This is a genomic window from Gemmatimonas aurantiaca, from assembly GCF_037190085.1.
Taxonomy (GTDB): Bacteria; Gemmatimonadota; Gemmatimonadetes; order Gemmatimonadales; family Gemmatimonadaceae; genus Gemmatimonas; species Gemmatimonas aurantiaca_A.
The window spans coordinates 1-84,650 of record NZ_JBBCJO010000015.1; the positions used below are offsets into that span (position 1 = coordinate 1).

Consider the following 84,650-nt stretch of genomic DNA (forward strand, 5'->3'; position numbering starts at 1 on the left):
CGCGGATGGGGCGGAAACTACACGGATCAACAACGAGATGTTTTCGTAGTTATCCGTGCTGTTTCCGCCCCATCCGCATAATCCGTGGCAAGGCTGTTTGTTGTCTATCTGATCTCTCTCATCACGGCCACGGCAGCGTCAACACCGGATACCGCGGCCGCAATTCCGGCTTGTCGTTGCCATCGAGGAAGCGCTGGATATCGTGCCGCGCCGCCGTGACATGCGCGCCCGCCGCCGCATCCCCCGCCGTGGCCATCGTGGTCAATCGGGACTGCAGTTGACGCACCTGCGTGATCGCCGTCGCCCGCACATCCGGCATCGCACGCACATCACCGGCGATATCGAGCAGGGCGTCGAGCGCCGCACGCTGTGACGCGCGCAGCACCGCTCGTTCGGCCGGATTGGCGGGCACGGTCGCGCCCCACGTACGGGCCACGATGGTACGCATCACTTCGTCCAGCGTGAGCGCCTGGGGATCCCGCGCCGCAAAGAGCACCAGACGCGCGGTACGATCCCGGTCGAGCAGATAGCCGATCACTTCCGTGGCCAGCCCCCCGGCCAGCGTGATGGCATCGAATGCCGTGCCGCCGCTGCCGCCGATCCAGGTCTGATCGGTATTGAATCCCGGCGGCGGCGGCGGAATCAGCTTCTGTACACGCTCCGGCACCGTGAGCTCCGACGGCTTGAGCGCGTCGAGGGCCATCGCGAGCGCACGTCGCTGCTCGGCCGCCGGAATCACCCGCGTGGGCACCTGCCCGTCGCCGCGCATGGCGAACGTGAAGTCCATGCCACCGACATACTTGCTGAGGCCTTCCAGCGAGTACCGGTGATGCAGATAGACATGTGCGAACCGCATGTTGAGCAGCGCCATCGGTTCGCCCGGCTGGATGGCGCGTTCATCGAACTTGTCCATGAGCACACGCCGGACCTTGCTGCTGCGCGTCACCGCGTCGAACATCGTGGCGCCTTCGTCCCAGCGCGTGACCTCGGGGATCGAACCGTTCGCGTTGGCGTACGTGTCGTTGATGAACCGGACGTTGCGCGCAAACCCGTCCTTCATGATCGCCGCCAGTCCGGCCTTCTCGGCACCCGCATCGGGATACCACGTATATCCGAAGCGGATGGCCAGTGAATCCCAGGCCCCGGGACCACTGCGATACGCATCGCGCAGATCGATACCGCCGCTGGCATCGAGCGTGATGAGCGGGAACGGATAGTCCATCACACTGGTGCGTCCCTGCGAGGACGCGATGTAATTGTGCTGCAGGCCGATGGTATGACCGATCTCGTGGGCGGCGTGCTGGCGACGACGGGCCATCACGAACGCCTCGGCGCTCACCGAGGGACCCGCCGCACCGAACGCCGGCACCGTACCGGCCCAGATGTTGTAGTCGACGAGCGAACGCCAGGCATCCATCCGCACCACGGCGCGGATGATCTCACCCGTGCGCGGATCGCTGTAGCTGGGACCCACACTCGGGCCCGGCCCCGTGCGATGCACCCACATCAGCATGTTGTAGCGCGCGTCCATGGGATCGGCACCGGCCGGAAGATCGAGCACACGGAACGCGTTGCGGAAGCCCGCCGCCTCGAAGACCTTCGCCCACCAGTTGCCACCCTCGCGCAGCGCTTCGCGATACGGCGCGGGAATGCCGGGATCGAGATAGTAGGTGATGGGTGTGACCGGCTCGACGAGTTCACCCCGCGCATACGCAGCGGGATCGCGGGGAATCAGTCGCCACCGATTGATGTAGCCGGCCCGATAGTCGCCGTCGAACCCTTCGGAGAGATCGGCGAACTGCGTACCGAAGAATCCATAACGCGGGTCATAGTCGCGCGGACGGAAACCGCCGCGATCGGGCAGGACGACCAGCGAGTGATGCTCTTCGAATGTGAGCGCCCGGGGATCCGGCGCCACACGCGACAGCGCGCGGTTCGGCTGATCTCCAACGAAGGTCAGCACCGCATGCACTTCCGCATTGCGCGGAAAGGACCGCGTGCGATCGCCGTCGAGGTAGCTGCGCGCGGCATCCACCCGATAGGCACCCCCACCGCCCTGCCCGCGAAGACCGTCGGCCACACCATAGGCATCGGCCAGAAAGAGCGACGTGGCGTCGACCGTCAACACTCCGGCGTTGTCGCTCTCCACCGGAAACGAGCCGACCACCGAGCGTGGAAACGCCTCGGCGGCGGCGCGCTGATTGGCCGCATCGCCATTGGGGGCCCGCACCGACCAGTTGTCACGAATCATCAACACCCGATTGCCGCGACGTTCCAGCCGCACGATCGCGCTGGGGCCAGTCGTGGCCCGATCGAGACTCCCCGTTCCCAGGCCGGTGGTGAGCGTCACCTGATGCAGGAATTCACGATTGAGCTGCGCCGCCGGAATCTCCAGCAACGCCCGGTTGCGCGCGTCGTCGACCCGGACACGCAGGAACGGTTCATCCGATTGCGCACCAGCGGGCCGGGCGGTGGCGACAAGGGCGAGGAAAGCGCCGAAGCGCATCGGGCGGAGGACGTGACGAAGCAAAGACATGGCCAATCGGGTGGGAGGGAAGCGGCTTCGTTCTTAGCCTAACGATTGTAACGGTCATCGGCGAGAGCGCGAGGGGTGAGGCAGGACCCGGAAGCCATCGATGGCCGGCCCCATCTCCCTGACAGGCTCGTTGCGCGCGCGTTACGGGGCCGTCGTCGGTCCCGGGAACGCTCCGGATAGTCTGGGCACGTGATGCAGCGACCGATCGCATGGACTGCATCGTGACCCTCACATCTTCGAGAACACCGTGATCTCCGCACTCTCCGTGCCGCGCTTCCCGCGCGCGTGGCACTCCGGTCTTTGTCGTCTCCGCGCAGTGGTCGCCGCGCTGCTGCTGACCGGAGCGTCACTTCCGAACTCCGCGTACGCACAGACCTCCACTTCACTCACCGGCATCGTGCGCGATGAAACCGGTGCCCCCATCGCCAATGCGCAGCTGCGCCTGGTGGGGCTCGAGCGGGGCGCCCAGTCCAATGACCGTGGACGTTTCACGATGGCGAATGTGACACCCGGCGAGCACACGCTCGAAGCCCGGCGTATCGGCTTTGCGCTCCGGCGGATTTCCGTGACCATCCGCACGGGCGTGAATGAAGTGAATGTGACGCTGGAACACTCGGCGCTCGCGCTCGATGGCATCGTCGTCACCGGCCAGGGTGGTGAAATGGAACGCCGTCGTCTCTCCACCAATGTCGATGTCATCTCGCGTGACGAGATCGAGGCCTCACCCACCACGCGCCTCGATCAATTGTTGCAGACCAAGCTGCCGGGCGCGCAGATCCGCATGACATCCGGCCAGCCGGGTACGACCTCGCTGATCCGGACCCGCGGCATCAATTCCGTCAGCACCAACTCCACGCCGGTCATCTATGTGGATGGTGTGCGGGTGGACAATCTCAACACACCTGCCGCGCTCGGGATGAATCTCTCGGGCTCCGCGCATCAGGGCGCGGCCACGAGCGCCCTGGCCGATATCCCGCTCGACAATATCGAACGCATCGAACACATCCCCGGTGGCGCGGCCACGACGCTGTATGGATCGGATGCCGCCAATGGCGTCATTCAGATCTTCACGCGCCGTGGTGTGGCGGGACCGACACGGGCCAGCCTGGAAGTCGAGTCGGGCGTGGAAACGCCGCAGACCCAGTTCCAGCACTTTCATCGCACGCGGGACCTGCTCTACCGCAACGGGGTGACGCAGAAATACAGCGGCAGCGTGGAAGGCGGCGTGGGTGGCTTCACCTACAGCATCTCCGGCAGTGCGCGCGCCGCGCAGAGCCATCGCGTGGAAGGGGACAACAATGCGCTCGCGTTCCGTTCCGGCCTCGGGGCCGATATGGGACGCCGCGGACGCTACACCGGCTCCCTGTCGTACAATCAGGACGCCTATCCGCGGTTCCGGAACGGCAATTCCGGTGGCTACAACACCCTCTGGTTCATCGAAGGCGGTCGCTCCAACGCGTTCGGTTTCAATCCCGATATCGACATGCTGGGTGATTCGGCCTGGCAGGCGCTCAAGCGCTTCGTCTCCCGCGCCGAAGCCCTGCAGGACAACTCGGTGCGCGTGCGGCGCTTCACCACGTCGCATGGGTTCACCATCGAGCCGCTGACGGGTCTCTCGGTGAAAGCCAACGTGGGTATCGATCAGCGTCTGACGCACGAGCGTGCGATCACGACCAACGAATTCCTCATTCACACCAAGCAGTATCCGGCCGGCACGTCCGATCGTGGCAGCATTCAGAACTACGACCGCACCTATCAGGGCCTGACGGGCGAACTGACGGCGCAGCATCGCTACACACACGGCGCGGTGTCTATCGTGTCCGCCCTCGGCGGTCAGCTCTTCCGCAATGACGACGAGCAGGTGGCTTATACCGCGACGAACGTGCGCGACGGTGCACAGACCATCACCGGCGCCGGCACCACCACCGGAGCCGATGCCACGTTCCGGGTGGCCAACTACGGCCTGTACGGACAGACCAATATCGGCCTGCGCGATCGGTACTTCCTCGAGCTGGGACTGCGTGCCGACCAGAACACCGCCTTCGGCTCCACCGTCGGTGCGCAGTACTACCCCAAGGTGGGACTCGTGTACGAAGTCACGCAGGAATCGTGGATGCGCGATCTCGTCGGCGAACGCTGGCTTCCCAAGTTCCGTCTGCGCGGCAACTACGGCGTGGCCGGCAACTTCCCGCGTCCGTTCGCCAACGACCAGACGATCAACTTCTCCTCGTTGGGTGGTGCACTGGCGGCCACGTTCGGCCAGCCGGGCGATCCCAATCTGCGGCCCGAACGCACCAGCACCTTCGAAGGCGGTTTCGATGCCAGCCTGCTGGCCGATCGCGCAACGGTGAGCCTCACCGTCTACAAGGCCCGCACCAGGGACGCGCTCCTCAACGCGCCGTCGGCCCCATCCACCGGCCAGACCACGCAGCTGCGCAATGTCGGGGAAATCGAGAACCGCGGCATCGAACTCCGTTCGTCCATCGTGCCCTGGTCGAGCCCCGCGGGACGCCTCACGCTCACCGGCTCGGTGAACACGCTCAAGAACAAGATGGTCAGCACCGGCAACACGCCGGTGTTCAACCTCGGTGGCCTGAGCGAACGCACCATCCAGGCAGTGGTCGAAGCCGGTCAGCCGGTGGGATATCTGCGCGGATCGAAAGCCACGTTCAATCCCGACGGAACGCTGCAGAAAGTCGAGCTGCTGCAGTATCTCGGCAAACCGCACCCCGACACCTTCGGCTCGATGTCGGCGCAGCTCCGGCTCGGCAGCCGCTTCACCGTCAATGTTGATGGTGACTACCAGTTCGGCGCCTCGTCGCATTCGTTCGATCGTCACTTCCGGTTCCAGTATGGCCTGCCGGAAACCATCGTGCCCGCCGCGGCCGTCAAGGCTGCCGGTGGACCGACCGGCATCTGGCTCGACGTCTTCAATCTCTTCGTCGAGAAGACCGACTACGTGAAGCTGCGCAATCTGTCGGTCGAGTACCGACTGCCGGAACGTCTCGTGCCCCGTGGTGCGAGCTCCGCGCGCATCAGCTTCGCGGCCAACAACCTGCTGACCTGGGCCACCTCCAGCTTCGACCCCGAAGTGGACCTCTCCGGTGCCATTGGCCAGGGCGCGGCCGCCGTGGGCGGCTTCAACTACTCCACCGATTCCGCCGCACGCAGCTTCCTGCTGTCGATCGGCCTGGGCTTCTGACATGACCCGACGTACCGCCATGACCCCCGGATCCCGTTACCTGACACCGCGACCGACGCCACACGTGATGCGCTGCCTGATGCGCCACCTGATGCACGGAGCGATCGTCGCCACGGCGCTCTTCTCCACCGCGTGTGACCAGTTCAGTCCCACCGAAGTGCGGAACCCCAACGTCACCAACAGCGCGTTCCTGCGCACGCCGGATGCTTCCAGGCTCTGGGTGAAGGGTGTGGAACGCACCTTCCTGCAGACGCTCAACACGTTGCTGGTGAACACCGAGATCGTATCGGACAACTACTTCAACAACTACACCACGCAGAGCAAGGTTTTCGATCAGCCGCGTATCGACAACCAGGACCTCGACGTGCGTTCGATGTTCACCGACATCGCCCGTCTGCGTGAGAGTGCCACCTACGGCATCGAGGTGGTCCTTCCCGCGGACACCGTCGCCCGCGTACGCAACGAAGCCGATCTGCTCTTCTATCGCGCCATGGGGTCGATCTTCGTCGGTGAATACTTCACGGGTATGCCGGCCACGGCGCTCGGGCCGATCGTCGATGCGGCGGGTCACCTGCGCCTGGCCATCGACGATCTCAAGCGGGCACGGACCCTGTACACCGATGCGGCGCTCCGGAACGCCTGCACGGCGGCATTGGCCCGCGCGTACTATCGTCTTGGCGATCGCGCCAACGCCACGACCGAAGCGACCGCCCTGCTGGCGGCCTCGCCCCAGTTCCTGCGCAACGCCACCTTCGACGGCGTCACGGGGCCGTCCAACAGCTTCCAGGGGCTGATCACGAGCGCCACCAACAACTATCAGCCACTGCCCCGTCTCGACTTCCTCGATCCGAAGTATCCCAATCGTGGGGCACAGGTACAGAGCCCGCTCGCGCTGCTCAAGGCCGAGGAGGCCCACGCCATTCTCGCGGAAGCGGCACTGGCCACCAGCGATCTGACCACGGCGCGCACCCGTCTCAAGGGACTGCTCACGCTGGTGCAGCAGCGCCCCACGGAGCTGGTCGACTCCCGCAATCAGAACCGCGGACGTTCCGGCGGCATCGTGATCTATCCCGACAGCACGGACTATCGTGTGGCGTTTGCGCCCGGGGCGCCATTCCAGACAGGATTCGTCCTGTATCGCAAAGGAGCGACCGTGCGTGTCCCGACGGTCTCCGGCACCTCCGTCACCGCGGAGCGCATCGACCAGATCGACAGCGTCGCCGATGGGTACTACGTACTCTATCTGATGCGCCAGGAGATCTTCCTCGCCGAGGGGCGTCGGTCCACGGACATCGGCCTGCGCTTCCCGGTGCCGTTCGCCGAGGCTCAGGTGAACACGAATCTCGACATGAGCGCACCGTACATGACGGCGGTCGTGCCGGCCTTCTTGCCGACCAACCTCGGCATGGACAGCTTCATCATGAACACCACGGCCCGGACCGTCGAAATCCGGAACGACGTCAACGCCATTCTGGTGGCCAACCGGACGTCGCCGCTCATCATGCCGTTCAAGAACTGATCCTCGTTTCCTTCCATCAGGCTCTGCGCATGACCGACCCTTCAATTTCCCGCCGGCTTTTCCTGGGTACCACGATCGCTTCGGGCGCCGCACTCTGGCGACCACCCGGGGGCATTGCCTCGCCCACGGGCGAGAGTGCGCTGAGCCGATGGCTGGGGGGAGCGCCGGGCATCATCACCTCGGAACGCCTGCGGCCGGTGACGGTGGGTGGCGTGCAGACGGGCGACGTCCTGCCCGACCGCGCCATCATCTGGAGTCGCACCGATCGGCCGGCGCAGTGCCTGGTGGAGTGGTCCACATCCGACAAGTTCACCAATGTCCGGCGCGTGCGGGGTGGTATGACCAGCCCCGACTCGGCGTTCACCTCGCACGTGGATCTGTCGGGGCTTCCGGCCGACCAGCACATCTTCTATCGCGTGCGCTACGAAAGCGACGATGCGCCGGGTGCATTCAGTGAGCCGCTGGTGGGTCAGTTCCGCACACCGCCCCGCATCGGTGCCCGCGCACAGCGTCCCATACGGGTCATCTGGTCGGGCGACATGGTGGGCCAGGGATGGGGCATCGACGAATCGCGCGGTGGACTGCGCATCTACGATGCACTCCGGCGGGCCGAACCCGATGTGTTCATTCATTCGGGTGACAACATCTACGCCGATCAACCGCTGCTGCCGGAAGTGAAGCTCGACGACGGTACCGTCTGGCGCAATCTGGTGACCGAGGAGAAGTCGAAGGTGGCGGAAACGCTCGACGAATTCCGCGGCGCCTTCGCCTACAATCTGCTCGATCCGCATGCACGGCAGTTCGGTGCCAGTGTGCCCATCGTCGCGCAGTGGGACGATCACGAGGTGTGTGACAACTGGTTCCATGATCTCGTGCTGCAGAACGATCCCCGGTTCACGGAGAAACGGGTGCGGGTGCTCGCGGAGCGGGCCAAACAGGCGCTCTTCGAGTTTCTGCCCATTCGTCGGAACCCCGACGAGCGCGACCGGATCTACCGTTCGTTCTCCTACGGACCGCTCGTCGAGATCTTCGTCATCGACCTGCGCAGTTATCGCGGCGCCAACTCCCCCAACAAGCAGACTGAGCTGACGCCCGAGTCGTCCATTCTGGGCGCCGACCAACTGGCCTGGCTGGAGAAGAGTCTCAAGGCCAGTCGCGCGACCTGGAAGATCATCGCCTGCGACATGCCCATCGGCCTCATCGTGCCAGACCGCATACGGAACGGTGAACGCAACTACGAAGCGGTGGCCAACGGCGACCATGGCGCACCGCTGGGCCGCGAACTCGAGATCGCGAAACTTCTGCGGTCGCTCAAACAGGCGAATGTACGCAACACCGTCTGGGTGACGGCCGACGTGCATTACGCCGCCGCGCATCACTACTCACCGGAGCGCGCGCAGTTCACCGAGTTCAACCCGTTCTGGGAATTGGTGGCGGGTCCGATGCACGCGGGCACGTTCGGTCCGAATCTGCTCGACAACACCTTCGGTCCCGAAGTGCGTTTCGCGAGCCCGGCCCCCAAGCCCAATCGTCCGCCCAGCGACAACATGCAGTTCTACGGCACGCTCGATGTCGATCCCCGTACACGCGCGCTCACGGCCGGACTGTGGGATGTGACCGGCAAGCGCCTGTGGAGCGTGGAGATGCCGGCGGAATAGCGAAGACAGCAACAACAAGAACTGCTCTGCCACGGATTGCGCGGATGGGGCGGAAATTGCACGGATCAACAACGAGATGTTTTTTCGTAGTTATCCGTGCTGTTTCCGCCCCATCCGCGCAATCCGTGGCGAAGCTGTTTTTTTTTGTCGTTGTTCCCGCTACCTCCGCAAGCGCTGCACCAGCCCCGACGCCCGCGCCACCGATCGTTCGATCGCGGCAACCAGAACGCGCCGGTCCCCGAACAACGTGACGGAACGGCGGGCGCGGGTCACCCCGGTATAGACGAGTTCACGGGTCAGCACCCGGCTGTCGACATCCGGAAGCACGAGCAGCACATGATCGAACTCCGATCCCTGCGACTTGTGCACCGTCATCGCCCAGGCCGTTTCGTGCATCGGCAGCTGCGACGGCGAGAGCGAACGCACCCCACCCTCCGGCGTGGGGAAATGCACCATCGGTACCCCGCCCACCGCCAGCACCACTCCGACATCGCCGTTGTAGAGCTGCGTGGACGGATCATTGGCGGTGATCAGGATGGGGCGATGATCGTACCATCCCGCCACGAAACGTCCCTGTCGCTGCAGCCAGCTTTCGATCAGGGTGTTGAGCCCGGCCACGCCGCTCGGACCTTCCCGTAACGCGGCAAGAATGCGGAACTGGGCAAGCGCCCCGAGAGCGTCGTCGGGCGTGATGGCCGAAAGAAAACGTTCGATCTGCGATTGCACGGGTGCCAGCAGCACCGCTGCCGTGCCAGGCAGATCGCGCAGCGCCACGTCATCACACGCGGGGTCATCGAGCACTCCGAGCACCTCGTCGCTGCGCCCGAGCCGCGTGCATTCCGCCAGACGTCCGATGCCCACCTGTCGTCCGAAACGCCAGGACACCTGCAATCGGATCACCACATCCTGCAGCGGCAGGGGATGGTCTTCATGTACCAGCGCCGGAGCATGCACACCGGACAGTGTCGCGTACGCCTGTATGAGATCGGCCGAATAGCGAACGGCGCCCGCCCGTCCATCGCCTTGCGCGGCCCTGGTGACATCCCCCAGCACGAATCCCGTATCGACACTGGCCAACTGATCGGGATCGCCCAGCACGAGCACACGCGCGGATGGTTTGAGAGCCGCAAACAGCGCGTCCATCATGAGCACGTCCACCATGCTCGCTTCATCGACGACCACCACGTCCTCGGCGAGCGGACGATCGGCGTGAAAGCGGAATCGTTGCGTGGCCGGATGATAGCCAAGCAGACGATGCAACGTGCGTCCTCCGGTCGCCGCCGCAATCTGCGTGAGCTCATGAAGACCATCGCGCACAGCCGCCGCACCAATCGCTTCCGACAGCCGCGCCGCGGCACGTCCGGTGGGTGCGGCCAGTGCGATCGTCAGCCCCGGATCCCGGTCGAGCAGCAGCGCCAGCAGCCGAGCGGCCACGGTGGTTTTCCCGGTACCGGGCCCTCCGGTGATGAACACCAGCGGTGACCGAAGCGCAGCCACGGCCGCCAGTGCCTGCCAATCCACCGTCGCTGCGTCACAGGCCGATGGAAAGAGTGCGCGGAACCGCGCCGTCGATACGGTTGGATCGATCGTGACCACCGCCGCGGCGCGCCGACGGATTGCGACGGCCAGTCGTGATTCCGCCCGGTGATATCTCGACAGATACAACCGTTCGTTTTCGAGAACGAAGAGGGAAGAGCCGTCTGTGGACGCCTCATCCGCGGCGTCGGAGGAGGCAGGGGTGCACACGCCACTGTCCAGGAGAAGCCGTTGCCATTCGGCCAGAGAGGGAAACCGCATCACACGGCCACCGAGATCGACTTCCTGCCCGGCGTACTCTCCCAGTTCCACACAACTGTTGCCATCGGCTCGCTCGGCGCTCACCAGCAGGGCCGTGCACCGCAACAGCTCCTGCTTGGTCCCATCGGTCATGCCGTGTTCGCCGGCGAGACGCACCACCAGACGCGCAAACGACCGGTCCAGAGTCGACACCACGATCTCCACCGGCACGTTTCCCGAAGCCACATCCGTACTTACACCCGTATTCATACTCGCGCCCGTGTTCATGCTCCGGCCTCTGAACGACGCCCGTCGAGCACGGCATCCAGCGCGTCGATGAGGGTGACATCGGGACGGTCGACATACCATCCGCTGCCCGCAGCCACCGCCGGAGAGAACCCTCTCAGAAATGCGTAGGCGGCACCGCCCATATGCGTTTCGTATCGATATCCGGGTACACGCTGTTTCAGGAAGCGGTGCACCGCCACCAGGTAGAGGTGGTACTGCTGGACGTTGTGATGGCCGGCCATCACCCGCTCGAGTGACGCCTCTGCATAGGAGTCGATATCGAAACCGAGCTGGTTGGATTTCCAGTCCACCACATACCATCGTCCCTCGTGTTCGAACAACAGATCCACGAAGCCGGTGAGGAATCCATGCACACGATCGGCACCCAGGGCGCGGACCTGATCGGCGTATGCGGCGCCACGTGTACCTCCATACTGCGCGAACACGCGGGCAAGCCCCTGCCTAGTCAGTGCATGATCGGTCGATGCGAGCGGCAGCAGGAACTGCCACTCCCGCTTCGTGCGACTGGCTGGGACCTGATCGAGAGAAAACGACAGGGCGCCCACCCGGGATCGCAGCACACCGCGCATCATGCCCAGAACGGCTTCGATGCGTGCGTTCCGTTCTTCCGCGCTCATGTCCAGCGGTTCGAGTTCTCTCCAGATCAGCGCGCGGAGTTCTTCATCCGTGGCGTCGAAGCACGCACGCTCGAACAACGCATGCAGCACGATACCGGGCCCGGTGCCTGCCGGAAATGTGCGGAAATCGCCGGCCTCACGAACGATGGGCGCGGCTTGCGTGACGTCGGATTGATCGTCGCGGTCACGCGCGGCACCCTCGTGCGCTGCTCCCCGCATGGCTTCGTAGCTGCCAGCCGTCAGCGAAGTGAAGCTGGCAATCGAGAAGGTCGAGAAACGTTCCCGGGGCGTGGGGAACGCCGGCAATATCCGCGCGGCGGGTGTGACATCGGCGTTCCGGACTTGGGTCGGTACCCGGCCAACGGGGCGCCAGCTGTCGACGATGTCCACCGCCATGTATGAGGCATGTGCCTCGACGAGTGAACGGAGCATGGGTTCCCAGCAATGCAGATCGTCACGCAGTGATTCGGCCACCTCCGCCGGTGATGCGTTCACGGTCTCTCCATCATACAGCAGCCAGGACAGCGCCGAGTGTTCCGAACCGTTCGGCGCACGCCCGATGGGCCCCCATCCCACATACGTGCGATACCGCGCGCGTGTCAGCGCCACATACACCAACCGGCAATCTTCCGCCAACCGCTCGCGCTCGGCTTCGGCAATCCGCGTCTCCCGCTGCGCCGAGCCGTGATCGAAGACCACGCGTTCACCTTCATGCACCAGCACCGGTGCCGACGCATCGACGCGACGGACGCTCCAGAGCGTGGGACAGAGCACGATATCGTATTCGAGTCCCTTGCTGCGATGCACCGTCACCACCTGCACCGCCTCGTCGTCGCTCTCCAGACGCAGTTCTCGGACACCCCGGGCATCGGCCTGCTCCGCGCGCGTGGATTCGAGCCAGCGCAGCAGCCCCTCCATGCCGAGTGCCTCGCTCTCGGCCGCTTCGTGCAGCAGCTCCTGCGCATGCCGGAGATTGGTGAGCCGTCGCTCGCCATCGACCTGCGCGAGCAAACGGGCCACGACCTGCCGAAGCTCGAAAAGCCGGCCGAGCAACTGCAACACGCCCCGGGCGACCCACAGATCACGCAGAGTCACGAAATGATTGAGGATCTCCTCCCACTCGGCCTCCCCGGCCGGGGTATTCAGGCGGCGGAGATCATCGTGCCCGAACCCCCAGAGACCTGTCGTGAGCGCCGCCCGCACCCGCGCGAAGTTTCCGGGCGCGGCAATGGCTTCGAGCACGCGCTGCAGTTCCTCCATCTCACGGGAGTGCATGACGTCGCCGAGGCCCGTCAGCACTGCCGGCACACCGGCATTCGCGAGCAGGCGCACCATATCCGCCCCTTCGTGGCCGGCCCGCACCAGTACCGCAATGCGATTGGGATTCCAGCCTTCCGCCACGTACCGCACGACAATGTCGGCACACGCCTCCAGAAGCAGCGCCCTGGCATCGCCCGCACTCGTGGGCACGGGTTTGCCGTTGCGCTCCTCCGGAGGCAGATACAGCCACTGCAATGCGTGCCTGCCCATCAACCGCGCGGGTGGTGCCGGGTGTTCGCGCGCCACGGCCGGCTGGAAACGGATCTCGTCGTCGACGAAGGGTGCCGCCCGACGCGAGAACAGCGCATTCACCGCCTGCACCATCGCGGGTGTGCTGCGATGATTCTGTCCGAGCGTGTAGCGATGCGCGGCGGCTCTTCCCGCCGCCAGATAGGCCCGTACATCGGCACCACGAAAGCCGTAGATCGCCTGTTTCGGATCGCCGATCAGGAAAAGCGGTCGTTTCGCGAATGCGATCCGGAAGACATGAAACTGATGACTGTCCGTGTCCTGGAACTCGTCGATGAGTGCCGCCTGATACTGCCGACGGATAGCGCGCGCCAGCAGCCCGTCGCTGCCCTGCGCGGCCAGCACCGTGTGCAATTGCGCCAGCAGATCGTCGAACCCGATGACATGGCGTTCCTGCTTGACCGCACGAACCCGTGTATCAGTCGCCAGAAGACAGTCCGCTCTCAGCGACAGCTCGAGCGTGAGCAGCGCTTCGTGCAATGCACTCGCCTTTCGTGCGATGGGCCAGTCGGAGATGGCATCCGCCGCGGCCCGATTCTGCTTGCCGGCTTTGTTCGCCTTGGCGTACAGCGCGTCGGCACGCAGCATGTCGGCGATTTCCTGTGCCGCGGAGAGATCACCGGTCGTCGCGCGCACGGCCAGCCGCTCCAGGTCGTCTGGCGCTTCCGGGGCTTCAAAGACTGCGGCGAGTGGAGCCCCCTTGTTCCATTGCACCGACGCCGCGGCCGCACGCAGGGCGTCGAGGGACCATACCGCGGCAAACGCGTCGAGGGCGCGCCGCACCGCAGCCTGCGCATCGCCCGGTGCGACGACGGGGTCGATGTCGGCATCCGGCCACCGGCGCCATGTGGCGTAGTCCCGCGCAAAAACCTGTGGCGACCAGCTTTTGGCCACCACCCACGCGGCCAGTGACACATTCTCGTAGAATGTGCGACGCCACCAGTCCTCCATCGCTTCGGTGATGAGCGCTTCACCATCCTCCAGCAACTGCACACCGAACGAAGCGCCGCTCTCCAGGGCGAACTCGTCGAGCACCCGCCGGCAGAAGCCATGAATGGTGAACACCGAAAGAGAGTCCAGTGCGGCCAGCGCCTCCCGGATGCGCATCAGTGCCCAGAGTTCACGTCCATCGGCCAATCGTCTCAGCATCTCGATCGTCGGCGTGCTCTCGTGATCCCGGGCACCTGCCCAGACATCGCGCGCGAGGTGCAGCATGTTCCGGATGCGGGTGACCAGTTCTTCGGTCGCCGCGTTGGTGAAGGTGACCACCAGGATATTGGCGAGACCATCGACCACCGGGCGGTCGTCCTCCATCTCCAGCAGCAGGCGCACCACGCTCATGGCGATGTTGAATGTCTTGCCCGTGCCGGCACTGGCCTCGATGAGCGAGATCCCCCGATCGAACGGCGTGCAATCCACTTCGAAGGGCGGCATGATCGTGGTCACGATTCCGTGCTCCCCGCTTCCATCCGCATATCGGCCTGCCCGTCGACCAGCCCTTCCGTGGTCAACGCGGACTCGGCCGGCACCCAGAACGCCTCGGTAAGTGCGACGAATTCCTCCGCGTGCGTCTCGAAGGGATCACGGCCACGCCAGAGCAGCGCCACGTAGGGATCGTCGGCGTCGCCCGTGCTGAACTCCCCCCCGGGCACATAGGCAGCGCGCGCGGCATCCAACGGTAATCTGGCTCCTTTCTTCGTGGCATTCACCGCCTTCCGATAGGCTTCGGCCGCGCCGGGAAAGTAGGGCACCGGCATGGAGAGCATGCGTCGATAGTGCCCGATGAGCACGTCGAGCAACGCCATGGGTTCCTGCAGGGCCTCGAATGTACGCACGCCGTCCAGCGACATCACACGCGTGGGACCGACGCCTCCCGCGGCGGCACGCGCCACGTGAGCAATCCACGCCTGCGTGAGATCCTTCACCTTGAGCGTGGCCGCGCGCACGCGCCACTGTTCATCCGGCAGCTGAAAATCGAGACGCCCCACCAGCTGCCAGTCACGCCTCTCCACATCCACGGTCAGCGGCTCGAGAAACTGCGGGCGCCCGATCCGTCGCACCATCGGCGCCATCTGTCGCGACAGTCGATCGTACCACGCTTCGCCGAGCGGACCGGGAGGCAATTCTCCCGACGCCTCCACCAGCAGGCGTCGCGTACCGGCCGTGTGCGCACGATGCAGCACATCTTCGAGCATGCGCTGCTGGACACGGGTCCGGAGAAGACCGTCCATCTGCATGGGCTCGATATCCTGCACGGCTTCCCGCGCCGCACGCAGCGACAACTGCAACACCCGCTCCGCATGAAATCGCGAGGGATTGCACCACGCTGCCATGAGATCGTCCAGCGTGATCACCAGGCGTTCGGAAACCGTGTGCGCCCCGACTCCGACAAACGGCGGATCGACCAGCCGCTCCGATGCATCCGATATACTGCGTGCCAATGCGGCATCATAACTGAACAGGGCCGCCGTGGGGTCATCCGCCGTGGCAAAATAGGCCACACTGAACGGCTGCAATCGATGTTCCACGCGCAATGACGGATGGGGCGCACCATCCGTCGTCCGCACCGTCTCCTGCAGATACTGCAGCAACTCCGCCACCACGATGGAGGGCGCGATCTCGGCATTGTTCGTCTGCGAGCGACCCACATACGAAATGTGCAGGCGATCTTCCGCGCACAGCAGCGTGTCCAGTATCAATTGCCGGTCGTCCATGCGCGGATCGCGGTCACCCGGCTGCCGGGTGCTGCCGATGAGATCGAACGCCGGTCGTCGCTCACGGCGTGGATAGGCGCGATCGTCGAGACCGAGCATGGCGATGACCCGGTGGGGGATGGCCCGCATGGGCTTCATCGCACAGATCGTGAGACCACCGGTCAGAAACCCGGTGGCGTGCTCCCGACTCTGCATCGCCGACGACAGCCAGTCCCGCACCACCTCGAAAGCCACGACGGGGCCACGGCCATCATCATCGAGTGGCAAGGACGGCCAGGCGTTTCGCAGCGTGCCCTGCAGCGCGCGGATTTCCGACAGAATCTCTTCGTACGTCCGGCGCTCGGCCGCTCCATCGGGTTCGACGGCCCAGGTGAGGACGGCTTCGAGCACCACCGACCACTCCGACAACACACGCGGCGTTCTGAGCAGACGCAGATATTCGTCCAGACGCTCGGCCCAGTCCGCAAAGACGCCGAGCAACTCGCTGTCTCCCGCGAGATCGCCGGCCACCGGCAGCCGGCCGTCGATGATCGCGTCGACGGGGCCGGCGGCATACCCGGCAAGCAAACGATCGAGTCCGGTGCGCCAACTGTTTTCGCCGAACGCGGGAAGCTCCAGACGTTCGGCACGATCAGCGGCATCCCACCCCCAGCGGATGCCGGCACTCTGCACCCACGTCGTGATGTGCTCCACCTGAGCGACGGTGATACCGAGCCTGCGACGCACGGGAGCCAGCGCGAGCAGGCGCATGACCTCACTGGCCGACAGACGCGACGTGACCAACCCCAGCAGCAGCTCGAATGCCTGCAGCGGCGCGGATTCGCGGGCCAGGGCACGATCGGCCACCCGGAACGGAATGGTGATCCGATTGCCGGAGCCGCCCCCCCCGAACACGGACTCCGCGAGTGGGGCATAACGTTCCACGTCGGGGACCATCACGAGGATATCGTGAGGTCTGAGCGATGGATCGGACGCGAAGGCATCCAGCAGTTGATCCCGCAGCACCTCCATTTCGCGCAGCGGCGAATGGCAGATGTGCACGCCGATCGATCGATCGTTGGGCGCGACCAGGTACGTGGACGAAGCTGGCTCCGGCCACAGCATGGCACGCTGCAGATGATGCAGCAGCGTATCGCCCGATGGTCGCGCGGCACGCACATGGTGCATGCGCGGTGCCGTGCCGCCGGGTGACGGCGTGGTCAGGAGGCCGAGCAGTTCCCGCGATGCATGCCCGAACTGTTCGAACAGAGGCGAGTGCTCTTCACCCGGCCGCCAGTTCTCCCCATCGGGGATGAGCACGTAGAAACGCACGGGCACGAACCGCGCCACCGCCTGCAACAGACGGATGAACAGTGGCGGCAGCGTGGAGATGCCGAACACCGACAGTCTCGGCGGCAATCCTCCGGGAGCCACGGTCGCCTGCTCCAGACGTTCGATCGTCTGCAGGAACCACCGGGCGAAGTGCAGTGGCCGCTCTCCTTTGCCTTCGAGCAACCGCTGCCACAGCGCCCGCTGCCATGTGACATGCGGATTGTCGTGCGCCTCCGGCGATTCGGCGAGCGCTGCGTCACTCCCCGACTCCCAATCGAGCAGCCATTGCGGCCGATACAGGCGATATTCGTCGAAACGGCCGCTGATGCGACGGGCCAGTCCGTACCGTTTCACCGGGTCCGCCCGTGAGAGGAACTGCCGCAGCGGCGCATACACGGCCTCCCGCATCAACGCTTCGTCGCTGAGCAGCGAGAAGAGCCGCCAGGTGAGCGCTTCCTCCTCGAAGCGCGCGTCGATGGTCTGGAGGGGCTGCAGCGCGTCGGCCAGCGACCGGCAGAACGCCGCGGGAAACGGCAACCGCAACGACGCCGCACACCCGCGTCGCCGGGCCAATTGCTGCCGTACCCAACGTTCCATGCCCAGACTCTGCACCACCACGATATCGTCGTCGAACGGTGGCAACGGCATCGCGGTCAGGATCTGGTCGAGATGCTCCACCAGCGCGTATGGCGAATCACCGGTGACGATCTCCAGACCGGCCACGGTTTCGACGGTTTCCCTCACTCCCGCATTCACCTCGACACGCTCACGTCAATGCGCGATCGGCGGCGATCACGGCGTTGAGCAGCACATCGGCACCGTGCGCGACGTCTTCCGGCTTCGTGAATTCCCGCGGGGAGTGACTGATACCGCCCACGCTGGGCACGAAGATCATTCCCATCGGCGCGATATGCGCCACTTCCTGCGCATCATGCCCCGCGCCGCTGGGCATGCGCTGATGCGACAACCCCAGCGCGATGGCGCTCTGCTGGACGATGTCCATGATGCGGGGGTCGGAGAGTGCCGGCTGACTGTTGGCGTTGGTCGCGAACGCGAACGTCGTCCGCGTGGCTTCTCCGATCTCCTGGGCGATCTGCCGGAAGCGCGCCGCGAAACGCTCCAGTTTCGCGCCGTCGATATCGCGCAGATCGATCGTCATCACCACCTGCCCCGGAATGACGTTGGTGGTGTTCGGGGTCACGTTCACACGCCCGACGGTGGCCACCTGTCGCCCCGGTTCACCACGAATGGCCTCGTTGATGGCCACGGTGAAACGGGCCGCGGCCAGCATCGCATCCTGCCGCTGATCCATCGGCGTGGTGCCGGCATGATTGGAGAATCCCGTGATCGTGACCTCGAACCACCGCAACCCCACGATGCCTTCCACCACCCCGATCTGCCGGCCGCCCTGCTCCAGCAATCCACCCTGCTCGATGTGCAACTCCATGTAACAGGCCACATCGCCTTTCTTCTTCACACTCTCGCCGATGCGGTCCGGATCGCCTCCGATGAGGCGGATCCCTTCACGCAGCGTCTTTCCGGAGCGGGCGACACGCGCGAGGTCCTGCTCTGTGAGCAGCCCCACGAACCCCTGACTGCCGACGGTTCCACCCTCCTCGTTCTGCCACACCACCACATCGAGCGCATGCCGCAATCGCACACGCTGCTCCGCCAGCGACCGCGCCACTTCGATGGCGCTGAACGAACCCACGGGACCATCGAAGTTGCCGCCATCGGTGACCGAGTCGATGTGCGAGCCGATCATGATGGGTGCCAGCCTGGCATCCGTACCCGGCACCCGCGCGATGATGTTCCCCAGGGTATCGAGCCGCGGCGTCAGGCCGCTCTGACGGAACAGGTCGAGCGTGAAGCGACGTCCCTCCAGATCGGCCTCACTGTACGCCACCCGGTTGATGCCGCCCGCTGTGCGGCCGATGCGATCGAATTGCGCCAGCCAGCCATTGAGGCGATCCCCGTTGACCCGCACGGGCGCGACGGGACTCCCGACATCGGCACTGTCCCTCCCGCGTCCCCACGCCGCGCCGAACACCGACCCTGCGACCGGTGCCGCCGGCAATACGGCCGCGAGTGTGGCCGCGTGCTGCAGGAAGGTGCGACGATGCATCGGTTCTTCATCCCGGGAAATGGTCATGCAGCAACGCTAGCACCGCGCCGCACGATTGGCGCGGGGGCAGGGATCAACGGTGTGAGGGAGTCCGCCCGACGATAGCCTTCCGAGCCGGAATGAGACACTTTGCAATGACCGACGCCGTCACCGCTCCGCTGGCTCCAACACCTCCAATGACCCTACCGCCCGTCGACCCTTCCTCTGACGCGCCGTTCGCGGTGCCAGGCGCCGCCAACCAGGACCTCGGCTTCGGCCGGGTGGTGGCCCAGCAGACGCGCGGTCGTTTTCTCTCCAAGAACGGCCGTCTCACCGCCCGCAAGTACGGACTCGGCGCGCAGCGCACCGAACGGCTCTACCTCGAAGCGCTCAATACGCCGTGGAGCGTTTTCCTGCTCTGGACCGTTGGCGGTGTGCTGCTCATCAACGGCATCTTCGCGCTGGCCTACGGCTCGCTGGGCAGCGAGGCCATTGCCGGCACGGGCACGCTGGGACTCGACGATCCCTTCCTGCGCGCCTTCGTCTACAGCGTCGGTGCGTTCACCACCACCGGTACCGACGGATTGCACGCCGTGGGCAGTGCGGCGCATCTGCTCACCGTCGTGCAGACGCTGCTCGGGCCGCTCATCGGCATGATCGTCGCCGGTCTGGTGATCGCGCGCCTCACCCGGCCGCGCGCACGTCTGCGTTTCAGTGAGTCGGCGGTCATCGCTCCGTACGAAGGCGGCCGCGGCCTGATGTTCCGGTTCGTGAACGAGCTGCCCAGTGAACTCACCGACGTGCGGGTGGGCATGAGCCTGTCGTGGTACGAGGAGGTCGACGGCAAGCGCGAGCGCAACTTCCATCCGCTGCCGCTCGAGCGCGACAATGTCCCGTTCTTTCCGCTGCACTGGACCGTCGTGCACCCGATCACGGCCGAAAGCCCGTTGCACGGTGTCACACCCGAACGGCTGTGCAGCGGCGACGCCGAGATCCTCGTGCTCATCACGGCACACGAAGAAACGTTCTCCACGCACATCTCGGTGCGGACCTCCTATCGCTGGGACGAGATCACCTGGGACGCGCGATATGCCAGCATCTTCACCACCAGCACGGACGATGCGCTGGCCATCGACGTGGAACGCCTGAGTCGCTTCGAGCGGTTGCCCGAAGGCACCACCCGCGTGCCCCCCGCGGCGGAGGGTGTGGCGATCCCCTGACGGGATGCCCGGGATTCAGTGTGCGGCCACCTGGCGTGGATCGGTGTTGGCATCGACGTGATCGCCCCGCAGCGCGTCCAGATCGAGTTCCTGTTCGAGCTCACGCAGCACCTCGTCGGAGATCGCGCCTTCGTTGCGCAAACGGACGAGCAGACGCCGTTCCGCCTCCCGCATGCGTGAACGCACATGATGTCGCGCGTGCGCCGCCTGCGGATCGCGATGATGTTCCAGGCGTTCCCGCAGTTCGCTGCGCAGCCATGTCACGTCGGTCTGACTCAGCGCCCCTTCCCGCGCGGCGTCCTCGAGTTCTTCCGATGCACGACGCAGCGCTTCCATGCGGGCGAACTGCTCCTCGTCGTGATGCCGCGTTTCAGGCTGGAAATTGAACGCCCGGATGATCGGCGCCAGTGAGCATCCCTGCACGACCAGCGTGACGAGAATGACACTCATGGTCACGTACAGCACTTCCTCACGGAACGGGAACGCGCTGCCGTCGGCCAGCGTGAGCGGCAGGGCCAGCGCCGTGGCCAGTGAGACGATGCCCCGCATGCTGGTCCAGGCCACCAGCATCACCGCCTTGGGCGACACGGCCTCGCGACGTGCCCGGTCGCGATCGAACAGCCGCGGCAGATAGCCGACGATGGGCACCCAGACGAGACGCGCCCCGATGACGACCAGCGAAATGATCAGGCCCGGCACGAGGTAGTGCGGCAACTCGTCGGGCGTACTGGTGCGCAGCAGCTTCGCGAACTGCATGCCCAGCAGCACGAAGATCATCGCATTCAACACGAAGATCAGCACTTCCCACACCGTGTTCGACTGCAGGCGGGACTTGGGCGTGATGGCGGTGGACAGATGCTGTCGCACGTACAGTCCCCCCGCCACGCACGCCAGCACCGCGGAGACGTTCAGCGTCTCGGCGATCATCCAGGCGGCATAGGGGGCGGCCAGCAGCAGCAGCGTTTCGACGAGTTCATCACGTGTACGACGCGCGGCGCGGATGAACAGCCATCCCACCAGCAACCCCACGAGCGTGCCCACGCCGGCGTCCACGAAAAAGCGCACGATGGATGCGCCCAGACTGAACACGCCGGTGACGGCCGCCACCACCGCCGACCGGTAGAGCACGAGCGCGGACGCATCGTTGACGAGGCTTTCTCCTTCGAGAATCACGATCACCCGTCGTGGCACGGGCAGGCGTGACACCACCGCCGCCGCGGCCACCGCATCGGGCGGCGAGACGATGGCCCCCAGCGCCACGGCCACGGCCCAGGGCATGCCCGGAAACAATGCCCGGGCCATCCAGGCCACACCCAGTGTGGTGGCCACCACCAGTCCCACCGCCAGCAGCGCGATGGGACGGCGATTGGCCTTGAACTCCCGCAGCGAGGTGAAGTAGGCCGCCGCCCACAGAATCGGTGGCAGGAACACGAAGAAGACCAGGTCGGGCTCGAGCTCCGGCACGGTGACGTCGGGGAGGAACCCGAGCCCCAGCCCGGCGAGCACCTGCAGGACGGGGGCCGGCACGGGCAAACGTCGACCGAACGCCGTCAGGGCGGCGATGAGCGCGACGAACGCGATGCCGAGGAGAATGGGGGAGTGGGAATGCACCTGTGCCAGACCGGGTTTGTGATATCCGCCATCGAAATGTGCGGGATCCGACGGTATTCTGCAGCATGGTACTTCATGGACTTCGATTGGGCAGGATGCTGATGAACAGCATCCTGATGCTCGGCGGGGTGGTGTTTGCCGTGGCCTGCCGTGATTCGGGTACCGCGCCAGGGATGCCTGATCCCGACGACCATGGCACCCTCATCTGGGAAGCCGATGGTGCGAGCCTGATCGCTCCGGTGGTTGTGGACACGATGCTCGTGGCGGTGCATGGCAATCGTGTGGTGGCCCACGAACGACGCACCGGACGCATGCTGTGGGAGCAACCGGTCGGCAACACGATCGCGCGGGCGGAGCGCCTGCTGCACACGAGTGGCGTGATCATCGTGCCATATCACACGCTGTACGGGCTCGATGCCAGAAACGGTGCCATCCGCTGGACGTATGGCTCTTCGGGAGAGGTCGGCAAGCTGTCGCCGGCCGTGGCTGGCGACACAGTGTTCGTGGCGAACGACCCCCTGGGTTCGGTGAGTGCGCTCGATGCCCGCACGGGAGCGACGCTGTGGAGTCGCTCCGTGGCGATGACTGTCTATGCCCCCGTGATCGCTGGTCAACTCGTGATCTATCCCATCAGAGTGGCTGGTGAAGGAAATGATGTTTTGCTGGCACTCGACCGACGCACGGGCGTCGAGCGCTGGCGACAGTCGTTGGCCGGATCGGGCGCCTATGCCGACGACATGACCATGTGGGGAGCCGGAGTCTCGAGCGATGGTGTGATCGTCTCCACGGTTCTTGGTCGTCTGCTGGCCTTCAGGCTGTCGGACGGCAGCCCGCTCTGGCAGACGACGCTGAGCAGTCCGAATACGCCGCGCATTGCAGGTCCACCGCTGATTTTCGATGGGCAGATCGTCCTGTCCGGGGGGCCCGATACCCTCGAGAGCCGCTCTCTGCAGGATGGACGTTTGCTCTGGAAAACATCGTTGGACGCGGTGGTATCAAGACCGCCCACGCGCTGCGGGTCGTATCTGTGTGTTTCCGACCGGTTGCTCTGGATTCTCGATCGCACCGGAAAAATCATCTGGACCGAGGGTGATGGTCCCGGCTTTCAGTTCATGTCGGCCGTTACGGTCGACGGCGAGGGGATCATGTACGTACATCTCGCCCTCCCGGAACTTCGCGCGGTTGTCCGCGCGTTCCGTCCGCCCGTGCGACTCGGTTCTTCACCGTAGGCCTTCCGGGTTCGGGGTTTCCCAGCACTGGGATCGATCGGCGATATTGCACATCCCATCTGCCCTCATCGCCGCGCACCATCCAGTCTCAGGCATGTCCGAACTCTTCTCGCCGCTCACCCTCCGCGCGCTCACGCTGCGCAATCGCGTGGGTGTCTCGCCCATGTGCCAGTATTCCGCCATCGATGGACTGGCCACCGACTGGCACTTCGTGCACCTCGGTGCCTTCGCCACCGGTGGTGCGGGATTGGTGATCACCGAAGCCGCGGCCGTGGTGCCGGAAGGACGCATCTCCCCACAGGACCTGGGCGTCTGGTCGGACGACCACATTCCCATGCTGCGGCGCATCACCGACTTCATTCATGCGCAGGGCAGTGTGGCCGGCATCCAACTCGCGCATGCCGGACGCAAGGCGAGCACACGTCGTCCGTGGGACGGGCATGGTGCCGTGCCCGTGGCGGAGGGCGGATGGGCAAACGTGATGGCGCCCAGTGCGATCGCGTATTCTCCCGACTATCCCGAGGCGCACGCGCTCACGGCCGATGGCATCGCGCAGGTCATCGAGGGCTTCGCCGCAGCGGCGCGTCGTGCGCTGACCGCGGGCTTCAAGGTGGCCGAAGTGCATGCCGCGCACGGCTATCTGTTGCATCAGTTCCTGTCGCCGCTCACCAATCGGCGCACCGACGTCTACGGTGGCAGTTTCGACAACCGTGTCCGTCTCACCTGCGAAGTTTCCGCGGCCATCCGCGCCGTATGGCCCGATGAGTTGCCGGTGATCGTACGCATCTCCGCCACCGACTGGGCCGAGGACGGCTGGACAGTGGACGAATCGGTGCTGCTCGCCCAGCGTCTGCGCACGCTCGGTGTCGATCTCATCGACTGTTCATCGGGTGGACTCGTTGCTCACCAGCAGATCAGTGTGGGTCCCGGGTATCAGGTGCCCTTTGCGCGACGCCTCCGTCAGGAGGCCGGGATCGCGACCGCCGCGGTCGGACTCATCACCGAGGCGCAGCAGGCCGAATCGATCGTGGCCGACGGCGATGCCGACATGGTGCTGCTGGCGCGGGAAGTATTGCGCAATCCGCACTGGCCCCTGCTCGCCGCGCACCAGCTCGGTGTCGAGGGGCCATGGCCGGCTCAGTACCTGCGGGCGAGGCCCCGGTAAGCGGTCACGTGACCGGGCGCGTCCGGATAGCTGGCTATTGGGCGGGCCGCACGTTTGAGGGGCGCCCTGCGGGCGCGATGCCAGCAGGATGAACAGCCGGATAAAAGCAGGATTGGTCCCGTGCGGGCGGCGAGGATGTCGCGGGAATGATTTGAAAAATGGAACAACGGTCGTGCGGTTCCACCACGACCGTTGTTCCCCGTAGTTCAATCCTCAAAAAACCAACTGGCCACCAGGGATATCCTGCAGGTATCCAGCGGTTCATCCTGCAGGTATCGCCGCCGCAGGCGGCCCCTCAATGGTCGGGGCTCGCCCTCCACTCGCGGCCGATCACGATCCGGCGCAGAACCCGCCGGACCAGCCCCGAACTCACCCCGGAATACGCTTGCCCGCCACCGGTGTGGGCTCGACACTGATCTGCATACCCGAGATCTCACGCGACAGCGATCCTTCGAGCTGGTCGCCGTTCGCCCGCATCGTCCAGGTCGTGAGAGCCTCGCGGACCATCTCCTGGCCGTTCATGTTGAGTCGCGCCTCGGATCGCTGAACGAACGCCGCTCCCGAGGCGGTGACACGACCGCCCACGGTGAATGGCTTGGGCGGCGTGGCATTGTCGGATCGTTGCGTGACTTCGAAGGTGCCAAGCAGGGAATCACCGGAGGCGACCACGGTCAGGACACCACTCGCCCGGATGGGCGAAGGAACACCATCCTCGACACGACGACCGAGCTCCCACTCGATCGACCATTTCCCGAGCAGAGGCGATGCGGGCTGAGCGGCGAGCGGGGCGGCCATGCACAACGCAGCGGCCACGGAAATGAGCAGGCGGGACATGAAAGACCTTTCGGAATGAGTGACACGACGGAAACCACAGGTTGCGTCGTGTCAGTCACGGCTGAACGCCAGAAGGTTTCCGGTCCCCACCACCGGAAGCCAACGCCCTACGGCTTCACGCCTCCCAGCGCGCAGACATGCCGCCACTCGGCGGGCGTCACCGGCACCACCGACAGTCGGCTCACCCGGAGCAACGCCATCTGCGACAATGCCGGATCGGCCTTGATCTGCGGCAGCGTGACCGGTGTTTCGAAGGCCACGATTCCCTTCACATCCACCATGAACCAGGTCGGCGTCGCGGGATCGGACTTCCCGTCGTGGTACTCGTGCGACGGATCGAAGGCCGTGTGATCGGGATACCCCTCCTTCACCACCTCGCACACACCCACGATGGCCGACGGCTCGGCGTTCGAGTGATAGAAGAAGCAACGATCGCCGACCTTCATGCCGTCGCGCAGGAAATTGCGCGCCGCCGAATTGCGGATGCTGTCCCAGCAGGTGGTCTGCTTCGGTGACTGCAACAGGTCGTCGAACGAGAAGACGCCGGGCTCCGACTTGATGAGCCAGTACCGACGCTCACCACGCGCACGCGGCGCAAACGCGTCGGCCCACGCACCGGTCTCGTAGGGAGCCGACTGCGGCGCCTTCGCGGCCGATTTTTTGGCCGGCATGGTCAGTTCATGCAGCAATTGCCCGCGCCACACCCCATCGTGGGCATGCCACCGCGCCCCGCGGGCATGGCGCAGGTGTCGCCACCGGCGCCGTTGGTGAAGGTGACCAGTCCCCCCGACAGCACCCGACGCACGGGCTGGCCCGTTTCCGGATGCGCGACGAGCGGTGCGTCCGACATCGACTGACGCACTTCGAAACGCTCGGGCGTTTCCCCCTGCGTCCCGGGGAGTGTTTCGTAGACGTAGATGGGCATACCCGAAAGATACGCGATACATTCGCGACATGCGCCCCCTCCCCCTTTCCCTGCGCGCCGTCGCACCGGCCCTGCTCGCGGCCGCCGCCCAGATCGCGGCTCCCCGGCCGCTCGCCGCCCAGGACATCGATCTGGTGACCACGGCCGATCGCATCTTCGGTGCCTGGAACAACACCCACGGCCCTGGATGCGCCGTCGGTGTCGCCCGCGGCGGCACGACCCTCCTCGAGCGCGGCTATGGCATGGCCGACATCGCCGGGGAGCGCCCCATCACCCCCGCCACGATTCTCGAATCGGGATCGGTGGCCAAGCAGTTCACCGCCACCGCCGTGATGCTGCTGGTGAAAGACGGCAAACTCGGGCTCGACGACGATGCCCGGAAATATCTCCCCGAACTCCCGGTGTACGATCGCCCCATCACGGTACGCCATCTGCTCACGCACACCAGCGGGCTCCGCGAATGGAGCAACCTGATGGCGTGGCAAGGATGGCCGCGCGGCACACGCGTGCACACGCAGCCGTTCGTGTACAGCGTCATCACGGCACAGAAAGCGCTCAACTATCCCGTGGGTGCACACTACTCGTACACCAACTCGGGCTTCCTGCTGCTGCGTACTCTGGTCGAGCGCGTGAGCGGTCAGTCGTTCGCCGACTTCAGTCGCGATCGCATCTTCACACCGCTGGGGCTCACGCATACACGCTGGCGCGACGATTTCACCCGCATCGTGCCGGGCCTCGCGCAGGCATATCGCCGCGCATCCGACGGCTGGCGCATCGACATGCCCACCGACAACATCATCGCCGCCGGTGGACTGCTCACCACCGTGGGCGACTGGCTGCGCTGGAACGATGCCCTCACGAAGAAGACCCTTGGCGCCGCGGTCGTGGATTCCCTCACGCGACAGATGCGCCTCAATAGCGGCCTCGAGATCGCGTACGCTCTGGGGCTCACCGTGGGTCGCTATCGCGGCACCCTGGAGATCGCGCATTCGGGATCGACGGCGGGATATTCCACCTATCTCGCGCGGTATCCCCAACTCGGCGATCTCTCCATCGCGGTGCTGTGCAATGTGGCCGGCGCGGGCGCCACGCAGTACACCCGTCAGCTCGTCGATGCACTGAATCCGACCCTGCCCCGTGCGGCGGCGGCAGACACCGTTGTGGCCGACCAGGCGGCCCTGCTTCCGTGGCGCGGTCTGTACGAAGACACGCGCTGGCATGCCGTGACCACACTCGATACCGCCGGTGGTCGTCTGCGCCAGGGCAACACCCCGCTGCGCGCCCTGCGTGACGGCACGTGGCTCATGGGCAACCTCCGCGTGCGTCTCGCCATGGACAGGGACGGCCGCACCCGCACCATCCGCACGGTCACCTCCGATGGCGATTCGGTGATCTACGTCTGGCGTGCACAGAGCGCCTGGAAACCAACGCCCACCGAACTCGCCGCGTATGCCGGACGATATCGCAGCGACGAGATCGGCAACACGTTCGTGGTGACCGTCGAGGGATCGGTCCTCACCGTGAGCCCGCGTGTCGGCGTGGTCGATTCCCTCGTTCCCACCTTCCGTGATGCCTTCGACGGCTCCGACAATGCCGTCTGGTTCACCCGTGATGCGAAGGGCCGTGTGAACGCGATGCACTTCGGCGCCTCGCGTGTCTGGGACTTCGTATCCACGCGCCTCCCCTGAACGACACCATGACCACCTGCCCCACGTCTCCCGCTGTCCTCATCACGGGCGCGGCCACCGGCATCGGTGCGGCCTGCGCCACCGCCTTCGCCCGCGCCGGATGGCGTGTGGGTGTCTGTACACTGCCCGATACGCGCGCCGACGCCGATGCCGTCGCCGCGTCCTGTCAGGCGCTCGGCCAGGACGCGCTGGTGGTGGAAGTCGATGTCACCGACGACGCCTCCTGCCGAGCCGCGGCGGTGGCGTTCGAAACGCACATGGGACAGATCGACGGACTCGTGAACTGCGCCGGCACCACCCGCTTCGTGCCGCACGCCGATCTCGAAGCGCTCCCGTCGAGTGAATTCGGACGCACGAACAGCGTCAACGTGCTCGGCACCTTCCAGATGATCCGCGCCTGCCGCGCCGGACTCGAACGCAGCGGTCGGGGCGCCATCGTCAACTATTCGTCCATCGCCGGCATCTCCGGTGTCGGATCGTCGGTGGCATACGCGGCCAGCAAGGGCGCCGTCAGCACCCTCACCATTTCGATGGCCCGCGCGCTCGCACCACACATCCGCGTGAATGCCATTGCGCCAGGATATGTGGCCGGTGGACTGCCCAGCCGGGTCCTCAGCACCGACGCACTCGCCGCCGTGGAAGCGACGTATCTGGAGACACAACCGCTCAAGCGCCTGCTCACCCCCACCGAAGTGGCGGAACTCACCGTGTTTCTCATTGCGGGCCCCGCCGGAATCACCGGCGAGATCATCCGCATGGACAACGGCCTGCATCTGAACGGCTGATGCACGCATCCAACGCCACACCGATGGCCTCCAGCACCGTCTCCATCGGCTTCATCGGCACGGGCCTCATCGGCGCCCCCATGGTGGAGCGTCTGCTCGAATGTGGACGCACGGTGGTGGTGTGGAATCGCTCGCCGGAAAAACTGGCGCCGCTCGTGGCCGCGGGTGCGGTCGTGGCGGAGAGCATGCAGGACCTCGCCCGTCGGGTCGACATCGTCTGCACCTGTCTCACCGACACCAGCGCCGTGGCATCGGTGCTGTTCGGTGCATCGGAAGAGGCATCGAACGGAACGTCGAACGGAACGCCGAACGAAACACCGAACGGCACACCGGGAATCGCGTCGAGCATGCGCGCGGGTCAGCTGCTCGTCGATCTTTCGAGCATCGCTCCCGATGCCACCGCGCGCATGGCCACGCGGCTGACCACCGAATCGGGTGCGCACTGGATCGATGCTCCGGTTTCCGGTGGAGTGCCCGCGGCACGCGCGGGTCGTCTCATCATCTTCGCGGGCGGCCGCGCCGACGACATCGCGCGGGCAGCCCCGGTGTTCGATGCGCTCGCGCAGCGCGTCACGCACATGGGTGACAACGGCGCCGGTCAACTGGCCAAGAGCTGCAATCAGCAGATCGTGGCGTGCAATCTCATGGTGATCGCCGAAACGCTGGCCTTCGCGGAACGCGCCGGTGTCGATGCCTCACGCCTGCCGGCGGCGCTGGCGGGCGGCTTTGCCGACTCGTTGCCATTGCAGATCTTCGGACCACGCATGGCCGCGAACATCGACACACCGCGCCTCGGGGCCGTCGGCACGTTCCGGAAGGATATCGAGCAGGTCGCGCGGCTGGCGGAGGACGTGGGCGCCGACATCCCTGTCACGCGCGCCGCGCTCGCGCGATACCGCGAGGCCCTCTCGCATCCAGACGTCGGCGCCGAAGGAGACGCCTCACGACTCATTCGCATGCTCCGTGGGCCGATGACAGCGCGGGATACCACGGGGGATACTACGCCGGATTCCACTCAGTCGGCCGTGCACACCACACCCGACGGCCCTGCGGCATGACCCGGCGCTTCCGCTCGGCGGCGATCTACGAAGGCACCATCCGCGCCACGACGCACGCCTTCCTCGAGGCATTGGGTCAGAGCGCCGAAGAGATCACCAGGCCGCACATCGGCGTATTCCACACCGGTGGCGAGATGAGCCCGTGCAACATGAACCTGCGCGATCAGGCGCAGCATGCGAAGACGGGCATCTACGCGGGCGGCGGCATGCCCCACGAGTGTCCGGTGGTCTCGGTGTCCGATGGCCTCTCCATCGCCCACAGCGGCATGCGCTACTCGCTGGTGTCGCGTGAACTCATTGCCGACAGCGTGGAAGCGAGCACCGAAGCGCATCAGTGGGACGGTATCTTCGCCATCGGCGGATGCGACAAGAATCTGCCCGGCCTGATGATGGGCATGGTGCGTTGCAACGTGCCCGCGGTGTTCGTGCATGGCGGTGCGGCCCTGCCCGGGCGTTGGAAGGGCCGTGACACCAACGTGGCGGAAACGTACGAGACCATCGGCAAGGTCTTCGCGGGTGAAGCCAGCACGGAAGAACTCGAAGCCCTGGCGCACGCCTGTCTGCCGTCGGCGGGATCGTGCGCCGGACAGTTCACGGCCAACACCATGGGCATGGTGTCGGAAGCCATCGGTCTCGCGCCCATTGGGTCCAGCATGGTGCCCGCGGTCTTCAGCGAACGGGCACCGCTCATGCGCCGCGCCGCGGCCGCACTCATGCGCGCCGTGATGAACGATGCCCCACGTCCACGGGACATCGTGACCCGCGAGGCGCTGGAGAATGCCTGCGCTGTGGTATCGGCCACCGGCGGTTCCACGAATGCGGCGCTGCACATTCCCGCCATCGCGCACGAAGCGGGCATCTCGTTCACGCTCGACGACGTGGCCGCGGTGTTCCGGCGCACACCGCTCATTGCCGATCTGCAGCCTGGTGGACGGTATCTCGCGCGCGACCTCCACTACGCGGGCGGCGCCGGCGTGGTGCTGCGGGCATTGCTCGATGCCGATGCCCTGCACGGACAGTGTCTCACATTCACCGGGCGCACGCTGGCCGAAGAGCTCACCGATGCGGCGCCGGTGGATGGCCGCGTCGTGCATGCCGTGAGCGACGCGCTCTCGATGGACGGCGGCGTCACGGTGCTCACCGGCAACCTCTGTCCCGATGGCGCACTGCTCAAGACGGCCGGACTCGGCACACTCGTGCATCGCGGTCCGGCCCGCGTCTTCGAAAGCGAGGAAGCCGCGCTGGTGGCCGTGCGCGATCGTGCCTACGATGCCGGCGATGTGCTCGTCATCCGCAACGAAGGCCCACGCGGTGGACCGGGCATGCGGGAGATGCTGGGTATCACGGCGCTTCTGTACGGCCAGGGCATGGGCGCCAGAGTCGCGTTGCTCACCGACGGACGATTCAGCGGCGCCACGCGTGGTCTCTGCATCGGACACGCCGGCCCGGAAGCGGCCGACGGCGGCCCCATCGCCGTCCTCCGTGACGGCGACATCATCGCCATCGATGCGCGCCCGGAGGCGCGGCGTATCACGGTCGAACTGTCCGACGAAGCACTCGCATCACGGCTCGCCGGACTCCCATCACATCGGGTACCGCATCATGCGCGGGGTGGCGTGCTGCAGAAATACGTGAAGCTGGTCGGGCCGGCACATCGTGGTGCCACGACGCACAGTGGCCTCTGAAAAACGCACGGGAGAAACGTCTGAGAAAAACGCACCGGCGCAGGACCGCCGCTCAGAACTCCACCAGCCGGTCGCTCGTGTCCCGCGGCGCCGCCGGCTGCGCGGGCATGCACATCACGTACACGTGATAACGCACCTCACCAGGCGCGAGCACACGGGCATCACCGACGGCTTCCTCCGCGTCGGTCATGAGCATCGCCGGTCCGTAGAAGTTGAACAGGCAATCGGCGTTGTCCTTGCGAAACCGCAGTGACGCTTCCGTTGGCGCGTCACGCGGTTCGGGAGTACGCACCCACCCGGAAGCACGCACCCGCTCGTAGAAATACACCGCTTCCGGCTGCACCCCACGTGTCGTACCGCCCGCAGCCGTGATCCGGCATCCCGTCTGTCGTTTGCGGGTGCGCCAGTCGTTCACGGTATCCGGCTCGATGACGGTTTTCATCTGGCGATCGGTACGCAGAAACGCGTCCGCCGCCACACACAGAGGATGTGCGACCTGCGTCACACCCGTCTTCGCACCTGCCGGTGGCGGTGTCATGAACATCGCTCCCGACACCGCAAGCAGGAATGCGGAAACCAGCCCGTTCGTTATCATATCTGAAAACTGTCCGATGTCCGTATGCCAAATCAACCTCGCGACAACCGCTTCGCCATTCTCCTGAACTGGATCGCGCCACCGGCTGGCTCCCCTGTGGACGCCTGGCGGCGGCGCATCTTTTCCGCCCTGCTGCTCTGGCTGACGGTCCTTGGGCTGATAGCCTACGTCCCCAGCATGCTGCTGGCCCTGCGCATCGGCGACTACGATGTGGTGGCGCTGGACACGGCGGCCTACACCTTGATCGTCATCGCGCTGTTCGCACGTCGTCTGCCTTTTGCGACGCGCGCCACGGTCCTCGCCACGCTGCCACTCGCGCTGGGCAGCTACTTTCTGTTCGGTTACGGACTCGATGCCGTGGCGCCCGTGTGGCTGGTGGTCTTTCCGGTGTTCACGGCGACACTGATCGGACGACGCGCGGCACTGCTGGCCACCGCGATCGTGGCGTTCGTCTACATCATGGCCACGGTGGCGGTGGCCAAGGGCGCACTGGCGTGGGCGGCGCACAATCCCCAGACGCTCTCGATGATGGTGGTGAACGGCATCATCACCGTGCTGCTGGCCGCTGCGCTCTCGCTCGCCATCACCGCCATCTTCGATGGACTGGCCCGCGAGGCCCTGGCCCGCGCCGCGGCCGAGGAAGCCTCGGTGCGCATTGCCCATGCCATCAATCAGAGCGATGGCTACGTCCTGCTGCTCAACATCGACGGATCGATCGCCACCACCAATCTCGCCGCGCAACGGCTGCTGACCACCGAAACCATTCCGTGGGACGATGCTCCCTGGACCATCGTCCGGGCGGGCTCACCCTGGGCCGGCACCTGCGACTGGAAACGGGCCGACGGTTCGGTCATGCAGCTCTCGGGCACCATCTCGCTCGTGCGCGACGAACAGGGCACCGTGACGCAGTTGCTGGCCACCCTGCGCGACGTGGGTCGCGAGCGGTTTCTCGAAGCGCGACTGGAACAGGGGCAACGCCTGGCCGCCATCGGCACACTCGCCGGCGGCATTGCGCACGATTTCAACAATCTGCTGCAACCCATCCTCAGCAACACCGAGGCCGCCCGCACACAACTGCCCGACGACAGCGACGCCACCCCCTTTCTCGATGATGTGAAGCAGGCGGCGGAACGTGCCCGCACGCTCGTACGACGCATTCTGAGTTTCACCCGCTCCGATCTGCAGGAACGACGCGCCCTCGATCTGGGGGAACTGCTGACGGAGACGGAACGCCTGTTGCGCGCCACGTTGCCCGGATGGGTGCAACTGCGGTGTGTCAGTGAGCCCTCCGTGGTCGTGCGGGCCGAGGCCGGCGAGATCCAGCAGGTGCTGCTGAACCTCGCGACGAACGCGGCCCATGCGATGCCCAACGGCGGCACACTGCACATCTCGGCGTCGGGAGTTCCCGTGCGCGACGATCCCGTGCTCGCCAGTGCATTCGGCGGCGAGCAGTTCGTCGCCGCCTTGCAGGTGAAGGACACCGGCACGGGCATGGACGAGGCCACCATCGCCAGAGCCTTCGAACCGTTCTTCACCACCAAATCGGTGGGACGCGGTACGGGACTCGGGTTGGCCATGGTGCACACCACCGTCACGGCGTTGGGCGGCATCGTCGTGCCACACAGCCGGCCGGGTGCCGGCACCACGATGGCGATCTATCTGCCACTGATGCACAGCGTGCAGACACAGCCCGTGCGCGCATCGCGCGAAGGCATGTCCGGTGTGGCACACGGGAGGCGGCACATTCTGGTGGTGGACGACGAATTTGCGGTCCTCACGGCCGCGCGGCGCGTTCTCGAACGCCTGGGATGGAAGGTGACCGCCCTTGGCGATCCGCAGGAAGCCGCCGCCTGTCTGGCGGAAGACGGTGCGTCCTTCGATTGCCTCATGACCGATCTGGCCATGCCCGGGATGTCCGGGGTGCAACTGGCGACAATCGCCGCGCAGCTGCACCCCACCCTTCCGATCATTCTCACCACGGGCTACCTCGATCACGAACTGCAGCCCGGCGATCAGCAGCGCATCAGCATCGTATTGCCGAAGCCTTTCACCGGATCGGAGCTGGAACAGGCGTTGTTCACCGCCTGCGCCCACCGCCGCGGGTGATCACGATCGGCACACCGACATATCCGGTATAGAACGGCCGGTAACCGAAGGCGCCCATCCCGCCGTACCCCCACGGGCCATACGCTCCATAGAACCACGGATCGAAATACGGATAGTTCGCGTATCGCGCGCGTCCGTCACGATCGTTCTGCTGCACTTCGAGCGGAGCGACCGCCACCGAGGCGTTGCCCTGCACGTCCTTGCAGCTGCGCTTGTCCTTCTCGGCCTTGGCCACGAGCTTGTCGTCCACCCACAAGGCCACGTCTTCCTTCGACGTCGACGTGAACTGGACCTGCTCGTGCGCGGCAACGGTGAGCCGGGTCTTGTCGTTCGCCTTGTCGACGGCGAGTTCGACATCGACCGGTCGTTCGCCATCGTTGCGCAACACGAAGTTGTTGTCGCACAGGTACCCGAAGGTGAGACGACGGGTATCGGCCACCTGGCTGCGGGTGACGTCGGTGATCTGTGCGTACGCCGGAACCGCACCCATGGTGATGATCGCGGCGCCGATCGCCCCGGCGATGGCCGCATGGTATCTGGATATCTGCATGATTCCCTCCTCCTGCCCATGAGACACCGCGGAGTGCGGTTACCCTATCATCCCCGGTCATCATTTCGGTCGCATGTTCATGATGAACGCCGACGTTCTGTCAGGTATTTACCCGACAGAACGCATGTCGCGGAGAAGGCTACGTTGGCGGGTCCGGTCACGGCTGCATGTGCAGCATGTACAGTGTTGTTTCTCACGACCGGATGCCCTTCTTCTCCGATACGGGAGTCGTCTTCATGCGGACATCAGGCGTCACGCCGTTCCGTCATCGTTTCATTCCGCGTTTCATTTCCAGTTTCATTCCGCTCGCATTCGCCGTCGCCGTGATTTCGTCGGTGCTCGTCGCGGTTCCAGCTGCCGCGCAGAGCACCGAAGGCTCGTGGATGATCCGCATACGGGCACTTTCTCTCACCGCCGCCGACAAGTCGGACGCGATTCCGTCACTGGGCGTGCCGGCCGACAGGATCACGGTCAGCGACAAGATATTTCCCGATGTCGACGTGAGCTGGTTCTTCGCGAAACACCTGGCGACGGAACTCGTTCTCACGTATCCGCAGCAGCATGACGTGAAATTGAACGGCACGAAGATCGGCAGCTTCAAGCATCTTCCGCCCACCCTGCTTCTGCAGTATCACCTGCTCCCCGATGGACTCGTCCGGCCGTATATCGGCGCGGGTGTGAATCTCACGCTCATCTCCGATGTCGATATCGCCGTGGCCAACGTCGGCAAACTCGATCTCGAAAAGAGTTCGGTGGGTGTGGCGGGACAGGTGGGGGCGGACATCCGTCTGTTGCCGGGCAAGTTTCTCAACCTCGACCTCAAGAAAGTCACCATCGGATCGGACGTTCTGCTGAACGGGAAAAAAGTCTCGGCGGTGGGTGTCGATCCCTGGCTCGCCAGCATCGGGTTCGGCGTGCGCTTCTGAGTACCGCGCGGCGTCGACCGGGCGTTGCGGGGGCTCTCCAGAGGCTCCCGTAGCGCCTCCTGAGGTGGGAATTGCCGTGTTACATTTCGCAGGCTGTTCCCACCTTTTGCGAGGACGTTCCCGATGTCCCGTCGGCTTTCCCTGCCGTTTCTGCTCCTGGTGGCCGGAGCCTGCACCGTGCAGCGCTCGGCCCCGCCCGCCTCCAAGGCCCTGGCCCGTACCGGTGCACCCGAGGCCGGCGACGTTTCCGGCCTGCACACGGCGCAGCACACCCGAGGCCCGTCGGCCGACGCCATGGATGACCACATGGCGCACATGAGCGCGGCCGATCTGGCGGCGCCGCAAGTCACCGCGGCGACCACGTTCCAGGATCTCAGCCTGCCGGCGTCCAACAACGCGGCCGCCGAACGGCTGAAGAATTCACCGCGTCACGCGGAATGGGTGAAAATCCCCATGGCCGGCACGCCCGACACGCTGATGGCCTGGGTGGTGTATCCCTTTGCGAAGGACAGCCGGCAGAAGGCGCCGGTGGTGGTGGTGGTGCACGAGATCTTCGGCCTCTCCACCTGGGTGCGCGGTGTGGCCGATCAGGTCGCGGCGGACGGGTTCATCGCCATCGCGCCCGACTTCCTGTCGCGCGCCCGCGGTGGCCCGAGCTCGGTGGAACTCAACGCGGACACGGCGCGGCGCATCATCGCCGGTGTGAACACGACCGAGCGCAACCAGATCATCAACGCCGCCGCCAACTACGCGATGATGCTGCCGAGTGCGCAGCAGAAGTACGCGGTGATCGGGTACTGCTGGGGTGGGCAGACGGTGTTCGCGCATGCCGTGAACGGCGGCGTGAAGGGCTTCTCGGGTGGCGTGGCGTTTTACGGCGCGCCATACACGAAGGGGGGTACCCCGGCCACGGCGACCACGGCCGCGGTGCCGGCGTCGGTGGACGCCGATTCGATCAGGAAGATCTCGAAGCCGGTCATGCTGCTCAACGGCAGCAAGGATGCGCGTATCGGCGCGATGATGCCGGAGATCGAGTCCTTGATGAAGGCGAACGGCAAGACGTACGAAGCGCGGAACTACGAAGGCGCGGTGCACGGCTTCCTGCGTGCGCAGGGCGATCCCAAGCCCACGCGTGACGAAGCCGAGGAAGCGGCGAACATCGCGGCGACCAAGGATGGCTGGCCGCGGACGCTGGCGTTTCTGCGGAAGAATCTGAAGTGAACTAGTCTCACATTGTGAGACCTCCCCACCTGCCTCGCTATCGCATCGGGCAGGTGGGGAAATGAACGAGATACTGTGCTCTATCGAGGCCGTGGGATTGAGTCGAGAAATGCGAGGATCTGCTCATCGGATGGGGTCGTCGAGAACCGCCATCCATTGATGACGACCGTCGGAGTACCCTCCAGTGCCATCGCATCCCCCAGAGCACGCCCCTGCGTGATACGGGGAAAACTGACCGTATCCTGAACGCATCGGTTGAAGCGGGACGTGTCGCCCACCCCAGCCTCCCGAGCATAGTCTGCCCATGCCTTCAGGCCGAATGAATCCTGCTTGGCGTAAGCAGCCTCGACGAACCTTGCGGACGCACCAACACTGTCGGCACACTCCAACGCCCGCGACGCCAAGCGGGAAAACCGATGGATGCTCAACGGGAAATGGACGAACAAGACGTTGAAGCGCGCTCCCCTCTCGTGTTCCAGGGAATGCAGTCGACTATGGAGTCGCTTGCACGCGGGGCACTCCAAGTCTGCAAAGGTGAGGATCGTCCGACGCTCATCCGGCTGTCCAAGACTTACGCTCGCGCCACGGATCTCATCCCAGTTGTTGATAGGCACTGGAGGGCCCGGCGCTCCAACTCGCGGTACCTCTGGTGCAACGAAAAATTCGCGCCTGATCAGCAGCCCCACGATCACCATTGCACAAACCGTCAACACCACCGAGAGCGTTCTCTCCATGGTCGGAGCCATAGACCCTCCGTGAAAAGCGGATGTAGGTTCGCGAGCTGGCGATGCCACAGTCTGCCAGTGTGGCATCGCGTGCTACTGACCATCAGGGGGCCGTACACTGGAGGAAAGATTGATTTGTTCCGCACAACGCATGCGCATCGACGCACTCAAGGAGTATAGGGCATGCGGGGTTGTTATTCGCGCAGGCCGCGTTTGCGTCCTCTTCTGTTGGACAGACGTCCTTGGGATAGCACGTGTAACACGACAATGCTACCGGGAGTGGCTTCGCCGTTTGAGGCGAGAGAAGAGCCATCAACCCCAGCACACATACGATGGCAGGTTTTGCCAGTGGACGTAGCGCCATGCTCCTACCCTCCTTGAGATGGAAATGTGAAACGGATTGTTTGGCAGACACAGCAACAGAGACCTGCGCGCCGGCCGCCAATGGATTTGACGGCCGGCAACTACTCCCTTCAGGAAGAAGGGATCTTCCTACCTATTCGACGTGAAGTCCAGAAATGCCCGGTTGGTCGCCGTGGTGCCGCCAACCGTGATGTCACCGCGGGAGCTGATGCTGTAGACCCGGCCACTGCCAAACGTCACGCCGGTGCGGGTATACGTGACCGGATTGGCTCCGGTGGTGGTGGCGGTGAGGTCATAGATGCCCCCTGGCAGCGACACAAATGCACCGGCAGCCTTGTACGCGACACCATTGCCGATCGTCACGGTGGTCCCGGTGGTCTGCTCGCGCGCAGTCAGCGTGGTCGGCGTCGAGTTCGAGATGGCATTCACGAACCGCACCTGCGCCTGCGTGTAGTCGGAAGTCGCCGGAACGTTGTCCTCGATCACGAAGGCTTCCACCGTCTTCGCCGTGGTGTTGTAGAAACCACTGATGTACATCGAGTACGCCTTGCCGTCGGCCAACGATGCGGCCACCGTGGAAACCGCCAAATCCTTGTCCGCGGCAGCTGCGATGCGCCCGGTGAAGGTGTACTGGCCGGGCTGCAACGCCGAGTAGAACCCGCCCCCTCCAACGCCACCATACGCCACGCCGGTCGTGGCCTCGGTGCCCGTGGCCGACAGGACCGCTGTGACCTTGTCGTTGTTGGCGTAGAAGTTCACACCCGGTGCATTCACACCGAAGTTGAAGAACCTGATGCGGGCTCCCGGCATCGTGCCCGTGATATCCTGCACCGCGTTTTTCTCGCACGCCGCCAGCGCGACGGCGCACAGCAGCATCGTCACCGACCGCAGGGATCGGATGAAAGTTCTGTTGGTCGTCATGTGTCGGTTTACGGTTGGGTGATCCAGAGCGGCTTTGTGTGGTAGTCCAGGGCCAGTCCACCGATGGCATCGAGCCCGGGGCGGTTCCAGACGTATTCCGAGTTGTAACGCGGACGGATGCGCTGCACGACCTTACCGCCATTGTCGGCGTAGAGCAGCGTGGTATTCGGCGGGGTGAAGCCCGGGAACACCTGCATGCCGCTGGCCGGATCGACATCGGTGTAGTGGTAGCGGCGCATATCCATCCACAACTCGTTGTGCGCCCACGCCCACTGCGCGATGTATTTCTGCGACATGATGTGGGTGAGTGTGAGCGCCCCCGGCGTACTGGGCACCGCCGCACTGGACATGTACGCGGTCTGCTCCGCCGTGCTGATCGGCGTCGGGTACTGACCATCGTCGGTGTTGCGGGCGTTCACGAACAGCAGGTGCGCCTGTACGCCGTTGCGGAATGCCGTGAGCGCCGTGGCCTTGTCACCCATGCGATAGGCCGCTTCCGCCTTGATGAACTGCAACTGCGAATACGTCATGGCCGGCATGCGGGTCTTGTCCGAGAAGATGTACTTGCTCGGCAGGCCCTGCCCGCCCGTCCCGACGTATCCGAAGAAGTTGTTGGGGATGACGGTCGGTGCCGTGGAGGGGAACGCCGTGCTGCCCACGACCGTGACATCGTAGCCGCGGTACTGCCCATCCGGCGACGGAGAGAGCATACGACTCATGCGCGGATCGACGACACCACCGAACTGCGTGCCGTTCATGAGTTCCACGACGAACTTGGTCTGGCGGTACGAACGGAGGTTGTCGCGCGTCCAGCCGTAGAAGTTGCGATCGTCGTTGACCAAGGCGGGATAGGCCTCCAGGGCGTCGTCCGCATTGCTGGCGAACGACTTGTCCACGGCGGCGATGACATCGGCCGGCTTGTAGGAGGCCTTGTTGCTGAAGTGGTTCAACTGCATGGCCTGCAGGCCGTAGGCGAACTTGAGCCACTTGGTGCGATCACCGCCGTAGATGATGTCCGTACGGCCGAGATAGCTGGCATCCACAGCCCCGTCGGTGCGTTGCAACAGCTCGATGGCCTTCTTCAGCAGGCGGTCGACTTCCTGGTACGCGTACTCCTGAGAGTCATAGCCGAAGCTGAACGACGCGCCCTGATTGAAGGCTTCCTTGATGATGATCTCGCCGTGCGTGTCGGTGAGCGCCAACCAGCCCCAGGCCTTGAGGATGTGTCCCACACCCAGCAGGTCCCAGCGCTCCTCGGCTTCGGCCTTTGTCATCATATCGACGAGATTCTGCCCCATGCTCCAGTACACGTCACGCCACTGCTGCGCCCCGTTGTCGCTGCTGGGATCATACCCCATGCGATCCCAGGTGCTGAGCGTGGTGCCCGGCAGCGTCCATTGCTGCGTGTAACGGCCCACGAAGCGCCCTTCGAAGAGCGGCGACGTGACCATCCAGTGCAGCATCGGCGAGAGATAGAGATTGGCCGATACTGTTTCCGGACCGTTGGGGTTGGTGTTGACGTCGAGGAATTTCTCGCACCCACTGGCCAGCGTGAGCGAGCCGGCCAGCATGGCGCCGGCCATCAGTTTCGAGAGGGAGGTCCGCATGATCAATACCCCACCTTGAGGCTGAGCGCGATACCACGCGGCATCGGGAAGTTGCCGAAGTCGATGCCGACACCGCCTGAGCCGCCGACCGCGGCGGTGTTGCCGTTCACGATGGGATCCAGACCGGAGTAATTGGTGAACACGAAGAGATCGGTCAGTGTGAGCGCCAGGCTGGCATCCCGCGCCTTGAGCAGGCGGGGCGGCAGATTGTAGCGCAGCGTGAGGTCACGCAGACGGAACCAGTTGATGTCCTTCTCGATGAAGAGTTCTTCGCTCATGTTGACGTAGTAGCCCGTCTGCACCGCCGGAATGACGACGATGGTGTTCTTCGTAGGCGTGGGTGAATTCTCCTTGCCATCACGCATCACACCATCGATGACCCGAGGCTGTTCCCGATCCAGCGTGCGCTCCGTCAGACCGCGTGTCGTGAGGAAGTGCTGGGTTCCGTTGAGCACATCGCCACCGCGACGGACATCGAGCAGGAAGCTCAACGTGAAGTTCTTCGTTCGGAACGTATTGGTTACGCCCAGCGTGTAGTCCGGCTGACGATCGTATCCCGCGTCGACGTAGTTCGCGTTGATGAGCGGAAGGCCCGTGGTGGGATCGATCAGCAGCTTCCCTTCGTTGTTGCGCAGGTAGAACCGGCCGGTCATGGAGCGCGTGGAAGTTCCCGGCATCACCCCAGGCCGTATGAAGCCATACAACCAGCCATCGGAGATGTACGACTCGGGCACACCATTCGGCAGCGAGAGCACCTTGCCGCGCGAGCGGTCGAAGTTCGCCAGGATATCCCAGGAGAACTGCGGTTTGCGGATCATCTGTCCCGTTACCGACACTTCCAAGCCGGTGTTGCGCGTATCAGCGCCGTTCAGATTGAACAGGACGAAGCCGGTGGCGTAACTGCCACGGATATCGTTGACGATCTGCTTGGAGGTTTCCTTCTTGTACGTCGTGATGTCGACATTGAGTCGGCTGTCGAAGAACCCGAGGTCGGCGCCATACTCGTACGAAGTGGCAAATTCCGGCTCCAGCAGCACGTTCGGCCCGGTGAATCCGTAGCCGTAACCACCCTTGGTGGTGGTCTTGTATTCGAGCGACGGCCGGAAGGCATACGGACGCGCGTCCCTGCCCACATCGGCCCTGCCGCCACGCAGGCGGGCGGACGACATCACCGACTTGAGCGCGGGAAAGGCGTCGGTGACCACGAAGCTGGCGTTCACCGACGGATAGAAGAACGAGTTCCGCTCAACCGGAATGGTGGACGTCCAGTCGTTCCGGCCCGCCACGGTGACGTAGAGATAGTCGTCCCAGCCCACCACCGCCTGTGCATACAGGCCTACCTGACGACGCTGGGAAATCGTGCTGCGACTGAGCCGGGAGACCGTGTTGTTGATCGACACGAAATTCGGATCGAGGAAATTCATGCCCTGCGCGGCCTGTGTGTTCGACTTGGTGTCGTTGATCTGATTCCCGATCAGGCCGGTGATGGACAGCTTGTTGGTGAGTTGCTGTCGATTGAAGTTGAGAACGGTCTGCGCGTTGATGTTGCGGACCACGTCGGTCGCAATATCGAGCACGCCGTTGTTGTTGAAGCCGATGCCCGCCGTTTCGGGATGACGGAGAATCTGGTTCTCGTTGGTATACCCGTCCTGCCCCACGTTGAAACGCAGATTGCCCCAGCTCACCGGCGAGAGGACCAGGCCCAGATTCGCCACGAGACGATTGGTCTTGGAGTTGACCGTGTTCTTGCGCACACTGAAGTACGGATTGTCCTGCTCGGACGAAGCGGCAAGCGCCGTGATGCGACGGCGCTGCCCCGATGGCGTGAGATAGTCCTTCGCGTTGTCCGTCTGCGGCCACAACAGGAGTCCGATCAGCGGACCATTCCCGCCCTTGAGCGCCTGATCGTTGTCCGACAACGACCACTGCATGGACAGATCCGTGCGCAACCAGGACGCCACCTGGGCCTGGGTGGCGCCGGTGAGGTTGTAGCGGGTGAGACCCGCGCCCGGCACAATGGACGGGTTGTCGGTGGCGGCGGCACCGATGCGATAGTTGAGACGACCATCGCTGTTGCCACCGCTGAACATCAGATTGTGCTGCTGCGAGACGGCCGTCTTGAAGAAACCGTCGACGTTGTCGTAGAACGTCGTCCCCGCGGGATACGGCGCCCCGAAATACGCGAAGGAGCCGATCAGGTCACCGGTCTGCGTGGAGGGTCCGTAAACGCGCTGTATCTCGGGGCGGCCCCGCGGGGCGTCCGTGCGGATGTTGTTGACGTAGTTCCACCCGTTCGTTCCCGCCTGCCCCCGCTTCGTCGTGATCACGATGGCGCCGTTGGCGGCATCGATGCCGTAAAGGGCGGCCGCTTCCGGGCCCTTCAGCACCACCATCGTCTCGATGTCTTCGGGGTTGATGTCGGCCGCACGGTTCGTGAAGTCGAGACCGCGATTGGCGAAGGCCGTCTGCGAATTCGGCGCATCGGCCGCCAGTTGCTGGGTGTTCAGCGTCTTGTTGTCCAACGGCAGACCGTCCACGATCATCAGCGGCTGATTGCTGCTGCTGATGGAACTCACACCACGGATCGTGATCGAGGACGACGCACCCGGCATGCCCGAGGAACTCGTCACCTCGACACCTGCCACGCGCCCCTGCAACCCGTTGATGAAGTTCTCGCGACCCGTCTGCGCGACGTCGGCACCCACCACGGTCTGCTGTGACACGCCGAGGGTACGCTGCACCGCCGTCTGCCCGAGCGCCGTCACCACCATGGCGTCGAGATTCGTTGCCGACTTCTCGAGGGTCACGTTGATCAGACTGCTCGTGCCTACGGTGCGTTCCTGCATGCCGTAGCCGATCAGCCGGAATTGCAGCACCTGTCCCTGTGCGGCGCGAATGGTGTAGTCGCCGTTGGCGTTGGTCTGCGCGACCGTGGATGTGCCCTTGATGCCGACCGAAACACCGGACAAGGGCACGCTGCCGTCTCTGGTGACCTTGCCGGTCACGGCCGGTTGCTGAGCCATCGCCTGCGTGGCGATGAGGGCGGTGCCGAGCAGCACCGCCAGGACGCGTTTCTTCATCGTGAAGAGGCCAAGTGGAGGGGACCAGTCGGACGGCCGGGAAACGCCGACAGGCGGAGTGGAACCGGGGGCGCACACGCGAACAGGAATTGCGATTCACCTGTGGAGAGTGACTCCCGTACCAATGGGCCTAACTTGAGTGCACGCTCACGCACTGTCAAACGTCCCATGGGACTTCCCGGTGAGCCCTCCCGTAGAACTCACGTTTCGATGGGCATCCTGCACGCTTGAGCCTGTCCTATTCTGTCACACAATGGGACCAATCGCTCACTGGTAAGCCAATGGTCCCATCTCACAGGTGAGGCGAATCGTGTGACACGATCAACCCCGAAAGACCCGCGCACACAGCGGTGTGGGGCGTTTCACCGTGACCCAGGCCCTGCGGCGCGAGTAGTTTCTCCGCATGATCGAGACGACTTCCGCCCACCCACGGCCTGTCCTGCCACTCCCCGCCACACTCGAAACCCTGCCCCGGCGGGTACTCGTCACGGGTGGTGCGGGATTCATCGGCAGCGCGCTCGTCTGGGCGCTCAATCAGCAGGGCGTGGACCGCATCGTGGTCGCCGACCGCCTCGGCCAGGACGAGAAGTGGCGCAACCTCGTGCCGCTGCGCTTCGAGGACTATCTCGAAGCCGACGATCTCTTTGCCCGACTCGGGTCGGGGGCCCTGGGCGATTTTGATCTCGTGCTGCATCTGGGCGCCTGCTCCGCCACCACCGAACTCGATGCGACGTATCTCGCCCGCAACAACTTCGAGTTCACCAAACATCTCGCGCACTGGGCCCTCGCCCACGGTGCGCGGTTCGTGTATGCCTCCAGCGCCGCCACGTACGGCGATGGCGCGCACGGCATGGACGACACCGACAATGCGCCGGCCGCGCTCACCCGCCTGCGGCCGCTCAATGCGTACGGCTACTCGAAACATCTCTTCGATCAGTACGCCGCCCAGGCCGGCATCCTGCGGCAACTCGTGGGCCTCAAGTATTTCAACGTGTACGGTCCCAACGAAGCACACAAAGGCGAGATGCGCTCGCTCGTGCACAAGGCGTTCGGACAGATCCTCGAGACCGGCAGCGTGCGACTGTTCCGCTCTCACCGTCCCGACTACAGGGACGGCGAACAGCAACGCGATTTCCTGTACGTGAAGGACGCCGTGGCCATGACACTGTATCTGGCCATGGCGCCGGCGGCGGGTGGCCTCTACAACATCGGCAGCGGTCATGCGCACTCCTGGCTCGAACTCACCGGCGCGCTGTTTGCCGCCCTGGGACGCGACCCGCGCATCGAGTTCATCGATATCCCCGAGTCCATCCGCGCGAAGTACCAGTACCACACGAAGGCCGCCATCGCGAAGCTGCGCGCCGCCGGATACGGCGCGCCCGTGACGCCGCTGGCCGATGCCGTGAAAGACTACGTGCAGAACTATCTCACCGGCGACCGCCGTCTCGGTGACTGATCTGCCGGGGCGGCTTTCGCGATGGTTCCTCGGGCTGTGTGTGCCGTGCATGCTTTGCATGCTGTGCGTGTTGTCCCTGCTGACGGCCTGCAGCGCGCCATCGGACGGCCCGGCAGGGGTGCTGCGCTGGGGCGGCGACGCGGAGGGTGGTGCTCCCTTCGTCGAAGCCGACCCGTCCAACCCGGCCCTCGTGCGCGGCTTCGATGTGGAGATCGCGACGATGATGGCCGAGGGCATGGGTCGCCGCCCGCAGTTCGTGCAGGTGAGCTGGGCGTCGATCGAACAGTCGGTGGCGCGCGGCGACTTCGACGTGGGCATGTCGGGACTCGAGGATCGCGCCGAATTGCGCGAACGGCTGGCGGTGAGTCTGCCCTACTTCGAGTTCCGCGAAGTGCTCGCCGTCAGACCGGCCGACACGACGCGGTTCCGCACCCTGGCCGATCTCGCGCGCCGACGTGTGGCCACGCTCGGGTCCACGCAGGCCTACGCGCTGCTGCTCGATGCCCAACGTGCGCACGGCGTGATCCCCGTGTCCTACGACGACGACGTCCATCCGTACGAGGATCTGGTGGCCGGCCGCGTCGACGCGGTGCTGCTGGATCACGTGATCGCCGAGCGCGCCCTGCGGCGCACAGCGGGGTTTGTCGTCCTCGCCACCCCCATCACGACCGGCCACTACGTCGCCGTCTTCGCACCGCAGCGGCGCGCCCTGCGCGATTCGGCGGATGCGGTCCTGCGGGCACGCATCATCGATGGATCGCTCGAAGCGGTCTTCCGTCGCTGGGGAGTGTGGGACGAGGCCCAGGCCCGGTATCAGCAGCGGCTCATCGCGCAGTTCCGTGCGATGGGCGGCGACGGGACGACCGCGGTATTGCCGGACATGGCGTCGCCGACCGTGACATCGCCGACCGCGGCATCACCACGGGTGAATACACCCGGCGCGTATCTGCCCGCGCTGCTGCGCGCGGCGGTGATCACCCTGGGCATCTCCGTGGCCGCGATGATGCTCGCGATGAGCCTCGGCGCGTTCATTGCCGCCGGACGGGTGTATGGCGGACCGCTCGCACGCGCGGCACTGACGGTGTACGTGGAAGTGGTGCGGGGCACGCCGGTGCTGCTGCAGCTCTTCGTGTTGTACTACGGTCTGAGCAGCGTGGTGCGTCTGCCGGCATTGTTCGCCGCCATCCTCGGCCTGGGCCTCAACTACGCCGCGTACGAATCGGAGATCTACCGGGCCGCCCTGCAGGCCATTCCGCGGGCACAACTCGAAGCCGCGCGCACCCTTGGACTCACGGAGTGGCAGATCCTCCGGCTGGTCCGTGGTCCCCAGGCCGTGCGTCTCGCCCTGGCGCCGATGACCAACGATTTTGTGGCGCTGCTCAAGGACTCGTCGCTGGTGTCGGTCATCACCGTGGTCGAACTCACCAAGCAGACCGCCATCTATGCCACGAACGTGGGCAGCTGGGTCATTCCCGGTCTGCTGTGTGGCGTCATCTATCTGCTGATGTCGCTGCCGCTTTCGCACCTCGCACGGCGACTCGAGTCGCGCTGGAGCGTGTGACATGTCCACGCACACGTCCACTCCCATGACCAGCGACCTGTCCGCTCCGGCGCTGCGTCTGGAACACCTGACGCTCACCCGTGACGGCCGCCCGGTGCTGCGTGGTGTCGATCTCACCGTGCCACGTGGTGAAGTGTGGGCGCTGATGGGCGTCTCGGGCGCCGGCAAGAGCACGATCCTGCGCGCCGCGGTGGCGCTGGAGCCGTTCGACGGTGGACGCATCGTCGTGGACGATGTGACCTTGCATCCGGGGCGTATTCCTCCCGAGTCCCGGCTGCGCGCGCTGCGCCAGCGCATCGGCATGGTCTTTCAGCATCACGCACTCTTCGCGCATCTGACTGCGATGGAGAATGTCACGCTGGCGCCGGTACACACCGGAACGGCTTCACCGGAGGCCGCGCGGGCAACGGCGCTGTCGCTGTTCGAATCGCTGGGGGTGGCCCATCGGGTGGATGCCTACCCGGCGCAGCTCTCCGGCGGCGAGGCGCAACGTGTGGCCATCGCCCGGGCGCTCGCCCTCGACCCGCAACTCCTGCTGATGGACGAACCCACCGCGGCGCTGGATCCGGCGCGACGGGTCGCCCTCACCGAGACACTGCGTGCGCTGGCGCGCAGTGGACGCACGCTGCTCATCACCACCCACGACATCGCATTCGCCCGCACGGTGGCCGATCGTGTGGCCATCCTGTCCCATGGCGAAGTCGTGGAATGTGGCGATGCGCGCGCAGTGCTGGACGCCCCGCAACACGACGCCACCCGGGCGCTGCTGCGCGACTGACCCGTCGGCGAGACGGATCCAAGCCGGAACGAGGCGGGAACGACGGACGGACGCCGGCCGACGGACGCCGGGTGTGTCAGCCGCTCCTGGCCCAGTGATACACCCCGCCATAGTGCTTCGCGGCGGTGGCCCAGGAGTGATCTTCCTTCATCCCCCGTTCGCGCAGGATCCGCCACCCTTCGGCTTCCCGATACGACGTCAGCGCGCGACGGATCGCATCGATGAAATGTCCGGCGTCATACGGATGGAACCGGAATCCGTTGCCTTCCCATCCTTCACGCACCGTGTCGGCCAGACCACCCGTGGCACGCACCACCGGCACGCTGCCGTACCGCAAGGCGATGAGTTGCCCCAGACCGCAGGGCTCGAATCGCGACGGCATGAGAAACGCATCGCTGCCCGCATAGACCTGCTGTGCCAGTGCGGCATCGAAGCCCACGTGCACCGCCACCCGCGTGGGATGATGATGCGCCAGCCGCTGAAAGGCTTCCTGCAGATACGGCTGACCGGAACCCAGCAGCACGAGCTGCGCATCGGTTTCCTGCAGCAGCCAGGGCATCACCACGTGCAGCAGATCGAATCCCTTCTGCTCCACCAGCCGTGACACCACACCCAGCAGGGGACGCGACGCTTCGACGGGCAATCCCATGCGGGTCTGCAGCGCCGCCTTGCACGCCGCTTTGCCGCTCATGTCGTCCACATGGTAGGGCGCGGCGATGTGGGCGTCGGTGGCCGGATCGAAACGCTGCGTGTCGATGCCGTTCAGAATGCCCGCCACCCGATCCTGCCGGCGCCGCAACAACCCATCGAGCCGCTCGCCATACTCGGGTGTCATGATCTCGCGGGCATACGTGGGACTCACCGTCGTCACCACGTCGGCATACAAAATGCCGCGCGCCATGAAGTTGAACGAATGCGCGATGCCGGCCCCCATCCCGTTTTCGACCAGGCCGCCCTCGCTCAGCCCCGCGACGGCCAGCACGTCGGGGTGCACCTGTCCCTGATAGGCGAGGTTGTGGATGGTGAAGACCGTCGCGATGTGGCCGAACGTGTACGCGTAATACGTCTTCAGGTAGTTGATGACGAGCGCCGCGTGCCAGTCGTGACAGTGCACGATATCGGGTTGCCACCCCTCCACTTCCCGCAGATGCTGCATGGAGGCCAGCACACCGCGCGCGAACAGAATGAACCGGCGATGATCGTCGGATTCACCGTAGATCACGCCGCGTTCGAAGGCCGCCGGAATGTCGAGCAGGTATGTGGGCACCGCGTCCTCGCGCGCCCGCAGCAGTCGCAACTCCTCGGCCCGTTCCCCGATCGGCAGGAACGTGGCGGCGATGGGCCCATCCACCGGCACCCGGCGTTCCCGCAACTCCCGGTAGCGCGGCATCATGACCCGCACATCGTGTCCGGCATCCCGCAGGGCGGCGGGCAGGGCACCGGCAACATCGGCCAATCCGCCCGTCTTGACGTAGGGCGTGGCTTCGGCGGCGACGAAGAGGACATTCATACCAGTACCTTACGCCCTGCACGCCCGCGACGCAAAATGCGGACATGACCCCGTCCAATCGCGGAACACTGGCCCGCACGGCCATGGCGTACGTGCTCGCCGGCGGGCGCGGATCCCGCCTCCATGAACTCACCGATCCCCGCGCCAAGCCCGCGGTGTATTTCGGCGGCAAGACGCGCATCATCGACTTCGCGCTCTCGAACGCCATCAACTCCGGCATCCGCCGCATCGGCGTGGCCACGCAATACAAGGCGCACAGTCTGATCCGGCATCTGCAGCGCGGATGGAACTTCATGCGCCCCGAGCGCAACGAGAGTTTCGACATCCTGCCGGCGAGCCAGCGCGTCAGCGAAACGCAGTGGTACGACGGCACGGCCGACGCAGTCTATCAGAATCTGGACATCATCGCCGACTACGCGCCGGAATACATGGTCATCCTGGCGGGCGATCATGTCTACAAGATGGACTACGAGCTCATGCTGCAGCAGCACGTCAACCAGCGGGCCGACGTCACGGTGGGCGTGCTGGAAGTGCCGCGAAAGGAAGCGTCGGGGTTCGGCGTGATGCATGTGGACGGGGACGATCGCATCATCACGTTCCTGGAGAAGCCGGAGGATCCGCCGGGCATCCCCGGTCGCCCCGATCTCGCGCTGGCCAGCATGGGGATCTACGTCTTCAAGACGACGTATCTCATCGAATTGCTGCGCGCCGACGCCGCCGATCCGCACTCCAGCCACGACTTCGGCAAGGATCTGATCCCCGGCGTGGTGCGCAACGGCAAGGCCATCGCCCACCGCTTCAGCACCTCCTGCATACGCTCGCCGGATGAGCCGCGGGCCTACTGGCGCGATGTCGGCACGATCGATGCGTATTGGGAAGCCAACGTGGATCTCACCACGGTCACGCCCGAGCTCGATCTGTTCGACAAGGACTGGCCGATCTGGACCTATTCGGAGCTGACTCCGCCGGCCAAGTTCGTGCACAACGAGGAAGGCCGCCGGGGCCACGCCCTGAACTCCCTGGTGTCGGGCGGGTGTATCATCTCGGGGTCCTATCTGCACAAGTCGTTGCTGTTCACCGGGGTCCGGGTGCACTCCTATTCCCACCTGGAGGGCGCGGTGGTCCAGCCCTACGTGGACGTCGGGCGCGGTGCCCGGCTGCGTAACGTCGTGGTGGATCGCGGGGTACGAATACCAGCCGGGCTGGTCGTCGGAGAAAATGCCGAACTCGACGCCAGACGGTTCCGTCGTACCAGCCGGGGGACGGTGCTGATCACCCAGCCGATGATCGATCGGCTCTGAGGAACGTCCGAGGACACAAACCATGTCTGTCACATTGTCTGCCCGCCGTACCCTGCTGGCGCTCGCCGTCGTGGCTGGAGCGCTGGGGCTTTCGAGTTGCCGCAAGGGCGCCCCGCCGAGCGGCGGGGAGATGGGTTCCATCGTCCTGGTCAACAACCGGGGCTATTACGATGTGAACATCTATGCCATTCGCTCCGTGGGCGTGAACGGCCGGCGACTGGCCACGGTGCAGGGTGGATCCACCGCCACCCTGCGCGTCCGGGAGATGGACCAGCAGCCGGGCGGCGGTGTCATGCTCAACCTGCGGGCGATCGGAGCACGGGCCACCTGGACCACGCCGCTGCTGAATATCGGCTTCGGGTCCGTGGGGCGGCTGGACATCATGTCCAGCAGCGGCGGCGATCTCAGTCAGAGCATGTTCTATCTGTCCACGCAGTAACCGCCATCGTCACGCGGCAACACCGGGCAGGGCCCACCGCTCACCGACGCCCCCACTGCGCGGTGATGGCCTGACCGATCCGCCCGATCACCGCATTCCCGTCCGCATCCACCCAGTAGCGGGTATCGACGTTCTCCTTGGTCATCACACAAGCCACGATGCGCGCCGGCAGATACAGGATGCCACAATCCGTGCGCGCGGCATCCACATCGCCGGTTTTGTGCGCGGCCCGCACGCCATAGTTGAAGCGCAGCAGTTTGGAATCGTCGGCGTTCTGGGCGAGGATGGTGAGCATGGTGGAGTCGGCCGCCGGACTCACCGCCTTGCCCTGCGCCATCAGCGTGAAGAGCTGCGCCATCTCGTTGGGTGTGGTCACTCCGAGTCCGTATTTGGCCGAACTGTCGGGCGCGACGGTGGCGATACGCGTCATCGATCCGGAATGCACCTTGGTGTGTGGCAGGCCGAGCGCTTCCATCTTCTGCCACACGCGTCGGATCTTGATCCGGTCGAGCACGAGATTGGTGGCCGTGTTGTCGCTCAGCGTACTCATGAGCCAGGCCACGTCCCACAGACGCAGCGTGAGCGGTGTGCGCAGGAACTGCAGTTGCCCCGCCCCACCCACTTTGTCGATGTCCGTCAGTACGATCGGATCGTCCAGCGTGAGCTGCTTCTGCTCCGCCAGATCGAACAACCCCACCAGGATCGGCACCTTGATGAGTGAGGCGGTCGTGAAGGTTTCGTCGCCGCGGCGCTCGAGGTGTTCACCGGTCTCGAGGTTGGTGATGCTGTAGCCCACCACGCCGCGATGCGCGTCGGCGAGACTGTCGATGGTACGGCGCAGCGCCGCGGGGGCATCTTTGCGCGTGCCGGCGATGGCACGCGGGGCCATGGATGAGCCGGTCGACTGCGCCGACATCATCGCCGGAAGACTCGCGGCGGCCCACAACGCAAGAGCGGGGAGAAGTCGCATGCCGGGAACATACCGTCTCCCTCAGCGCCTTGCTCCCCGTCTCGTGGACGCTCCCGCCCCTCCGCAGGATTGTCCGCCGGATACCCCTCTCCACGTGGACACCACGCAGGTATCCGGATCCCCGCACCCCCCACCAGCAGATCGCCCAAGGTCGATGCGCTTGCCTGTGCAGAGGACACGTGTCGTGCACGCTTCCCTACGTCCGATATGCACGGGCCATCGGTGCATTCCCTGACACGCCTGTCGGGGGAATCTCGAATGCCGTGGATATCACCCGTCGATGCACATTGCACATTCCGTCTTCTGTCTTCCGTCACGCCGGAATCCCGTCATGTCCAGCACTTCTCTCGCAACGCGTCCGCAACTCATCCAGGGCGGTATGGGCATCGGCGTGTCCAACTGGCGACTGGCACGGGCCGTCTCCCGCGCGGGACATCTGGGCGTCATATCGGGCACGGTCATCGACACGGTGATGGTGCGTCGATTGCAGGACGGCGATCCCGGTGGGCATGTACGACGGGCACTGGCGCATTTCCCCATTCCCGCGATCGCGGAGGAGATGCTGCACCGGTACTTCCAGGTCAACGGCCGTGCGCCCGACGCGCCGTATCGCCTGTTACCCATGTATCGCCAGGTGGTCAGTCGCGCCCGGCAACGCGTGACGGTGGCCGCGGCGTTCGTGGAAACATGGCTGGCCCGTGAGGGGCACGATGGGCTCGTGGGCATGAACCTGCTCACGAAGGTGCAACTGCCGAATCTGCCCACGCTCTATGGCGCCATGCTCGCAGGGGTGTCCACCATCATCATGGGAGCGGGCATTCCCCGTGAGATTCCCGGCGCGCTCGATGCGCTCGCGGAACACCGGCCGGCCGCGCTGCGATTCGATCTCGAGGCGGCACCACGCGATGTCGTGGAGTGGATCACGTTCGATCCGGCCGATCTCTGGCTCGGTCATGGTGCGCCTCCGTCCGCGCTCATGCGACCGTCGTTCTATCCGGTGGTCTCGGCGGTGTCACTGGCCGCGACCCTCGCCAGGAAGTCCACGGGACGTGTCGATGGGTTCGTGGTCGAAAGTCCCACGGCGGGGGGACACAACGCGCCGCCACGCGGGGAGATGCAGCTCGACGCCTCGGGACAACCGGTCTATGGCGAACGGGATCTGGTCGACTTCGCCCGCATGCAGGAACTCGGTCTGCCGTTCTGGATTGCCGGTGGCGCCGGCACGCCGGAGGGACTCGATCGTGCGCTCGCCCTGGGTGCCGCCGGTATCCAGGTGGGCACGCTGTTCGCCTTCTGCAACGAATCGGGGCTCGACCCCGCGGTGCGCACCTCCGTGCTCGACGCGATCCGGTGCGGCACCGCCAGCGTGTTTACCGATCCCCTCGCATCGCCGACGGGATATCCCTTCAAGGTGATCCGCGGGGTGCCGGCGCTCGAGGCGACACGCACCCGCGTCTGCGATCTCGGTTATCTCCGCGTCGCCGTCCGTCAGGATGACGGCCGGGTGGTCTATCGTTGTGCCGCCGAACCGGTCGACGCCTACGTGGCCAAGGGCGGCAAAGCCGAAGACACCGAAGGACGCCGCTGCCTCTGCAACGGCCTGTTGTCCGATATCGGACTCGCCCAGCCCCGCGAGGAAGGCCCCGAACCGGCACTGGTGACCAGCGGAGACGATCTGCAGTCCGTCGCGATGCTGGCCGCGGAAGGCAATTACAGCGCCGACGATGTGATCGGATGGCTCACGCGGGCCACGGAGCGGCGGATCGAGGAACCGATCGTGATGGCGTAGAACCGGACGCAGGGACGATCAGGCGTCGTCAGCAACGGAAGAACCAATACCCGGAATTCGACGGTAGATTCCGGGATGCGCCTTTCTCCACTTCCGCGTGCGCTTTCCGCGACGGCTCTGTTCGCCCTGGCGACGGTCATCTCCACTCCCGTATCCGCTCAGACACCGGCACGACGGCCCACGCCGCCGCCGACAAGGCCACGTAGCACTGCCACTGACACGGCCATCACGCAGGCCGAAGTGGCCGCCCGACGGGCCGCATTGGCCGAGCGAGTCGAGAACGGTGTCGTGCTCGCGTTCGGTGGACGTGCACTCGTGCACGACTTCAGCGCCTTCTACCAGCTCTCGGCGTTCCGGTATCTCACGGAACTGAACGAACCGGATCACGCATTCGTGATGGTGGTCCGCAACAAACAGGCGCAGAGCACGCTGTTTCTCACCCCGCTCGATGCCCGTACGGCGTTCTACTACGGAGAGCGCGTCGATACCGCCTCCAGCCTGAAGAGGTACGGCATCCCCGGGCGCTCCTTTGCGGCGCTGGCCGGTGTGCTCGATTCGCTGGCCGCCACGGGACTGCCCTTCTACCACATCCCCGATGTGGAAACGATGGATTTCGCGCGCAACGATTCACTCACGCGTGGTCAGCAAGCGGTCAAGACACTCTCGGACAAATATCCGTCGCTGCCCATCCGGAACGCGATGCCGTTGGTGCTCGATTTGCGCGCGCGCAAATCGCCCGCCGAAATGGCGCTCATCCGGCGGGCCGCGGAGATCAGCGCGGAGGGCCATCGCGCCGCGATGCTCACCGCCAATCCGCAGCACGAGTACGAGCTGCGTGCCGCGCTCGAATACGAATTCACCCGCCGGGGCGCCGAACGACCGGCGTACGGTTCCATCGTGGGGGGCGGTTACAACGGCACCACGCTGCACTACATGAAGGACAGCGATCCGGTGAAGCCGGGCGACCTCGTCGTGATGGATGCCGCGGCCGAGTTCCGTGGGTATGCAGCGGACATCACGCGCACGATTCCGGTGAGCGGCACCTACACACCGGCCCAGCGCCGCATCTATCAACTGGTGCGTGACGCGCAGAACATGGCCGAGCAGATGTCGAAGCCGGGTATGAGCGTGCGCGCCGCCGCGGATTCCTCGGTGGCCGTTCGCACACGCGGGCTCGCGGCCCTGGGACTCATCGAGAGCGAGGACGCCACGTTCGATCCGCCGTGGGCGGTGAATTGCACGATGAGCCCCGCGTCGTGCAAGCAGGCCAATCTCTGGATGATTCACGGCATCACGCACGGCATCGGCCTCGCGGTGCACGATCCCATGCAGGGCAGCGGACGCGACGCCACGTTCCAGGTGGGTGATGCCTTCACCATCGAACCGGGCATCTACGTCAGTTCGCGCGCGCTCGCGGTGCTTCCCGATACACCGAAGAATCGCGCCTTCATCGCAAAAGTGAAGGCGGTGGTGCAGCAGTACGAGAACACCGGCGTCCGCATCGAAGACGACTATCTCATCACCGACAAGGGCCTCGAGCGCATTTCACTCGTGCCCCGCGAGATGGACGAAATCGAAGCCCTGATGAAGCGGCGCCGCACGATTCAGCCGTGATGGTGCCTCTGTCTCCTTCAACCGTTTACCGCATGCGTCGTTCCACCACACTGCTGTTCACCTCGGGCCTGGTCGCCGGCACCATCGGCTCCACCACGATCGATGCCCAACCCAGGCCCACGGTGACGCCGGCCGACTATGCGCAATGGGAAATGCCGGGCGCCCCGCGCCTGTCGCCCCGTGGTGACTGGACGGCGATACCGATGACGCGCATGAACGACAGCAGTGAAGTGCGCCTCATCGGTGGCCCGCGCGACACCACCATCATCATTCCGTTTGCCATGCCGGCGACCTTCTCGCCCGCCGGCGGGTGGGTAGGTATGCTCGTCGGGATATCCACGGCCGAACGGGAGCGGCTCACCCGCGAAAAGAAGCCGGTGCGCAACAGTGTCCAGCTCCGTCATCTCGGCACCGGGCAGGTCATCACCGAGACGGATGTCAACGCCTTTGCGTTCAGCGCCAACGGACGCTTCGTGACGCTCACGCGGTATCCGCAGGAAGGCAAACCGGTTTCCGATGTGCTGGTCTACGACCTCACGCGGGGCACCCGTCTCACCTTCCCGTCGGTGCGGGACCAGGCCTGGGCCGACGGCACGGGCGCTGGCGCCACCGGTGCGCTGCTGGCTCTGGCCATCGATGGCGACGGTCCGTCGGGGTATTCGGTGCAACTGTACGATGCGGCGGCCAATACGTTGCGCGTCCTGGAGAACGGGGCGGTCCCTTACCGCGCGCTGGCGTGGCGTCGCCGTGCGGCCGATCTCGCCGTTCTGCGCGGCGTCGTGGACAAGGCGTGGCGCGACACGGCGCACGTGCTCGTCACCTGGCGCGATGTGACCGGCAATGCCACGTCGCGTGTCCTCGATCCGGCCACCATGAACGGGTTTCCCGCCCGCATGCGCATCGCGGAACACCGCCGTCCCACGTGGTCACGGGACGGTCAGGTGATGTTCTTCGGTCTGCGTCCGCGATTGGCCGCGGCCGATGCCATCAAGAAGAGCGCCGACAAAGTCTCCGATGTGGAGATCTGGCATACCAACGACGTGCGCATGTTCCCGCAACAGAAGGCCCAGGAGGCGCAGGATCTGCGCAGCACGCTGCTCACGGCCTGGCATCAGGGTGACGACCGCATCGTACAGATCGGCACCGACCTCGAGGAGCAGGCGGCCGCACTGGAGAACGGACGCTGGGCCACCGAGATCGATCGCAAGCCTTATCCCTGGGAGTGGAAGTTCGGCCGCAATGTGCAGGACGTATGGGCCGTGAATCTCGAGACCGGGGCACGCACGAAAGTCCTGCAGCGTGTGCGGCACTACTACGGCGGCGATCCCACCGGAACGAAACTCGCCTGGTCGGACGGCCGGGACTACTGGGTCGTCGATCTGGCTTCCGGTACGCGCACCAATCTGACCGGTGCGCTCACCCGGGGCGGCAAGGCCGACTTCGTGGATCACGACGACGATCACCCCACCGATATCCCCCACATCTTCCCCATCGTGGCGTGGAGCAAGACGGGTGACGCGCTGCTGGTGAACGACACCCACGATGTCTGGCGGCTCGCCGTGAATGGCGGCGGCAACACCCGGCTCACCAACGGTGCGCGGGATCAGGTCGTCCACCGTCTGGTGAACTTCGCGCCCTTCGGCGCATCGGTGGTGGAGCGCGCGGTGGATCTCGAAGCGCCCCTCTATTTCACGCTCACCGGACGTCTGAGCAAACAGAGCGGGTACGCCCGTCGGGCCGGCGATGGCACGGTGCAACGCCTGATGCTCGTCGACGCCGGACATTCGACGCTCGTCAAGGCCGACAGCGCCGACATCTTTGCGTTCACGCGCCAGCGCTACGACACATCGCCCAATGTGTTCGTCGGTGACGACCCCGCCACGGCAAAGGCCGTCACGGCCACCAATCCGCAGCAGGCGAAGTATGCGTGGGGAAAGGCGGAGCTCATGAACTTCCGCAGCACCATTGGTGTGCCCCTGCAGGCGCTGCTGTACTATCCGGCCAATTACGATCCGGCGAAGAAGTATCCGCTCATCGTGTACACCTACGAGCGGCTTTCACAGGGGCTGCACGGCTACATCGCCCCCAACGATCGCAACTACTACAACGCCACGGTGTTCTCACAGCAAGGCTACTTCGTGCTGATGCCGGACATCGTCTTCCGTCCCCGCGAGCCCGGCATCGGCACGAAGTACGCCGTCGAGCCGGCCGTGCGCGCCGTCATTGCCCGGGGCCTCGTGGATCCGGCGCGGGTCGGCCACGTGGGGCATTCGCAGGGTGGGTACGAAGCCGCCTATCTCGCCACGCACAGCAATCTCTTCCAGACCACCATCGTGGGGTCGGGGATCACCGACATGATCAGCTTTGCGGGCCAGTTGCACTGGAGTCAGGGCACGGCGGAGTTCGATCACTGGGAGACCGGTCAGTTCCGCATGCAGGTCGCGCCATGGGAAGACACGAAAGCCATGATCGACAACTCGCCGCTGGCCCGCGTGCATCAGATGCAGGCGAAGAGCATGCTCATCGAGATCGGCAGTGACGATGGGACGGTCGATCCCAGACAGGGCTCCCTGTTCTACAACTACGCCCGTCGCGCCGGCAAGCAGGTCGTGATGCTCACCTATCCCGGTGAAGGACACGGCCTCACCAAGCGTGAGAATCAGCGCGACTACCAGACGCGCATCCTCGAGTGGTTCGGCCACTACCTCAAGGGCGAACCCGCTCCACGCTGGATCACGGAAGGCCAGACCGCGCTCGAACGCCGGGCCATCCTCGACGCAAACAAGTAACGGCCCGTCGGTCGAGGTCTTCTCAGGACCCTCTGAGGCGCGCGAATTCCGGTTTCGTGGCCGTCAGAATCTCGAGCACGTCCCGACGATCCTCGGCGGAAATGTTCTGCAGGTCGGGAGTGCGATCGGTGCCGTTCAGAATGCCGTAGAGACGCGTATACACGGCGCGCTTCGCCAGTTCGGGGAGCGCGTCGAACGCTTCCGAATACACGAGGAAGCTGAGACGGTATTTGAACAGCCGCTTGTCGAGATCGAGCGCACGCAGCGACCGACCTTTGGGATCACGCGGCCCGCGGGCCATGAACTCCTCGGCAAAACGCGTCGATCCCCGCACCGGAGCCTCGAACGAGGCCTCGTTCACGAAGAGCATCCCGCGCACGAGCGTCTCCACCGCGCCGCGCAGACGCGGCGTGACCACCGGGCCGGCCTGACGAGCCTCCGGTGGAGCGATCGCGGCTTCCATCACGGCCTCCCGCGCGGCTTCATGCGTGGCCGTGATCAGATTGTGCAGAATCGTCTGGTGCGTGAGCACCATGATGGCCACGATGTCGCTCTGCGTCGTCAGGTAGTACGTGGAGTCGAACTTCCCCGACAGATTGGGGAGCTGACTCTCGGCGCGCGGATCGAACTTCGTCCGGAACTGCGCCTTGTCGGACACCTGACCGTTCAACACCGGCGCATACACATTGCCCGCGTGCCCCACGTTGCCGTACGTGCCGGTCACGTACCAGCCGCCGAATCGCTGACGGAGCGGCGTGGCGTCGGTGGTGGGCCCATCGTGCACACCGGTGATGGGATAACCGTGCCGGTCGGCAATGGTCGACAGCACCATGAACCCGGGCACGCCTCCGGTGACACTGCGGGAGTGATGGCACATCAGACAGGTGGTCGTCTCCTTGGAAAAGCGCGGCTTGTCGCGCTCGGCCTGCCCGAAGGTGTAGAACCGTCCACCGGCCGTGGGATGCACCGCCGCGATTTCGAGAAAATCGCTGTCGAACACATACCCGACGTACACGTCGTCATTGAAATACAGCGCCCGCGGCGACCACGGCGTGATCTTGTCGGTCTGCAGACTGGTACGCGAGAAGACCAGCATCTGTGAAGACACCGGGATGTCCAGCGCCTTGAGCACGGCCGGCAGATATCCCAGGATCGAGTCGTGCGCGAGCGTCACCGTACCGGCTTCGAGCTTGGCCTGCAATCGCATCACCGGATCCAGCACGCTGGTGTCCTGCTCCCCCGGAGCCCTGACACCCGATGCGACCGTCGCGGCTTCGAATCGGTCCGCCCAGGGAACGGCGGTCCGGGAGACAGGCGTGAAGGTCGCCGGAGCAAGCGATGTCGTCGGGGCATCCCACGACGTCGCCACCATCGACACGCCGGTCGACATGTCCTGCGACGGGTTCATGGATGCGGTGGCGCTGGCAGTCGCCACCACACCGCCGATGACACCCGCCGCGCTGAGCCAGGCCCGGAATGGACGCATATCCGAAGAAAAGTGGGTGATAGGATGCAGGTATTTATCGATACGCACAGCCTGTCCATTTCGCTCGCGATGGGATGACGCCGGTGCTCTTCCCAGGCCCGTCAATTCTCATGGACGAGGCGTCTTTCACCGGGACAAGCGGTGAAACTCGATGAGCGGAGAGGCGTGGTGGCATCGAGGCTTCTTCCTTCCCACCCGCTCTCCTCAATGCACACGATCCAGAATCTCATGCGGATGTCGGCGATGATGTCACCACACCCGATATCTTCCCGCCTTGCCCTGGTCCTCACCACTGCCGCATCGATCGCGGTCTCGCCCGTGTTGCCGGATACGATTGGCGCACAATCCGCGGCGCCACGCCGCGGCAATGATCCCGCGGCCGAGGCGCTGGTGGCCCGCTCGCTGGCGCGGATGGGCGGCGACAGTCTGCTGCGCTCCATCACCTCCCTGCGCATGGATGTGATGACACAATGGCAGCGCATCGGTTTCGCCGATCATCCCTATGCCGACGCTCCCTCGTACGAACGCCATACCGATCTGCGCGACTACACCACCAACAGTTGGCGCAATACGCGTTTCTTCCTGCCGTCGCCCGCCGCATCGGTGGACATCGTGCGGGATACCATCGGTGCGCGCTGGTTCGTGCCACCCAGCGGCGCGGCAACCATCACCCCGCTCAACATCGCCTATGTCGATGAGCGGCGGGAACTCTTTGCCTTTGCGCCCGAACGCACGCTGCAGCTTGCCCGGGCATCGGGAGCGATGCGTCTGCTCTCCGACACGGTCATCGATGGCGCTGCCCACGTGCGTATCTCCGCCACCGTCGATGGATTTCCTGCCGTCTGGTTCGTCCGTCGCAGTACGGCGCTGCTGGGCATGGTCCGTTTCACCGCCGACGAGACCAACGACTTCGGACTCGCGCCCTGGGCCCGACAGGAGATCGAGTTCTGGTACTCCGGATGGACACGCTACAATCCCGGCGTGCTGCTCCCGCGTCAGCGCGATGTCCGTCGTGTCGGTCGCCCGTACAAGCGCATGACGGCACTGGCCCTGAACATCAACGCAGCCGCGCCTGCCGACTCCTTTGCCATCCCCGATTCCACGGCGACACGATACCTCTCCACCGAGCAACGGCCGATGTGGAATGCGCCACTCGATTCCGTGCAATTCATCGAACAGTCGTTCGTCACATTCCCGCCCTTCCTCGGCAACGCGGGTGTGGTGCGTATCGGCGGGCAGTGGGTGCTGCTCGAAACGGCGCAGGCCGAAGGAGCCGTGAATCTGCTGGACACCTGGCTCACGAAGCAGACGGGCGCGGGGGTATCCGCCGCGATCATCGCGAGGCCAACCAGTGGCAACGGTGGTGTGCGCTGGTTCACCGCGCGACGCAAACCCACATACGTGACACCGGGAGTGCGCCCCGCGATGCGTCGCATGATCGGCGCGGACGCCGCAACGCATCTGCAGGTCGTCGCACGGCCGCAGTGGGTGCGCGTGGGCAGCGACTCGCTGTTGCTCACACCTTTTGAACTGCCGGATTTCGGCACGGCCCTGGCGGTGTACTCGCCCACGCTGCGCTGGCTCTACACACCCTTCGCCGGTCTTCCCGCCTATCAGACCGAACATGACACGCTGCTCGCGGACCTCCGTGCCCGGAAGCTGCCCGTGGAATGGCTCGGGACAGTGCGCTCACTCAGAGCTCCCGCTCCACGCGCATCGAACTGACGGAGTCCGCTGATTGAGGAGAGGGCGCGATACGGGCATGGAGAGCACATCCGATGCATCGGGTGCATACTATGCCCATGCCACGCCCTCTTTCCATTCTGCCGCTGGCGCTGCTGGTCACGCTCGGCACCGCAGCGTCCGTACCTGCCCGTCAGGACAACCGCTTCACCGTCGCCACCTACAACATCCGCCATGGTCGCGGCATGGACGAGGCGGTGAACCTGAAGCGCACCGGTGATGCGATCGGTGCACTCGGTGCGGATGTGGTGGCATTGCAGGAGGTGGACCGCAACGTGGAGCGTTCCGGTCGCATCGACGAACCGCGGGTGCTGGGCGAGCAACTGAACATGAAAGACGAGTTCGGTGCGTTCTTCCCGTATCAGGGCGGAGAGTACGGCATGGCGCTGCTCTCGCGGTTCCCCATCCGTCGCACCGAAGCATTACGTCTTCCCGACGGCAACGAACCGCGGGTCGCTCTGTTCGCCGAGATCGAGTTGCCATCGCGACGGCGCGTGCTCGTGGTGAACGTGCATTTCGACTGGGTGGACAACGACACGCTGCGGTATGCGCAGGTGCAGGCGCTTGCCGCCGTGCTCGATACGGTGCAGCTGCCCACCATCCTGCTCGGCGACTTCAACGATCAACCGGGCTCCCGCACCCTCTCGCGGTGGCGGGAGCGCTTCCGGGCCGCGGAGAAGCCGGTGGGTGATCGTTTCACGTTCTCGTCCACCGAACCGAAATACGAGATCGATCACATCCTGCTCGGCCCTCCGAATGCCTGGGAGTCCGCCACCGCGCGGGTGATGACGGATCCGCTCACGTCGGACCATCGTCCGGTCGTGGCAACCGTGAGGCTGCGCGGGCGATAGCGCCGTCTGAAAGCCGATGGGCAGTCGAGCCGCTTCGGCCTGCGCGCTTCGATGTATCCGCTTCGACCTGTCCGACGCGACGTACCCGGTTCGGTCTATCCGAGCGCCGCGGCGAGATCCCGGAGCAGACGGCCCGTCTCCTCGATGCCCACACAGGCATCGGTGATGCTCTGCCCCGGGCGCATCGGCACACCGGGCACGAAGAGTTGACGCCCCTCTTCGAGATGGCTTTCGAGCATCACGCCGAGCACATGGGTCATGTCTTCCGTGCGACTGTGCACGCGGTGCACGATGTCCTCCAGTACCACCGCCTGCGCCCCCGAAGGGCCGGCGTTGCCATGACCGCAGTCGATCATGAGACGCGGCACCAGACGCTCACGCGCCAGTGACGCACTCGCGACATGTACCGAATGCCGGTCCGTATTCGGACGTGATCCGCCACGCAGAATGAGATGGGTATCGGCGTTGCCGGCCGTCATGCGCACACCGGCCCGTCCCGCGTCATCCACCGCCAGCATCCGATGCGGCGCGCTCGCGGCGGTCATGCCGTTGATGGCCGCCCTGATATCCCCACCCGAGCCGTTCTTGAACCCCACGGGGCAGGCAAGCCCAGACGCCATCTGCCGGTGCAACGGGCTCTCCACCGTGCGCGCGCCGATGGCGCACCAGGCCACCAGGTCTTCGAGATAACTGACGACCATCGGGTCCACGAACTCCGTGGCCACGGGCACACCCATCGCGTTCACATCGCGAAAGAGGGTACGTGCAATACGCAGCCCGTCATTCACGCGGCCACTGCCATCGAGTCGGGGATCGTGCACCAGACCCGTCCAGCCCAGACGGGTTCGCGGTTTTTCCACGTACACCCGCATCACGAGCAGCAGCGATTTCTCCACGTCACGCTGCAACGCCTGGATATGCGCCGCGTATTCCAGCGCCGCATCGACATCGTGCACGGAACACGGACCCACCACCACCAGCCAGCGTCGATCGGCGCCCTGCAGGATGTTCCGGATATCGGCGCGCGCGCGCTGCACCGTGGTCTGCACCGACGCATCCGCGGGCAGTTCGGCCCGCAATACACCAGACGTGATCAGCTCGCCGGTTGCATCACCGGGCGGAACACCGGGCAGCCCATCGGCTGTTGCCACCGCCGGTGCATCGGACGGCGCTGCAAGAGTAGCTCCATCAGCCATGGAGCGACGCTCCACCATCGACATAGAGTTCGTTCATCGTGATATGACCGGCCCGGTCCGACAGCAGGAACAGCACGGCCTCGGCGATATCGCGCGGCTCGGCCAGTTTGGCGAGCGGGATACCGATCTTGAATTGTTCAGGTGCACCCGCAATGACACTCTCGACGCCCTGCTCCGCCAGCATCCCCGCCAGCATGGGTGTGCGGGTGGATCCCGGCGCCACCACATTGCAGCGCACACCGAATGGCGCCAGCTCGAGCCCCAGACTCCTGGTGAACAATGCGGCGGCGGCTTTTGATGCACCATACGCGGCCATCCCCTGCCTGGGAACGCCACCCGCGTTGGAGCTCACGGTGACGATGCTGCCGCGCCGCTGTGTCATCATGTGACGGGCCAGGGCGCGCGAGAGATTGAAGACGCCCGTGGTATTCACCGCGAAGAGACGCTGCCAGCTCTCGTCGTCCGTGTCCACGACCGATGCGGTGTGCAGCACACCGGCGACGTTCACCCCGAAACGCACCGGCCCCCACTCGTCGATGGCGCGTGCCACGAGGGCGTTCACTTCCGTGGATTGCGACACATCGGCCACGACGCAGCGCACCCGGTCGGCATCGTGACCGGCGAACGGAGGCATCACTCTGTCGAAGGCCACCACCCGTACGCCTTCGGCCAGCAGCGCCGATACGATGGCCGAACCGATACCACCCGCGGCACCGCTCACGATTGCCACCTCGCCCTGCAGACCGGAAAGGCTCCTGGAAAGGCTCATCGTGATGCTCCGGGTGAGACGTGCATATCGGCCATGTCGACAAAATGTGGTTCGATCAATGCCGCCACACGAGGCGCCAGCTCTGGGCTCGTCATGTGCGCATGCACCGATGGCAGGTCGTGCGCTTCGATCCGCGTGGCATACGGTGCCCACTCTTCCGCCACGTACGAGCCATCGCGGTGATCGAGAGCCGCGCGCAGATGCAGCAGCGTGCCATTGAAGGGTCTGTGCCGATGCTCCCGCACGAGACGGTTGTTCGACTCCACCACACGCAGCACACCGGCCAGCGCCTCGTCGGACAGCGTACCGAGGGGATGTCCGTACTGTCGCAGCAGCGCGATCACGGAAGCCAGCGAGCGGTCCGAGTCCGACATCGACACCGGATCGATCCCGGCGATCAGCAGCAGTGCATCGAGCGCCGCGTCCGGCGCCGGCACGGGCGCCGACCGCCAGTGATCGCTGGGATACGCATCGAGCAGAGCCACGAGCGCAACCGATGCGCCCGCCTCCTGCAGCTGTACCGCCATCTCCTGCGCGATGATGCCGCCCACCGACCATCCCGCAAAATGATATGGCCCGAACGGCTGCACCTCGCGAATGCGACGTACATATTCGCTGGCCATCTGTTCGAGACTCGCCGGACGTGCCTCGCCGAGCAGGTCGGCCTGCACCCCATAGGTGGCACGATGTCCCGACAATGCACGCCCGAGTGCCGCGTAGCACCAGGAAATGCCACCGGCCGGGTGAATGCAGAAGAGTGGCGGGACCTCTGCGCCGGACGACTCCCCATGCGGACGGTCGGCAAGCCGCACCAGTGCGCCGAGCCCTTCCGATTGAGTGCGTGCCGTCGTGGCTTGCTCCATGTAACCGTCCAGATAGCTCGCGAAGCGCGCGATCGTGGGATTGGCAAAAAGCGCGCCGATGCCGGCTTTCACGCCCCATTCACCACGCACGCGCAACATGCAGCGCGCCGCCAGGAGCGAGTGTCCACCGAGCAGAAAAAAATCGTCATCGGCGCGCAGGGTGACTGCGTCGATCTGCAACAGATCCGCGAACAACGCGGCCACACGCCGCTCGCTGTCCGTTACTGCCGCGCGCCCGGATCCGGCACTCTGCTCCGGCATCGGCAGGGCTTTGCGATCGAGCTTGCCGCTGGAAGTCAGCGGAACGGCATCGAGCAGCATCACATGCGCCGGCACCATCGTCTCGGGCAACCGTCGCTGCAATTCGGCGCGGAGGCGGACGCCTTCGGCGGCTTTTGCCTCCGCGGTCTGCACCGCACTCGATGCCGGAACGATATAGGCCACCAGACGTATCTCCCCGTCCGGCATGGTCCGCGCCACCACGTGCGCCTGGGCGTACGCGCCCGCGGCCAGGATCGCCGATTCGATCTCCCCCGGCTCGATGCGCACCCCACGGATCTTCACCTGCTGATCCGAACGACCGAGGTAGGTGAGCGCTCCATCCGTCCGCCAGGCGGCACGATCACCGGTGAGATACATCCGGGTGCCCGGCACGAATGGATTGGCGATGAAACGCTCGGCGGTGAACTCGGGGCGGTTGAGATACCCGCGCGCGAGCTGCACGCCGGCGATGTAGAGATCACCGGCCACACCCGGCGGCAGCGCACGCAATCGGCGGTCGAGCACGTACATCGCGGTGTTCCACACGGGGAAGCCGATGGGCACCGGATCGGTGCGATCATCGCGGCTCGCCGACCACCAGGTCACGTCGACGGCGGCCTCCGTCGGTCCGTAGAGATTGTGCAGTTCGGCGTCGTAACACACGTGAAAGCGATCCCGCAGTTCCGACGGGAGCGCCTCGCCGCTGCAGAACACCTGGCGCAGAGACGACGCAACGCGTCCTGCGCCCTCGGCGTGTTCGGCCAGGAACGCCGCGAGCATGGAGGGCACGAAGTGCATCACCGTGATCGCATCCTCGTCGATGATCCGGGACAGCCATGCGGGATCACGGTGCGCGGACGGAGACGCCATGACCAGCAGGGCGCCGGCGACGAACGGCAGGAACAGCTCCCACACCGACACATCGAACGTCACGGGCGTCTTCTGGAGAATCCGGTCCCGTGCGCCGATGCCATAGTGTTCGCGCATCCACACGAGACGATTCACGATGGCCGCGTGCTCCACCACCACGCCCTTTGGAATGCCCGTCGACCCCGATGTGAAGATCACGTAGGCCGCGGTATCGGGTGTGGGGCGCTCCGGCTCGACGGCGGCCGACGAAGCGGATGCGCCGGTTGCCGAGGTGCCGGGACCGGACAGCATACCCTGCTCGATCATGTACATCGGCAGTGCCACCGGCAGTGGCATGCCGAACGCCGCACTCACGATCCCCAGTCGCGGCCGCGCTTCGGCGATCATCACGGCAATCCGTTCGGCCGGCTGATCGGCCTCGATGGGCATGTAGGCTGCCCCCGCCCGCATCACACCGAGCAGCGCCACCGCCAGATCGCAGGAACGCGGAACGGCTACCGCCACGACATCGCCACGCCGCACACCCGCGGCCGCCAGGGACGTCGCCACACCCATCGACTGCGCATCCAGCTCCGCATACGAAAGGGGGCGCCCCTCGGCCCGCACCGCCGGGGCATCGGGCGTGCGCCGCATCATGGCTTCGATGAGATCGAGCAATGTCCCGTCGGGCACGGCATGTGACGTGGCATTGACCGCCTCCACCCACTGATGCTGCTCCGCCTCCGTCACGGTAGGCACCGACTCCAGCGAGTGTGCCTGGACGGCCTTCGTGAGAAACGTGGAGAGTCGCACCAGATGAGCGTCGATCTCCGCTGGTGTATACCGCAGGGGATTGGCTTCGAATTCGAGGCGAGCGTCCCGGCGATCGTGTCCGTCCTGCTCACGCTGCTCCGCACCGCCGCGTACGGCGATCGACAGATCGTCCACCGGCCCGGTGCCCAACACCACGTGTCGGCTCTCCACGCCGGGAAACGTCACCGCTTCCTCGAAGGGCAGCACATTCACGATGGGTCCGTGCACATGCCGGTCACCGCCCACCAGATGCAGATCGCGACGCAACTGTTCGCTGCGATAGCGCCCGTGCCGGCGGGCCTGACGCAACTGCGCGGACACCGCGGTCACGAGATCGCGCACTGGCCCATGCTCGTCGATCGTCACGCGTATCGGCAGCACGTTCATGACCATGGCCGGCACCCGCGCCGCGGCGGTGCCGAGGCGACCCATGTACGGAGCACCAATGACCATCTCGTCACCATCGGTATGCCTGGCGAGATAGGCGGCGATGAGCGTGACGAGCACATCGGGCCATGGCACATCGATGTCGCGGGCCATCTCTTCCACCGACGCGACCAGTCCCGCCGGCAGCGGAGCGGACGCCATGTAGGCCGCCCGAGCCGGTGGTGCATGCGACGGCGAGAGCGTGACGAGCTCCGGCGCGCGTGTGAACTGTTCGTGCCAGTAACGCCGATCGCGCTCACGCAATGACGAAGTACGATAGTGCGCGTCTTCTGTCTGCACGGCCGCGGGATCACCCAACGGCACGCCACACGGTCCGTTTGCGGCGTACACGTCGCACATGCGCCGCATCAGCAGCAATGTGCCATACCCGTCGATCAGGATGTGATGAATGCCCTGATACCAGGCCCAGTGCGCATCACCCAGCACATACAGGCGTTCGACGACGAGCGCATCCCGATCGAGCGCCCGCGGACGATCCATGTCGAGACGCATGCGGCGCACGGCTTCACCCAGCGGGTCCGCGTGCGTCTTGAGATCGACGATCTCGAGAGTCAGCGCATGAACCGTGGGCACCTGGCGCGGTCCATCGGGCGCATCCACCACCTGCACCCGGAGTCCCCGCGCTTCCTGCAAGACCGTTTCGATGGCACGCGCCAGACGCGGCACATCGAGTGCTCCACGCAGCTCGACATAGTGCCCGGTGTTGTAGCCGGGGTGTATCGGGTCTGCCTGAGAAGCATACCAGATGCCCTCCTGGGCTTCGGTCAGAGGCACGCCGGCCGTTGCCCCGACCGACGTGTCGGTCAGGACAGTACCCGCGACCTCGCGCACCGGGTCAATGACCGGCATGTCCGGTATCGCCCCCACCACCTGCGGCCACGACGAGTCCCCACCAGGTCGCCAGTTGCGGACGCTCGGCGAGCTGCGAGAATTCGATCGCCACACCGGCACGCTGCCACTGCAGCGTCAACGCCATCAGCCGGATGGAATCGAGTCCCCAGTCCACGAGATTGTCCTCGTCGCTGATCTGCGAAACGTCTTCCTTCAGGATGGTCGCGACATCCTGTCGCATCTGCTCGAATATGAGGGCACTCATGTGATCACCTGCACGGGCGCGCCGAGTTCACGGATGAGCTGATCGGTGGTCTGGACGACCGCACACCGGGAGGCCGCATAGGTGAGCGCCTGTTCGTGATGCGCGCGCGAGAAGTCGCCGATGGCATCCGATACCAGAAACGGTTCGATATCGCGCATGAACGCCTCAGCCGTGGACAACAGACAGCCGATGTGACCGTACACGCCGCACACGATGAGCTGCGAGCGGCCACGCGCGCGCATCATCTCCTCGAGCGGTGAACGCTGAAACGCGCTGTAGCGCCACTTGGCCAGCACATGATGGCGTGCGGTGGGTGCGAGCGGTGCAATAATCGCGGCCTGTGCCGCCGTGGCCATGCCCGGGCCCCAGAACTCCCGCTGCAACCCACGGTCGCGCTGATCCTGAGCGGCGTGCTGCGCCGTGTAGAACACCGGGATGTCCAGTGCATCGCACGCGGCACGGAGACGTTCGATGTTCGGAACGACCGTGTCGATCGGCGCTTCGCCGGCCGCGAACGCATCCACGAAATACTGCTGCATGTCGTGAATGAGCAGAGCCACACGATCGTGGTGCACACGCCACGGCGCCACGACCGGCGGCAGTTCGTCGGCCGTGGGCATCGCATACGATGCGATCCGGGGAAGCTTGGCACTCATCTTCGTACTCGTCTCGTGCACGGCGCGCTCGGAACGCGCTCAGGAAGTTGGTTGTGAAGCTGGTTGTCCGGATGCCGTGCCACGGTCATCCGATCGCGACGCGGCGTCTTCACTGGCGCGGCGCGCCTGCTCCCGCAACGCACCGCGCAGATCCTTGCGGCTGGTCTTGCCGACGCCCGTGGACGGAAACGCCTCGACGAACACGATCTGGTCGGGGATCTTGTACGCGGCCAGCCCGCGCGACCGGATCCAGGCCTTGAGCACCGGCGGTGGCACCCGCTCCGCCCGCGGAATCACGAACGCGCAGGCCCGCTCACCCAGATAGTCATCGGGCACCGACACCACCACGGCATCGAGCACGGCGGGGTGCGCGACCAGATGATCTTCCACTTCTTCCGGTGACACTTTCTCGCCGCCCCGATTGATCTGATCGGTGGCCCGTCCATGCACCACCAGATATCCGTCGGTCGTGCGGCTCACCAGATCACCCGTGCGATAGAACCCGTCCGCGGTGAAGGAACGTGCGTTGGCCGCGGCGTTCTGGTAGTACCCACGAATGGTGTACGGCCCGCGGGTCTGCAGATGTCCGATTCCGCCAGATTCCACTGTGCGATCGTCATCATCCACGATGCGGATCTCGTCATCCGGGCTGATGGGACGCCCCTGCGTCTGGCAGATCGTGTCGGGATCGTCGTGCAGCCGCGTGTAGTTCACCAGCCCTTCGGCCATGCCGAACACCTGCTGCAGCGTCACGCCGAGCGTGGGTGTCACACGCGCCGCAACGGCCGGCGTGAGCTTCGCGCCACCCACCTGCAACACCTCGAGACTCGAAAGATCGGCGCGACTCGTGGCTTTTGCTTCCAGCCACATCAGGGCAATCGGTGGTACGGCCGCAGCAAACGTGACCCGCTCTCGCTCGATGAGGGCAAACGCCACATCGGGTGCGGCCGATGGACTCAATACCACCGAAGCCCCCGCATGCAGCGCACCGAGGAACCCCGGAGAGCTCATGGGAAAATTGTGCGCCACCGGCAACACCACGAGGTACACCGACTCCGGTGTGAGACCGCAGATCTCCGCACTCGCCCGTACACTGTAGAGATAGTCGTCGTGCGTGCGGGGAATGAGTTTCGACAGGCCGGTGCTGCCCCCCGACAGCTGCAGGAAGGCCACCGAGGATGGTGATGGCTGCGCGATGCGCGTGCCACCGACCGGATCACCCTGGAACGCCGCCAACGGCTCGAGACGGATGTCATCGCCATCGGCATCGACGCCCGTGTCTCCCACGACGATCACATGTCGCATCGTGGGCCGGGTGCGGAGCACCTGTCGCCCGAGCGGGCGATAGTCGAACCGCTCGTGCACATCGGGAATCACATATGCCACCGCACCCGACACCGCGACGATGTTGTCGATCTCCGTCTGCCGGTGCGCCGGCAACGCGAACACGGGCACGATCCCCGCACGGATGAGGCCCAGCATCACCGCCAGGAATTCGGGGATGTTGGGCAATTGCAGCACCACGCGCTCACCCGGTCGCACACCCCGCGCGAGAAATCCGGCAGCCACACGGTCCGCCTCCCGATCGAGCGCGGCATAACTCCACCGGGTCTCCCCGCCCACCACCGCCGTGCGGTCGGCAAACGTGCGGGCACGCGCGCGCAGCCAGTCGCCCATCGTCTCACCCTGCCAATAGCCGGCCGCGCGATAACGCGCCGCGAACGCCTCCGGCCAGTCCTGCACGGGAATGCCCGGAACGGGGGCGCTCATCGAGGACATCTCTGGCGACATCCCGGACGACATCGTTGGTGGCATCGTCGGGTCCATGTCAGGCACTCCCGGCCAGCATGCCTGCGCGGGACACGACTTCCTGAACGTTCAGCGCGCGCAGCATCGTCTCCAGCTTGGCCGATGTTTCGGCCCCTTCATTGACCGGATCGGAACCCACGACGATGCCCGCGCCCGCATACAATCGGGCGCGCGTTCCCGAAATCTCGGCGCAGCGAATGGTCACCAGCCATCGGCCGTCGCCACGCGCATCGCACCATCCCACCGCACCGGTGAAGTAGTCGCGGTCGAACGCTTCGAGTTCGGCGATCAATGCCCGGGCACGATCCTGCGGCACCCCGCAAACGGCCGGCGTCGGATGCACCACGTCCAGCAATTCGAGCGAGGAGGTGCCATCACACCGCAGCCGGCCGGTGATGCGTGTGCCCAGATGCCACATGGTGGCCGTCGACACCAATGACGGTGACCGGGGGATGTCGAGGGCGATGCAATACGGCGTGAGGACATCGGCGATGGCCTCCACCACGGCCGCATGCTCCCGCTGATCCTTCTCCGACCGCAACAACGCCTCCGCCGCGGCACGATCGTCGGCGGGCGACGGGCGACGGGGCGTGGACCCGGCGAGGGGATGCGAGACCACCAGATCCCCCGACTTCTCCAGCAGCAACTCGGGCGTCGCCCCCACGAGCGTGCGGGCCTGACCATCGGCATCGGACGGAAGCGGTGTCGCGAACGTGGTCACACTGGCATCGAGGCGCAGACGTGCCAGCAGGCGTTCGAGATCGATGGGCGTCGTGGAATTCAGTACCAGGCTGCGCGACAGCACCACTTTGCGCAGTCCCGGCTCACCGGCGTCTTCCATGTGCGCCGTGGCGCGTGCCACCGCGGCCTCGTACGACGCCCGCGTCGGTTGTGGCACCATGTGCCAGAGTCCCGGCACGAACGCCTCCTGCTGCGCCTCGTGCGGCGCATCGTGCTGCACATCGTGCTGCACATCGTGCTGCCCTTCGTCGGTGGCATCGGGCGCGGGGCGATCCATGTGCTGCGCCCACGCGGTACTCCAGTCGGAATCGCGCGTGACCAGAGCCGGCTGTATCAGCTCCAGCCCACGGTGGCGATCGAACGGAATCGCCCCCACGAGCACCCGGTCCGGATCGTTGCCGCCGGCAAAGTACGAAGACACCGCCGATGCCAGGCCGTCACCGCGGGTGAAACGCGCACGATCCACGACACCCGATGCCATGAATGTGCCCGAGCCCGACGACAGCAGGAACGGCGGCTGCGTCACCGCAGGCTGATCCACTGCGGCCCTTCGATGGGGACCGCCAGATACTTCGTGTTGATCTCGGCGAGCGTCTTTGCCGGGTCGATGTCCCTGAAGAGCACCGGATCGATCCAGCGCGCCATCGACTCCACCGCCAGAATATCGAGCGGCGAATTGAGCAGCTGATGCGCGATGCCGTAGGTGCGCCCGCTCTTCACGGCGGCGAGCGACGAGATCCCCGGACGCGCCGTCATCTTCTGCAGTGAAGCGCGGGCCTGCTCCACCGTGAAACCGGGCCCCAGTACGAGACCACCGGCCTTCTCCAGGTGCGGGCCGCCCGTTTCGATGTACACCGGCGCATTCTGCGACAACACGTACTCGATGTTTAGCTTGCCCGTCGTGCCGGGCAGCACGTCGGCCGCGATGTTGTGCCCGCCCACGAACGTGATGTAGTCGCCGACGTTTCCCTTGCCCGGCGCATGGCAGCACTCTTCGGAAATGCCGGCGTGCACTTCCACGAATACCTTGGGTGCCGTGCGTGTACCCGCGCGCTTCAGACGATCGGAGATCGCCTGCAGATGCTGCTTGCGGAAATTCACGTACGCCTGCGCCGCGGCGCTCCGTCCGGTGAGCTGCCCCAGAATGAGCAGACTCGGATCGGTATTCTCCAGCGGATGCACGAAGAAGTCGATGAAGACGACCGCGATGCCCACGCGCTGGAGCTGTTCGATCTGATCAGCCGATGGACCCTGGCCAAGCGAAAACACCGCCACATCCGGACGCACCCGCAGCACCTGCTCCTGCGAGTAGGTCGCCGCCGAACTCGCGATCTGCGTCAGCGAATCGAGCCGCGGGAACTTCGCACGGAACTGCTCGTGGGTCCGCACGCCGATCCGGTTCACGTCCCGGGGCCACGCCACCAGCGTGCGCACCGGATCGGGATCGATGAGCGCCATCGCCATCAGGAAGCGTCCGTCGTCGATCAGCACACGGGAGGCCGGACGCGGCAACGTGATCTTGCGCCCCGAGATATCCGTCAACTGGATCGGCTGAACCAACGTCTCCGTCGTGGATGACAACGGAGCGCGGGAGGTGTGCAATGCCGAAGTCTGCACCCATGCGGGAGCGGTATCCGCGGAAAGCACACTTCCGGTGATCACCAGCAGGATCGGCCACAGCGAACGGATCACGAAACGCCTCAGGGAAACGGGAAGTCAGCGGAAGGTAGTCTATAAAGGGGATAGGACAACTTGGTATTTATGCTCCCTTTCTTCGAGGCCTCTCGGGACAAGGGACATACCGGACATGCCGGACGCTCTTTTGTCAGGCCGACTGGTATTCACGCCGGATTGAGGGGAACGCGATCACCACACCGAGGGTGCCGAGGAACGCGATCAGGCCGCCCACGGTGACCACCTGATGCGCGGGCCACCAGCGCGCCGCGGCACCCGCCAGCGCCATGCCCATCGAGGGCAGCACCGCCGCCTGCACCAACCAGAGACTGCCCACGCGTCCCTGCAGACCGTCCGGCGTGTGCATCTGCAGGAGTGCCCGGCGCAGAATCTCCGACAGGGCCCGTCCGGCGCCGGCCACGGCCAGCGCCAGCACCGCCACCGTGGTGGATGGCGCCACGCCCAATCCGATGGTGCCCACCGCCCACAACGCCGTCGTCAGGATGAGCATGCCACCCGCTTTTCCAGTCCGGCTCGTCCAGCCGCTCAACAGGGACGACGCCAACGCACCGATGGCCGGCGCCGAGTACAGCCAACCCGCGATCACCGCCGCGTCCACCACGCCGTGTCCGAAGAGCAGCCCACTGTTCGCAAAACGTGTCGTCGCCAGTTCAGGGAACAGCGAACCCGGCGAGGCGAACAGCGCCACGGGAATTTCGAGCAGCAACAACGCGCCAACCACCGCGTGCGTGCGTGTGAAATGCCACGATTCCCGCAGGGCGGCGACGGGGCCAAGCGGAGCCCGCGGGCCCGCCGGCAACGGCTGCATGCGCGCCAGCAGCAGCGGGGTGAGCACCGCGCCGATGCCAACCAGTGCATAACACAGCGTGAGTCCCCAGGTCCCGATCACGACACCCGCCACCGAGGGCCCGAGCATCGCGCCCACCTGGGTCGAGACGGTGATCAATGCACCCGCGGCCGCCAGTTGCGCCCGCTGCACCAGCGACGGCATCGCCGCCATCAACGCCGGAGCACTGATGCCGTTGATCGCCCCGGCAATCGTCGACGCCAGATAGATCAGCCAGAGCTGCGGCCTGGGCAGCAGAGTGTTGACGAGAAAGATGGCCGCCACCGCGATGTACACGCTGCGCGACGAGACGATGAGGCGACGACGGTCGAAACGATCGGCCAGCACGCCGCCCACCATCAACCCGATCGTCATCGGAATGGCCAGACACAGATTCACCAGTCCCACGTGCCACGAGGAACCGGTCAGGTCGAACACCTGCCAGCCTACGGCCACGCTGATCACCCCCACGGCCACGATCGAGATCGTGCGCGCCGTGAACAGCAGGCGGAAATCGCGACTCGTGCGCAGCGGCGAGATGTCGAGCAGCATCCCGGTCACGGCCTGGGCCATGAGCCCTCCGCCGCCGACCCGATCGGCGCGCTCGTCAGTCGCAGCGCGTCACCCATCGACCGCAATACCGCCGAGGCGTGATCCTCGCCGGCCAGCAGGCGATAGTGCACCGTCATCTCCGGTGCGACGGCCATCAGTGCCTCGGCGAACCGCTCCGCCTGATCGACCATCTGCCGTGCTTCGCGACGCGCCAGCAGCTCCGCGGCATTGGGCTGTCCCTCCTGCCATGGCGCCAGTCGTTGCTCGTATTCACCCACCGTGATCAGCAATCGCGGCGGGGATCCGGCAGCGGGACGGAAGTTGCGCACCCGCTGCCACAGCGCTTCACCGCCACGCCAGATGGACGGACTGATCGCCACGTAGGTCGAGAACGGTCCCCGCGGCATCAGTGACGTCTCCAGCAGGGTTTCCAGCACGAACAGGCCGCCCAGGGAATGACCGATCAGTGCGCGCCGTTCGGGATCGACCGCAAAACGTTTGGCGATCGCCGGCAGCAATTCATCGGTGAGAAACCGGAGGAAACGTGTGCGGCCCGCCTCGTCTGCAAAGTCCTCGCTGCGGGCATCACTTCCCACCCCCACCACGATCGACGGGACCACCGCCGTGGCATCGGTGCGATGGGCGCGTGTGCGGATCGATTCGACTGTCGTGGCAAATGTCGCATCGCCATCGAGCTGGCAGATCAGGGGAAAACCCGCTGCCGGCGGCGCATCCGCAGGCCAGGCCACGTACACCCGATAGGTCGCGCCGTGCCCGCTCCGCATCTCCCAGCGTTCGCTGCGCGGCAGCATCACCGGCCCCTGACACAGCGGGTCAGCCACGTGTGCCATCCACGATCACCTGCGGATAGCCGAACGAACACGGTTCGACCCGGGCGTCCACGTCGTAGATGCGGGAGAGCAACTGCGAGGTGAGCGCGTCGGCCGGTGCGCCGATGGCCTGGATGCGTCCTTCATGCAGCACGACGAGCTGATCGGCCCAGCGCGCCGCCAGCGTGAGATCGTGCAGTACGGAAATCACGAGCCGGCCTTCGCGAGCCAACGCGCGCGCGATCGACATCACCGTCACCTGATGCCGGAGATCCAGCGCACTCGTGGGTTCGTCCAGCAGCAGCATGGACGGTTCGCGCACGATCGCCTGTGCGAGCGCGGCCAGCTGGCGCTCGCCGCCGGAGAGATGATGCAATGGCTGCAGCGCCAGGTGTGCGATGCCGATGCGTTCGAGCACCTCGATGGCGCGCCGCTGCGCTTCCTCCATCGTGTTCACCGGCGAAGCGAGTGGTGACGCCTTCAGCGCCCCCAGCAGACCATCCAGCACGGTGAGCGTGACATCGTGCGGCAGGGTCTGCGGCATGAAGGCCACGCATTGCGCGCGTATCATCGGCGAAACACGCAGCAGATCCAGCCCTTCGAATGTCACATGACCGCGCCCTTCGACCAGTCCGGCGAGTACCCGCAGCAGGGTCGATTTGCCGGCTCCGTTGGGGCCCACCAGCGCGAGATGCTGCCCCGCGGGCAGTATCGGCAACGTGACGTCGTGCAGCACCGGGCGATGCCGATAGCCGGCCGACAGATCGCGGATCTCCAGGGAACCCGCCGCCTGGGTCGCCTTCATGACCGTCCCGCGCCCTTCGTGCCGAAAATCAGCATGATGTAGAAGGGCACCCCGATGAGCGCCGTCACCAGACCGATCGGCAGAATCGCGCCGGGCACGATGAGTTTGCTCACCACCGATGCCACCGACACCACCAGCGCGCCACTGAGAGCGCTGGCGGGCAGGAAGAAGCGATGGTCCTCGCTCACCAGCATGCGCGCGATATGCGGGCCGGCCAGCCCCACGAACGGAATGGTTCCCACGAAGGCCACCGCCGTGGCGGTCAGCAGACTCACCCGAAACAGCGACACACGACGCAGTTGCGCCACATTCACGCCGAAGCTGTGCGCCCGCTCCTCACCCAGCCGCAGGGCATTCAGACGCCACGACGCGCGGAACGTGAACGGCATGACACACGCCACCACGATCGCCACCAATTGCACGCGTGGCCAACTCGCCCGACCGAGACTGCCCATCGTCCAGAACACGAGCTGCTGCAACGCCTGCTCACCGGCCACGAACTGCAGGATGGCCACCAGCGCATTGAACGTGAAAAACAGCGCCGTCCCCAGCAGCACCAGCAACTCCGTGCTCGAACCGCGCCGCCGGACCGCCGCCTGCAGGATCAGCACCGAGCCGAACGCAAACACGAACGCATTGCTGGAGATCACCCAGTGATCCGGCACGCCGGGAATGCGTACCCCCAACACGATGGCCAGCGCGGCGCCAAGAATGGCCGCCGAGGAAAGACCGAGTGTGAATGGACTCGCCAGGGGATTGCGCAACGTGGTCTGCATTTCCGCGCCGGCCAATGACAATCCGGCCCCGACCAGCAATGCCATCACCGCGCCGGGCAGACGCACTTCGGTGATGATCATCCACACGGTCTCGTCCATCGCCGAGCCACGCAACAGACTGCGCACCACCTCGCCGGCTTCCAGGTCGGACGGACCGGTCAGCAGATCCGCCACCAGCGCCAGCACGATGACGACGGCGAGCAGCACCAACACCGCCACGCGGCGGCGTACCTGCCGACGATAGCCCGCCAGGACCGCTTCGCCCGATACCGCGGCACCGACCGCAGAACCCTGGGCCGGCTCTTCGGTCGACGTCACGCGCCGTGGGGAGACGCTCGTCATGCGCCCCTCCATCGCGTATCGTGAGGCATGTCCGATGCGCCGCCAGAATGCCCCCGACGATGACCACATTGCCTCTGCGCGACACACCGCTCACCCTCGCAGCCATCGACCGCGCGCAGGTTCCGGGAGCGGTGGAGCTCTATCTCGTCTCCTGCCGTCAGTGGCTGGCCACGATCGATCATGATGTCGACCGTCTGCTGCCGGTGCTCTCCGCCGCGGAGCGCGCCCGGGCGGAGCGTTTCCGGCAGACCGTCGATCGTGAGCGCTACATCATCGCCCACTGGCTGCTGCGCGAAATACTGGCCCGGCATCTGCACACCCCGCCGCACGCGCTGAGGTTTGCCAGCGGCGCCCACGGCAAACCCTGGCTGACCGCCCCGGCGGGTGATGCCACGACGCCTCTGCACTTCAACCTCTCGCATTCCGGCGATCTGGTGTTGATCGGTGTCGGCGACGCGCCGCTGGGCGTCGACATCGAATCGATCGAGCGGAAAACGGACGACGATACCTGGCAGGCTCTGGGAGCCATGCTGCACACGACCCATGAATGGGCGGCGCTCATGGACGACCCTCCTGCTCCGCTGGGCCGGTACGTCGTGCAACGCTGGGCCCGCCACGAAGCGCTTCGCAAAGCCACTGGACAGGGACTCGGCGAGACCGGCGCAGCACCCGGCCGGCTCGACCTCACCACCGACCAGCACCGCTGGCAGGTAACCGACGTGCAGACGGGCATCCATCCGCTGGACCGGGAGCCCCCCGGGCATGCCGCGGCCGTGGCCTTCGACGCCGACCGGACCCGGTCTCTGTCGGGCGCCTGGCTGGTGCCCGATGAGACGGGTCCCGGAACCATGGCCAGAATCATGAGTGGGCGTCCGTGACTCCATAGCCTGTATGAATAACCCAAATTCTCGACGCGATCTATCGGAATTAATACGAGAGGACGCGGTATTTCCCGGCTCCAACACCTCTTTGCTGGGGGCGGAAGTCGCCCCCGGGGTGTGATTTGAAACACTATCTTGTGGCATGCGCCCCCTCGACCCCTCCGGGCCCGCTCTGAACCTCCCCCACGGCGTCCCGCCGAAGTCAGAGCGTGGAGCGCCTCCGGTTCTGGTCCTGGCAATCCTCGGCGCTCTGGCGCTGACGCCGGCTCCATCGCCGGCGCAGCGGGCCATGTCGACCATCGGCCCACGCCAGTCCTCGGTGTCCTCCTCGCCCGATCTCAACGACGTCGCCTATACGGCGTTCGGCCGGCGGGACGGTTTGCCCGACACGCCCATCTATTCGCTGACGCGTGCCCGGGACGGCAGTGTGCTCATCGGAACCGCCGATCGGGCCCGGCATTTCACGGGTCGCTCCTGGGCGCCCCTGCCGCTGCCTCCGTCGGCCACCGATGGACTCATCCGTTTCGTGCTCGACGCCTCGCCGCACGAGCGGTACTACCTGCGCACCCGCGGTATCAGCGTGGAACGCGATGGCCAATGGGCGGAAGACCACGACATCCCCGCGGAGGCCGCCCCCATCTACTCCGCCGCACTCGAGTCGCGCGCGGATGGCCCTCCGCGCGTGGTCATTGGGAGCCGCAATGGCGTTTTTGTCATCGGCGACGATCGACGACTTCAGCGTATGGTGCTGCCCGGTCAGCGTGCCGGTCGGGGGGCCATGGTGGCCACGCGGACGATCGAGGGGCAAGATGAACTCTGGATCGCCACCGAGGACGAGGGCATCCTGCGTCATATCAACGGACAATGGACCGTCTGGAATGCCGCGCAGGGACTGACCGATCTCCGCGTGGAGCATATCGCCCTGTCCCCCGCCGGAGATTCGGCATCCGCCGTGGTCGCCACCGAAAGCGGCGCGTTCCTCCTCGTCGGCGAACGCTGGCATCACATCGGCCCGCAGATCTCGACGGCTCGCGTTCTGCGTGTGCGCATCAGGGACACCATCGAGACCTGGATCGGAGCCACCAGTGGACACGTCTACCGTTCACGCGATGGGCGATCCTGGCAGACACTCGAGCTGAGTCCGCGCGCACTCGGTTCACGTGTGCAGATGCTCGAAGCGGTCGATCACGGCCTGGGATATCCATCCATCTACATCGGGTTTCGCAGCGGGGCGTTGTTGCGTCTGACCGTGGGCGTGGCGGGGCAGGTCCCGATGCCCGCCCGGTTTCTCGGGTATCCGATCGTCGCCGTGACCCCGCAACGGGACGGCGATACGCTCTGGTTCTGGGCCATGAACCTCGGCGCCCTGCGTCTTCCCGATTTTCACAGTCTCCCGGCCGCGGACATCGCGCGTGGTCCGGGCGATCAGAGCGCCCGCATCTTTCTCGACACCCGTTCGCGTCCGACGCGTCTGTTCGCGGCGTTCGACTGGCGCGTGTTCGAACGTGTGCACGATGCCTGGATGCTGCGCCTCGACATCGGCGACAGCGATGCGGTACGCCAGATCATCGAGGCACCCGTGCCTGGAGGCGCGCGCGCCCTCGTGGTGATCGGCTCACGGGGAGCGTGGTTCGAATCCGCCCCATCGCGTTTCACTCCCTGGAGCGGCTTCCCGTCCAATGCCCGGGCCGCCACCGTGGATTCGACCGAGGGGACACCTCATCTCGTGGTCGCCCTCGCCAACGGCACCCTGCAGTGGTACGATGGCAACCGCTGGCAGGAACTCCCGGGTGGAGCCGCGCCCGTCGGCGGTCCCATTGCCATCACGTCCGTGCGTCTCGCGTCGGGAGAATGTGTCCTGGTCGTTGGCGGCACCGATGGCATATCGATACTGCGTACCTGTGGCGGACCGGCCGAATGGCGCATCTTCGACACGAACGTACTCGCGGGGTTGTTGAGCGATGACGTCACCGACCTGGCGTTGCTTCCCGACTCACGACTGGCGATCGGTTCATCGCGAGGTCTGACGCTGACCGCCTTCGGTGCGGCCTTCGGGGATTCCGTGACGGTCGTGGACTCGTATACCGATCAGGATGGATTGCCCCACCCCCACATCGGCGCCATCGGCCCGCTGGATTCCCGGGGACGACTGTGGCTCGGCACGCCGCTCGGCATCGCGTACGTGAACATGGACGGGCGCCCCCGCCAGCATGCACGGCCGACACTGTCGCTGGTGGAGATCCGCAACGGAGCCGGCATACCCATCGCACAAGGCTCACGGGTCGCACACGCGGACGCCCGCGTGGAAATCACCGCGTATGCCATGACGTTTCATCGGGAAGAAGAAACGTTGTATCGGTTCGAACTCGACGACACGCCGATCACCACGCCGGCATGGACCGACCGGGGCAGCGCGACATTGCCCACCCTGGCGCCCGGCCGGCATACCATCCGCGTCCGCGCCGTGGACTATCGCGGGTTCGAAGCCATCAGTCACGAAACCCAATTCGTGGTGCTGCCCCCACCCTGGCGCTCTCCGGCGGCGTTGATCGCGTATGGCGTGCTGCTGCTGGGCGTGGGCATCACCGTCGATCGCCGCCGCAATCGCAGTGCCCTGCTGCGGGCGCGCGAAGCCGAAGAGAACGAACGGCGTCTCGCCACCAGTGAACAACGCTTCCGCCGTCTCTTCGAGGATGGCGCCAATCCGCAATTGCTGGTGGCGGACGGCGTGGTCCTGAAAGCCAATCGGGCGGCGACGATGCTGTGGCAGGTCGACACGCAGCCGCTCGTCGGCCGGCCGCTGGCCTCGCTGATCCCCGCCATGCCATCACCCGGTCCGGCCACGAACGGGAGTGACCTGGGCGCGCATGGTGCCAACGGGACCGCGGGGACATTGCCACAACAGGAGGTGGACGTCATCGACGACCGTCAGGAACGCATTCCGGTGGAAGTGCGGCACACCCGCATTCCCCTCGAAGATGCGGTGCTCGATCACTTCGAGTTGCGCGATCTGCGCGAGCGCAAACGCCTCGAGGAGGAACGCCGGGAACTCGAATCCCAGCTTCGCGACGCCCAGCGTCTCGAGTCGATGGGCACACTGGCGGGTGGCGTGGCGCACGACTTCAACAATCTGCTCACCGTCATCCACACCAACGCCGAACTCGCCGTCGACGACATTCCATCGGCCTCACCCGCCGGCGAAGCGTTGCAGCAACTGCTCGTGGCCAGTCGCCGCGCGCGCGAAGTGGTGCGCCAGATCCTGACGTTCAGCCGGCGTACGGAACTGCGACAGGAGGCCGTGCCGCTCTCGGCGTTGTTGACGGAGACGCATTCGCTGCTCCGCTCCACCATTCCCTCGACCATCCAGCTCGTCATCCGCAATCAGGCACCGGAAGCCACGGTGCTGGGTGATGCCACGCAGTTGCAGCAGCTCGTGCTCAACCTCTGCTCGAATGCCGAGTACGCCATGCGGGCCACCAAGGGCGGGACGCTCACCATCGGTCTCCGGTGGTTGACCGAATCGGCCGCGGCGGGCAGCGTCGAGTGGGTGGTGCTGAGTGTGCAGGACACGGGTGTCGGCATGACGCCTGACGTACGTGGACGCATCTTCGAACCGTTCTTCACCACCAAACCGGTGGGACATGGCACGGGTCTGGGTCTCAGTGTGCTCCACGGCATCGTCACGTCGCACGGCGGGATGGTCAACGTCACGTCGGACGTCGGTCGGGGTACGACCATCGACGTGCACCTGCCCGCCTCGCGCACGGCCCATCCGCTACCCAGCGCCGTGCCCGTGCGCACAGAGGGCGCCTTGGGGCGCCGGCATCACATTCTGCTCGTGGATGACGAAGCCGCCGTTGCCGGCGCCATCGAGCGTCTGCTGGCGAAAAACGATTTTGCCGTCACGGTGGCCACCAACGGGGCGGAAGCACTCGATCTGCTGAGCGGCGACGCCACGTTCGATCTGATCCTCACCGATCAGACCATGCCCGTGATGACCGGGATCGAGCTCATGGAGCGTCTTCGCGCGGACGGCAATACCACGCCCATTGTGCTGGCGTCCGGATTCGGCGCGGCCATCGACGCCGATCGCATCGCGCACCTGCGGGACATCCACCGCATCGACAAGCCCTTCGCTTCCGCCGATCTGCTGCAGCTCGTGCGTACGGTGCTCGCCACCCGCTGAATCCGGGCGACGAGCACCGCGTCCATCACCTGCCCTCGCCGTTCAGTTGCCCGGCTGCGGCACGATACGCATGTACGGCTTCGGTTCCTTCCAGCCGTTGGGGTAGATCGTCCGGGCTTCGTCGTTCGAAACGGAACCGGAGATGATCACATCGTCGCCCTGCTGCCAGTTGGCCGGCGTGGCGACCCGATGGTTCACGGTGAGCTGCAGCGAGTCGATCGCACGCAGGATCTCGTCGAAATTGCGGCCGGTGGTCATCGGATAGATGAGAATCAGCTTGATCTTCTTGTCGGGCCCGATGACATAGACGGTGCGCACCGTCTGATTGTCCGCGGCCGTGCGTCCTTCGCAGCTCTCACCCGCTTCTTCGGGAAGCATGTCGTAGAGCTTGGACACCGACAGCGTGGTGTCACCGATCATCGGGAACTCGGGGAAATATCCCTGCGTCTCCTCGATGTCCTTCGCCCATTCGTGGTGACGGTCGGTGGGGTCCACCGACAGGCCGATCACTTTCACGTTGCGCTTCGCGAACTCCGGCGCGAGACGCGCCACGTAGCCCAGTTCGGTCGTGCAGATGGGCGTGAAGTCCTTCGGATGCGAAAAGATGATGCCCCACGAATCACCGAGCCACTCGTGGAAGTTGATGGGGCCCTGTGTGGTGTCTGCCTGGAAATCCGGAGCCGTCTGGCCAATGCGCATGCGATTCCTCGTGAGATGAAAGAGAGCCTGACACCGTACCATAGCATGACACCCACCAGCCTGCGAAGGGCCGGGGTATCCGCGCGTGGTGATCCCGCGTCACCGCGATGGCGTCGTGGCGCGGGGGCGGGCCTCCCTGGCGATCCGTTGCTCGAGCGAGGCTCGCCCCCGCGCGGCATACCGCCGGCACGCTTCGCGGTCGACCAACGATGCGGGGCTCTGGGCCCGCTCCGCGCTCGCTTCACCCCTGCCCGTGCCCGCCAGACGCTCCCACAGCGATGAAGCCGAGGGATGTGGCGTGATCAGAATGTCGCAGGAGAGGCGTTCGAGCAGTGCCTGCCCCCGTCGGAAATCCGCGACACCCGTACGATACCGTGAACTGCGGGTGTAGAAAAAATCATCGGCCGAGATCGGCGTCTGACTGTCGGCATAGACGAGATCGAGGCAGCGTGCCGCCTCGCACGACTGCCAGCTCCAGCTCGTGCCACCCGGTGTATGCCCGCCCGTGAAGTGCGCGGTCAGGGCCAGCGAACCCAATTTCACCACTTCGCCGTCACGCAACACACGCACGCGCGGGACCGGTGTGAAACCCGGATTCATGCCGTATTGCGGATCGTCTGGACCCGATTGTCCGGCCTGCAACCATCGCGCGCTCGGCGCGCTGGCCGCCACGGTCGCCCCCGAGAGACGCTGCAACTCGGCGATACTGCCCGCATGATCGAAGTGCGCGTGCGAGTTCACGATGATCCGGATGTCGCTCACGCGAAATCCCATGGCCGCGATGTTCGCGATGATCTGCGGTGCGGACTCCGGGAGCGCGCCGTCGATGAGCACGTGGCCATCGGTCGAGGTCACCAGGATGGCGGCCAGTCCGTTGGTGCCCACGTAGTAGCTGTTGCCGAAGATGCGAAACGGCGCATGGGGCGCGTTCCATTCGGCACAGTCGGGGCAGTTCGGCGTGGGAGGCAATGCCCGTACGCCGGCGGGCACCTGCGCAGGAGCACCGCCCTGCGCTCTGGCCACGCCGGCCACGATCGTCGATGCCAACGCAGCAGTGAGCGCGAACATCCGCGCCGTCCTGCCGGTTGGCTGCGTCTCACCCATCGGCTTTGGACGCCGTGGCCGCCAGATGTGCCTGCATGCGCTTGCGGAAGCGTTCGGCGATCGCCCGGCCCATCTCGCTATTGGTGGCCACCCACTCCGCGTTGCGGAATCCGTTGGCATTCACCTGGGCGCGGTACTCCTCGAGCCAGGGCTCGATACGGGAATAGAGCAGCAATCCTTCCCCGTTGCTTTCGAGCATGAAGTCGGCGTGGATGACCCCGTGTTTCGCCATCGCGTACGTCATCTCCCAGTAGGTGGAGCACTGACGGAAGGCCGCGTTCAGCGGGTGATCCGACTTCGTGATGGCGAGCACGTCGTCGAAGCTGGTGGGGAGAAACCGGGTGATGATCTGCGCGCGGGATTCGCGCATGACGGGTTCACGACGCAGTTCATAGAGCTTGAGCACGAGCTCGGCGTCGTGATGATCGGGGAAATCCTTGTGAGGCACGAACGATTTGGCTGGAAGGCGGAGACAATCGGACCGGATCGTGGGCCTGTCCGACGGAGACCGGTAATATGACCCGGAAATGCGAGAAGCGCCGGGCAATTGCCCGGCGC

General features: G+C 65.4%; 57 protein-coding genes. 25 read left to right on the top strand and 32 right to left on the bottom strand.

Annotated features, from left to right (window positions below; all coding sequences use genetic code 11):
- Nucleotides 1-121: 121 nt before the first annotated feature.
- Nucleotides 122-2,536 carry a zinc-dependent metalloprotease gene (locus tag WG208_RS18240; protein ID WP_337172827.1) on the bottom strand — a complete coding sequence of 805 codons (2,415 nt, stop codon included), beginning with the start codon at nt 2,534-2,536 and terminating at the stop codon, nt 122-124.
- A gap of 247 nt (nt 2,537-2,783) precedes the next feature.
- On the opposite strand from WG208_RS18240, the gene WG208_RS18245 reads away from it, so the two are divergent.
- The 3 genes from WG208_RS18245 to WG208_RS18255 all read left to right on the top strand — a co-directional run bounded on the left by WG208_RS18245 (nt 2,784) and on the right by WG208_RS18255 (nt 8,915).
- Complete coding sequence (locus WG208_RS18245; RefSeq protein WP_337172828.1) at nt 2,784-5,738, top strand: TonB-dependent receptor; 2,955 nt, start codon at nt 2,784-2,786, stop codon at nt 5,736-5,738.
- 79 nt (nt 5,739-5,817) lie between these two features.
- On the top strand, nt 5,818-7,257 hold the full coding sequence (locus tag WG208_RS18250; protein WP_337172829.1) for a hypothetical protein: 1,440 nt from the start codon (nt 5,818-5,820) through the stop codon (nt 7,255-7,257).
- A 29-nt stretch (nt 7,258-7,286) separates the two neighbouring features.
- A complete protein-coding gene (locus WG208_RS18255) occupies nt 7,287-8,915 on the top strand; it encodes an alkaline phosphatase D family protein (RefSeq protein WP_337172830.1) in 1,629 nt (542 codons plus the stop codon).
- A gap of 159 nt (nt 8,916-9,074) precedes the next feature.
- On the opposite strand, the gene recD is transcribed toward WG208_RS18255, so the two are convergent.
- From recD to WG208_RS18275, 4 genes are read right to left on the bottom strand one after another with little or no spacing between them, the layout of a single operon-like run.
- On the bottom strand, nt 9,075-10,937 hold the full coding sequence (gene recD, locus WG208_RS18260; RefSeq protein WP_337172831.1) for an exodeoxyribonuclease V subunit alpha: 1,863 nt from the start codon (nt 10,935-10,937) through the stop codon (nt 9,075-9,077).
- A 38-nt stretch (nt 10,938-10,975) separates the two neighbouring features.
- Nucleotides 10,976-14,632 (bottom strand): exodeoxyribonuclease V subunit beta, encoded by a 3,657-nt coding sequence (gene recB / locus WG208_RS18265; RefSeq protein WP_337172832.1) that lies wholly within the window; start codon nt 14,630-14,632, stop codon nt 10,976-10,978.
- Nucleotides 14,629-17,955 (bottom strand): exodeoxyribonuclease V subunit gamma, encoded by a 3,327-nt coding sequence (locus WG208_RS18270; protein ID WP_337172833.1) that lies wholly within the window; start codon nt 17,953-17,955, stop codon nt 14,629-14,631. Before WG208_RS18270 ends, recB begins: the two co-directional genes overlap by 4 nt.
- 22 nt (nt 17,956-17,977) lie before the next feature.
- Nucleotides 17,978-19,363 (bottom strand): Zn-dependent hydrolase, encoded by a 1,386-nt coding sequence (locus tag WG208_RS18275; RefSeq protein WP_337172834.1) that lies wholly within the window; start codon nt 19,361-19,363, stop codon nt 17,978-17,980.
- A 149-nt stretch (nt 19,364-19,512) separates the two neighbouring features.
- Between WG208_RS18275 and WG208_RS18280 the strand changes: the two genes are divergently transcribed.
- On the top strand, nt 19,513-20,535 hold the full coding sequence (locus WG208_RS18280) for a hypothetical protein (RefSeq protein WP_337172835.1): 1,023 nt from the start codon (nt 19,513-19,515) through the stop codon (nt 20,533-20,535).
- A 15-nt stretch (nt 20,536-20,550) separates the two neighbouring features.
- Here the strand turns inward: WG208_RS18280 and WG208_RS18285 are convergent, their stop codons facing one another.
- Complete coding sequence (locus WG208_RS18285) at nt 20,551-22,146, bottom strand: Na+/H+ antiporter (RefSeq protein ID WP_337172836.1); 1,596 nt, start codon at nt 22,144-22,146, stop codon at nt 20,551-20,553.
- A gap of 101 nt (nt 22,147-22,247) precedes the next feature.
- Here WG208_RS18285 and WG208_RS18290 point away from each other — a divergent pair, with 101 nt between their 5' ends.
- Together WG208_RS18290 and WG208_RS18295 are read left to right on the top strand one after the other, a co-directional pair.
- On the top strand, nt 22,248-23,375 hold the full coding sequence (locus WG208_RS18290) for a PQQ-binding-like beta-propeller repeat protein (protein ID WP_337172837.1): 1,128 nt from the start codon (nt 22,248-22,250) through the stop codon (nt 23,373-23,375).
- A gap of 94 nt (nt 23,376-23,469) precedes the next feature.
- Complete coding sequence (locus WG208_RS18295; RefSeq protein ID WP_337172838.1) at nt 23,470-24,540, top strand: NADH:flavin oxidoreductase/NADH oxidase; 1,071 nt, start codon at nt 23,470-23,472, stop codon at nt 24,538-24,540.
- 369 nt (nt 24,541-24,909) lie between these two features.
- Here the strand turns inward: WG208_RS18295 and WG208_RS18300 are convergent, their stop codons facing one another.
- The 3 genes from WG208_RS18300 to WG208_RS18310 form a co-directional block, all read right to left on the bottom strand.
- Nucleotides 24,910-25,374 (bottom strand): hypothetical protein, encoded by a 465-nt coding sequence (locus WG208_RS18300; protein ID WP_337172839.1) that lies wholly within the window; start codon nt 25,372-25,374, stop codon nt 24,910-24,912.
- Nucleotides 25,375-25,481: 107 nt separating this feature from the next.
- Nucleotides 25,482-26,045 (bottom strand): EVE domain-containing protein, encoded by a 564-nt coding sequence (locus tag WG208_RS18305; RefSeq protein WP_337172840.1) that lies wholly within the window; start codon nt 26,043-26,045, stop codon nt 25,482-25,484.
- A 2-nt stretch (nt 26,046-26,047) separates the two neighbouring features.
- Nucleotides 26,048-26,299, bottom strand: a complete 252-nt coding sequence (locus WG208_RS18310; RefSeq protein WP_337172841.1) for a hypothetical protein — start codon at nt 26,297-26,299, stop codon at nt 26,048-26,050.
- Between the two features lie 29 nt (nt 26,300-26,328).
- On the opposite strand from WG208_RS18310, the gene WG208_RS18315 reads away from it, so the two are divergent.
- Genes WG208_RS18315 through WG208_RS18330 form a run of 4 tightly spaced genes read left to right on the top strand, consistent with a single transcriptional unit; the run spans nt 26,329 to nt 31,515 of the window.
- On the top strand, nt 26,329-27,987 hold the full coding sequence (locus WG208_RS18315; protein ID WP_337172842.1) for a serine hydrolase domain-containing protein: 1,659 nt from the start codon (nt 26,329-26,331) through the stop codon (nt 27,985-27,987).
- An 8-nt stretch (nt 27,988-27,995) separates the two neighbouring features.
- Nucleotides 27,996-28,772: an SDR family oxidoreductase gene (locus WG208_RS18320; protein ID WP_337172843.1), complete on the top strand. Its 777-nt coding sequence runs from the start codon at nt 27,996-27,998 to the stop codon at nt 28,770-28,772.
- Nucleotides 28,772-29,830, top strand: coding sequence for an NAD(P)-dependent oxidoreductase (locus WG208_RS18325; protein ID WP_337172844.1), 1,059 nt, complete (start codon nt 28,772-28,774; stop codon nt 29,828-29,830). The genes WG208_RS18320 and WG208_RS18325 overlap by 1 nt, the downstream gene beginning before the upstream one ends.
- Nucleotides 29,827-31,515, top strand: a complete 1,689-nt coding sequence (locus WG208_RS18330; protein ID WP_337172845.1) for a dihydroxy-acid dehydratase — start codon at nt 29,827-29,829, stop codon at nt 31,513-31,515. Before WG208_RS18325 ends, WG208_RS18330 begins: the two co-directional genes overlap by 4 nt.
- Before the next feature lie 52 nt (nt 31,516-31,567).
- Here the strand turns inward: WG208_RS18330 and WG208_RS18335 are convergent, their stop codons facing one another.
- Nucleotides 31,568-32,053: a hypothetical protein gene (locus tag WG208_RS18335; RefSeq protein ID WP_337172846.1), complete on the bottom strand. Its 486-nt coding sequence runs from the start codon at nt 32,051-32,053 to the stop codon at nt 31,568-31,570.
- An 81-nt stretch (nt 32,054-32,134) separates the two neighbouring features.
- On the opposite strand from WG208_RS18335, the gene WG208_RS18340 reads away from it, so the two are divergent.
- Nucleotides 32,135-34,216 (top strand): ATP-binding protein, encoded by a 2,082-nt coding sequence (locus WG208_RS18340; protein WP_337172847.1) that lies wholly within the window; start codon nt 32,135-32,137, stop codon nt 34,214-34,216.
- Here the strand turns inward: WG208_RS18340 and WG208_RS18345 are convergent.
- On the bottom strand, nt 34,188-34,766 hold the full coding sequence (locus WG208_RS18345; protein ID WP_337172848.1) for a hypothetical protein: 579 nt from the start codon (nt 34,764-34,766) through the stop codon (nt 34,188-34,190). The genes WG208_RS18340 and WG208_RS18345 overlap by 29 nt on opposite strands.
- Nucleotides 34,767-35,002: 236 nt before the next feature.
- On the opposite strand from WG208_RS18345, the gene WG208_RS18350 reads away from it, so the two are divergent.
- Together WG208_RS18350 and WG208_RS18355 are read left to right on the top strand one after the other, a co-directional pair.
- Entirely contained in the window at nt 35,003-35,692 is a 690-nt protein-coding gene (locus WG208_RS18350) for an OmpW family outer membrane protein (protein WP_337172849.1), read from the top strand.
- Between the two features lie 123 nt (nt 35,693-35,815).
- On the top strand, nt 35,816-36,913 hold the full coding sequence (locus tag WG208_RS18355) for a dienelactone hydrolase family protein (RefSeq protein WP_337172850.1): 1,098 nt from the start codon (nt 35,816-35,818) through the stop codon (nt 36,911-36,913).
- A gap of 1,217 nt (nt 36,914-38,130) precedes the next feature.
- Here WG208_RS18355 and WG208_RS18360 read toward each other — a convergent pair.
- The 3 genes from WG208_RS18360 to WG208_RS18370 are packed head-to-tail and all read right to left on the bottom strand — an operon-like array spanning nt 38,131 to nt 43,609.
- Nucleotides 38,131-38,922, bottom strand: coding sequence for a DUF4397 domain-containing protein (locus tag WG208_RS18360; RefSeq protein WP_337172851.1), 792 nt, complete (start codon nt 38,920-38,922; stop codon nt 38,131-38,133).
- Nucleotides 38,923-38,930: 8 nt separating this feature from the next.
- Complete coding sequence (locus WG208_RS18365; protein WP_337172852.1) at nt 38,931-40,529, bottom strand: RagB/SusD family nutrient uptake outer membrane protein; 1,599 nt, start codon at nt 40,527-40,529, stop codon at nt 38,931-38,933.
- 2 nt (nt 40,530-40,531) lie between these two features.
- The gene (locus tag WG208_RS18370; RefSeq protein ID WP_337172853.1) at nt 40,532-43,609 is read right to left on the bottom strand and encodes a SusC/RagA family TonB-linked outer membrane protein; all 3,078 of its coding nucleotides are present in this window, start codon (nt 43,607-43,609) and stop codon (nt 40,532-40,534) included.
- A 403-nt stretch (nt 43,610-44,012) separates the two neighbouring features.
- On the opposite strand from WG208_RS18370, the gene rfaD reads away from it, so the two are divergent.
- Genes rfaD through WG208_RS18385 form a run of 3 tightly spaced genes read left to right on the top strand, consistent with a single transcriptional unit; the run spans nt 44,013 to nt 47,404 of the window.
- Complete coding sequence (gene rfaD / locus WG208_RS18375) at nt 44,013-45,065, top strand: ADP-glyceromanno-heptose 6-epimerase (RefSeq protein WP_337172854.1); 1,053 nt, start codon at nt 44,013-44,015, stop codon at nt 45,063-45,065.
- Nucleotides 45,066-45,123: 58 nt separating this feature from the next.
- Nucleotides 45,124-46,626, top strand: coding sequence for an ABC transporter substrate-binding protein/permease (locus WG208_RS18380; RefSeq protein WP_337172855.1), 1,503 nt, complete (start codon nt 45,124-45,126; stop codon nt 46,624-46,626).
- 1 nt (nt 46,627) lies between these two features.
- Nucleotides 46,628-47,404, top strand: a complete 777-nt coding sequence (locus tag WG208_RS18385) for an ATP-binding cassette domain-containing protein (RefSeq protein WP_337172856.1) — start codon at nt 46,628-46,630, stop codon at nt 47,402-47,404.
- 76 nt (nt 47,405-47,480) lie between these two features.
- Here WG208_RS18385 and glgA read toward each other — a convergent pair whose 3' ends face one another.
- On the bottom strand, nt 47,481-48,914 hold the full coding sequence (gene glgA / locus WG208_RS18390; RefSeq protein ID WP_337172857.1) for a glycogen synthase GlgA: 1,434 nt from the start codon (nt 48,912-48,914) through the stop codon (nt 47,481-47,483).
- 44 nt (nt 48,915-48,958) lie between these two features.
- On the opposite strand from glgA, the gene glgC reads away from it, so the two are divergent.
- Both glgC and WG208_RS18400 read left to right on the top strand, forming a co-directional pair.
- On the top strand, nt 48,959-50,215 hold the full coding sequence (gene glgC, locus WG208_RS18395) for a glucose-1-phosphate adenylyltransferase (RefSeq protein WP_337172858.1): 1,257 nt from the start codon (nt 48,959-48,961) through the stop codon (nt 50,213-50,215).
- Between the two features lie 22 nt (nt 50,216-50,237).
- Complete coding sequence (locus WG208_RS18400) at nt 50,238-50,654, top strand: hypothetical protein (RefSeq protein ID WP_337172859.1); 417 nt, start codon at nt 50,238-50,240, stop codon at nt 50,652-50,654.
- Between the two features lie 40 nt (nt 50,655-50,694).
- Here the strand turns inward: WG208_RS18400 and WG208_RS18405 are convergent, their stop codons facing one another.
- A complete protein-coding gene (locus WG208_RS18405) occupies nt 50,695-51,624 on the bottom strand; it encodes a serine hydrolase (RefSeq protein WP_337172860.1) in 930 nt (309 codons plus the stop codon).
- A 331-nt stretch (nt 51,625-51,955) separates the two neighbouring features.
- On the opposite strand from WG208_RS18405, the gene WG208_RS18410 reads away from it, so the two are divergent.
- The 3 genes from WG208_RS18410 to WG208_RS18420 all read left to right on the top strand — a co-directional run bounded on the left by WG208_RS18410 (nt 51,956) and on the right by WG208_RS18420 (nt 57,816).
- Nucleotides 51,956-53,413 (top strand): nitronate monooxygenase, encoded by a 1,458-nt coding sequence (locus WG208_RS18410; protein ID WP_337172861.1) that lies wholly within the window; start codon nt 51,956-51,958, stop codon nt 53,411-53,413.
- A 75-nt stretch (nt 53,414-53,488) separates the two neighbouring features.
- The gene (locus WG208_RS18415) at nt 53,489-55,027 is read left to right on the top strand and encodes an aminopeptidase P N-terminal domain-containing protein (RefSeq protein ID WP_337172862.1); all 1,539 of its coding nucleotides are present in this window, start codon (nt 53,489-53,491) and stop codon (nt 55,025-55,027) included.
- A gap of 32 nt (nt 55,028-55,059) precedes the next feature.
- On the top strand, nt 55,060-57,816 hold the full coding sequence (locus tag WG208_RS18420) for a prolyl oligopeptidase family serine peptidase (RefSeq protein WP_337172863.1): 2,757 nt from the start codon (nt 55,060-55,062) through the stop codon (nt 57,814-57,816).
- A 22-nt stretch (nt 57,817-57,838) separates the two neighbouring features.
- On the opposite strand, the gene WG208_RS18425 is transcribed toward WG208_RS18420, so the two are convergent.
- Nucleotides 57,839-59,302, bottom strand: coding sequence for a hypothetical protein (locus tag WG208_RS18425; protein WP_337172864.1), 1,464 nt, complete (start codon nt 59,300-59,302; stop codon nt 57,839-57,841).
- Nucleotides 59,303-59,545: 243 nt separating this feature from the next.
- Between WG208_RS18425 and WG208_RS18430 the strand changes: the two genes are divergently transcribed.
- Both WG208_RS18430 and WG208_RS18435 read left to right on the top strand, forming a co-directional pair.
- Nucleotides 59,546-61,027, top strand: a complete 1,482-nt coding sequence (locus WG208_RS18430; protein ID WP_337172865.1) for a hypothetical protein — start codon at nt 59,546-59,548, stop codon at nt 61,025-61,027.
- 77 nt (nt 61,028-61,104) lie between these two features.
- Nucleotides 61,105-61,896, top strand: coding sequence for an endonuclease/exonuclease/phosphatase family protein (locus tag WG208_RS18435; protein WP_337172866.1), 792 nt, complete (start codon nt 61,105-61,107; stop codon nt 61,894-61,896).
- Nucleotides 61,897-61,991: 95 nt separating this feature from the next.
- Here WG208_RS18435 and WG208_RS18440 read toward each other — a convergent pair whose 3' ends face one another.
- The 12 genes from WG208_RS18440 to WG208_RS18495 form a co-directional block, all read right to left on the bottom strand.
- Entirely contained in the window at nt 61,992-63,092 is a 1,101-nt protein-coding gene (locus WG208_RS18440; protein WP_337172867.1) for a 3-deoxy-7-phosphoheptulonate synthase, read from the bottom strand.
- Entirely contained in the window at nt 63,085-63,861 is a 777-nt protein-coding gene (locus tag WG208_RS18445; RefSeq protein WP_337172868.1) for a 2,3-dihydro-2,3-dihydroxybenzoate dehydrogenase, read from the bottom strand. Before WG208_RS18445 ends, WG208_RS18440 begins: the two co-directional genes overlap by 8 nt.
- Nucleotides 63,858-67,943 carry an amino acid adenylation domain-containing protein gene (locus tag WG208_RS18450; protein ID WP_337172869.1) on the bottom strand — a complete coding sequence of 1,362 codons (4,086 nt, stop codon included), beginning with the start codon at nt 67,941-67,943 and terminating at the stop codon, nt 63,858-63,860. Before WG208_RS18450 ends, WG208_RS18445 begins: the two co-directional genes overlap by 4 nt.
- Nucleotides 67,930-68,190, bottom strand: coding sequence for a phosphopantetheine-binding protein (locus tag WG208_RS18455; protein WP_337172870.1), 261 nt, complete (start codon nt 68,188-68,190; stop codon nt 67,930-67,932). The genes WG208_RS18450 and WG208_RS18455 overlap by 14 nt, the downstream gene beginning before the upstream one ends.
- Nucleotides 68,187-68,846: an isochorismatase family protein gene (locus tag WG208_RS18460; protein WP_345787018.1), complete on the bottom strand. Its 660-nt coding sequence runs from the start codon at nt 68,844-68,846 to the stop codon at nt 68,187-68,189. The genes WG208_RS18455 and WG208_RS18460 overlap by 4 nt, the downstream gene beginning before the upstream one ends.
- A 39-nt stretch (nt 68,847-68,885) precedes the next feature.
- Nucleotides 68,886-70,616 (bottom strand): AMP-binding protein, encoded by a 1,731-nt coding sequence (locus tag WG208_RS18465; protein ID WP_337172872.1) that lies wholly within the window; start codon nt 70,614-70,616, stop codon nt 68,886-68,888.
- Between the two features lie 58 nt (nt 70,617-70,674).
- The gene (locus WG208_RS18470) at nt 70,675-71,922 is read right to left on the bottom strand and encodes an isochorismate synthase (protein WP_337172873.1); all 1,248 of its coding nucleotides are present in this window, start codon (nt 71,920-71,922) and stop codon (nt 70,675-70,677) included.
- Nucleotides 71,919-73,088 (bottom strand): ABC transporter substrate-binding protein, encoded by a 1,170-nt coding sequence (locus WG208_RS18475; RefSeq protein ID WP_337172874.1) that lies wholly within the window; start codon nt 73,086-73,088, stop codon nt 71,919-71,921. Before WG208_RS18475 ends, WG208_RS18470 begins: the two co-directional genes overlap by 4 nt.
- A 133-nt stretch (nt 73,089-73,221) precedes the next feature.
- Nucleotides 73,222-74,490, bottom strand: coding sequence for an MFS transporter (locus WG208_RS18480; RefSeq protein WP_337172875.1), 1,269 nt, complete (start codon nt 74,488-74,490; stop codon nt 73,222-73,224).
- Nucleotides 74,475-75,311 (bottom strand): alpha/beta fold hydrolase, encoded by an 837-nt coding sequence (locus WG208_RS18485; protein ID WP_337172876.1) that lies wholly within the window; start codon nt 75,309-75,311, stop codon nt 74,475-74,477. The genes WG208_RS18480 and WG208_RS18485 overlap by 16 nt, the downstream gene beginning before the upstream one ends.
- Nucleotides 75,304-76,104, bottom strand: a complete 801-nt coding sequence (locus tag WG208_RS18490; RefSeq protein ID WP_337172877.1) for an ABC transporter ATP-binding protein — start codon at nt 76,102-76,104, stop codon at nt 75,304-75,306. The genes WG208_RS18485 and WG208_RS18490 overlap by 8 nt, the downstream gene beginning before the upstream one ends.
- Nucleotides 76,101-77,222 carry an iron ABC transporter permease gene (locus tag WG208_RS18495; protein WP_337172878.1) on the bottom strand — a complete coding sequence of 374 codons (1,122 nt, stop codon included), beginning with the start codon at nt 77,220-77,222 and terminating at the stop codon, nt 76,101-76,103. The genes WG208_RS18490 and WG208_RS18495 overlap by 4 nt, the downstream gene beginning before the upstream one ends.
- A 59-nt stretch (nt 77,223-77,281) precedes the next feature.
- Here WG208_RS18495 and WG208_RS18500 point away from each other — a divergent pair, with 59 nt between their 5' ends.
- Nucleotides 77,282-78,100, top strand: coding sequence for a 4'-phosphopantetheinyl transferase superfamily protein (locus WG208_RS18500; protein ID WP_337172879.1), 819 nt, complete (start codon nt 77,282-77,284; stop codon nt 78,098-78,100).
- Between the two features lie 292 nt (nt 78,101-78,392).
- A complete protein-coding gene (locus tag WG208_RS18505) occupies nt 78,393-82,289 on the top strand; it encodes an ATP-binding protein (protein WP_337172880.1) in 3,897 nt (1,298 codons plus the stop codon).
- A gap of 42 nt (nt 82,290-82,331) precedes the next feature.
- Here the strand turns inward: WG208_RS18505 and WG208_RS18510 are convergent, their stop codons facing one another.
- The 3 genes from WG208_RS18510 to WG208_RS18520 all read right to left on the bottom strand — a co-directional run bounded on the left by WG208_RS18510 (nt 82,332) and on the right by WG208_RS18520 (nt 84,540).
- The gene (locus WG208_RS18510; protein WP_337172881.1) at nt 82,332-82,988 is read right to left on the bottom strand and encodes a peroxiredoxin; all 657 of its coding nucleotides are present in this window, start codon (nt 82,986-82,988) and stop codon (nt 82,332-82,334) included.
- Between the two features lie 99 nt (nt 82,989-83,087).
- Complete coding sequence (bla, locus tag WG208_RS18515; protein ID WP_337172882.1) at nt 83,088-84,056, bottom strand: subclass B3 metallo-beta-lactamase; 969 nt, start codon at nt 84,054-84,056, stop codon at nt 83,088-83,090.
- 28 nt (nt 84,057-84,084) lie between these two features.
- Nucleotides 84,085-84,540: a hypothetical protein gene (locus tag WG208_RS18520; RefSeq protein WP_337172883.1), complete on the bottom strand. Its 456-nt coding sequence runs from the start codon at nt 84,538-84,540 to the stop codon at nt 84,085-84,087.
- Nucleotides 84,541-84,650 lie beyond the last annotated feature (110 nt).

Bases quoted from the DNA above. Each gene is read 5' to 3' on its own strand.
- WG208_RS18240 (WP_337172827.1), bottom strand. From the start codon at position 2,536: ATGTCTTTGCTTCGTCACGTCCTCCGCCCGATGCGCTTCGGCGCTTTC.
- WG208_RS18250 (WP_337172829.1), top strand. From the start codon at position 5,818: ATGCGCCACCTGATGCACGGAGCGATCGTCGCCACGGCGCTCTTCTCC.
- WG208_RS18255 (WP_337172830.1), top strand. From the start codon at position 7,287: ATGACCGACCCTTCAATTTCCCGCCGGCTTTTCCTGGGTACCACGATC.
- WG208_RS18275 (WP_337172834.1), bottom strand. From the start codon at position 19,363: ATGACCATTTCCCGGGATGAAGAACCGATGCATCGTCGCACCTTCCTG.
- WG208_RS18280 (WP_337172835.1), top strand. From the start codon at position 19,513: ATGACCCTACCGCCCGTCGACCCTTCCTCTGACGCGCCGTTCGCGGTG.
- WG208_RS18290 (WP_337172837.1), top strand. From the start codon at position 22,248: ATGAACAGCATCCTGATGCTCGGCGGGGTGGTGTTTGCCGTGGCCTGC.
- WG208_RS18295 (WP_337172838.1), top strand. From the start codon at position 23,470: ATGTCCGAACTCTTCTCGCCGCTCACCCTCCGCGCGCTCACGCTGCGC.
- WG208_RS18300 (WP_337172839.1), bottom strand. From the start codon at position 25,374: ATGTCCCGCCTGCTCATTTCCGTGGCCGCTGCGTTGTGCATGGCCGCC.
- WG208_RS18305 (WP_337172840.1), bottom strand. From the start codon at position 26,045: ATGCCGGCCAAAAAATCGGCCGCGAAGGCGCCGCAGTCGGCTCCCTAC.
- WG208_RS18310 (WP_337172841.1), bottom strand. From the start codon at position 26,299: ATGCCCATCTACGTCTACGAAACACTCCCCGGGACGCAGGGGGAAACG.
- WG208_RS18315 (WP_337172842.1), top strand. From the start codon at position 26,329: ATGCGCCCCCTCCCCCTTTCCCTGCGCGCCGTCGCACCGGCCCTGCTC.
- WG208_RS18320 (WP_337172843.1), top strand. From the start codon at position 27,996: ATGACCACCTGCCCCACGTCTCCCGCTGTCCTCATCACGGGCGCGGCC.
- WG208_RS18325 (WP_337172844.1), top strand. From the start codon at position 28,772: ATGCACGCATCCAACGCCACACCGATGGCCTCCAGCACCGTCTCCATC.
- WG208_RS18330 (WP_337172845.1), top strand. From the start codon at position 29,827: ATGACCCGGCGCTTCCGCTCGGCGGCGATCTACGAAGGCACCATCCGC.
- WG208_RS18335 (WP_337172846.1), bottom strand. From the start codon at position 32,053: ATGACACCGCCACCGGCAGGTGCGAAGACGGGTGTGACGCAGGTCGCA.
- WG208_RS18340 (WP_337172847.1), top strand. From the start codon at position 32,135: ATGCCAAATCAACCTCGCGACAACCGCTTCGCCATTCTCCTGAACTGG.
- WG208_RS18345 (WP_337172848.1), bottom strand. From the start codon at position 34,766: ATGCAGATATCCAGATACCATGCGGCCATCGCCGGGGCGATCGGCGCC.
- WG208_RS18350 (WP_337172849.1), top strand. From the start codon at position 35,003: ATGCGGACATCAGGCGTCACGCCGTTCCGTCATCGTTTCATTCCGCGT.
- WG208_RS18355 (WP_337172850.1), top strand. From the start codon at position 35,816: ATGTCCCGTCGGCTTTCCCTGCCGTTTCTGCTCCTGGTGGCCGGAGCC.
- WG208_RS18360 (WP_337172851.1), bottom strand. From the start codon at position 38,922: ATGACGACCAACAGAACTTTCATCCGATCCCTGCGGTCGGTGACGATG.
- WG208_RS18365 (WP_337172852.1), bottom strand. From the start codon at position 40,529: ATGCGGACCTCCCTCTCGAAACTGATGGCCGGCGCCATGCTGGCCGGC.
- WG208_RS18370 (WP_337172853.1), bottom strand. From the start codon at position 43,609: ATGAAGAAACGCGTCCTGGCGGTGCTGCTCGGCACCGCCCTCATCGCC.
- rfaD (WP_337172854.1), top strand. From the start codon at position 44,013: ATGATCGAGACGACTTCCGCCCACCCACGGCCTGTCCTGCCACTCCCC.
- WG208_RS18380 (WP_337172855.1), top strand. From the start codon at position 45,124: ATGCTGTGCGTGTTGTCCCTGCTGACGGCCTGCAGCGCGCCATCGGAC.
- WG208_RS18385 (WP_337172856.1), top strand. From the start codon at position 46,628: ATGTCCACGCACACGTCCACTCCCATGACCAGCGACCTGTCCGCTCCG.
- glgA (WP_337172857.1), bottom strand. From the start codon at position 48,914: ATGAATGTCCTCTTCGTCGCCGCCGAAGCCACGCCCTACGTCAAGACG.
- glgC (WP_337172858.1), top strand. From the start codon at position 48,959: ATGACCCCGTCCAATCGCGGAACACTGGCCCGCACGGCCATGGCGTAC.
- WG208_RS18400 (WP_337172859.1), top strand. From the start codon at position 50,238: ATGTCTGTCACATTGTCTGCCCGCCGTACCCTGCTGGCGCTCGCCGTC.
- WG208_RS18405 (WP_337172860.1), bottom strand. From the start codon at position 51,624: ATGCGACTTCTCCCCGCTCTTGCGTTGTGGGCCGCCGCGAGTCTTCCG.
- WG208_RS18410 (WP_337172861.1), top strand. From the start codon at position 51,956: ATGTCCAGCACTTCTCTCGCAACGCGTCCGCAACTCATCCAGGGCGGT.
- WG208_RS18415 (WP_337172862.1), top strand. From the start codon at position 53,489: ATGCGCCTTTCTCCACTTCCGCGTGCGCTTTCCGCGACGGCTCTGTTC.
- WG208_RS18420 (WP_337172863.1), top strand. From the start codon at position 55,060: ATGCGTCGTTCCACCACACTGCTGTTCACCTCGGGCCTGGTCGCCGGC.
- WG208_RS18425 (WP_337172864.1), bottom strand. From the start codon at position 59,302: ATGCGTCCATTCCGGGCCTGGCTCAGCGCGGCGGGTGTCATCGGCGGT.
- WG208_RS18430 (WP_337172865.1), top strand. From the start codon at position 59,546: ATGATGTCACCACACCCGATATCTTCCCGCCTTGCCCTGGTCCTCACC.
- WG208_RS18435 (WP_337172866.1), top strand. From the start codon at position 61,105: ATGCCACGCCCTCTTTCCATTCTGCCGCTGGCGCTGCTGGTCACGCTC.
- WG208_RS18440 (WP_337172867.1), bottom strand. From the start codon at position 63,092: ATGGCTGATGGAGCTACTCTTGCAGCGCCGTCCGATGCACCGGCGGTG.
- WG208_RS18445 (WP_337172868.1), bottom strand. From the start codon at position 63,861: ATGAGCCTTTCCAGGAGCCTTTCCGGTCTGCAGGGCGAGGTGGCAATC.
- WG208_RS18450 (WP_337172869.1), bottom strand. From the start codon at position 67,943: ATGCCGGTCATTGACCCGGTGCGCGAGGTCGCGGGTACTGTCCTGACC.
- WG208_RS18455 (WP_337172870.1), bottom strand. From the start codon at position 68,190: ATGAGTGCCCTCATATTCGAGCAGATGCGACAGGATGTCGCGACCATC.
- WG208_RS18460 (WP_345787018.1), bottom strand. From the start codon at position 68,846: ATGAGTGCCAAGCTTCCCCGGATCGCATCGTATGCGATGCCCACGGCC.
- WG208_RS18465 (WP_337172872.1), bottom strand. From the start codon at position 70,616: ATGAGCGCCCCCGTTCCGGGCATTCCCGTGCAGGACTGGCCGGAGGCG.
- WG208_RS18480 (WP_337172875.1), bottom strand. From the start codon at position 74,490: ATGGCCCAGGCCGTGACCGGGATGCTGCTCGACATCTCGCCGCTGCGC.
- WG208_RS18490 (WP_337172877.1), bottom strand. From the start codon at position 76,104: ATGAAGGCGACCCAGGCGGCGGGTTCCCTGGAGATCCGCGATCTGTCG.
- WG208_RS18495 (WP_337172878.1), bottom strand. From the start codon at position 77,222: ATGACGAGCGTCTCCCCACGGCGCGTGACGTCGACCGAAGAGCCGGCC.
- WG208_RS18500 (WP_337172879.1), top strand. From the start codon at position 77,282: ATGACCACATTGCCTCTGCGCGACACACCGCTCACCCTCGCAGCCATC.
- WG208_RS18505 (WP_337172880.1), top strand. From the start codon at position 78,393: ATGTCGACCATCGGCCCACGCCAGTCCTCGGTGTCCTCCTCGCCCGAT.
- WG208_RS18510 (WP_337172881.1), bottom strand. From the start codon at position 82,988: ATGCGCATTGGCCAGACGGCTCCGGATTTCCAGGCAGACACCACACAG.
- bla (WP_337172882.1), bottom strand. From the start codon at position 84,056: ATGTTCGCGCTCACTGCTGCGTTGGCATCGACGATCGTGGCCGGCGTG.